This window comes from Labrys sp. E2SS-1L, from assembly GCF_057073705.1.
In genome coordinates this window covers 57,672-173,014 of record NZ_CP172713.1, presented here as the reverse complement: position 1 = coordinate 173,014, position 115,343 = coordinate 57,672, and the positions used below count along the sequence as shown (strand labels likewise).

The window sequence follows — 115,343 nt, the reverse complement described above, 5'->3', positions numbered from 1 at the left end:
CCCGCGCCGCCGGCTTGCTTCGACAGGCGCAGGGACCCGAAACCGAGTGCTTTCAGCTCGGCGATCTCCTCCCGAGGAAGACGACGGCTGATTTCGCGCTCGACAGCCGTGCGAGCAATATGCTCGAGCGCTGCAGACAGGCCGAACGATGCTGCGATGGGCGAGACCAGCCGGGGGCTCCCCCCTGCCGATGTGCTGAGGTCAGACATCTCGATGCATTCCTTCAACGCTCAGACCGCGGCGGCCAGCCTGCCCTGTGCCCCGGCATCGAAGCGCGGCAGGCCAAGATTGTCGCGCAGGGTGAGCCCCTCATAGGCCGTGCGGAAGCGCCCGAGCTTCTGCAGGATCGGAATGACCTCATCGGCAATCAGGTCGAGGCCATCAGGTTGCACGTCGATGTTCAAATTGAAGCCGTCGGCGCCTTTGGTATCGACCCAGTGCAACATGTCCTGGACGAAGCCCTCGGGCGTACCCACAAAGACGCGGTGCCCGCCAGTGATGTTCGAAAAGAGAAGCTCGCGAATGTTCCAGCCGTGCAGCCGGGCCTCCTTGAGCATTTCCGCGCGGTGCCAACGCGAGGCGATCGGCACGAGCGACAGATTTGCCTCGCTTTGTTCGAACGGTATCGGTGCGTCGAGATCTTCGAGAAGCGCTTCATCGACCGCGAGGTGGCGTGCCAGTTCCGCACGTAAGGCGACAGAATCGAGGAGATCATCGAGGTCGCGCTTGTGACGCCCGGCCTCTTCCTCCGTCGAAGCCAGGATCGGAAACAGGCCGGGCATGACGAGCAGATGTTCCGGATTGCGGCCAAAGCGTTTTGCCAATGTCTTGACCTCGGAATAGAAGGCGCGTGCGCCTTCGACGATGCGCTGCCCGGTGAAGAGCGCATCCGCGTAGCGCGCACCGAAGGCTCGGCTGTCGGAGGATTGGCCGGCCTGGAAGATCACGGGCCGGCCCTGCGGCGTCTCCGGCACGGAGGATGCGCCACGCGCGGAAAAATGCTCTCCCTTGAAATCGAGGGAGCGCAGCCGCGAGGGATCGAGATAGACCGTCGACTTCGGATCGGCGACGAGGGCTTCCTCGGGCAGGCTATCCCAAAAGGCCGTGACGATTTGCACGAACTCTTCGGCCCGCTTGTATCGTTCCGCCTGATCCCAGCCCTTTTCAACGCCATAAGCGTTGAGGGCAGGCGGATTTTGCGACGTGATGATGTTCCAGGCCGCGCGGCCGCGGCTCACATGGTCAATGGAAGCGATCTGCCGGGCGATCGTGTAGGGATGGCCGAACAGGGATGTCGTGGTACAGACGAGGCCGACATGCTCGGTATGTGCTGCCAGATTGGCGACCAGGATGGCCGGATCGAGCGCGCGCCAGGGGCGTGTATGGGATTCACTCACCAGTCCTCCCGGGTTGTCGGCCAGGAAAATGGCGTCGATCAGGCCGCGTTCGGCTGATTTGGCGATCGCCACGAAATGATCGATGTCGGTCGACAGGTGGCGCTTGTCGTCGAACGTCTTCCAGGCCGCGTCGTGGCGGCCCGAGGCGAGCACGTTCACGCCGAGGCGAACATGGTGTCGTGACATGGACGAGGCCCCCTATACCTGAACGCTGTAATCGGCGACCTTGAGATGCGATTTGATGATCTTGCGATCCGCCAGCCAATCGGCAGCCCGTTGGAATCGCGCCGTGAACTCGGCATCCTTTGGTTCGTAGAAGGTGTTGACGCGCTTCAGGCTGGCGAGATAATCGCGCACCTGGTCGGCATATTTGCCTTCCGCCTGGGCGATCCGCTCGGATTCGACCGTATTATGTGTCTGCCACTCGCCTTCCTTGTAGTAGGCGTCCAGCACCGCCCGCACGAGTTCGGAGTTCTCCTGCGAAAACTTGCGTGTCGATACCAGCGAACTGTAGTCGATCAGGAAATCGAGATCCTTGCCCTCGTTGAAGATGTCTTTGGCATCGTTCTCGAAACGGGAAATATCGACGCCGGGTGACCACATGGACCAGCCGTCGACCTTTCCTTGCGCAAAGGCGGGAGCTGCATCGGGCGGATTGAGATAGACGAATTCGACCTTGCTCGGGTCGATGCCGTTCTTTTCCAGGGCAGCGACGACCAGAAATTCACCGAGACCGGCCTTGTTGACGGCGACCTTTTTGCCGACGAGATCAGAAACCGAGTTGATTCCACTGCTCTTTTTCACGATCAACGCGGTCGAGCGCGGCGCGTAGACGTTAAAACCATTGAAGACGAGCGGCGAGCCCGCCAGCATGGCGGCCAGTGCCGGTGTCGTCGAGCCCCAGAAGCCGAAGTCCGCGCTGCCGCCGACCACCGCCTGCAGCGAGGGCGCGTGGTTGGGAAAAGGGCCGACCCATTCGACCTTGATGCCCTTCTCGGCGAGGTCCTTCTCAAGGACGCCGCGCTGTTTTGCGATCAGGGGAATGCCGCCCCGCCCCCAGCCCAGACGCACGATGTCGGTGTTGCGCGTCGGTTTTTTCGGCTCGTCCGCGAATGCCGGGCTCAGCCGCGATACGGCGGCACCGGCCAGCAACAGGCCACCTGCTTGCAGGAGAGAGCGGCGGCTCGGATTGGAGTTCGTCACAGTCTTATCCCAGGTCTAGAGGTTGAAAGAACGGTCAGTGCGCCGTCACGCCCAATTCCTCGAGCAATTGCCGCCTCAACTCGCCTTGCCCGTGGTCGGCCGGTCGGTAGGAAGCAGCGATCTGCCCGGCGCGCATGACGAGAATGCGGTCGGCAAGCACGATGGCTTCGTCCACGTCATGGGTTACGATCAGCACGCCGGGGCGATGCCGGGCCACGAGTTCGCGGACGAGCGCATGCATTTTGATGCGTGTCAGTGCGTCGAGCGCCGCAAAAGGCTCATCGAGCAGGAGCAGCTTCGGCTCACGGACCAGAGCCCGGGCAAGCGCAACTCGTTGCGCCTGGCCACCGGATAGATTGCGCGGCCAATCATCTTCGCGGCCAGCCAAGCCCACTTCCGCCAGCGCCCGCGTCGCTCCCGCGCGGCCTACGCTGTTCTCATGACCCAGGGCGACGTTGGCCCAGACCGGTGCCCATGGCAGCAGCCTATGTTCCTGAAAGACCACAGCAGGCCGGCCCGGGGCGTCGATCTGCCCATCGTCCGGTGCATCCAGTCCGGCGAGTGCGCGCAACAATGTCGTCTTGCCGCATCCACTCTCTCCCAGCAACGCAACGAATTCTCCTTCGTGGATGTCGAGATCCAGTGCTTCGATGACGACACGCGAGCCATATCGCCGTTCCAGGCCGGAGACGGAAACGGCAAGCGGGGCTTGCTCGAATGGGGCACGACTTGCCCACTTCTCCTGGGTGATCGGCCTGGCGAGGTCCACCAGCTGGTTCATCACCTTGCTCCCTTTGCAAAATTCGGGTGCCACCCGAGCAGCTTGGTCTCGAGCAAGCGCGCAAGGGCATCGGCCGCCACGCCGATGATGGCGTAGATGATGATGGTCAGGAGAATGACGTCGGTTTGGAGAAATTCGCGCGCATCCATTGCCAGGAAGCCAATGCCCTTAGTGGTTGCCAACGTCTCGGCCACGACCAGGGCCAGCCAGGCATGGGCCAGCGCATAGCGCACGCCGGTCAGGATGGAGGGCATGGCACCGGGAAGCACGATGCGTCGAACGATCGCCGGCCACTCCATTCCCGTGACCTTGGCCAGTTCCATGAGCTTGGGATCGATCTGTCGGATGCCCAGCACCGTGTTGATGTAGATGGGAAACAGAACGGCCAGGGAAACCAGGAAGATCTTGCCGCTTTCATCGACACCGAACCAGACGATGACGAGAGGCAGAATTGCCAGGAAGGGCACGGCGCGGACCATCTGGATCGAGCGGTCGAGCAGAGCATGCGCCAGCGGCGAAAATCCCACCGCGACGCCGAGCGCGAACCCGACGCTTCCCCCAATCACAAAGCCCGCGGCAGCACGCAGCAAGGAGGCTCCGAGATGAAGAAACAATTCCCCCGTCCTCGCGAGCTCCCAGGCTGTCTCGGCAACGCGGCTAGGGGCGGGCATGACCTGCTGAGCGATCAGGCCGAGCCGGGAGGCACTTTCCCACGCACACAGCACCAGGAGCGGCGCCAGCCATGACAAGGCGGTGTAGAGGGTCCTTCTGCTCAATACGGCGTTGGCCCGCATCGAAAACGGCTGCGAAAACGAACCGACTTGCGCCATCATTTCTCTCGATCAACCCAAAAGACTCTATAATCTATATATTGAGTAGATTTTAGGATGGCAATCTTTTCTCGCCTGATCGCGCCGCCCCGCTTTGGGCAGTCCCTGACATCCGCATCATTTGTCGCGAAGCGGGTGACCTTCCTGGCGAAGCCCCCAATCGCGTCGCCTCAGCAAAGGTCGGCCGCTGATATCGACCAACGGCCTATCTGTTCAGCCAGGTTCCAAACTAAAAGGCAAAACGCCACCAAGCGGCAGGACTTCGATGGCGAGTGATTTATGACAGATTTGGTTGTGGGGCCCCGCAACCACCGATACCAGCACTCGATAGAAGTATTTGTTGGACAGGGGCAATATACGATTTTGCGTTGATTATCGATCCTGGCGGGTCATCACCAGCCGATATATCGATGCTGTTCGCATGCCTTTCGAATGCCGGTTTCAACCAGACGAAGCCGATGGCGCGGCAACAGCAACCAAAGTCGCAGCAATTGTCAGGCCGGGTGATGCCAGGGCAACACGCGGCCTGCGCTGTTTCGCTGAATGCCTGCAACAACCCTGAACGGCTGTTCGGCTATATCAGGGCATCGTGCTTCGTTTCATATGTCCTGTCTTGCATCTCCCAAGCATTGGTCCTGCAGTTCCCAACGTCGGTATGAGGGTTCGTCCGTCGGCGCGATCTCGGTGGCCAGCAGGACATAACAGCCGGGGCAGAAGACCTGGCGCAGGCCGATGGGCCGGTCGGTGAAATGCGAAGGCTCGGCGCGCACGCCGGGGCCCGCAGCCTGGGAAGGCCGCTCGCGGCGGATGGCGTTGGCGAAGGGATCACCGGCACTCGTTCCCAAGGGATGGTCGCAATGGCTGCAGACGATGCTGCCGTCGGTGCGCAGGCGGGCGTTGTCGTCGATTTTCATGGCTCCTCACTCCGCTGCCTGGTTGGGGACGGGCTCGCCGACGCGTTCGCAGCGCAGCTGCGTGCGGCGCCGGCGCGTTGCCAGGTCATCCGCGCTGCCGTCGGTGTTCAGCAGCACGCCATAGATGTCATTGGCCGCCTGGGCGGAAACCTTGCGGGCCTCGACGTCGCGGGCGACCAGGACCGGATCGCGCAGCAGCGGATCGCCATAGCCCCCGCCGCCCTGCCAATGGGTATAGTAGACGTCCTGCGCGCCCAGATGCGTCTCCAGGTGGGCCTCCAGAACATCGGCGCTGCCGCCGGCCTCCTCCAGGGTCGCCGGAATGCGGCCGGCCGCGAAGAGCTCGGCAACGCGCGCATTGCGCTTGAGCACGTCATACTGGGTGCCGGCGGGATAGCCCCCGCTGCTGCCGGTTGCCTGCGGCAGCGCCTTGCCGGTGGCCGAGACCACCAGATGCACGCCGCCGATCGGGGAATCGTGCGGTATGAAGCAGCTTGATCCGCCCATGCCGCCGCGGAAACGTCCCGGCCCGCCGGAATCCGTCTCCTCCCGCCGCCATAGATAGAGCATGGGGAAGCTGAACTCGTTGATCTCGACGTCGGCGACGCGCCCCATCGGGATGCAGTTGAGGCCACCGGTGTCGACCCCGTCCTGATCGACACGCGCGCCGAGGCCGCCGGCCATGGAATCGCAGATCATGGTCACGAAGGGATTGCCGCGCTGGTCGAGCCCGGCCAGGACGGCAAGGTCCCAGGTGCCGCAGCATACGCACATCAGCGATTTGCGGTGCTCGGGATGCACGTCGAGCATGCCGGCGACGCATTCGGAGACCACGTTCTGCGTGGCCCACGCCGAAGCCACCGAAGCCTTGCCGATGCCGGCCGGAAAGTTGCAATTGTTGATGGTGCCGGGCTCGCTGACGATTTGGAGGCAGCGATAGAGGCCACCCGGCGACCAGGGAATGTCGCCGCACAGCATGGTCAGCACGATCGGCATGATGCCGCCGCGCAGGCCGGCAAAGGTACAGTTGGCGAAGCCTTCGGTTTCCTTGTCCGTGCCGGTGAAGTCGAAGGTCAGCCTGTCGCCTTGCTTCGTCATGGTGAGCAGGATCTTGTAGAGATTGCGGTCGCTGTGGCGGAAGGAATCCTGATGGGCGACGCCACTCCAGGTGCCGTCCGGCAGCGCCCGCAGCTTGGCGCGCAAGCGCGCCTCGGCATCGTTCATCATGCGCTTCATTACCGCCTTGACGGTAAGCGCACCATATTTGGCGATCAGGGCAGCGAGGCGCTCCTGAGCGATGTTATTGGCGCCGATCTTGGCCCGCAGATCGAGGGCGATCAGGCGCGGCACCCGGGAACGGCGCAGATACATGTCCTCGATGTCGGCGCGGATGCTGCCGCCTTCGACGATCTTCACCGGCGGGATCGGCGTCGATTCCCAGAAGACGTCGCGCCCTTCCACCGACCAGCTTCCAGGCGAGACGCCGCCGAGGTCGACCTGATGGCAGACGACGGCCGTCCAGGCGAAGACCTCGCCGTCATGGACGAGCGGCGCGAAGACGGTGACGTCGTTCTGGTGCAGCCCGCCGCCGACCCAGGGATCGTTGCACAGGAACATGTCGCCGGGCTGGAAGCCGGGTTGCCGGGAGCGGTTCTCCAGCGTCCATTTGACGGCCATGTCGACAGAAGCGGCCAACTGGGTGTTGTAGAGGCCGACGACGACGGAATCGCCGCATTCGTCGAGAATGGTCGCGCCGAAATCGTTGCAGTCCGTCACCACCACGGAGCCCGACATGCGCTTGAGGCCATCGCCCATTTCCTCGGCAATGGCGGCGAGGCGGTGGCGGATGACCTCATAGGTCAGGGGATCGACGGCCTCGATGTCCTTGTCCGTCACCTGGTGCAGCCTGGCCCCGGATGCCAGCTTTCTGGTCTCGTCGGGTGCCTTCGGCTGATAGGCGAAGCGCTCCGACCCTGCGATTTGAATGAGCGGCATGGTTTTCCCCCTCAGCCCTGTTCCGCGACGCGAATGGCGAGATTGCCATAAGCGTCCACCACACCAGCGAAGCCCTCCGGCAGCGCGACGGTGGTGGTCGGCGTCTCCACCACCGCCGGTCCCGATAGTTTCGACCCGGCGCCCAGGCTGCGATAGTCGTAGATCTTGGTGTCCTGCCAGCCCTTGCGCGTGTCGAGGAACACCTTGCGGATCGCAGACGGCGTCGGGTCGGCGTTCGCGCTGTCATGCGCGGCGAGATCGGCGCGGATCGGCAGGATGCCGATGGCGCGCACCCGATAGGTGATGATCTGCAGGCCGGCATCGCTGAAACCGGCACCCTTGCCGTAGATGCGCTCGTAGAGCTCTTCGAAGCTGGCGCCGATGCCGGCGATCTCCGCCTCCCCGAGCGGACCACCCGGCACCGGGGTGGTCACTTCGGCCATCTGCATAGTGTAGCGCAGTTCGGCTTCGCGCTCATAGACCACCTTGGCAAAGCGCAGCCTCTGCTGGACCAGACGCTCGGCGAGCTCGGCTTCGAGCTTTTCGAAATTGCCGTTGAGCGTGGCCGGATCGATGGGGAAATTGCCGGGATCCGACATTTCCGCCGTCAGCACGATATCGGAGGAAGCGAGCCCATAGGCCGAGAACACCGCGGCCGTCGAGCCGAGCGGCACCACCACTTCCGAGACACCGAGATCGGCCGAATAGTTGACCGCATGCACCGGGCCTGCCCCACCGAAGGAATAGAGCACGAAATCGCGCGGATCATGGCCGCCATTGACCACGACGCTGCGCACGAGATCGGCGGTCTGGGCATTTTGGATGGCGTAGATCGCGGCCGCACCCTGCTCCACCGTCAGGCCGAGCGGTTCGGCGATCCGGGTGCGGATCGCTTCGGCCGCCAGTTCCTTCGACAGTTTCTTGCGGCCACCCAGGAAATTGTCGCCATTGATGATGCCGAGCACGAGGTCGGCATCGGTGACGGTCGGCTCCTGACCACCCTCGCCATAGCAGACCGGGCCGGGCCGGGCGCCGGCGCTGCGGGGGCCGACACGCAGATTGCCGCCGCCGTCGATCCAGGCGATCGCGCCGCCGCCGGCACCGATGGTGCGGACATCGACCATCGCGGTGTTGATCTGGTGCTGGTGCAGCACCGTGGTTGTGGTCGTGCTCGGTTTGCCGTCACGCACCAGGCCGACCAGGAAGGTGGTTCCGCCCATATCGGTGGAGATGATGTTCTTGTGCCCGAGGCGTTCGGCCAGGCGCAGGCAGCCGATCACGCCGCCGGTGAGTACGGAGCCCAGCGTGCTGACGGCATGCTTGGGCGCGTCGGCTGCCTGCACGCAGCCGCCGGAGCCCTGCATGATCAGGAGGGAACCTTCGAATTTCTTGGCGCGCAGTTCTTCCTCGAGCGGGGTGAGATAGCCCTTCAGAACCGGGCCGACCTGCGTGTTGATGATGGTGGTGGCGCTGCGGGTATATTCGCGGATGCGGGGGCTGGTCTCATGCGACAGCGCAACATAGAGCTCCGGCGCTTCCTCCTGGATGAGCTCGCGGATGCGCCGCTCATGCATCGGATTGCGGAAGGCCCAGAGCAGCGAGACGGCGATTGCCCGCACGCCGTCGTCGCGCAGCCTCCTCACCGCGGCACGCACGCCCTTCTCGTCGAGGGGAACGATGACAGCGCCCTTGTGGTCGATGCGCTCGTCGATCTCGATCACGTCGCGATGCGGCACCAGCGGCGCCGGCTTGTTGGTCCGCGAGATGTTCTGGACGGCGCTCGGATCGAGCCCGGCATAGCGCCCTTCCAGATTCATGATGCGGATGGAATCGGCGTGGCCCCTTGTGGTCAGGAAGCCGACACGCGCCACGTCGCCGGTGACGACGGCGTTGAGCGTGGAGGTGGTGCCGTGGACGATGTAGTCCGTCTGCGACAGCAGCTCTTCCACGCTGCTCCCGACATTGTTCGCCAACTCGCCAAGCACGTTGATGAAGCCGCGCGAAAAATCGGGCGGCGTCGAATGGGCCTTGGCGGAGACCAGCACGCCTTCGGTGCTGGCCAGGAAGCCGTCGGTAAAGGTACCGCCGGTATCGACGCCGATTACATAGGTCATGGATCCTCCCTCTGTATTGTTTTTTGATTGGGCAGCATCGGCACGCGGAAGCGGAACGTGCGTCCCCCGCATGGTTGTCAGCACACAAAACTGGAATGCGGCCGGGTTTGCCCTGAAGGTTTCGCCTTCACTCCCCGCATGCCTCGAAGGCCTACGGATGCTCTTCCACCCATTAAACAGCATACATAAATTCAGTATGCTGTCAATATGAATGTGACGTCCCCCCCAAAGCTCGAATTCGAGGTAATGCTGGGCGCGATTTACCCTCCCCTGGAGGGGTCGGCATTTCCTCTTGGAAGTGCCTGGGGTCGACGCGAAGCGGCGGGGTGGGGTGATCTCCTGGCAAGACTTACCCGTTTCGTCATCACGACCTGCATGTTTCCACCCCAGACCGGCCTTGCAGGCCGACCCTCCCTACGCAACTCAAGGGAGTTGCGGACATCCAGGGGAGGGTGTTGACGGTCCTCATTAACTTGGATTCGGAGCCCTGGCCGCCCCGCCGACACCGGCTCAGCCAGGCGGCAGTCTTCTCCATCACCCCTTCGGCAGCATGATGTTGATCGTCTTGGTCTCGGTATAGCCCAGCATCTCCTCGATGCCTTCCTCCCGCTCGACCCCCGAGCTCTTCATGCCGCCGAAGGGAACGCCGATGAAATGCGCCGAAGAACCGTTGATCCAGGTGTGGCCGGCGCGGATCTTGCGCACCATCCGCAAGGCGTCGTTGATGTCGTTGGTCCATACCGCCGCCGTCAGGCCGTATTCGGTGCTGTTGGCCTTCTCCACTGCCTCGTCGAAGCTGCGCCATTTGCCGACGGACAGGATCGGGCCGAACACTTCCTCCTGCCACAGCCGCATGCCCGGCTCGACATCGGCATAGACGGTCGGCTCAACCCAGAACCCCCTCTCGAACATCGGACCATCGGGGCGCTTGCCGCCGGTCATCAGGCGCGCGCCATCCGTCCTGGCGCTCTCGAAGAAGGACAGCACCTTCTCCAGCTGTACCCGCGAATTGACAGGGCCCATGCCGGTATCGGGCGATTGCGGGTCTCCGAGCCGGATCGCCCTGACCTTCTCGACGACGCGCTTCAGCACGGCGTCGTAGATGTCGGCATGTACGAGGAGGCGGCTGGTCGAACCGCAGGACTGGCCCTGCCAGGCGAAGTTCATGCCGCGGACCGCCGCCTCGGCAATCCGTTCCGGATCGACATCCGGAAAGGCAATGAAGGGATTCTTGCCGCCGAGCTCCAGGCTGACATGCTTCACGCCGACCTCCGCCGCCGCGCGCTGGATCGCCCGCCCCGTCTGCGGCGAACCGATGAAGGCGATGCGCTTGACCAGGGGATGCTGGACCACGGCGTTGCCGACGGTCCGGCCGTCGCCGGTGACCACGTTGAAGATGCCGGGCGGCAGTGCATCCCGCGCGATCTGCGACAGGATCATGGCCGAGAGCGGGCTGGTTTCCGGCGGCTTGACCACGATGGCATTGCCGGCGGCCAGTGCCGCCGCGGTCCTCGCCACCGCGAACATCAGGGGATGGTTGAAGGGGGCGATGCGTACCACCACGCCATAGGGCTCGCGCAAGGTGATGTGCAGGTTTTCATGCGTGGAGGGGATCGTCTGGCCCTTCAGTTCATGCGCGAGGCCGGCATAGTAGTCGAGGCTGTCGACCGCGAAGCCGACATCGCCACGCATGGGCGTGATGGTGTTTCCGGTATCGGCGACCTCGACCTTGAGGATCTCCTCCGAGCGGGCGCGCAATGCCTTGCCGAAATCGCGCATGGCGCGGCTGCGCGCCAGCGGCGTGAGCGCGAACCATTCCGGCCAGGCCGCATCGGCGGCCCGGATGGCCCGGTCGACATCCTCGACCGTCGCACGCGGCACTCGGCCGATGATCTCTTCGGTCGCGGGATCGATCGACAGGTCGAACGCGCCGTTGCTGGCATGCACGAGTTCGCCGCCGATCAGCATGCGGTCCGCCTGGGTGACGTAGTTCATCGGATGGTGCTCCTCCCGTTCAACGTGCCGGTCGACAGGCCCGTTCGATTTTCCAGCCACCGGCCTCACTTTCCGCAGGGCGTAGAACCGACGCGCCTCGGAACGGATCATGGTGGCTCATTTGATAATTGACAGTACACTGATTATCAGTTAACTGTCAATTATCAAATGCCTGATCGAACACTGCCAGGATCGCGAAGCCGGGGGGTGCCTGCCCCGGCCCGCCGCAGGGCCTGCGATGCCGTGCGGGCGGCACCGATCCCAATGGCAGGGACGGAGGAGACACTCGAAATGCAACACAAGATCGTCATTGCCGGCGCGGGAATTGGCGGCCTGGCAACCGCGCTCGGCCTTGCCCGCAAGGGATATGCCAGCATCGTGCTCGAGCGTGCCCCGGCACTGGGCGAGATCGGCGCCGGCATCCAGCTCGGCCCGAACGCCTTCCATTCCTTCGACTATCTCGGCGTCGGCGATGCCATGCGCAAGCTGGCCGTCTATGTCGACCGGTTGCGCATGATGGATGCGCTGACGGCCGAGGAGATCGCCTCCATCGACCTGACCGAACCGTTCCAGAAGCGTTTCGGCAATCCCTATGCCGTCATCCACCGCGGCGACATGCACCGCGTCCTGGTCGAGGCCTGCCGCGCCGATCCGCTCATCGACCTGCGCACCGGCTGCACCGTGACCGGCTATGAGGAGGAGGACGCCAGCGTCACCGCACTGCTGCAGGGCGGCGAGCGCGTCAGCGGCAGCCTGTTGATCGGCGCCGACGGCTTATGGTCCAACATCCGCACCCAGCTGGTCGGCGATGGCGCGCCGCGGGTGACGGGGCATACCACCTATCGCAGCGTGATCCCCACCGAGCAGATGCCGGAAGATCTGCGCTGGAACGCGGCGACCCTGTGGGCGGGCCCCAAATGCCATATCGTCCACTATCCGCTGTCGGACTGGAAGAGCTTCAACCTGGTGGTCACCTACCACAACAACGCGCCGGAACCGGTTGCCGGCAAGCCGGTCAGCCAGGAGGAAGTGCTGACCGGCTTCCAGCATGTCCATCCCCGCGCCCAGGACATCATCCGCCACGGCAAGGATTGGAAATTATGGGTGCTGTGCGACCGTGATCCGACCGATAGCTGGACGAAGGGACGGGTCGCGCTGCTCGGCGATGCCGCCCACCCCACCCTGCAATATATGGCGCAGGGTGCCTGCATGGCGCTGGAGGATGCGGTCTGCCTGTCCGACGAGATCGCCGCTCATCCCGGCGACCACGAGACCGCCCTCGCCTCCTACCAGCATCGCCGCGTCACCCGCACGGCGCGCATCCAGTTGATGTCGCGTGCGGTCGGTGATCACATCTACCATCCGGCGGGCGTCCACGCCCGCTTGCGCAACGAGATCATGTCGGCCAAATCGCAGGAGCAATGGTACGACACGCTGCAGTGGCTGTATGGCAGCAACGGCCTCGCCCTAGCCTCGGCTCCCCAATCCATTTCGGCGGCCTGACCGCCGCACACCGACCCAGCCTTTCAAGAATATTTCGAGGACCTTCTCATGTGTGTCGATAAATCCCACGCTTCCGAGGATGCCGCCGGTGTCGTCGTCGCCGACCAGGCCAGTGCCGGTGCGACACCATCGCCGGCGCTGATCGAGGACCTGGTCAACGCCAACCACATCCTGTTCGACCAAGGCGTCGTGGATGCCTTCGGCCATGTCAGCGTGCGCCATGACGGCCGGCCGGACCGCTTCCTGCTGGCGCGCAACATGGCGCCGGGGCGGGTGGCGGCCGAGGATATCATCGAGTTCACGCTCGACGGCGATGCCGTCAACGCCGAGGGACGGCGGGTCTATCTCGAGCGCTTCATCCACGGCGAGATCTATCGCCGCCGCCCCGACGTGATCGCCGTGGTCCACAGCCATTCGCATGCGATCGTGCCGCTCAGCGTGTCGAAATCCACCAGGCTGCGGGCCCTGTTCCATATGGCTGGCTTCATCGGCCAGGCCGCCCCCGTGTTCGAGATCCGTGAGGCCGGCGGCGACAGCACCGATCTGCTCATCTCCAACAATGCGCTCGGCCGTGCCCTGGCCGAAGAGTTCGACGCCAGCGATATCGTGCTGATGCGCGGCCACGGCTCGACGGTCGTCGCCCAGTCGCTGCCACAGGCGGTCTACCGGGCCGTCTATGCCGAGCTCAATGCCCGCTACCAGCTCGAAGCCAGCCGGCTCGGCGAGGTGACCTATCTCAGCGAGGGCGAGAGCCGGACGGCGGCGCAGAACATTGAGGCGCAGGTCCATCGTCCCTGGGATCTCTGGGTCGAGCAGGCGAAGGCACGTCGCGGCCGGGGCTGAGGTTCGAATCCGGCGGCCAAGCTGCTTTGATTTGCTGCGGGCGATGATCTAGAGGCTGTTATGAACCATGGATAGGGTTTTGACGTGAGCGATTTTGTTCGAGGAGAAGAAGCGTGAGGACGCAAGCCTTACGGCTTGCTACGACACGCGACGCGCTCATCGATCAAAAGCGCCACGCCCCTTCGGGGTGAGGTGAAGACTGGCCATCTGCAGCGTCGCTTCGCTTGCCAAGACACAAGTCTTGGCAGCGCTCGCTCCTCCCATCCGGCCAGTCTTGACCTCATCAAAACCCTATCCATGGTCCATAACAGCCTCTAACTATCGTCCCGCGAAAATTGGGTAGCATGCAATGACAGAGCTCTATGGCATGCCGGGACATCTCATCCGGCGCGCACAGCAGATATCGAGCAGCATCTTCGCCGAGGAGTGCGATGGCTTCAATCTGACGTCGGTGCAGTTCGCGGCGCTGTTCACTATCCGCGCCAATCCCGGCCTCGATGCCACGCGGCTGTCGAGCCTGATCGCCTTCGACCGCTCGACCATCGGCGACGTGCTCGAGCGCCTCGAGGCAAAAAAATGGATAAAGCGGCGAGCCAGCCCGACCGACAAACGCGCCAAGCTGCTTTATCTCGCGCCGGCCGGCGAAAAGCTCCTGGGCGATGTCGAGCCGGCTGTCCATCGCGTGCAGGAGCGCCTGCTCGCGCCGCTGCCGCCGGAGAGCCGCGCGACGATGATGCGCTTGCTCACGGAGTTGGTCAGCCTCCACAACGAGAGCACGCTCCCCTGATTCCGACGCGGCTCACTCAAGCGCCTTCGATTTTGCACGACCTTTGTCATTGCCGGGCTTGACCCGGCAATCCAGCGCAGCGACCGATTGCGCGTGGCTTCTGCATTAGCCGGATCAAGCCCGGCTATGACAAATCGGAGCGTTTTCTCCTTCACCGAATTTGAGGCTGCGCCGTATCCGCCAGGCTCGATCAATGCCGAAATCACGTTGGATCTGTTGCTCGATATTATTGACAGTATACAGATTATATGTATACGTACTAAATTGAAGAGTGCGAATGGCGAACCGCTTGGTTCCGCCCATTCGACACCCACAAGATACCAATAAGGATCCCGGCCGGTCCCTCCGGGATAACGACCGGCAATTCGGGGAGAAACGAGACCATGGCGAGCCCTTCGCTCAATGTTTCGCGGCTGATCGACGAAAGGCCGATCAGCGGGCTGCAGATCGCGGTGATCGGCCTGTGCGGCCTGATCAACTTCTTTGACGGCATGGACACCCAGTCGATCGGCGTGGCGGCACCGTTCATCGCCAAGTCGCTGGGCCTGACCATCCCCCAGCTCGGCCCCGTCTTCTCGGCCGGCCTGTTGGGCGCGGCCCTCGGTGCCATCGGCTTCGGGGCCATTGCCGACAGGGTGGGGCGCAAGCGCCTCCTCATCATCGCGGCGCTGCTCATCGGCGTCTTCACCCTGTTCACCGCCTTCGCCCAGTCTTTCCATAGCTTGATGCTCTGCCGCTTCCTCGCCGGCGTCGGCTTGGGCGGCGCCACGCCCTGCTTCATTGCGCTGACGGCCGAATATACGCCGGAGCGCCACAGGGCGAGCTGCGTGACCTTGATGTGGTCCTCCTTCCCGCTCGGGGCGATGGCCGGCGCCTTCGTCAATTCGCGGCTGATCGAACATTTCGGCTGGCAGATGATCTTCTACATCGGCGGCGTGCTGCCGCTGGCCATTGCCGCCATCCTGGCGATCTGGCTGCCGGAATCGCTGAAATTCCTGATCGCGCGCCGCAACGATACGGCCAGGGCACGCCGCATTCTCCGGCGCATGGGCCTTGCCACTCTCACCGACGGCACCGTGCTGGTGGCCGATGGCGACAAGACCGAACGCGCCTCCTTCGCCTCGGTTTTCCGCGGCGGACGCGCGCTCGGCACGCTTCTGCTCTGGGGGCCCTTCTTCACCGGCATGGGCGTGCTGACCCTCACCGTGCTGTGGACGCCGTCCCTGATGGGCATGAACGGCATCTCGCCGGCCGATGGCGCCTTTGTCGTCGCCTTCAACGGTCTCGGCGCCTTCTTCGGGCAGGCCGTCGCCGGCCGCTGCATCGAGCGGTTCGGCATCATCCCGACCATGGTGCCGGCCTTCATCCTCGGGGCGGCCGCCACGGTCGGCCTGGGCTACAGCGTGGCGTCCGTGCCCGCTGCAGCCCTGTGCATCGGGCTCGTCGGCCTCTTCCTCGGCATCGGTACGGCCGGCGCCATCGCCATGGCCGCGGAAGTCTATCCCACCGCCATCCGCGCCACCGGCGTCGGCCTGAGCATGGCGGTCGGACGGTTCGGCCAGGTCTGCGCGCCCTATTTCGTCGGCCAGATGCTCGCCATCGGCGCCCTGCCCAGCGTGATCATGATCAGTGCCGGCGGCGCGGCCATCGTCGGCGGCATCTTCGTGCTCTTCTTCAAGCTATGGCTGTCGCACAGGCCCGCCACGGCCGCCTCCGAACTGAAGGCAGTGTCCTGATGGCCGGCGGGACTCCCATCCCGGATGCCGGCACCTACGATTTCGTCGTCGTGGGCGGCGGCTCGGCCGGCTGCGTACTGGCAAACCGGCTGACGGAAGGTGGCGCCAGCGTGCTGCTGCTCGAGGCCGGCCAATGGGATCGCGATCCCCTCATCCATATCCCCGTCGGTATCGGCAAGATCTTTCCGCAGCGCCTGCATGACTGGGGCTATTTCATGGAGCCCGATCCCGGCATTGACGGCCGCGGCATCGAATGCGCCCGCGGCCGGGTGATCGGCGGCTCGTCCTCGATCAATGTGATGGCCTATGTGCGCGGCCATCACAGCGACTACGATCGCTGGGCACGATCGGGCCTCGACGGCTGGTCCTATGCCGACGTGCTGCCCTATTTCCGCCGCTCCGAAACCTGGGAGGGCGGCGGCGATGCCTATCGCGGCGGCGAGGGCCCGCTGCGCGTGCAGCGCACTCGTTATCGCGACGCCATCCTGGCCGATTTCATCGAGGCCGGCCGCCAGGCGGGCTATCCGGTGACGACGGACTATAATGGCGCGCAGCAGGAAGGCTTCGACTACATCCAGGAAACCATCCATGCCGGCAGGCGCAACAGCGCCGCGACCGCCTATCTCCGCCCGGCGCTCGGCCGCAAGAAGCTGCGCGTCATTGTCGGTGCGCGCGCCGACAGCATCGAAATGAGGGATGGCCGCGCAACCGGCATTCGCTTCACGCAGGGCGGCCACGCCCAGCTGGCCCAGGCGCGCCGCGAAGTCGTGCTGGCCGCCGGCGTGATCAATTCGCCCAAGCTGCTGATGCTCTCGGGGATCGGCGATCCCGCCCATCTGGGTGAGCACGGCATTGGCGTCAAGATTGCCAATCCCGGCGTCGGCGCCAATCTGCGGGACCATCTCTCGGTGATGGCGAGCTACCGGCGCAAGAGCCCGAGCTGGTTCCAGCAGGAAATGCGCTATGATCGTCTTGCCATGGCCATGCTGAAATCGCTGCTGCGCAAGGACGGCTTTGCCTCGGACGTGCCGATCGGCGTGACCGCCTTCCTGAAGACGCAGCCGGACCTGGCGGCGCCGGATGTCCAGTTCCTGTTCCTTGCGGCCCCCTTCCCCGCACGGCCTTATCTGCCGCCTTTCACCAGCCCGGTGCCGGACGGTTTCGGCTGCCGGGTCGCGCTGCTGCGCCCCGAGAGTGCCGGCTCGATCAGCCTCAGCTCCGCCGATCCCGACGCCAAGCCGCGCATCACGCCGAACTTCCTGACCTCGGGGCGCGACCGCGACACGCTGCGCGAAGGCCTGCGCATCCTGCGCAGGACCATGGGCCAGCCGGTCATGGCTCCTCATATCATCGAGGAAAACGCACCGGGTGCCGCTGCCCAGGACGACGAGGCGCTCGACGCCTTCATCCGCGCGACCTCGGTGACCGTGCATCACCCGGCGGGAACCTGCCGGATGGGCGGGGCGCAGGATTCACGCCGCGTCGTCGATGGGCACTTGCGGGTGGCCGGCGTGGACGGGCTCAGGATCGTCGATGCCTCTGTCATGCCGGACCTGGTCGGCGGTAACATCAATGCCGTGGTGATGATGATCGCGGAAAAGGCGGCCGACCTGATGCTTGGCAGGCCTGCCTTGGCACGTGCCGATGACATGCACCGGGGCACCCTTGCCGCATAGGGATATCCGCAACAATAAGAGCATTGTTTGACAGGTGACACCGCCCCTCACCCTTACCCTCGCCCCGTTCTTACGGGGCGAGGGTAAGGGTGAGGGGCGGCGCAAGGCGGAAAGAAGCGTTTATTCTTGGATGTTTCGTGACGGAATGAAACGGCAATGCTGCGCAGCATTGCCGTTTTCGATTAATCGATCCACTACATGAAGACTTCGGAAGCCCTTGCCAACTCGGCCTGTGGATCAAGCCTCCCAGTCGGGCTGTTTCTTGGGATGGGCATCGGCAAAGGCCGGAAGGGCCTCGCAGGCGGCATGAACGGCCAGGAGGCGCGGCATGGCCGACAGGTCGGCGCCGAAGCGCTGGGCCGAGAAGACCTGCGGCACCAGGCAGATATCGGCAAGGGTCGGCGTCTCGCCGAAGCAGAAGGTCGAAGGCGCGCGCCGTGCGAGCAGCGTCTCGCAGGCGGCAAGGCCCTCGATGATCCAGCGCTGGCACCAGGCATCGAGCGCTGCCTGGTCCGCCGCGAAATTGGCCTTCAGATAATCGAGGACGCGAAGGTTCTGCAGCGGATGCACGTCACAGGCGATGATTTGCGCGAAGGCCCGCGCTTCAGCGCGCAGGTTCGCTCCCTGCGGAAGCAGCTTTGGCCCCGGCCGTGTTTCGTCGAGCCATTCGATGATGGCGAGCGACTGGGTGAGGCGGAAATCGCCCTCCTCCAGCGTCGGCACCAGCGCCTGCGGATTCAGGGCCCGATAGGCCGGGGTCTTCTGCTGCCCGCCATCCTTGCGCAGATGGACCGACGAAAATTCGTAGGCCACGCCCTTCAGGTTGAAGGCAATGCGGCAGCGATAGGCCGACGAGGAGCGGAAATAACCGTGGAAATGGATCATTCCGCTGCCCCGATCGTCAGCTCGATCGGATCGAGGCCATCGATGCCGCCGGTGATGACGTCGCCGGCCACCACGGCGCCGACGCCGGCCGGCGTTCCGGTCATGATCAGGTCGCCCGGCTGGAGATGGTAGTAGTGCGAGAGATGGCTGACGATCTCCTCGACCTTCCAGATCAAATCGGCGAGATGGGCCTCCTGCTTGGTCTCGCCATTGACCGCCAGATGGATGCGCTGCGGCCCGATGGCGGCGAAATCGGACACCTTGGTCACGGCGGCGAACACGGCGGATTGCTCGACATCCTTGCCGAGGTCCCAGGGGCGCTGCTTGGCGCGCGCTTCGAGCTGGAGATCGCGGCGCGTCATGTCGAGGCCGCAGGCATAGCCATAGATCGCCTTGGCGGCCGCGGCGCGATCGGCCTTGAAGACCGGTGCGCCGATGGCGATCACCAGCTCCATCTCATAGTGGAAATTCGAGGTACCGGGCGGATAGGCGACCGTCGCGCCGCTCTGCTCGGCGGTCAGCGCCGATTTGGTGAAATAGAACGGGGCCTCCCGGTCCACTTCCACCCCCATCTCAGCGGCATGGGCGGCATAGTTGCGGCCGACGCAGAAGATGCGGTGGATGGGATAGGCCGCCGCCTCGCCCTTCACCGGCACGGTTGGCCAGGCGGGGGAGGCAAACAGGTTCGTGCTCGTCATCGGTTTGTTCCTTTTGCTGTGATGCCAGCGACGCTTGGGGAGCGGTGCGAAATAGGTCGGGCGTTTCGAGGGGCCGCTTCCGGGTGCACGGGCATCTTGCCCGTTCTTGAAACCGCGGCGTTTGCTGGTCACCAGAAAGTACGGGCAGGATGCCCGTGCACCCGGAGAACCGGTTACTTGTTTCGCGCGCCCCTCTTAGCCCCGGAATTCGGGCGGCAGGTTGCGCAATCGTGTTCCATTGTCGAGTTCGAGCGCCCCGCGCCAGAGCCGGCGCGCGCGCTCCATCGCCGTGGCGCGCAGGGGGCGCAAAACTCCTCCGGCGTCGGCGGCAGACACGTCCCAGCCGCTGCCCGGCAGGTCGCGCCAGACCACGTCGAGATGCACGGCGGCATGGTCGAACAGATGGCGCAGCGCCCTGGCGGGCAAGGTGGCGCCGAGCTCGATGTCGCCGATCCGCCCGGCCTCGCCGTCATAGAAAGGCGGGACCGGCTCGCCTGCCGTCGCCGCTTCCACTTGCCGGCTGATCGCCCGCGCCTGATAGGCGACGTCGCAGATCACATGCGCCCGGGTCCAGCCGGACACCCCGGAAGGTGCGTAGAGCGCGGCATCGCCGAGTTCGCCGAGCTTGCGGGCGAAATAGGCCGTGCCAAGCCGGGCGAGCCGCAGATCCGCCGCCGGCGCCTCCGGTGCGTCGTAGCGCGCACCGAGCCCCTGCCGCTCCTGCAGAGCCCGGCGGGCGGCGTCGAGATCGCTCATCAGTCACCGCCCTCGACCAGCGTGCGGTCGAAATTCAGGCGCTCGATGATGGGGGCATCGGAGAAGCGGAACAGGTCGAACGGGGTCTCGGCCTGGAGCGACCAGGCAACCCAGGAGGGAACCACGAAAATGTCTCCCTTTTCGAGTTTGTGCGTCACGCCCGCCATCACCACGGCGCCTCGGCCCTCGAAGACCTGGAACACCGAGGAGCCGACTTCCCGCCGCACCGCCGTTTCGGCACCCTGGCGCAGGCGGTGGAACTCGGCGCGGATGGTCGGCATCACGTCGCCACCCGTGGTCGGGTTGACATAGCGGATCGCCGCATGGCCCTGCTCCACCGTCGCCGGCTGTCCCTCCTCTTCGAGCAGCAGCTGCTCGGTGAGAGCGCGGTCGGTATACTCCCAGCGATAGGCGCCGATGGGCGAGGACACCGTATTCTGCAGCCCCGACAGCGGGCGCAGGCCCGGATGGCACCACAGCCGTTCGCTGCGCGAGAACCGCGGCGTGGCGTAATCGGTCACGCGTTCCGATCCGAATTCGAAGAAGCCGACATCATTCTGGTAGGAGAAGGGGATGTCGAGGCCGTCGATCCAGGCCATCGGCTGGTCGGTTTCGTTGTGATGGCCGTGGAAGTTCCAGCCCGGCGTCAGCAGGAAGTCGCCACGGCTCATGCGCACGGGATCGCCATTGACCACGGTCCAGACCCCCTCGCCCTCGACGACGAAGCGGAAGGCGTTCTGCGAGTGGCGGTGTTCGGGCGCCGTCTCCTTCGGGCCGAGATACTGGATGGCGCACCAAAGGGTCGGCGAAACATAGGCCTCGCCACCGAGGCCGGGATTGGCGAGGCCGATGGCGCGGCGCTCGCCGCCCCGGCCCACCGGCACGAGATCGCCCGATGCCTGGGCCAGAGGGAACAAATCCGCCCATCTCCACACATGCGGCACCGCCTTGGGACGGGGATGGTGCGGCATCAGGTCGCCGAGCTGGGTCCAGAGCGGATTGAGGTGCTGATCCTTGAAATCGGCATAGAGCTTGCGCAGTGCCGGCGTATCGTCCGGCTGCATCGCATTGGCCATCGTCGTTTCTCCCTGAATAAATTAGTACGTATACTTACTAATTTGAATTGTCAATGGTTGTCGCGATTGCGGGCCACTGATAGGAAGCGGACATGGCGTTCATCCATCACCTTCCCGGCCACCTGATCCGGCGGCTGCACCAGCTCTCCGTCGCGACGTTCACGCAGAAGACGCAGGAAGCCGGCTTCGACCTGACCCAGCTGCAATTCGCGGTGCTGTCGATGCTCGAAGAGAACCCGGAAATCGACCAGGCCACGCTGGCCATGCTGGTCGACATGGACAAGGTGACCATCGGGGACGTGGTTTTGCGGCTGGAGACGCGCGATCTGATCCGCCGGGTCGTCAAGAAGACCGACCGGCGCGCGCGAACGCTCACTTTGACCACGGGTGGCAAGGCCCTGCTGGCCGATGTGCGTCCCCTGGTGGTCGCGATTCAGGACGACATTCTCGGCTCGCTGTCAGCGGAAGAGAAAACCAGTTTCATGGCTCTCGTCACCAAGGTCTGCCGGCCAGCCGATTGAGCGTCTTTCGTGATTGAGGCTATGGTGCCTAGCCATCCAGAGCCGATCGCAAGAGCGTGTTGCTCCAGCGGGAAAGGTCCCAATGCCGAGCGCCGATACGTCTCCAGCCGCCAAGGGGCACGACGCGCGGCGCTTGTTCGCCTCCCAGGCCAGCCTCCACAAACTCGAGATCTTCTGCATGGTCTGCGACCTGCAGAGCGTAACGCGCGTGGCCGAGCGGCTGCGCATCGCCCAGCCCGTGGTCAGTGCGCATCTGCGCTTCCTGGAAGACAAGGTCGGCGCCAAGCTGTTCGAGCGCAGCGGACGGCGCCTGGTCCTGACGCGCGAAGGCGCCCGCGTCGAGGCCTGGGCACGAGACATCGTCACCCGAACGCGTGAACTGGAGCGCGAACTGGCGCTGTCGGGCGACGGCGAAGCCGGCAGCGCCGTGGTCTCCGCCTCCATGACGGTCGCTTCCTACGTGCTGCCCCCGCTGTTCGCCGCCTTTCGCCGGACCCTGCGCGAGGGCGGCATTACGGTGCAGGTCTCCAACCCGCAACTCGTCACCGCCAGCGTCAGGGACGGGTCCTGCGATTTCGGGCTCTGCATTCTCGATCCCCGCCATGATGTCGACGGCCTCAGCGTCGAGAAGCTGTGGACCGAGCAGCTGGTCTTGGTGGTTGCGGCCGACAGCACCCTGGTCGGCGATAGCGCCGACGCCGAAACCATCGCCAGCCTGCCCTTCATCTCCTCGCCCCGCCAGCAGGTGCGGCGCGAACTGGAAGAGGATGCCCTCTATGCCCATGGCATCCGGCATCGCGAGGTCATCCTCGAATTCGGGCATCCGGAGGCGATGAAGCAGGCAGTGCGCCATCATGCCGGCGCGGCCTTCGTACTGGAAAGCTGCGTGCGCGACGAACTGGCCAGAGGCCTGCTGCGGCAGGTCGAGACACCGGGCCTGGACCTACCCGTTCCCGTCTTCCTGATCTACAAGCGGGGCAAGGCCTTCTCGCGGTTCCAGTCGCGGCTGATGGACTTCGTGCGGCAGGCTGCCGGCGACGGCCGGCTGCCGAGTTTCGAGCCTCCTGCGGCAGCAGGGTGACGGGCTGAGGATGCGTCCGTCGATAAACGAAGCGAATTGGCTTGGCCTTTGTCATTGCCGGGCATGAAAAGACAAGGGTGGTGCTTCAACTATCTCGGGACGATGCCCAGGGCTCCGAACTCGAGTTAACGAGGCACGACTTTACCCTCCCCTGGAGGGGGAGGGTCGGCCTGAAAGGCCGGGGTGGGATGAAAATGCGCGATTCTTGATGATGAAAAAGGCCTCTTCTTGCGAAGTAGCCACCCCACCCCGACGCTACGCGTCGACCCTCCCCCTCCAGGGGAGGGTAAAGTTGCGCCTCATCCTCTGAAAACAATCTTCGTTAGCCTGAATTCGGAGCCCTGGGACAATGCCCGAGCAAGCCCATTCGCCATCCATGAATGCATAGGCATTTGGCTATGTACCGACGCGAATTATATATTGGATTGTCGTAAAGCCCGGGCGTAGAACCCGATCCATGCTCGCGGGGAAAGAGAGCCCCGCGCCGGGACAGAATCCGATCTCAAGCGCGCTTCCAGCCGCTGTGCCAGGCACGGCGGCCCTCGCGCTCGGCCACGGATCACCCGGTATCAAGCTGGGAGGAAGGCCATGTATCTGGGTGTCGACATCGGCGGCACGTTCACCGATCTCGTCCTCTTGGACGAACAGGGGGGCCTGGTCACCACCAAGGCCCTGTCCACGCCGGGCGAGTTGGAGGTCGGCGTCTTCAATGCGGTGCAGGATGCCGCTGCGCAACGCGGCATGACGGGCGAGGAATTGCTGGCCCGCGTCGTCGCCTTCGGCCACGGCACGACGCAGGCGACCAATGCGGTGATCGAGCGCGACGGCGCCCGCACCGGCCTCATCGCGACCCGCGGCTTCGGCGATACGCTGGCGATCCAGCGCCTGATGGGCTTCACCGCCGGCGTGCCGGTCGACCGCCTCGGCTGGTATTCGCGCCGGCGCTATCCCCAGCCGATCGTGCCGCGCCATCTGGTGCGGGAGATCCGCGAGCGCGTCGACCATGCCGGCAAGGTGCTGGTTGCGCTCGACGAGGACCAGGTGCGGGAAGCCGTTCGCTCGCTGGCGAGCGAGGGCGTGCAGACCTTCGCGGTCGCCTTCCTGTGGTCGTTCCGCAATCCCGAGCATGAGCGCATCGCCGCCCGCATCATCGGCGAGGAAGTGCCAGGGGCCTATGTCAGCCTGTCGAGCGAGGTGGCGCCCGTCATCGGCGAATATGAGCGCACCGCCACCGCCGCCCTCAATTCCTACCTCGCCCCCAAGGTCGTCTCCTATCTCGACGGCATCGAACAGATGCTCAGGAAGCGCGGCTTCAAGGGCGCCTTTTCCATCCTCAATTCGGCCGGCGGCGTCATGCCGGTCGCCGAGGCCGCGCGCCGGCCGGTGACGCTGGTCACCTCAGGCCCGACAGGCGGGGTGATGGGCTCGGTGCACCTGGCCAAGAAGCTGGGCTATCGCAATCTCATCACCACCGACATGGGCGGCACTTCCTTCGACGTCGCCATCGTGGTCGACGACAAGCCGCTGATGTCCACCAATCACGAGGCCGGCGGTTTTCACATCGCCACGCCGATGATCGAGGTCCGCGCCATCGGTGCCGGCGGCGGTTCGATCGCCCGCGTGGTCGACGGCCAGCTGCGCGTCGGGCCGGACAGCGCCGGCGCCCGGCCGGGACCGGTGTGCTATGGGCGCGGCGGCAGCCTCGCCACCGTCACCGACGCCGATGTCGTGCTCGGCATCATCGATCCCCAGACCTTCCTCGGCGGCAAGATGAAGCTCGACAAGGCAGCGGCATCGGCCGCCATCGACGAGCAGATCGCCAAGCCGCTCGGCCTCACCACCGAGGAGGCCGCCGCCGGTATCCGCCGCATCGTCGACGCCCAGATGGCCGATACGCTGCGCGAGGTCACCATCGGCCGCGGCCATGATCCGCGCGACTTCGTGATCTTCGCCTATGGCGGGGCCGGCCCGGTCCATTGCGCCGGCTATGGCGCCGAGCTCGGCGTGCCCAAGATGGTGGTGCCCGTCACCTCCATGGCGCATTCGGCCTATGGGGCGCTCGCCGCCGACCTGCAATTCGCGGTCGAAAAATCGCTGTTGATGCGGGCCGGCGGTGGATCCCGCACGCCGGCCGACGGCCTGGTCGCCTCCGAGATCGCCGCGGCCTTCGCAACGCTCGAAGCCGAATGCCTGGACGCCATGCGCCGGGCCGGCGTCACCGGCGAGGACGTCCAGCTCCTGCGCACGGCCGATCTGCGCTATCGGCGCCAGACCAATGATCTCATCATTCCCGTGCCGGCTGGCGAGATCGCCGCCGCGACGCTGGACGACCTCGTCGCACGCTTCGAGGCCACCTATGAGCAGACTTATGGCAAGGGATCGGCCTTCCGCGAGGCCGGCCTGGAATTGACCAATGTCCGCGTCGAGGCCTTCGGCAAGGCGCGTCGGCCCGAAATCGCCCTCGTGGCCCCCTCGGGCGAGCCGACGGTCGGCAGGCGCCGGATCTTCGAGCCCGTCGCCGCCGCGTGGATGGAGTGCGCCGTCTACAATTGGCGCGAACTGCCGAAGGATTTCACCGTCGTCGGCCCCGCCGTCATCGAGCATCCCGAAACCTCGGTCTTCGTCGCGGCCAGCCAGATTGCCCGGCTCGACGCCACCAGCAACATCACCATCGAGCAGCGTTAGGAAGACTGCCATGTCTACAACTGACAACGCCATCGATCCCATCACCTTCGAGGTCGTGCGCAACAAGCTGCAGGCGATCACCGAGGAACAGGCGATCACGCTCAAATCGGTCTCCGGCTCGCCGGTGGTGACCGAGGCGACCGACTTCAACAACGGCCTCTATCTCGCCGACGGCTCCATCGTCACCATGGGTCCCCAGGTGCTGTTCCACACCGGCACGATGTCCTCGGTCATCCGTTCGATCAATGCCGAGTTCGCCGAGAATCCGGGCATCCGGGAGGGTGACATGTTCATCCTCAACGATCCCTATCGCGGAGCCATCCACCAGCCCGACGTCTCGATCGTCGCGCCCATCTTCCATCAAGGCCGCCATGTCGCCTGGGCCGGTTCCTGCGCCCACCAGCTCGACGTCGGCGGCATGAGCTTCGGCTCCTGGGCCATCGGCGCCACCGAGATCCAGCAGGAAGCCATGCTGCTGCCGGGCATCAAGCTCGTCGAGAACGGCGTGCTGCGCCAGGATCTGTGGCAGATGATCATGGGCATGACCCGCCTGCCCCATGTGCTGGGGCTCGACCTCAAGGCGATGATCGCCGCCAACACCGTGGCGGCCCGCCGCCTGGTCGAACTGATGGACCGCTATGGCGGGGATACCGTCGAGACCATCATGGCCGAGGAGATCGCCAGTTCCGAGCGCCAGATCCGCCAGGTTCTTTCAACTCTACCCGACGGCATCTTCCGGGCTCGCGACTATATCGAGCATGACGGCCATGAGAACGTGCTTTACCGCGTCTGCGTCACCGCGACCAAGAAGGGCGATCGCCTCACCCTCGACATGACGGGCACCTCGCCGCAGGCGCCCGGCTTCATCAACTGCACGGCCTCGGGCATGCGCGGCGCCGCCCTCACGGGGCTGCTGCCCATCCTCGCGCCGCGTATCCGCTGGAACGAGGGCATCCTGCGCGCCGTCGATTTCGTCGCGCCGGAGGGCATCCTGTGCAACGCCTCCTGGCCGGCGCCGATCTCCTCGGGCACGATCTCGACGGCCTGGATCGTCCAGAACGTGGTGGTTTCGGCCCTGTCGCGCCTCGTGGCCTGCTCGCCCGATCATGCCGGCGAGAGCCAGGCCGTCACCAAGGGCCACATGATGGTGATGACCCTGGCGGGGCAGGACCGGGATGGCGCACCATTCGGCACCTTCCTGCTCGACTCCACCGCCGGCGGGGGCGGTGCCTTCCCCGACCATGACGGCCTCGACGGCTCGGGCGATTTTTGCGTGCCGCGCCCGGCCATCGCCAATGTCGAGGCCAATGAGGCGAACGGGCCTTTCCTCTATCTCTTCCGCGCCTTCGTGCCCGACAGCGGCGGCCCCGGCCGCCAGCGCGGCGGCGCCGGTGCCGCCCTCGCTATCGCACCCTATGGCACCGACGCCCTGCAGGCGATGATGCTGGGCCATGGCGTGGAGGTGCCCAATGCGGTGGGCCAGTTCGGCGGCCTGCCCGGCGCCTGCGGCCGCAACGTCATGCGCCGCGACGCTGGCGATCCGGCCACGCTGGCAGGCCTTGCCGGCGATCTCGACGAATTGCTGGCTACCGGGGTCGATGAACTCGGCCCCAAGCCCGGCCGCATGCGCCTCAGCTCGCGCGACGTGCTCGGCTATGCCTTCCAGGGCGGCGGCGGCTATGGCGACCCACTGCTGCGCGATCCCGCCGCCGTGCTCGGCGATGTCGCCAATGGCCATGTCAGCCTCGCGGCTGCCGCAGCCCAATATGGCGTGGTGATCGCGCAGAGCGTCGTCGACCGCAAGGCCACCGACGAAGCCCGAGCCGCGATCCGCATCCGGCGTCTGGGCGGCACCTCGCCGACACGGGCAGCGGGCAAAGGCGAGCTTGCGGTCGCGGACGGTCGCTTTGCCTGCGGCTGCGGCTGCGATCTCGGCCCTGCCACGGCAAACTGGAAGGAGAAGGTGCGCAGCTATCGCGTCGAGCCGGAGACCTATGGGCCGCATATCCGCACCCATGCCGATCTCGAACTGCGTGAGCATGTCTGCACCGCCTGCGGCACCCTGCTCGAGGCCGAGGTCGTGCGCAAGGACGAAGCTTCCCTGGTCACGCTGCAGCTCGAAGCAGCCGCCTGACCCACCGGCAGGAAAGGAATTCATCATGCAACCTTATCCTTCACAGGGCGCTGTCGTCGTCACCGGTGCCGGCCAGGGCATCGGGCGCCGGCTCGCTCTCACGCTCGTCGGCGAAGGCGTCGATGTGTGCATCGCCGACTGGAACGAGGAGAAGGGCCGCGCGGTGGCCGAGGAGGACACGCCGGGAACCGGCCGGCGCCTGTTCGTGCGCACCAATGTCGCCGATGAAGCCAGCTGCCAGGCCGCCGTCGACGCGACGCTCGCAGCGTTCGGCGGCGTGTTCGGCCTCGTCAACAACGCCTCGATCTTCTCGACCCTCAAGATGCGTCCCTTCTGGGAAATCCCCTCCGACGAGTGGGACCAGGTCCAGGCCGTCAATCTCAAGGGCGTCTTCAACATGACGCGAGCCGCCCGTGAGGCCCTGGCCGCCTCGGGCGAGGGCTCGGTCGTCAACGTGGCGTCCTCGACCATCCTGTTCGGGCGGCCCAATTATGCCCATTACGTCTCGTCCAAGGCGGGCGTGATGGGCCTGTCGCGGGCGATGGCGCGCGAGCTCGGCGGCCAGGCGATCCGGGTCAACACGCTGACGCCGGGCCCGACCTTCACCGAGGTCGAACGGGCCACCGTCACCCCCGAGCAGAAGGCCGCGATGATTGAGCAGCAATGCCTCAAGCGCGCCGGCGGCCCCGACGACATCGCCGATGCCATCGCCTTCCTGCTCTCGCGCCGGGCCCGCTGGATCACCGGACAGCTCCTCAATGCCGATGGCGGCATGATCACCCATTGATGTCAGGCACCCCGCAGGGGCGGCCGGAAAGAGCACGCAGACATGGCTTACGCGATAGAACAGGACAGGATGCTGATCGGCGGCGAACTGGTCCACGCCTCGGGCGGCGAGTTCGACCTTTCCATCAACCCCGCCACCGAGGAGGTGATCGGCCGCTCGCCGCGCGGCACGGCCGAGGATGTCGAGCGCGCCTTTGCCGCTGCCGATGCCGCCTGGCCTGCCTGGGCCGCTCTCACCCCATCCGAACGCGGCGCCCGCATGCGCGCCTTCGGCAAGGCCTTGCGTGCCCGCGCCGAGGACTTCCTGAGGATCGAGGTCGCCGATACCGGCAACACCATCACGCCGATGCGCGGCGATGTCGGCCATGCCGTCGACAGCCTGACCTACTATGCCGGCCTCATTCACGAACTCAAGGGCGAGACCATTCCGGCCACGGCCGAGAACCTGCATCTCACCCTGCGAGAGCCCTATGGCGTGGTGGCGCGCATCGCGCCCTTCAACCACCCGCTAATGTTCGCCGTCGCCCGCACCGCCGCCATGCTGGCGGCCGGCAATGCGGTGATCGTCAAGCCGCCGGAAACCAGCCCCCTGTCGGCGCTGCTGCTGGCCGAGGTCGCGCGCGAGGCCCTGCCTGCGGGCGTGTTCAACATCGTCACCGGCCCCGGCGCCACGGTGGGCAACGCCATCGTCCGTCATCCCGGCATCAAGCGCATCGCCTTCATCGGCTCGCCCCAGACCGGCCGCGCCATCCAACGATCGGCGGCAGAGGTGGCCGTCAAGCATGTGACGCTGGAGCTGGGCGGCAAGAATCCCCTGATCGCCTTTCCCGACACCGATCCCGACATCATCGCCGCCGCCGCCGTACGCGGCATGAATTTCAGCTGGCAGGGCCAATCCTGCGGTTCGACCAGCCGCCTGCTCCTGCACGAGGACATCCACGATGCCGTGCTCGAACGCGTGGTTTCGGCGGTTGCCGGCCTCAGGCTCGGCGATCCCTTCGACCCCGCTACCGACATGGGCCCTGTCAATTCACGCATCCAGCATGAAAAGGTGCTGTCCTTCTTCGAAACCGCCAGGCATGACGGCTCGCGCCTGATGACGGGCGGCCGCAGGCCTCCAGGCGAGCGCTTCGCCAAGGGGTTCTGGGTGGAGCCGACGGTCTATGCCGACGTCAAGCCCGGCATGCGGCTGTGGCAGGAAGAAGTCTTCGGCCCCATCCTGTCGGTCGGGCGCTGGAAGACGGTGGATGAAGCGGTGGAACTCGCCAACAGCACCGAGTATGGCCTGACCGGCGCGGTGTGGACCAACGATATCCGCAACGCCCTCAACGTCGCCCGCAGGATCCGCTCCGGCCATGTCTGGATCAATGGCTGCTCCAACCATTTCCTCGGTGTTCCCTTTGGCGGCATGAAGAATTCTGGCGTCGGCCGTGAGGAAGGCATCGAAGAGATGATCTCCTACACCGAGGCCAAGACCATCAACATCATGCTGGGGTGAGCGAACAGCCCGGCATGGCCATATTGCGCTCCCGATCATCTCCAGCTCTTCGATCGCCGGCCGATCCAGGACAGGCGGTCCTGCACTGACAAGGTACGGTCTTCGCTGGATAGCTACTGCTTTTCCATGCCCTCGAATCTCAAGCTGGAATGTCTCAGCGAGATTCCAGAAAATCGGATAGCACGGCATTGAACGGCGATGAGGCTTCGATGTTGACGAGGTGCCGACCGACGAGTGAGACGTGCCGTCCCCGCTCGACGGCAGCGGCAAGGGCCTCGAGGTCCGAAGGGGGACAAACCGGATCGCCCTCCCCGGAAATGGCAAGAACGGGGCTTGCTATCCCGGCGATCTCTCCACGAAGATCGGCGTTGGCAAGGGCGTTACAGCAGCCGACATATCCTTCCGGCACGGTCATCTCAAAACGGTCGAGGACGTTTCCCACGGCATCGGGATTGCTGGCGATGAAGGCCGGCGTGAACCAGCGTTCAGCCGTGGCCGCCACGAACGCGCCGAGACCGTCTCTCCGCACGGCTTCGATACGGGCATTCCAGCTTTCGGGCGTCCCGATCCGTGCAGCGGTGGCACAGAGGACGACCTTGCCGAGACGGTTCCCCGCATGGACGGCAAGCCATTGACCCGTCAGGCCGCCGAGGGAAAGGCCGCAGAAATGGGTCCGCCCGATAGCCAGCGCGTCGAGCAGCGCCAGAACGTCGTTGCCGAGATCGGCAAGCGCGTAGGGCGCCAGCGGCGCCGAGGAAAGGCCATGGCCGCGCCGGTCGTAGCGCAGCACGCGGTAGCTCCGCGACAGCGCCGACGCCTGCCCGTCCCACATGGTAAGGTCGGTTCCCAATGAATTGCAGAACAGCAGCCACGGCCTGTCCGCGGCATCCCCGTCGATGCGGTAGTGAAGGCGGTGACTGGCGAGATCGAGATAAGGCATGGCGGCTTTCGGCGTCACTACGAGGGGGAAAAGCGACGACCGGCAGGTGCTTGCTTGCCGATCGTCGCCCGTTGCTCATATCGCGGCGAGCTGGCCGGTTTCGGCGCTGCGGGCATTGGCGACTGCGAAGACCAGCATGGCGATGGTCGAGACCAGAGCGGGAATGGCGAAGATCAGAAAATTCTGCTGGAGCGGAAATTCCCTGGCGAGCAGCATGCCGCCGAGCGTCGGGCCGACGATGGCGCCAATGCGCCCCACGCCGGAAGCCCAGCCCAACCCCGTCGAGCGAATGGAGAGGTTGTAGAGCTGGGCGACGCTCGCATAGAGCAGGATCTGCGTGCCGATGGTGCTGGCGCCGGCGATGAAGACCATCAGGAACAGGAGGCCGGCCGGCGGATTGCTGCCGATCAGCGCGATGGAGGCCGCGGCTGCGGCGAAGAAGCCGATCACCACTTTCGGCAGGCCGAAACGATCTCCCAGCCAGCCGCCGGCGACAGCCCCGGCCATGCCGCCGAAGTTCAGCGAGAACAGGCTGAGCAGGCTGGCCTTCTCGGCATAGCCGGCCTCCTGCAGCACCTTCGGCAGCCAGGAGGAGAGCAGGTAGACCAGCAGCAGGCAGCAGAAGAAGGCGATCCAGAGCATGAGCGTGCGCAAGGCGCGCTGGTGGCGGAACAATTCGAGGATCGAGGCGGACGTCCCCTTGCTTTCCGTGAAAACCAGCGTGTCGCCGCTTTTGAGCTTGGCGGAGGGCAGGATGCGCGCATAGATGGCCTGCGCTTTCTGCTGCTCGCCCTGGCGGATCAGGAAGCCGAGCGATTCCGGCAGTTTCCACAGGATGAAAGGCAGGAGGAGGAGCGGCACCGCGGCGACGAAGAACATCGGTTTCCAGCCATGATGCGGGATGAGGCCGATGCCGAGCCCGGCCGCCACCATGCCGCCGACGGAATAGCCGGAGAACATCAGCGCCACCATGGTGCCGCGCAGGCGCTTGGGAGCATATTCGTTCATCAGCGCCACCGCGTTGGGCATCAGGCCGCCGCAGCCGAGGCCGGCGATGAAGCGGAAGATCTTGAACTGGTCCGGTGAGGTGGCAAAACCGGTCGCCAGGGTGGCGATGGTGAACAGCAGGAAGCTGATCGCGATGCCCTTCTTGCGGCCGATCCTGTCGGCGAGCGGCCCGAGGACGAGCGCACCGAACATCATGCCGAACAGCGCCCAGGCCTGCAGCACCCCGGCCTGCGGCTTGCTCAGGCCCCATTCGGCGATCAGTGTCGGCAGCACCGTGCCCGCGACGAAGACATCGTAGCCGTCGACGATCAGCAGTAGGGCGCAAAGCGCCACCACCGCCCACTGGAACGGCCCGAACGGATTGTCGTCGATCGCTTCGATCACATCGATCTTGCGCATTGTCGTTCCCCCCGGTTTTTTGGACATCTCAGCCCAGATCCCTCAGCCCAGTCCCTCAACCCAGGTCACCACCGGCGACCGGCAACACGCTGCCCGTGATGTAGGATGCCTCGTCCGAGGCGAGGAACAGGATCGGCGCCGCCTGCTCCTCGATGGTGGCGTAGCGTTTCATGAAGCTCGACTGCTTCACCTGGCTCACCACTTCGGCCATCCAGGCCTTTTCCCGGTCCGTATCGCCCGCCGCATTGCGTGGAACGCGGCGCGGCGGCGCTTCGGTGCCGCCCGGCGCGGTCGCGACCACGCGGATGCCGAAGCCGGCCATCTCCATCGCCAGCGATTGCGTGATGGCGTTGACGCCGCCCTTGGCCGCCGAATAGGGCAGGCGATGGATGCCGCGCGTCGCATTGGAGGAGACGTTGACGATGGTACCGCCGCCTCGGGCGACCAGCAAAGGCAGCACCGCATGGCAGCAATAGAGCGTCGGCATCAGCGAACGGCGGATTTCCGCGTCGATCTGCTGCGGCTCGAATTCGAGAAAAGGCCGCATGCGGATGGCACCGCCGACATTGTTGATGAGGATGTCGATGCCCCCGAACCTGTCGGCGGCAAAGCGCATCACCGCCGCGGCCCCCTCATGGGTTTCGAGGTCGGCGCTGAAGGCGGCCGTCTCACCGCCCGCTTGCGCCGCCACCTCGGCGACGAAATCGGCACGGTCGACGAACAGCACGCGGCCGCCTTCCCGCGCCGCGCGGATCGCCACAGCGCGACCGATGCCCTGCGCCGCCCCGGTCACCACCAGCACCTTGCCGGCGAAGCGGTCGGTGAAGCACGCCGGGTTCATGCCGCTTCCTTCGCCGGGGCGTTCGGCGTGAACTTCTCATAGTGGAAGCTTGCGGGCTTCACGCCATTCTCGTCGAAATGCCGGCGCACCGCATCGACCATCGGCGGCGGGCCGCAGAGATAGACGTCGACATCGCCGCCATGCAGAAGCTCGGCGGGCATGTGCTGCGTCACCCAGCCCTTGCGCGGATGGCTGGAGGTTTCCTCGGCCACCACGGTGGTAAAGGTGAAGTTCGGCAGGCGAGCGGCATAGGCCGCGATTTCGTCGACGAGAACCAAATCGAGATCGCGGGTGACGCCATAGATCAGGTGGACCACCTGCTCTGACCCCGTGCGGGCAAGCACCTCAAGCATCGAGAGGAAGGGCGCGAGCCCCGTGCCGCCGGCAAGGAAGAGGAGCGGACGCTTCACCTCCCTCAGATAGAAGCTGCCCAGCGGGCCGGTGAGGTCGAGCCTGTCGCCGGGCTTGGCCCCGGCGAGCCATCCGCTCATCACCCCATCGGGGATCTTCTTGATCAGGAAGCCGATGCGCCGATCGCCCGGTGCCGAGGAGAAGGAGTAGGAGCGGTTCTGGCCGCTGCCCGGCACGTCGATATTGACATATTGGCCGGGCAGGAAGATGGGCGCAGCGGCGGCATCCAGCTCCAGCTCCAGCACGATCGCGGCGTCATGATGCGGTGTCACGGCCGCCACCGTGGCGGCGAATTTCTGGTGGCCGGTCTTGCAGGCGAGTGAAGTCGTCGGCACCGCGAGGACGCAATCGCTCGAAGGCACCATCTGGCAGGTCAGCACCAGGCCCTCCGCCGCCTCGTCCTCGGTCAGGGCATCCTCGATGAAATCACTGCCGAGATCGTAGGCGCCGCTTTCGGCGCGACACTTGCAGGTGCCGCACACGCCGTCGGAGCAGTCCATCGGCAGGTTGATCTTGTTGCGGAAGGCGGCATCGAGAACCTTCTCGCCCTGCTTGCAATCGACGAAACGGGTGACCCCATCCTCGAAGTTCAATGCGATCGTGTAGAAGGTCATGGAACCCTCCTCTTCGTTCCTGTCCGGCCGGTGCCGTCAGATGTGGTAGACGTCGATGACCTGGCGGATATAGTCGTTCTTCAGCACGATTTTCTTGTTTGAGATCAGCAGCTTGTCGCTATCCTGGCGCAGCGTCACGAACATGGTGCCGAAGAACTGGTCGGTGACCTTGTAGCGGTGGTTGAGCGTGTGGAAATTGTAGCGAACGTCCACTTCGCCACCCCGGTCGGCCGTCACCTCGACATTGATGACGCTGTGGCTGGTGCGCGGCTCCGGCGTCGAGGCGCCGGACCGCTCGGTCTTGATACGGAAGACGCGGTCTTCCAGGCCTTCCCGGCTCGGATAGTAAATCAGCGAGATCTGCGCATGCGGGTCCTCGGTGATCGCATCGTCGTCGTCCCAGGCCGGCATCCAGTAGATGACGTCGGGCGCATAGCAGGTCAGCCATTCGTCCCATTGGCGATCGTCGAGAAGGCGCGCCTCCCGGAACAGGAAGGCGCAGACGGCATCGTAGGACAGGCTCATGCGACCACTCCCTTCCTCTCGGCAGCGAGCGCCTGGCGCATCACCGTCGCCCAATATTCGTGCTGGCGGACGAACAGCCCCTCGTCCTCGCTGCGCTCGCCCGAGAGCAGCGGCTCGAGGCCCATCCGCCTGGCATTGTCGTCGGGACCGTCGATCCAGAGCGGCGCACCGCGCGACAGGTCGTTCCACAGCGCCGCCGTACCGGCATAGCCGGACTGGCAGGCGCGGAACTCCTCGAGATCGTCGGCCGTGCCCATGCCGGAGACGTTGAAGAAATCCTCGTATTGGCGGATGCGCAGCGCCCGGTCTTCCGCACCCTCGCCCTTCGGGGCGAAGCAGAAGATGCTGACCTCCGTCTTGTCGACGCTGATGGGGCGCGTCACGCGGATCTGCGTGCTGAACTGATCCATCAGGAAGAGGTTGGGATAGACGCACAGATTGCGGGTCTGGTTGATGATGAAATCGGCCTTGTCGGCGCCGACGCGCTCGCGGATCTTCTCGCGCTGGGCGTAGACCGGGCGGACCTCCGGATTCATCGTGTTGGTCCACAACAGGATGTGGCCGTTCTCGAAGCCATAGACGCCGGCGACCGATTTGCTCCACGAATTGGCGTCGACCGCCTTGGTGCCTTCCTCGCTGCGGCGGCCCATGGTGGCGGCATAGTTCCAGTGGACGGAGGAGACATGGTAGCCGTCGCAGCCATTCTCCATCTGCAGCTTCCAGTTGCCGTCATAGATGTAGGAGGAATTGCCCCGCAGCACCTCCAGCCCGTCCGGCGCCTGGTCGACGATCTGGTCGATGATGATCCGCGCTTGCCCGAGGAAGTCGGTCAGCGGTGCCACGTCCTCCTTCAGGCTGCCGAACAGGAAGCCGCGATAATTCTCGAAGCGCGCGACGCGCGTCAGGTCATGCGAGCCGTTCTTGGCGAACTGCTCGGGATATTGGGTGGTCTTTTCGTCCTTCACCTTTAGGAGCCTGCCGGTGTTGGAAAAGGTCCAGCCGTGGAAGGGGCAGGTGAAGCTGCCCTTGTTGCCGTGCTTGCGACGGCAGAGCATCGCCCCGCGATGCGCGCAGGCATTGATGACGGCGTTGAGCGTGCCGGTCTTGTCGCGGGTGATCACCACCGGCTGGCGGCCGATAGAGGTGGTGTAATAGTCGTTGTTGTCGGGGATCTGGCTTTCATGGGCCAGATAGACCCAATTGCTCTCGAAGATGTGCTTCATCTCCAGCGCGAACAGGTCAGCGTCGGTGAAGATGTCGCGGCGGCAGCGAAACACGCCGGCCTCGTGATCATCCTGCACGGCAGTGGCGAGCAGATGATCGAGATCACGGGCCTTGTCGATGATTGCGGACATGACTTCTCTCCCGCAGGGGACGGCGGTCGGCGCGGCCCTTGCAACGATGTCGATGATCGGGGTGGGACGGCTCTCAGGGCCGCCGGTGTCTGTGCAGACTGGAGCAGAGTGCGATGTCTTCGAGGCAGTCTTTGCTCACCCTGCCGTTGAGGTCGCGCTGCCCAGTAACAATCAAGCTGCGGCGCGCTTGCGCTGGTCGTTGATCTGGTTGTCGACGCCGTCGACCAGTGCGGTCAGATGGATGTCGAACATGATCTCGGCGAAGGGCCCCTCCAGCCCATTGGCCGCGATGCTGGCCGCGTCCGTCCGCTCGACGACGGCTGGAACGAGGCCGTCGCGGGTGGCATAGGCGAAGTCGTCATTGACCAGCGGATCGCCCTCGATGTTGATCTGGGTCGTCAGCTTGCGATGGCCTTCGCCGCTGATGAAGAGGTGGATATGGGCCGGGCGCTGGCCATGGCGGCCAAGGGCAGAGAGCAGCTTTTCCGTCGGGCTGCCCGGCGGCACGCCATAGCCGTTCGGCACGATGCTGCGGAATTTGTAGCGGCCCTCGCCGTCGGCAATGATGGTGCGGCGCATGTTGAACGGCGCCTGCTTTCCGGTCGGATCGAAATGCGAGTAGAAGCCGCGGGTGTCGCAGTGCCAGACCTCGACGGTGGCCCCCGGCAGCGGCCGGCCGTCGGCGCCGCGGACGGTGCCGTGCATGATCAGCGTGTGGCCGTTCGTATCCGTGCCGTCGTCGAGGCGGGCGAAGCCATGTGAGACCGGCGCTCCGGCGACATAGAGCGGTCCCTCGATCGTGCGTGGTGTCGGGTTGTCGATGCCGAGCTCTGCGTCGATCGCGTCGAGGCGTTCGTCGAGGAAGTGATCGAGGCCGAGGCCAGGCGAAATCAGGCCCGCTTGTCCGGCCGCGCCGATGTCGTTGAGCCAGGCGATGGCTGTCCAGTATTCGTCCGGGGTGATATCGAGATCGTCGATCGCCTTGAAGAGGTCCGACATGATCCGATGGACGATGTGCTTGACGCGCGGATTGCCGCCGTCCTTGTCGAGCCCGCTCAGGACCTTCAGGAAATCCTGGATGTCCGGCCTTGCGAAGATCTTCACGCTCATTTCAATCCTCCATTTATTGCTTTTGAATTTATGGGGGCCTCGTCATCGTGGTCGCCCCGGACGCGGTGATGTCAGCCATCGCCGTCGCGGATCGAGGAGGGGTGCCGCAGCAGCGGCGCCACCTCGATACGCATGAACTTGAACAGCGGCAGACCCGAGAGGATCTCGTGCAGTTCCGCATTGTCCTTCACATCGAACACGCTGTAGTTCGCGTAGGCACCGGCAATACGCCAGATATGCCGCCACTTGCCGCTGCGCTGCAGTGCCTGCGAATAGGCCTTTTCCTTGGCGATGATCTCGGCCGCCTCACTCGCGGGCAGGTCGTGGGGGATGTTCACATCCATCCTGACGTGGAACAGCATGGCTCTCTCCTCAACCGGCGCTGATCGTCTTGCGCAGACCGTTGCGGGCGAAGAAGGCGACGCGTTCCTCGTCCAGTTCGATGCCGAGCCCGGGCCCGTCCGGAACCGTCAGCTCGAAGTCGCTGTAATCGAGCGGCTGGCGCAGGATCTCCTGCGTCAGCAGCAGCGGGCCGAACAATTCGGTGCCCCATTGCAGATCGGCAAAGGTCGAGAAGACCTGCGCCGAGGCGATGGTGCCGACCGGGCCTTCCAGCATGGTGCCGCCATACAGGCCGATACCGGCTGCATCCGCGATGCCCGCGACGCGCTGCGCGTTGTAGAGGCCGCCATTCTGCTCGATCTTGACGGCGAAGACGTCGGCACCGGCGGCCTTGGCGATCTCGAAGGCGGATTCCGGCCCCGTCAGCGCTTCATCGGCCATCAGCGCCACAGGGAAACGACGGACCAGCCGGGCCAGGGCGGCGGCCGAGGCCACGGGCTGTTCCACCAGTTCACAGCCGGCGTCGGCCAGTGCCGCCATGCCGAAGGCAGCCTCAGTTTCGCTCCAGGCCATGTTGACGTCGACACGCACCGCGCCGCGCTCGCCGAGCGCCCGCTTGATCGCGGCGACATGGGCGATGTCTTCCTTCAGCCCCCTGGCGCCGATCTTCAGCTTGAAGATGCGATGCCGGCGCAGATCCAGCATATGTTCGGCCTCGGCGATATCCCTGGCCGTGTCGCCGGAGGCGAGCGTCCAGGCCACCGGCAGCCGGTCGCGGCGGCGCCCGCCGAGCAATTCGCTGACCGGCAGGCCGAGGCGCTTGCCGTGGGCATCGAGCAAGGCCGTTTCCACCGCGCTCTTGGCGAAGCGGTTTTCCTTCACCATCCTGCCGAGGCGGGCCATCAGGGCCTGCACGCGGGTCGCATCCTCACCGATCATGACCGGCGCAAAATAACTGTCGATGGCGAGCTTCATGCCCTCCGGGCTTTCTCCGCCATAGGCGAGCCCGCCGATCGTCGTGCCCTCCCCGATACCGGTGATCCCGTCGCTGCAATGAACCTTCACCAGCATCAGGGTCTGGCCGTCCATGGTGGCGACCGACAATTTGTGCGGCCGGATGGTGGGCAGGTCGACGAGCAGTGTCTCGATCCGTTCGACGATGGGAGCGAGCGCTGTGGCCGGAGCGAGGGGGGCAAAAACCGTGTTCATGCTGCGATCCTGCGGCAGCCATGACGCCCCGTCCAACACCATTTGTGTTGGACATGATACCTTGTAGGTATAGTACTGGGAAAAGTCCTCGAATAACGGCACTTACCGCAGTGCAACATACCTCTGAGGGAGGGTAAAATGGATCTTCGCCAGATCCGCTATTTCGTGGCGGTGGCACGCGAGCGCAATTTCACCCGCGCGGCCGAGCTCCTGCACATGGCGCAGCCGCCCTTGAGCCGGCAGATCCAGCTGCTGGAGGAGGAACTGGGCGTGCCCCTGATCATCCGCAAGAGCCGGCCCGTGCGCCTGACGGATGCGGGCCGGCTCTTCTACGAGCAGTCCCTCCAGGTTCTCGGCCGGGTCGACCAGATGCTGACGGCAACCCGCCGGGTCGGGCTGAACCAGAACAGCGTGTTTTCCATCGGCTTCGTCGCCTCCACCCTCTATGGCGGCCTCCCCGCGCTCGTGCGCAAGCTGCGCCAGCATGCACCGCAGCTCGACATCCAGCTCCTTGAAATGGTGTCGGTGCAGCAGATCCCCGCCCTGAAGGAAGGCCGCATCGACATCGGCTTCGGTCGGCTTCGCCACAGCGATCCCAATGTCACCGGCATCGTGCTGCGCGAGGAACGGCTGGTCGTCGCCATTCCCAAGGGCACGCCGCTGGCCGAAAGCAACGCACCGCTACCGATCAGGACATTGGCGGACCGGAAGATCATCGTCTATCCCAAGGAACCGCGCCCCAGCTATGCCGACCATGTTCTGGGCCTGCTGCACGGCCATGATGCGCGTCCCGCAGAGGTTCAGGAGGTGCGGGAAATCCAGGCGGCCCTCGGGCTGGTCGCGGCGGATGCAGGCCTATGCCTCGTGCCCGCCTCCGCCCGCCAGATGCGGTCGGACGTGCACTACAGGCTGCTGGAGGAGAGGGACGCCAGTTCTCCCGTCATCCTCAACCAGAGGGTCGGCGATAGCTCGCCCTATATCGACCTGGTCAAGAAGCTCATCCAGGAAATGTATGCCGAAGATCCGCCCTGGCTGGACAAGGCCCACAACTATATTCCGTGACTGCGACGGCTAGGACTGCGCAGGGGCCCAAGCCGTATTGCGAGCCATTCGGCATTCACACGCGCGAAAATATTTAGGCGTAGCGCCATTCGGAGCTGCCGCCCGATTTGAATCAGGGAGGTCAGTGATTGATCCTTCCTGTGCACAAACCGGTGTTCACAAAGCAGAACCCCGCGGAATCATGAGACCTCGCGGGGGTTGGTGCATATTTGATTGGGTTGCGGGGGCTCAGGGCACAGCAACCCATACTCCCTTGAAAACCCTCTATTGTAACGCCATGACCGCTTGATTGCCGGTTGTCTTCCGCAGAGGGCCCCCGCTGGAAAAACAGCCGGCACCGGCCCGCCCCTCGATGATGTGTCAGCCGACGTCGCGCGTAGCTCCACGTTGGAAAACCGTCGGGAACCAGTCTTCGCGCAGCTTTTCGCCCGCCGACATGCCGTGGCCGGGATAGGGAGGCGAGGTGCGGCCGGGCCGCTCGACATAGCGAGCGTCGTCTCCCACCAGGCGCAGGGAAAACGCCCGTCTGCGTGTTGTGGCATTGTTGCCGCGAGCGCCATGGAGCGTCATGTAGTTGAAGGCGACGGCATCGCCCGGCTCCATCTCCCACTCGCGAATGTCCATGCCTTCCGCATCGGGATCGGGTACGGGGATATAGGCATCGCTGTCGGCGTAGAAATTCTCTTCCGAGAGCCAGCGCGTCGGCAGGACCGGCTTCGGCCAGCGATGCGAGCCGGCGACGCAGCGCAGCGACGCTTCGCGCACCGGATCCAGCGGCGACCAGAAGCTGACCGTCTGCGTCCCCTCGACGAAATAATAGGGACCGTCCTGGTGCCAGGGCGTCGGCTTCGATGTGCCGGGTTCCTTGACCAGGACATGGTCGTGGAAGACCTGGACCGAATTCGCCCCCATCAGGTCCGCCGCGACCTCGCCGGCTGCGGAGTGACGGATCACGGTCTCGAATTCGGGGATGCGCTCCCAATTGCAATAGTCGTCGAAGAAGCGACCAGCCTCGCCGGGCTTGAGGTTCTCGGCGCCATATTGGCTGGGCTCGGCCATGTTGCGGGCCACACCCGCCCGCAGTCTCTCCACGTGATCCTTGAACAATCCGCGCACCAGCACGACGCCGTCGCGCTGATAGGCCTCGATCTGTTCCTGCGTGACGAGCGGATGTGTCATTGCGTTCCTCCCTGCTTGACGGCACGAGCAAACAGGCAATCGTTTATAGTTTCAAATAATAAGTATCTAAACTACTCTTAGGCTCATGCTATATCTCACGCTTCGCCAGTTCGAGTATGTTTCCGCCGTGGCCCACTCAGGCAGTCTTTCGGCCGCCGCCTCGCAGCTCAACGTATCGCAGCCCTCGCTTTCGGTCGCCATCACGCAGGTCGAGCGGCGCCTGGCGCGCAAGCTTTTCATCCGGCGCCGGGGTGCCCCGGTCGAGCTGACCGATTTCGGCCGGGATTATCTTGCCCAGGTCGAGGAGATCATCTCCCTCGCCCGGCAGTTGGATGATCCCGCCCGCAACCAACGCGCTACTGCCGGCCGCCTGACACTGGGGCTGTTCGAGGATCTGGCGCCGCTTCATATCGGCCGCCTGCTCAACGCCCTGCGCAGCAAGCTGCCGGGCGCCGAGATCCGCTATCGCATCGCCGATTTCGAGACGCTCGCCCGCGACATGCTGCAATCGCGCATCGACCTGGCCGTGACGTTCGACCTTGGTCTCGACGCAAGCTTCCTGCGCCGACCGCTCGCGTCCATCCAGCCCCACGCCTTGATGCGCGTCGACGACCCCCTTGCCGGCTTGCAGGAGGTCAGCCTCCGTGACCTCGGCCAACGCGCGCTGATCCTCTTCGAGGAAGGCCTGTCGGTAAGACACGTCCTGGGCCTCTTCCGGCGGATCGGCGCGGAGCCGGTCGTTCGCCACAGGGTGCAGGCACTCGAGGTCATGCGCAGCCTGGCCGCCCATGGCGATGGCATCGGCATCACCTATGCAGGATCGAAAAGCAGCTGTGCCTATGACGGGACTCCCCTGGCCAGTGTGCCGATCGCCGAGGATTTCGCCCGGGAGCCGGTCATCCTCGCCTGCCCGCTCGACGGTGCGAAGAGCGCGATCCTGAATCCCGCCTCGCAAGCCATTGTCGAGGCGTTCAGCCGCGAATGAACGGGCCGCTCTGCACCACTCAGAGCGGCGCTACAGAATCTAACTTGGGGTTCAAATCGAAATTGATGCCGTAAGCTCTTATTCTTGCGCTATTTTTTGAAATTTCATCCCTTCCCCACACGATCCGCTAGCTTTGCGCTTCGAAGCGTTCAGGCAGGATCTTTCCCGGGTTCATGATGTTCTTCGGATCGATCGCCGCCTTGATGGCCGCCATCACATCCAGTGCCGGGCCCATCTCGCGCTCCATATAGGAACGCTTGCCCTGCCCCACGCCATGTTCGCCCGTGCAGGTTCCTTCCATGGAAAGAGCCAGCTCGTTCAGCCAGCCGATATAGGATTTGGCAGCGGCCCGCTCTGCCGGGTTCTCCGGATCGAGCACGATCAGATTGTGGAAATTGCCGTCGCCGACATGCCCCGCAATCGGAGCGAGCAGCCTCAGTGATTGGGCTTTCTCGGCCGCCGCGCCGATGCATTCGGCCAGTCGCGAGATCGGCACGCAGACATCGGTGCTGATGCCCTTGGCGCCGGGCCGCAGGCCCAGGACCGCCCAGAACAGGTCGTGGCGCGCCTTCCACAACCGCGTCCGTTCCTGCGGATCGGTCGTCCAGTCCAGTGCGGTGGCGCCGTGCTCGCGGGCGATGTCCCCGAAACGCACCGACAATTCAGCGACCGTGTCCGGCGTGCCGTGGAATTCGGCCAGCAGCAGCGGCGTCTCCGGCAGGTTCAGCTGCGAATGGGCATTGACCGCCTTGACCGTGGTTGCGTCCAACAGCTCGATCCGCGCAAAGGGCAGGCCGAATTGAAGGCCGCTGATAACGGCATTGCTGGCATCTTCGACGGTGGGGAAGGAGCAGCGGGCCGCCGACACCGCCTCGGGAATGCCTCGCAACCGAACCGTCAGCTCTGTGATGATGCCGAGCGTGCCTTCGGAACCGACCAGCAGCCTGGTCAGATCGTAGCCCGCCGCACTCTTGCGCGCCCGGTGGCCGGTGCGGATCACCCGGCCGTCCGGCATCACGGCCTCGAGTGACAGCACCGCGTCCTTCATGGTGCCATAGAGCACCGCGGTCGTGCCCGAAGCGCGGGTGGCGGCCATACCGCCGAGAGTCGCATCGGCGCCGGGATCGAGAGGGAAGAACAGGCCGGTATCGCGCAGATAGTCGTTCAGGCGGCTGCGTGTCACACCCGGTTGGATCACGCAGTCCATGTCTTCGGCGTTGACCGCAAGAATGCGGTCCATCCGCGTCAGGTCGACGGATATACCGCCTCTTGGCGCATTGAGCTGGCCTTCGAGCGAGCTGCCCGCGCCGAAGGGGATGACCGGCACGCCCGCCTCGCCACACAGTCCGACGATATCGGCAACCTCCGCCGTATTCTCGGCGAAGACCACGCCATCCGGCGGCTGGTTCTCGATCCAGGTGGTCGTGGAACCGTGTTGCGCACATATGGCCGCCCCGGTCTGGAAACGATCCGCGAACCGCTCTCGCAGGGTCTGGACGAACGCCTTGGGAAGGGTGCTTTCTCTCGACATGGCACTCCGCTGACTATGTTGTCCGCAGGACGTCTGCGGAATGGACGAAGGCGCCCACGGCTCGCGGGCGGAGCAAGACTATCCCGTCGCGGTCACGATGGTCGATAGGACGCTCCCGCCATAGCCGCATTGGTGAACAGCATCGGGCAGATCAACCCTTCCCAGCGAACGGCATCCCGATGTTCCCGGCCGCCCGCCGTGGCCTCAGCCGATCGTCGCTCTCCCCTCGGCCCTTCACCTCGACAGCCAGGACGCCGCCGCCGTCAACAGGGCTTGGGTGGCAGCCGCAGTCCCCGTCGTGACGCGCACGCCCTCGCCGCGAAAACAGCGCACCGCAATCCCGGCCGCGGACAAATGAAGAGTCAGCGCCTCAGCTTCCGCGCCGACCGCCAACCACACGAAATTGGCCTGCGAGAGCGCGACCTCGAATCCAAGGGCCGAAAGCCCCTCATACATGTGCCCTCGCTGCTCGAGGCTGGCAGCTATGCGTGCCGCGACCACATCCTCCTCGGCAAGGGCCGCGAGCGCCGCCGCCTGCGCGGTTGCCGGCAGCGGGAATGGCGGCGCGACCGCATTGGCCGCTGCAATGACGCTTCGATCCGCCAGGCAATAGCCGACCCGCATGCCGGCAAGCCCCCAGGCTTTGGAAAACGTGCGCAGCACGGCAAGGTTCCGATGCCGGGCGAGGCGGCGCGCGGGCGAGGCTGCAACCATCGCCGCCTCGTCGGCATAGTCGGCATAGGCCTCGTCGAGGATGATGAGCGTTTGCGCGGGTATGGCATCCAGCAGCGCCTCCAACTCGTCCGGCGCCAGCACGGTGCCGGTCGGATTGTTGGGGTTGCAGACGATCACCACCCGCGCCTCGGATCTGCAGGCCTGGAGGATCGCTGCCGCATTCAGCCGGTGACGACCGTCAAGCGGCACCTCCACAAGGCGCGCGCCTGCTCCGCCGACGATGATCGGATAGGCCTCATAGGAGCGCCAGGGCGTGATCACCCTGTCGCCAGGATCGCAATAAGCGCGGATGAGCTGGTCCAGCATGGTGACGGAGCCCGCCGACACCGCGACCATGTCGGCGGGCAGACCATGCCGGTTTGCCAGCGCCTCCGCCAGCGTCTCGCCGCGCAAGTCCGGATAGCGGTGCGCGCCCGTCATTGCCTTGGCCACGGCGGCCTGGACGGCCGCGCTCGGTGGATCCGGTGCCTCGTTGGAACCGAGCCGGTGCGCGAACGCGATGCCGGGCCCGGCCCGGCCGCGCCCATAGCCGGGCAATTCCGTCAGCCGCGCGCTGGGCTTGGGTACGCCAGCTCCCTGATCGCCGATTGCAAACATTGGCCCCAACATGTCGGCATCCAAGTTATATAGAGTTGTATATGCAACTTGAATATCCTTCAGATGTCGAGCCCCGTCAAGGCAGACGAAGCCCTTCGGCGGAGGGACGGCAAGGCTGGGCCCGCCGGAAACCCGCCTCCCCCTCGCGTCAGCGTCCGACAGGCATTCGCCCGGCAAGGCTGAAGCGAGGACCCGGGTGCAGGAAGCGCGCGCTGGTGGCAATCATGCCGCGCGACCAGGTGCGCCGGCGCAGCAGAAGCAGCGGTTCGCCCTGCTTCATTTCGAGCAGCTTGCAGCTGAACTCATCGGCCAGGACGGCCTGAATGACATGCTCGACCTCCTCCAGGGGAGCCACGGCCATCAGGTGGACATAAGGCGTGATTTTGGTGAAATCCTGCTCCAGATAGTCCGGAGAAAACTGCGGGTTTACGTATCTGTCTTCAATTTGCAGCGGTCTTCCGTTTTCCCGGTGAACCAACAGAGAGTGAAATACCGTGGAACCGGGCACGACATTGAGCTCGGTCGCGAGATTGAGATCGCTGTTGACCTCCTCCATCTTGATGACGTCTGTCGTATGCCGGTTCCCGCGCGCTTCGATCTCGGAATGGATGTTGCGCAATTCCAGGAAGGTGGATTGGCTTTGGCGGGCGGCGACAAAGGTGCCCGCCCCCTGCCGCCGCACCAGCACCCCCTCCGCGGCGAGGTCGCGCATGGCAATATGGACGGTCATGCGCGAGGCGCCCAACTGTTCCGAAAGGCGCGATTCAGACGGGACTTGATAGCCTTCCTGCCATTCGCCCGAATTGATATTCGCCAGAATATGGTTGCGCACCTGCTGCCCCAGCGAGACCCCGATCTCGCCGTTGCCGCGGAGCATCTCCTTCAAGGCGCCATCTCTCTTCTTGTTCATCTCGCCATGTGCCAATGCGTCTGAATCAAACAGGTCTACATGTTAATACAAGCCGCATGGGGCAGCAGCCGAGAACCGACCACTTCCCCGAAGGCACGCTCGATGGGCAACCATTCCCAATAATGTATATAGCTATATAGTAAAACGAAATGCCCGCCAGTCCCGATACGCCGCCGTGTCGAGAAGAGCCGGAGCGCCAACCGATCCCATCTCGCTACCGAAGGGCGCTCCCCGGGACCTCAAGGACGGATCGCGCTTGACAAAAACGGCTTCGGCAAGTTGTATAAGCTAGTATATACATCTAATCACCAAACCATCCAGAACCAAAATCCGCGAGCTTCGAGACCACGTCAATGTGGCCCTCGCGATAAACAGGGGACTCAATGCATGGGCAATGAACGTCGTCGTCACGCTCGGTCGGCCTCGGCGACCGCAGCCGCGTTGTTCCTGGTCGGAGCAATGCTCGTAGGTACGGCTCATGCCGATACCGCCATTGCGACCAAGGCAGATCCCAAGATCCAGGCCATGCTGCCCGCCAAATTGAAGGAAGCTGGCCAGATAAGGGTCGCCAGCAACGTCGAATATCCGCCGTTCGAATATTTCGACACCGACAACACCACCATCATCGGCCTCGACAAGGATCTGGCAGAAGCGATCGGGCAGAAGCTCGGCGTCAAGCTCGAATTCCAGCATATGAGCTTCGACGCCATCATCCCGGCTCTCGCGGCCAACCGCTACGACATGGCGATGTCGGCGATGACCGACACCGAGGAACGACGCAAGAAGGTCGATTTCGTCGACTATTTCACCTCGGGTGGCGGTTTCCTGGTCAAGCAAGGCAACCCCAAGAACATCCATAGCCTGGCCGATATCTGCGGCATCTCCGTCGCAATCGACAAGGGCACCACGGAAATCGACGATGCCAAGAAGGCTTCGGACGACTGCGTGAAGGCCGGCAAGCCGGAAGTCAGCGCCAAGATCCTGCCCGGCACCAGCCAGATCGTCCTGGCCTTGCAGGCGGGCCGGGCCGACGTGGCCATGATTGACACCGCTGCCGGCGCCTATATTGCGCAGCAGCACAAAGGCTCCTTCGAGGTGCCGGGCACTTCCTATGCACCGCGTCGCTACGGCTTGGTGCTGCCCAAGGGTTCCGACGAACTGGCCAAGGCCCTCCAGGCCTCTGTGCAGGCTTTGATCGACGAAGGCACCTACGGCAAGATCCTGGCCAAGTGGGGACAGGAGGTCGGCGCCATCAAGACGGCCACGATCAACGACGGCCAATAAGGGATGGAGGTCGCCACCCAGCAGCCGCAACTTCGGGAGCCAGCCATGTCGGTCAACGAGACCCGTCCGAAGGGAGCGGATGTCGATCCCACGATCGACCTGGCCATCAGGCCGGCCAGTCATCCCTGGCGCTGGGTGGCCATCGCCTTCGTCGCCCTTCTGGCGGCGATGCTGGTGCACACGCTCTTCACCAACCCGCGGTTCGAATGGGCCGTGGTCGGTCAGTACTTCACCTCGCAGACGATCTTGCTGGGCGTATGGCGTACTCTCGAGCTGACGGCCATCGCCATGGTGATGGGTGTCGCGCTGGGCGTGATGCTGGCGGTCATGCGGCTATCGCCGAACCCCATCCTGTCGGGTGCATCATGGCTTTTCGTCTGGTTCTTCCGCGGAGCGCCGCTGCTGGTGCAATTGCTGGTCTGGTACAATCTGTCGGCCCTGTTTCCCCATATCTCGCTGGGCATCCCGTTCATCGGTCCCGACTTCGTCGAGCTGGATGCCAATGTGCTGATCACGCCCTATGTGGCGGCAATCCTCGGGCTCGGCCTGAACGAAGCCGCCTATAGCGCGGAGATCATCCGCGCGGGCATCATTTCCATCGATCACGGCCAGACGGAAGCGGCCCAGTCCATCGGCATGTCGCGCGGGCGGCTGCTGCGGCGGGTGATACTGCCGCAGGCGATGCGCGTCATCATCCCGCCGCTCGGCAATGACACCATCAACATGCTGAAGATGTCGGCCCTGGTCAGCATCATCGCCGTCCCCGAACTGCTCTTCGCCGCCCAGACGATCTATACGCGCACGTTCGAGACCATTCCGCTGCTGCTGGTGGCGGTCATCTGGTACCTGATCATCGTTTCGGTGATGAGCGGCATCCAGTATTACATCGAGCGCCACTACGCCCGCGGCAGCAGCCGCAACCTCCCTCCAACACCCCTGCAAAGCATCAGCGCGTTCTTCGGGCTGTCGCGCAACAGCCGGCTCGATCCTGGCGAGAAAGGGAGCACGCCATGACCTTTCAACCAAAGCCGCCGGCCAAGATCATGGTGCAGGCGACCGGCGTGCGGAAGTCATTCGGCGCCCTGGAGGTTCTCAAGGGAATAAACCTGTCCGTTTCGAACGGCCAGGTGATGTGCCTGCTCGGCCAATCCGGTTCCGGCAAAAGCACCTTCCTGCGCTGCATCAACCATCTCGAGCGTATCGACAAGGGCCGCATCCGCGTGGATGGCGAGCTGATCGGCTACAGGGAGCACAAGGGCTACCTCCAGGAAATGCACGAGCATGAGATAGCGCGCCAGCGCATCCATATCGGCATGGTGTTCCAGCACTTCAATCTGTTCCCGCACATGACGGTTCTCCAGAACATCATGGAGGGACCGATCGGGGTGAAGCGGGAACCGCGCGAGGATGTGAGGGAGCGCGCCCACGCCATCCTGAAGCGCGTCGGACTGGCTGAGAAGGTCAACGCCTACCCCCGCCAGCTGTCCGGCGGGCAGCAGCAACGTGTCGCGATTGCGCGCGCCCTCGCCATGCAGCCCAAGCTCATCCTGTTCGACGAACCCACCAGCGCCCTGGACCCCGAACTGGTCTCCGATGTGCTGGACGTGATGCGCGATCTTGCCCAAAGCGGCATGACGATGATCGTGGTGACCCACGAGATCGCCTTCGCCCGTGAAGTGGCTGATCATATCGTCTTCATGGCCGGCGGCGAGATCATCGAAGAAGGTAAGCCCGGGGATGTACTGGGCAACCCATGCCATCCACAAACGCAAGCCTTTCTCTCCAAGGTGCTTGTATAGGGACAGACAAACATCGTTTAGTCGTTGTCTTGAACCGGGAGTTGCCGCCTGGCGGAGACGCAGGCGTAGCAAGTTTGACGAGAGCGTCGTGCCGAAAAGTGGGTTCCGGTTTCCGGCAGAGACGATGCGGCAACAATCAATTACAGCATCGTGATCGGGTCGGAGATCGGGCACGATGCTGTAAGTGGCCGATGATGTTGCTCCCAGGTTTTATCCAGCACTGAGTTTGCTCCGGAGGTTGGAAATCCAGGCTCGGGGGCGGTGCTGCCCACGCGGCAAGCGGCCCTTGATAGGAAACAGGGCCGCCCCGCACGCTCCCATCACCGCGTCCCGACGTGAGGGACCGATGATTGCCTCCGAGAAGGCGGCCTTGCCCCGTGCGTCCAGCGCATTTCGAGGCGGGCGCGAGACGGAACGGATTTCACGATGGGACTCCGTTCATCAAGCCGTTGCTACCGCGCCATCATCACCAACATGCCGGCGGGCATGCATAAACCCACGGCTCTCCCTCAATGGTGGCCCGGTCCCTCGACCTTCACCTCGCTGCCGTTGGCATCATAGAGCTTGCCGTTGAGGAAATAGTCGCCCTCATGCAGCATCGAGATGTCCTGGTAGCGCAGAGTGCGCTCCATGCCGGCGACGAACACCGATTGCTGGTCGGAATTGCCGGCCCTGAAATGGTTGAACACCAGGTTCAGCGTGATCGCCATCAGCGCGGCCGAGCTGATGCCGGAATGGAAGATGGTGACGAACCAGGACGGGAAGTGCTCGTAGAACTGGGGTGCGGCGATCGGGATCATGCCGAAGCCGATCGAGGTCGCCACGATGATGAGGTTCATGTTGTTGGTGTAGTCGACCTTGGAGAGCGAGCGGATGCCGCTGGCCGCCACGGTGCCGAACAGCACGATGCCGGCGCCGCCCAGCACCGCGGGCGGCACGGCGGCGATCACCCGCCCCATCACCGGCAGCAGGCCGAGCGTCACCAGGATGAGGCCGGCGGTGGCGACCACGAAGCGGCTCTTGATGCCGGTGACGGCGATCAGGCCGACATTCTGGGCAAAGGCGCTCTGGGTGAAGGAGCCGAAGATCGGTGCCAGGGTCGAGGAGAGCATGTCGGCGCGCAGGCCGTCGCCGAGGCGGCGCGAGTCGACCTTGGTGCCGATGATCTCGCCGACGGCCAGGATGTCGGCCGAGGTTTCCACCAGGGTGACGATGATGACGATGAACATCGAGACGACGGCGGCGATCTGGAAGGTCGGCCAGCCGAAATGGAACAGGCTGGGCAGGGCCGCGGTAGGGCCGCTGGCGACCTTGGAGAAATCGGTCATGCCGAAGGCCATGGCGATGGCGGTGCCGATCACCATGGCGAGCAGGATCGACAGGCGCGAGATCGCAGCGTTGCCGAGCTTGCTCAGGAGCAGCACGATGCCGAGCGTGGCACCGGCGAGCGCGATATTGGGCATGCTGCCGAAATCGGGGGCCTTGGGATTGCCGCCCATGGCCCAGCGTGCCGCCACCGGCATCAGGGTGAGGCCGATGGTGGTGATGACGATGCCGGTGACCAGGGGCGGGAAGAACTGGGTGATCTTGGAGAAGACCGGGGTGATCAGAAGCCCGAGCAGGGAGGCGGCCATGACCGCGCCGAGCACGGCCGGCAGGCCGCCGCCGGTGGGGCTGACGACGATGGCCACCATGGTGGCGACGCCGGCAAAGGAGACGCCCTGCACCAAAGGCAGGCGGCAGCCGAACAGGGGCAGGCCCAGGGTCTGCAGGATGGTGGCAAGGCCCCCCGCGAACAGCGAGGCAGTGATCAGCATGCCGACCTCCTCGGGCGCCAGCCCGGCCGCCTGGCCGACGATCAGCGGCACGGCAACGATGCCGCCATACATGGTCAGGACGTGCTGCAGGCCATAGGCCAGGTTGGCGCCGATGCCCAGATTCTCGTCTTCAGGGCGCTGCAAAGCTGGGGCAGCCGTGCCGATCGATGTGGAACTCAAGCCGGTTTCCTCCTTCACGCGTTCTTGTTTATCGGTCCGTCACCGACCCGAGGCGGGTCAGGACCGGGGCCCGCAGGGCCGGCTGTCCAGTGCCAGCCCTGCGTGGGCAAGAGATGCCGGCGTGTCGCGCCTCTTCATGGACGCCCATATGCCGGCAGACAGACGATCGGCTGCGACGACCCAGCCTCCCAACACCGGAATACGCTCGATGCTGTGGGTCGAGCCTGTTGATTTCTATTATGGTTACTCAGAATGCTTCATTGGGAAAGGGTTCGACTTCGCATGATCTTGCAGATTCCATATCGTGAAATTCGTCGGGATTTTGCAACGGACGACTCGCATTTGCCCGATATTCGGATTACGAACCATTGGTATGCGCTTGTTTACGCGTCCGCGATCAAGATGCTTCGAACGTAGTTCAAAGCATCATCGGCAGATATCGTTCCCAAGTAACGCAAATTCTGAAGTATAATAAATATCAACTAACGGGTCTAAGGATAGAATAATGACAGTCCGATCGTATTTTTCCCCGACTGGCGGGCTGCCTCCTCAAACTCAACTCCTGACAGGCCGTGCCGTATTCACGGAGGCCTATGCCGTCATCCCCAAAGGTGTCTATAGCGACATCGTGACGAGCTATCTGCCGCTTTGGGACAAGACTCGTTGCTGGGTGATCGCTCGCCCGCTCTCCGGCTTCTCCGAAACCTTTTCCCAATACATCGTGGAAGTCGCCCCGGGTGGCGGCAGCGACAAGCCGGAACTGGACGAGGGCGCACAGGGCGTGCTGTTCGTCGTCGAAGGCGAGCTGACGGTTACGCTCGACGGCAAGGCCCATACGATGACGCCGGGCGGCTACGCCTATATTCCCTGCGGCAGCGATTGGCGCGTGCGCAACCAGAGCGACAAGCTCGTCCGCTTCCATTGGGTCCGCAAGAGCTACGAGCACGTCGCCGGCATAGCAAAGCCCGAGCCGATCTTTGCCAATGAGCGCGACATTGCGCCCAGCCCGATGCCGGATACCGAGGGCCGCTGGGCGACCACGCGCTTCGTCGATCCCGAGGACATGCGCCATGACATGCATGTGACCATCGTGACGCTGGCGCCGGGCGCGGTCATTCCGTTCGCCGAGACCCACGTCATGGAGCACGGGCTCTATGTCCTGGAAGGCAAGGCAGTCTATCGGCTCAACCAGGACTGGGTCGAGGTCGAGGCCGGCGATTTCATGTGGCTGCGCGCCTTCTGCCCGCAGGCCTGCTATGCCGGCGGCCCCAGCAATTTCCGTTATTTGCTCTACAAGGACGTCAACCGCCACATGAAGCTCGGCGGGGAATTGCGGCGATGAGCATCCTTCTCGTCGAGCCCCTCACCCGCGAGGCCTTCGCGCCTTTCGGCGAGGTGATCGAGACCGACGGTGCCGCTCATTATCCGATCAATGGCGGGCGCTGCGAGCGTTACCACGCCCTCGCCCGGGCCGAAGCCAGGGGGCCGGGCGGCCATGTCATCATCAACATCTTCAAGGGCACGCCCTATGCCCTGCCCTTGACGCTTACGATGGTGGAACGTCATCCTTTCGGCAGCCAGGCCTTCTTCCCCCTGTCACCGCGCCCCTTCCTGGTGGTGGTCGCGCCGGATGAGGGCGGCCGACCGGGAACGCCCCGCGTCTTCCTGACCAGCCCGGGCCAGGGCGTGAACTATCCGGCCAATCTCTGGCATGGCGTGCTGACGCCGCTCGACGAGCCGCAGGATTTCCTCGTCGTCGACCGGGCGGGGGACGGCAACAATCTCGAGGAATTCCACTTCCCCGAGCCTTACGAGATCCGCCTGCCCTGATTGGTCTTTCGTGGATCGGCTGAATTCCAGGCCTCCCGCCGCTACCCGCGACGGGAGGCTTCGTTTTTGAAGGGGTGCGTCGTCCCTCACCCTTGCCCCTCTCCCCGCAAGGAGCGGGGCGAGGGGCAGCACAAACTCTGAAAAATCAAGAGAGTGAACGACTGCGATGACCGTGCGGCGCCCTACCCTGCCGCCGCCGCCAGCGTGGTCATGTTCACGATGCCGCGCACCGTCGTCGCCGGCGTGAGGATATGGGCGGGCTTGGCCGCGCCCAGCAGGATGGGGCCGACCGAGACGCCCTGCCCCGCAATCACCTTCAAGGCGTTGAAGGTGATGTTGGCCGCATCCCGGTTCGGCATGACCAGGAGGTTGGCAGCGTCCGTCAGCCGCGTGCCGGGCCGGACCCTGGCCAGGGCGGCACGGCTGAGAGCCGTATCGGCTTGCAATCCGCCCTCCACCTCCAGCTCCGGCGCGAGTTCCAGGATGCGCGCGAGCGCAGCGCGCATCTTGCGCACCGATGGATCGTCGCTGCCGTCGTCGTCGGCATGGGACAACAAGGCCGCGCGAGGCACCTGGCCGAAACGGCGCAATTCCATAGCCGCGAGCACCGTCATCTCGGCGATTTCGTCCGCCGAGGGATCGCGATGAATGAAGGGGTCGCAGACGAACACCGTGTGGCGCGGCAGCTGCAGCAGACCCATGGCGGCGAAGGCATGCGCATCCGCCCGCAGGCCGACGATCCTGCCGATCGGGCCAAGGTGATCGGCATAGGCGCCGGCCATGCCGCACAGCATGCCCTCGACCTCGCCTGCGGCCAGCAGCCGCGCTGCCGTCGAGGTGCCGCCCATGGCTGCATCGTCGCCGACCTCGACGACCTCGACATCCTTGCCGGGCCGGATGCGCAGGCCCAGTTCCTGCACGCGGCGGGCAATGACATCGGGTCGCCCGATCAGGACGGGCGAGGCGATACGCTCGTCGAGGGCGATCTGGGCTGCGCGCAGCACCCGATCGTCCTCGCCCTCGGCATAGGCGATGCGCTTGGCACCGGCCTCGACCGCCGCCGCGAACACCGGCTGCATCACCGTGCCGGACGTGTAGACGAAATGCTCGAGGGAACGCCGGTAGGCGTCGAAATCCTCGATCGGCCTGACCGCGACGCCGCTGGCGACGGCGGCCTCGGCTACCGCCGAGGCCACCTTGACGATCAGCCGCGGATCGAACGGCTTGGGAATGAGATAGTCCGGACCGAAGCTGAGATCATGGGTGCCATAGGCGGCGGCCACGACATCGGACTGTTCGACCCGCGCGAGTTCGGCAATGGCGCGGACGGCCGCCAGCTTCATCGCCTCGTTGATGGTGCGTGCGCCCACATCCAGCGCGCCCCGGAAAATGAAGGGGAAGCACAGGACGTTGTTGACCTGGTTGGGATAGTCCGACCGCCCGGTCGCCACGATGGCGTCCGGCCTCACCTCGCGGGCCAGTTCGGGCCGGATTTCGGGCTCGGGATTGGCGAGTGCCAGGATGAGCGGCCGCTCGGCCATGCCCGCCACCATTTCCGGCTTGAGGACACCCGCCATCGAGAGGCCGAGGAAGATGTCGGCGCCTTCCACGATGTCGGCGAGGGTGCGTGCCTGCGTCTCGCGGGCATAGCGGGCCTTGCTCTCGTCCATCGAGGCGGTGCGTCCCTTGTAGACGACGCCCTTGCTGTCGGTGACAAAGACGTTTTCCTTGCGCAGCCCCAGATGGACGAGCAGATCGAGGCAGGCGAGAGCCGCAGCCCCGGCGCCCGAGCAGACCAGCCTGGCGTCCTCGATCTTCTTTCCGACCACTTCCAGGCCGTTGAGGATCGCGGCGGCCGCGACGATGGCCGTGCCATGCTGGTCGTCATGGAAGACCGGAATCCCCATGCGCTCGCGCAGCTTCGTCTCGACGATGAAGCATTCGGGCGCCTTGATATCCTCCAGATTGATCCCGCCGAAGGTCGGTTCGAGGCTGGCAATGATGTCGACCAGCTTGTCGGGATCGGTTTCGTCGATCTCGATGTCGAACACGTCGATACCGGCGAACTTCTTGAACAGGCAGCCCTTGCCCTCCATCACCGGCTTGCCGGCGAGCGCCCCGATATTGCCGAGGCCGAGCACGGCCGTACCATTGGAGATGACGGCCACCAGATTGGCGCGCGCCGTCAGGCTGGAGGCTTCCTGCGGATCGTCCTTGATGGCGAGGCACGCCGCGGCGACGCCGGGCGAATAGGCCAAAGCGAGGTCGCGCTGTGTCGTCATGTCCTTGGTCGGCAGGACGGTGATTTTTCCGGCAATGGGATAGCGATGGTAATCCAGGGCAGCTTTGACCAGTTGCTCGTCCACGACGTCCTCCGATTGATTGAACTCGATGCGTTCGGCAGGAAGGGCCTTGCGGCCCGCTCCCGCCCTTGTCTTCAGGGCGCACTCCGCCGTTGACGCCCAAGCGGGCGCCTTTCAGGCGGGCCTTTGCGCGGGAACCGGGCCGTCAGGACATGGTCAGGACGCCCGGCTTGGCTTCAACTGCGATGGTCTCAGCGCTTCTTGGGCATGTAGAGGTCGGTAATCGTGCCTTCGAAGGCCTCCGCGGCCATCCCGATCGTTTCCGACAGGGTTGGATGGGGATGGATCGTCGCGCCGATATCGACCGTATCCGCCCCCATCTCGATGGCGAGCGCGGCCTCGGCGATGAGATCGCCCGCATTGGTGCCGACGATGCCGCAGCCGATGATGCGCTCCGAACCCTCCTCGAACAGCACCTTGGTCATGCCCTCGTCCCGTCCGAGCGAGAGGGCGCGGCCAGAGGCGGCCCAGGGGAAGACGCCCTTGCCATATTTGACGCCGCGCGCCTTGGCCTCGTTCTCGGTCAGGCCGACCCAGGCGACCTCGGGGTCGGTATAGGCCACCGAGGGGATCACCTTGGCGTCGAAGAAGGCCTTGTGTCCCGCCGCGTTCTCGGCCGCGACCTTGCCTTCATGCACGGCCTTGTGGGCGAGCATCGGCTGGCCGACCACATCGCCGATGGCGAAGATGTGCGGGACGTTGGTGCGCATCTGCTTGTCGACGGCAATGAAGCCACGCTCATCAACGGCGACGCCGGCATTTTCCGCTCCGATCAGGCGCCCGTTGGGGCGGCGGCCGACCGCGACCAGGATCTTGTCGAAGCGATCGGTCGCCGGGGCGCTGCCGCCCTCGAACGAGACGGTCAGCCCGTCCGGCCCGGCCTCGACCTTGGTGACCTTGGCCTTGAGATGGATCGCCTCGAATTGCTTGGAGACGCGCTTCATCAGCGGCGTGACGATGTCCTTGTCGGCGCCAGGGATGATCTGGTCCATCAGTTCGACGATGGTGACCTTGGATCCCAATGCCTGGTAGACCGTGGCCATTTCGAGCCCGATGATGCCGCCGCCGACGACGAGCAGGCGCTTGGGAACGTTATCAAGCGCCAGGGCACCGGTGGAATCGATCACCCGCGGATCGTCCTGCGGGATGAAGGGCAGCACCACCGGCTCCGAACCGGCTGCGATGATGGCATGCTCGAAGCTGACCGACTTGGTACCGTCCTCGCCTTGCACCTCGATACGGTCGGGCGCGGTGAAGCGGCCGGTGCCGGTGACGACGGTGACCTTGCGCTGCTTGGCGAGGCCGCCGAGGCCGCCCGTCAGCTTCCTGATCACGCTGTCCTTCCAGCCGCGCAGCTTGTCGATGTCGACCTCGGGCGCCGCGAAGGTAACACCGTGGGCTCCCATGTCCTGGCTTTCGGAAATCACCTTTGCGGCATGGAGCAGCGCCTTGGAGGGAATGCAGCCGACATTCAGGCAGACGCCGCCGAGCTGCGGCCAGCGCTCGATCAGCACCACCTGCTTGCCGAGGTCAGCGGCCCGGAATGCGGCCGTGTAGCCGCCGGGACCACCGCCCAGCACGACGACTTCGCCATGGATGTCGCCCTTGCCGCCGCTGGCGGGTTGGGCGGCGGGTGCGGGCGCTGCCGCCTTGGGCGCCTCGCTGGGAGCCGCCGCCGGGGCAGCAGCTGCCGCCGCGCCGGCCATCGTCACGATGACGTCGCCTTCGCTGACCTTGTCGCCGATCTTGACCGTGACCTCGGCGATCGTGCCCGCCGCCGGCGCGGGCACTTCCATCGTCGCCTTGTCGGATTCCAGCGAGACCAGGGGATCGTCGGCCTGGACCTGGTCGCCCGGCTTCACATGGATCTCGATAACGGGCACGCCCTTGAAGTCGCCGATATCGGGGACGCGGACTTGGTTTCCATTGCTCATTGTGTCTCTCCCGAGTGTTGCGAAATCCGGCCGGTCAGAGGATCAGCCGCCGAACATCCTCGAGCGAGGTGCACAAATGCCGGGCGAAGCGGGCCGCGAGCGCCCCGTCGATCACCCGGTGATCATAGGAAAGGGAAACCGGCAGCATCAGGCGCGGCTTGAACTCGGTGCCATCCCAGACCGGCGCCATCTTCGAGCGCACCACGCCCAGGATGGCCACCTCGGGCGCATTCACGATCGGGGTGAAGGCGGTGCCGCCGATCCCGCCCAGCGAGGAGATCGAGAAGGTGCCGCCGCTCATGTCGGCGGGACCGAGCTTGCCGTCGCGCGCCTTCTTGGAGATGTCGCCCATCTCCCTGCTGATCTCGTGGATGCCCTTGCGGTCGGCATCCTTGATCACTGGAACGACGAGGCCGTCGGGCGTGTCGACGGCGATGCCGATATTGTAGAACTTCTTGTAGATCAGGGCGTCCTTTTCCGGCGAGAGCGAGGCGTTGAATTCCGGGAAGGCACGCAGGGCCGAAACCGAGGCCTTGATCAGGAAGGCGAGCAGGGTGACGCGGAAGCCCTTCTCCTTGGCTGCGGCATCCAGCTCCTTGCGGTAGGCCTCGATGTCGGTGATGTCAGCCTCGTCATTGTGGGTGACGTGAGGCACGTTGAGCCAGGCCCGGTGCAGATGGGGGCCGGAGAGCCGCTTGATGCGAGAGAGCGGCTTGGTCTCGATCGGGCCGAACTTGGAGAAATCGACGGCGGGAATTTCGGGAATGCCCGCACCCGCCGCAGCCGGTGCCGAAGCGGCCGGAGCCGGTCCCTTGAGGAAGGCGCGCACATCCTCGAGGGTGATGCGCCCTTTCTCGCCGGTGCCCTTGAGCTGGTTGAGGTCCACCGAGAGCTCGCGCGCCAGGCGGCGCACCGACGGGCTGGCATGCACGCCGGAGAAATCGGCGATGGCGCCGCGGGTGGGTGCGGGAGCGGACGCCGTAGCCGCCGCTGCGGGCGCAGGCGCAGCGGCCGGGGCCGGCTCCTGCTGTTCGACGAGGGACGGCGGCTGGGCCATGCCGCCTTCCCCGGCCTGGACCACGACCAGAGGCGCGCCCTCGCTGACCTTGTCGCCGAGCTTGACCAGGATCTGCTCGACGATGCCGGCTGCGGTCGAGGGGACCTCCATGGTCGCCTTGTCGGATTCGAGCGACACCAGCGGGTCGTCGACATTCACCTTGTCGCCCACATTGACGAGGATTTCGATGACAGGGACGTCCTTGAAGTCGCCGATATCTGGAACTTTGATCTCGGTGGGCACGGGAGTTCCTCCTGAAGACGGTTGGCACGTTTGGGCTGATGGCGCGTGATGGATCGGCAAAATGGTGTGCGGTGCGCCGGGACCTGACGGCCACCTGTGCGGCTGCCAGGTCCCGGGGCGCGACCGGTTCAGACGGTGGCGGGATTGGCCTTGGACGGATCGAGCCCATATTTGCGGATGGCCTCGGCGACGAGCGCCGGCTTCACCGCCCCCTCCTCGGCCAGGCTCTTGAGCGCGGCGACTGCGACCCAGTGCCGGTCGACCTCGAAGAAATGCCGCAGGCGGCGGCGATAATCCGAGCGGCCGAAGCCGTCCGTACCCAGGACGCGGTAGCGGCCCGGTACCCAGGTGCGGATCTGGTCGGCGTAAAGGCGCATATAGTCGGTGGCGGCGATCACCGGGCCCTGCCGGCCTCCCAGACAGGTCTCGACATAGCTCTTCCTCGGCGCCGCCTCGGGATTGAGCAGGTTCCAGCGCTCGACCGCGACGGCCTCGCGGCGCAGCTCGGTGAAGCTCGGGCAGCTCCAGATGTCGGCTTCGACGCCGAAATCGGCGGCAAGCAGCTCGGCCGCAGCAATGACCTCCCGCAGGATCGTGCCCGAGCCCAGGAGCTGGACGCGCAGGGTCGTCTGCTTCTGAGCCTGCCTGAACAGGTACATCCCCTTGACGATGCCCTCCTCGGCGCCGGCAGGCATGGCCGGGTGCTCGTAGTTCTCGTTCATCACGGTGAGGTAGTAGAAGACGTCTTCCTGCTCGGCATACATGCGCCGCAAGCCGTCCTGGACGATGACGGCGACCTCATAGGCGAATGTCGGATCATAGGAGAGGCAGTTGGGGATCGTGCCCGAGATCAGGTGCGAATGGCCGTCCTCATGCTGCAGGCCCTCGCCGTTCAGCGTGGTGCGCCCGGCGGTGCCGCCCACCAGGAAGCCGCGGGCCCGCATGTCGCCGGCCGCCCAGGCCAGGTCCCCGATGCGCTGGAAGCCGAACATCGAGTAATAGATGTAGAAGGGGATCATCGGCGCGTCCGAGGTCGAATAGGACGTTGCGGCCGCGATCCACGACGACATCGCACCGGCCTCGTTGATGCCCTCCTGCAGGAGCTGGCCCGATTTGTCCTCCTTGTAGAACATCAGCTGATTGGCATCCTCGGGCCGGTAGAGCTGGCCGACCTGGCTGAAGATGCCGAATTGCCGGAACATGCCCTCCATGCCGAAGGTGCGGCTCTCGTCTGGCACGATGGGCACGACGCGCTTGCCGATCTGCTTGTCGCGCAGCAGCGTGTTGAGCACGCGCACGAAGGCCATGGTGGTCGAGATCTCGCGGCCTTCGGTGGATTTGAGCTGTGCATCGAAGGCCGAGAGCGGCGGCACTTCCAGCGCCGTCGATTTTGCCCGGCGCGAGGGCAGCGAACCGCCGAGCGCGGCGCGGCGCTGGCTGAGATAGGCAAGCTCCTTGCTGCCCTCCTCGAAGCGGATGAAGGGGATCTCGGCGAGCTTCTCGTCGGTGATCTCGGTGAGGCCGAAACGGTCGCGGAACTCCTTGAGGGAATGCTCGCCCATCTTCTTTTGCTGATGGGTGATGTTCTGGCCTTCACCCGCCTCGCCCATGCCATAGCCCTTGACGGTCTTGGCCAGGATCAGCGTCGGCTGGCCCTTGTGCTCGCTGGCAGCCTTGTAGGCGGCATAGACCTTGAGGGGGTCGTGGCCGCCGCGCACCAGCGCCCAGATCTGCTCGTCCGTCCAGTCCTTGACCATGGCGGCGGTTTCCGGCGACTTGCCGAAGAAATGCTCGCGGACATAGGCGCCGTTCTTGGACTTGTAGTCCTGATATTCGCCGTCGACCGTCTCGCTCATGATCTTGAGCAGGGCGCCGCTGCTATCCCGGGCGAGAAGATCGTCCCAGCCCGAGCCCCAGATCACCTTGATCACGTTCCAGCCGGCGCCCTTGAACTGGGCCTCCAGCTCCTGGATCACCTTGCCGTTGCCGCGCACCGGCCCGTCGAGGCGCTGCAGGTTGCAGTTGATGACGAAGATGAGGTTGTCGAGTTTTTCGCGCGCGGCGAGGGAGATGGCGCCGGTCGATTCCGGTTCGTCCATCTCGCCGTCGCCGAGGAAGGCCCAGACCTTGCGCGGAGCGGTGTCGGCAAAGCCGCGATTATGGAGATATTTCAGGAAGCGCGCCTGATAGATCGCCATCAGCGGCCCCAGCCCCATGGAGACCGTGGGGAACTGCCAGTAGTCGGGCATCAGCCAGGGGTGGGGATAGGACGACAGCCCCTTGCCGTCGACCTCCTGGCGGAAGGCAAGCAGCTGCTCCTCGCTGAGGCGCCCCTCCACGAAGGAGCGGGCATAGATGCCGGGCGAGACATGGCCCTGCACATAGATGAGGTCGCCGCCGTGATCCTTGGTCGGCGCGTGCCAGAAATGCATGTAGCCGGTGTCGTAGAGCAGCGCCGACGACTGGAAGCTGGCGATATGGCCGCCGAGCTCGGACGAGGTCTTGTTGGCGCGCAGCACGATCGCCATCGCGTTCCAGCGGATGATCGAGCGAATGTGGTGCTCGATGGCCCGGTCACCGGGATGGGCGGGCTGCTTGTCGGCCGGGATGGTGTTGAGATAGGGCGTGTTGGCCGAATAGGGCACCGGTGTCCCGCGTCGGCGGGCGCCTGCCATGACCTGGTCGAGCAGAAAATGGGCTCGGTCCGGGCCCTCGACCTCGATGACGCCGTCAAGCGACTCGAGCCACTCTCGGGTTTCGGCCGGATTGGTGTCCTTAATCTCGTCGCTCATGCGCGATCCCTACTGTCTGGATAAGCCGATAGGCGGGAAGTGTCGGAAACTCGGGAAACTCTGAAGGCAGGCAGGGCTGTTCGAACAATCTGATCGCAGCGGGATTTGTCCGCTCCGGTAGGCATCGGAGTCGATTTTTTCGCGCGGCTGCTGCGTTTCTTTCCGGACGCAAGCCGACACGAAAGCCTCGGTGACCAGTCGACCATCTTCCGAGATTGCGAGCGATGAAATCGAACTCATGTCGGCAACGATCTTACCGGCGATCCGGCTCGGCGCCACGATGAAAACGATGCCGGCCTTCTCGGCCAGCTCACAGCCAGCAGCGCCAAGCTCGACCAGGCGTTGGGGAACCTTCCTGCCGGTACTCCGATGAAGCTCGTGCCCGCCCTCGATCAGATGGCCCGCCATGGGCGCTCCCATGATCCCAGTCCAATGACGTCCAGCTTCATGACACCACCCTCCTTGCTTCGGCTCGCGGGATTCCCCCGATCAAACCCGCCCCGCCTCAACCGTTCGGGGCAGAAGGCCTGTGAATGGCCTTGCCGAACTTCCGCGAGCGAACCGCATCAGAAGCACCATCGTGCAAGGAAGCGACTGCTTGCCAGCAAGTTAGAGCACAAAAGCCAATGATTGGCCGGGTGTTTTCACATCGTGGAATGCAGAAGTATCGCTCCACGCAACCCTCGATCATATCAGCGCGCGACGTCAGGCAGGCGGCCAGCATCATTGCGCAAGAAAGGCGACGCCGACCAGATGAGCACCATGACCGACCAGCCAGCGCGATGCTTCCGGCTTGAACTGCACGAAACCCTCACTTTGCAGCGTCGTCAGCAGACGATGGGCGGTCGAGGGCGCCAAATTCGTGCCTCGAACAATTTCGCGCAGCGTCATGCCATGGGGATCCTGCGCGATGCATTTGAGGATCGACACGGCTCGGAGGACCGCCTGCACGCAACCATGGCCAGCTGAGATCTCATAGCCGCCGTTCAAGAGCGCAGGCGTTCCCCGTCCCGCGTCACCGTTTTCGTGGCCGCCGAGTTCCCACAGGCGCTGCGCCGTCCCAGCGATCGAGTCCACTGCGACCTCCCCTGATTTCCCGAGATGCAGGCGCGTTATGTCGAGAGAATATTTATACGTCCAATATATCCTTCGGATAGAATTATACTCCGAACGTATTTATCGACATGTTATCTGGAATCCCGATGCCGCTCTTGCACGCCGGACGGAGGGCCGAACAAGGAGCCGAACCGACCCGGGTAATGGCCTGTCGTCACTGCCGGAAGTAGTCGCGCGTTTCGATCAGGAAGCGATCGACAGCGGCACTGCGGTCGTCACGATAGAGCATCATGACATCGGCAACCGGCGCAGGCTCGACGAGGCGCCTGTAGATGATACCCGGGCGCGCCAATTCCCGTACCGCCTCCGGCACAAGCGCAATGCCAAGGCCCGCTGCGACCAAGCTCAGCAAGGAATGGGACTCGACCACTTGCTGGGAAATATTGGGAGCAAAGCCCGCTTCGACACAGCAATCCCTGAGATATCGCGCAAATCGGGAATCTTTCAGGCGCAGGAACACGAATTTTTCGTCCCGCAAGTCGGCAAGTGCGATTTCGCCATTGCCCGCCAGTGGATGCGATTGGGGCAAGGCAAGGCCAACCTTTTCGGGCCAGGCAAGCTCCGTCACAAGGGCGGGATCGCCCGTTGGTCCGCGCAGAAAGCTGATATCGATCTTGCGGGCATGGAGCGCGAGCTCCTGCTCGAGCGGCGGCATTTCCTGGATACGCACGAGGACATGGGGCATGCCCGCCTGGAACCGAGCAATCAATCCCGCAAGAGGTCCGAGAAGCACGGAACCTGTCGTAGCAAGGTCAAGCTCTCCGACCTGGCCACGGCCAATGGCATAGGTTTTCTCCACGGCCTCGTCGACCTGCGCGAGAATGGCCCCAGCATAGTTGCGAAAAGCCACGCCGGCCGCCGTCAGTTCCACGCGTCGCTTGTTGCGGACGAAGAGTTGCGTCTTCAGTTCATATTCCAGGTCCTGGATCTGTGTGCTCAGAGGCGGTTGGGAGACACCTAGGCGCGTGGCAGCGGCTGTGAAGCTGAGCTCTTCGGCGACTGCCACAAAGTAACGCAAATGACGCAATTCCACAGATGTCCCCATGTGTGAGACGACGCATCGCAACCCTGCCAGACTACGTGGGTTGGGATTGTCGTGCAATTTCGTCAAAAGCTATCCGCAGGTACCGGACGATGTGAATAGGGTTTCCGACTCACTTTTGATGAAGTTGAGGCGGCGATCGGAGTCGGTTTCACGAATTGCAACCGGTTGCAGGGGGGCTCCCCGATTTGAACCTGCGCTCGTAAAATCCTGATTCTATTGAGTAGGGATCCGCAGCCAGGTCTCATGCCGTGGCGCACGACAATGACCGAAACCGCGACGTCCCTCGACATCGTACGATAGGAGCGGTTGGCCGAACCATCGGGACCTAACCGTCAAGGCCCCAAAGATCGGGGTTGCGTTTGAAATACTCGATCAGCATCTGCGTGAGCACCCGTACTTTCCGCGTGGGATACTGCCCCGGCGGGCGGACGACATAGGCGGCGCCCGGAGGTACCGGATAGCGTGTCATGATCGGAACCAGAGCGCCGGACGCCACATATTCATATGTGATGCAATCGGGGAGCCAGGCGATGCCGAGACCTGCCGCTGCCGCGGCGGCAAGTGCTATGGCGCTGTCGGCCTTGAACCTGCCTTGCGGCTGAACCGTGACGATCTTGTCGCCATCCATGAACTGCCAGGCCTCGGTTCCCTGCATGAGGGCCTGATGGGCGACGAGCTCGCCCGGAGTCTCGGGTGATCCATGCATCTCGATATAATCCGGGCTTGCGACAAGCTTTCCATGGATCGGCCCGACACGCTTCGCGATCAGGTTGGAGTCCTGAAGGTAGGCGCCCCGGATCGCGCAATCGAAACCCTCTGCGATGAGATCGACGAAGCGATCGCTGTAGGAAGTATGGATCTGAAGCTTCGGGTGCAGGCGCGCCATTTCCGCGAGCACAGGAGCGAAATGGGTGGCGCCGAAAGTAAGCGGCATGGCAACCCTCAGGCCGCCGCGCAACTCACCGGTGGGGAGGATCGCCTCCCTGGCCGTATCGATTTCAGCGCTGGCTCTGGCCGCATGGTCTCTGAACGTGGTTCCCGCTTCCGTGAGTGCCGCGCCGCGGGTCGTTCGTGCAAGAAGCTGGACGCCAAGCTCCGCCTCAACCCGGAAGAGCCGCCGGCTGACGATCGACTTGGAGACGCCGAGCCGGCGCGCGGCCGCCGATACGCCCCCTGCATCGGCCACTGCGACGAATGTCCGTAGATCTTCGATGTCCAACTCGGCGTTCCTCATTTCGCGACACGGCGTGGCGGACTATGGCACTACCGCATCACGAAGAGGAACGGCAAATTGCGGCCGGCAAACATCGCCCGCCGGCGCATGTCTCCCGCAAAACCAATGCCGCACAAAGCGGCAGCAAAGGACGCAATAATGACCTTTCGTAACGGCCTTGACTCGCTTCTTCGGCCCGAAGATTCAGTCCTCGTTCTGATCGACCACCAGCCGTACCAGCTCGCGAACCTGAACAGCCACGATCCTCACATGGTGGTCAACAATTCGACGGCTCTGGCCAAGGCAGCCAAGGCCTTTGGCGTTCCTACCATCCTAACGAGTGTGATCGCAGACCGGGGCGGTGTCATCTTCCCCCAGATCACCGACGTCTTCCCCGGCCAGGAAGTGATCGACAGGACGTTCATCAACACCTGGGAAGACCGGCAGGTAGTCGACGCCGTCAAGGCCACTGGCCGCAAGCAGTTGATCATCGCGGGCTTGTGGACCGAGGTCTGCGTTGCGATGCCGACGATCCAGGCGCTCGGCGAAGGCTGGGACGTGACAGTTGTCACTGATGCGTCCGGCGGCACTTCGGTCGAGGCCCACGAGGTCGCTATCCAGCGCATGGTCATGGCCGGTGCGAATATGATGACCTGGCTGGCAGTGGCTTCGGAATGGCAGCGCGACTGGGCCCGTACAGAGCATGCCGCGGAGCTTTCGGAGGTGCTGGTACAGCATGCTGCCGGCAGCGGCATTGGCTTCCTCTGGGAGCAGCAACTGCTCAAAACGCCTGTGCCGAGCAAAGGCTGATCCGGAGCCGGGATGGCGAGTTTCGCTTCGAATCCAGAGCGATCCGTATCTGGAGCCTCGCCACTCCCACCTCGCAGGGAAGCCTTGTGACGTCAGCGATGAATGCTATGCCCGGATGCTCGCTCCGGCGAGCGGAGGCATGGATCGATGCGGCTTATGCGCCAACCACCCGCCAAGCGGGCTGTGGAGCAGCGAGGGAACCATGAAAGCAGCCATCTATGACCACCCCGGCCCGCCCGACGTCCTTCGCTATGCGGATGTGCCCGATCCGGTTTGTCCAAGCGATGGCGTCCTGATCCGCGTCGAAGCCGCCGCTATCGAGGGCGGCGACCTGATCAATCGCGCATCCACGCCTCCACCCCACCCGGCCTTCGTCGTCGGCTACGCCGCCGCCGGCGAAATTATCGCGATCGGGGAAGACGTGAAGAATCGCAAGGTGGGCCAAAAGGTGACGAGCTTCGACCTCGCCGGATCGCATGCGGAGCTGCGTGCCGTTGTCGCCAGCCGGACCTGGCCTGTGCCGGAGGGACTCGATGTGGCCGCTGCCGCAGCCCTGCCTATCGCATTCGGGACCGCTCATCACTGCCTCTTCGCGCGGGGCGGTTTGAAGCGTGGCGAGACTGTCCTCGTCCAGGCAGGCGCCGGCGGCGTCGGGCTTGCCGCCATCCAGCTCGCCCATCTGGCAGGCGCGACCGTGCTTGCAACGGTCTCCGGGCTCGAGAGGGCCGAACGCCTTGTCGAGCTCGGCCTCGATCATGCGATCGATCATCGCTCGGCCGACGTCGTCGATACGGTCATGCGTCTGACACAAGGTCGTGGCGTGGATCTCGTCCTGGACCCGGTGGGAGCCACCCTGCAAGGTTCCCTGGCGGCGCTCCGGCCCGAAGGGCGTCTGATATTCGTGGGTAACGCCGGCGGTTCGCAACTCAGTATTGATCTATGGTCAGCACTACAGGCGAACCAATCGCTTTTCGGCGTCTTCATGGGAACGCAATTGGAAAAGCCGGATGTCTACCTCACAGTTTCCAGGATGCTGGAGTTGGCAACAACGGGGGATCTCAAGGTGATCGTGGACAGGACGTTTCCACTTGCAGCCGCCCCTGAGGCCCACACCTATGCCGAAGGCTATTCCATTCTCGGGCGCGTTGTGATCGTCCCGGCCAGGCGATAAGCTTCGCGGATCGGGTGAAAACGCAGGCGCCTTATGGCGAACAGTGCCGGAGTGCTGCACCTTTCATCGCCTCCTTCCCACCCCAGCTGAACATATCGACGACCTATATCGCGACGCGAAATGGCCACCGCTTCGCGGACGACGCAGTATGTCCGTACTGCACTTGATAAGGCCGACAATACCGTCAATTCAGACGCCTTCGGACCCGCTGGCAGGCCAGCGACAAGGATCTCTTTTTCCACTTGCGATGGTCTTTTGGTCGGTCCCTAGCGCTTGGCCAGTGCCCTTGAGCTCGCTTGACCAGTCCATATCGCTCGACGGACCGTCTCGTTTCGAGCGAAAGGATGCTCCATCAAAACCTGGGATCAAACATCCAAGGCCGATCGACGATGACAAACATGCGCCATCACATTTCGGTACTGAGCAATAGTCCGCATGTTTCACGGTTGCGCGTTCCTATAACAAAAAATGGCCCGGACAAAGCCGGGCCATTTCGAAAGGAAAGTTTGGAAGTCAGATATGATTTTCTGGTCTCGCGAACCAGAACCCCATTGATACACAAATTGTTCCGTTACGCCAGAACTCAATCAACGTTTAGATCATTAAATGACTCACATAACTCGTAGCGTCATGAATGAACACGACCATTCATCACGGAGAATCATCTAGTATAGACGCAAAGAAGGCCCAATTTACATTGGGCCTTCAATCAGAACCTAGCTAACTAGACTCAGAAAGTCCGCTTGAGGCGAACACCGCCCTGCAAGACATTGTACTTGCTGCGGCCGCTCAATTCGCCATCGTCGATGACGCCATTGTCCAACTTGCCGTGGGTCCAGGCCACTTCACCGGCAACGGTCAGGCCCTTGACGATCGTGTAGGTCAGGTTACCTGCGATCGTGTATTCCTTCAGGCCGTATTGGCCGTTGCCCAGATAGCGGTCATACTGCGTATCGATGTAAGAACCGACGAGGTTGGCACCCAGAACCGGGGTGATATTGCCGCCGAGTTCCGCCGTGATCGACCAGCCCTTGCCACGGTCAATTCGACCACGGCTGTTCACGAAGGAATCGGAGTTTGCAATCCAAGTGGCGCCTGCGCCCAGATAGTCGAGCGCACCATCCGCATACTGACCTTCAACGATGAAGTGACCATTGTCGATCGCAGGGATCTTGATCAAGCCGGTGGCACCGACGGCATAGCCGTACTTGTTGCTGCGACGAACGATCACCTCATTGCCGTCATCGTCCTCGTAGTTCGTTCCCGAACGAGACTGATGACCAGCCGCCTGAACGGCGATGGAGCCCCAGGATTGATCCCAACGCAACTGGGCGACGACATCGGGAACCTGCTGACCACCTTCACGGTAACCATAGAGCGTCCCGTTGATATCAACCGGCGTACTCGTCCCGCCGACGCGATGATCGCGGCCGTCTTCGATCGACAGCGTGGCGCTGAAGCCACCGCCGAACTGAGCGGTGTAGGCGATCAAGTTGACTGTGTTCTGCTCTGCATAATACGGCGCCCAGATGGTGTCGCCATACTCGTTGTCGTAGAAGCCGAAGAAGGAATGGGCGTAACCAGCGGTCAGACCACCGAACTGGATGAAGGCCTTGTCGATGGTGAAACGGTTGTCGTTATAGATGCCGCCGCGGCCCTGATTGCTGATCGGATGCGAGTCGGCATTGATCTGAAAATAGGAACGCAGCAGACCCCAGTCGGTCTCCGTACGGGCATCGAACCAGATGCGGGCCTGGGTGTTGAAGGCCGAACGATCGTCGTTGCGGCTGAAACCATTACCGGCAAAAGCGCGATAATCGGCGCGAATTTCGCCGCCGATCTTCAGGCAGGTATCGGTGCCGGGAATATAGAAAAAGCCCGGACCGAAGGCCGTGCAGACCTTCACATATTCGACGGCTTCACCCTTGGTCATGGGCAGATCAGCGGCCTGAGCGGCACCGATTATAGCGAGTCCGGCAGATGCGCCGAGGAGAAGAGACCTTATGGTCATTTGATGACCTCCGAGATAGTGCGATTTCTGATTAGAAGCGCTTTGCAGCACTTCAATCGATTGCGAGACCGTGAGCGCGTTTTTGCGCCCCCGAAAAGATTCCAAAGAACCATTCCTTAAGGTGATCGCACTTTGGGTCTCGAGACAACAAAATATGGCAATTTATCGTCACTATGGCGAATTTTAACAACTTCATGTTGCAGATTTGGCACATCATTTTTGAGACTCGAAAAATCGAATAATTACAATAAATTATGAAGCATTTCTGGAAATTATTCTGATTTTTATGAGAATATACTGTCAAACCGGGCTGAGGCCCAGAAGTCCCCCCACTTCCATCAAAGGGTGTTGATGTTTTCGCACCGGCGTTCGATCGTTCGGCGATCCCGCTCTGTGTGCGCCTGAACCCGGCCTGCAATCCGAGCCTTCGCGATCTGGAAAAGGGGGATGATCGCACGAGCTTCCATATCGATCTTTCCACCCTGTATCGGCACCCCCCCCTCACCTTTCGCCTCGACGGCGCGAAGAGCGCGACCCTGAATCCCACCTCGCAAGCCATTGCCGGGGCATTCGAATTCATATGAATAGGAATTCTGATGAGAGAAGGCCTCCTAGGCAGTCAGCCTAAAGCAAAGCCACTTGCGGGCACGCCGCGATGGGGCGGGCAAAATCGATCCGCTTGTGCTGGCCTCCCGACGGCCGCTCCGCTGGCCACCGGCCCCAGGCCAATCCGTTTCAAGGCCTCGAGCGCCGCCGCTGCCTTACGGGTATGTCCCGCACCAGGCCCGCCACCACTACATTCTCTATCGCCGTCAGCTTCCCGAACCGGAAGTCATTTTCGCTCACCGCGATCCGTGTCGCCAAAACTGCCGGGCTGACGGGCCACAAGAAACGCAAGATGGCGCTCGATGCGATCCAGGCGTTCCAGGATCGCCAGGGACTCGTCTTTACCGATCTGTTTGTCGACGGCATCAAGAGAACCTTGGGAGCCGTGGGTCACTTCAGCCACCGAATCCGAATGCTCGCGATCAGGCATTGCGTTTCCTCGTATCGTTTCTTCAAAGGAAGGTTGAACTGTTGAACGAGATCTCCAGACGAGGTCCAACGGCATGATGTCGCGCCAGACATTCTGATGGCAGACCGGTCTGAGAAAGCGGCGGATCGACATCGCGCCGACCGAGATGGTCCCGAAATTCGTGCTGGCCGGATAAGGCCGGCCATGCACCATCGCGTCCGTAGCGTCGACCCCGGTCGGATAGCCGTTCATCAACAAGCGGCCTGCCTGGCGTTCCAGTGTCCGCAAGAGGCTCGTTTTCGAAGGTGGCCTCCGCGGCTATCCCTTCGCCTGCGATCAGGCGTCTGCCATGTGGGACAAAGGTCATGGTGCTCGCTCGTGATCGCGCAATGTCAGCCGAAATAACGGACGCGGAAGGCATCGATAGCCACGGCGATGAAGATCATCACGCCGCCGATCATGCCCACATAGAAGGAGGGAACGTTGATGATGGCGAGGCCCACCTGGATGACGGTCAGCAGCAGGACGCCGCCCAGCACGCCACGCACATTGCCGCGTCCGCCGAAGACGCTGACGCCGCCGATGATCGGCGCCGCGATCGCATAGAGCAGATAGCTCGATCCCTGGTTCGAGGTGATCGCCATCTGCCATGATGCCAGCAAGAACCCGGCTAGGCCTGCTAGGAACCCCGACATCGTGTAGGTGATGACCTTGACACGGCCGACCCGAATTCCCGCCGAATTCGAGGCGACAGGATTGCCGCCAACCGCATAGATCGAACGCCCCAGCACCGTGCGGTGCAGGACGACGGCGATCACGACCAGCGCCATTACAAACACGACCGGCATGATTGGCCAGCCGCCCACCATGGCCTGCCCGATCCAGACATACCCGTCCGACATGTTGGTCAGCGTCTTGCCTTGTGTCAGCGCGAGCAGGGCCCCTTGCAGGATGATCATCATCGACAAGGTCTCGATCAGCGACACCATTTTCAGGCGCGTGATGCAGATGCCATTGAAAAAACCGATCAGGGTGGCGACCGCCAGGCCCATCAGCGCGGCGATCAGCCATGGCATTCCGAGATCGGAATAGGCAAGAGCCCCCACGGCCGCCGAAAAGCCCGCATTGGCGGGAATGGACAGGTCGATCTCCGCCACCAGAAGCGGCAGGGCCACGGCAAGCCCGAGCATTCCCAGGACGGTTGCCTGCACCATCACGTTCTGAAGATTCATGACGGTCAGGAAGTAGTCGTTGAACGCACCGAAAATGGCGACCAGCGCGATCAGCCAGATCCAGACGATATTGTGGAGGACCCACCCCAGAATTGCGTCACGGTTCAACTTGGCGGCAGGCGGAGTGACCGTACCATTGACAGTTGCCTTGCTCATACCAAACTCTCCTGTTCTCCGGACGCGTCAGGCCTGCACCGAAGAACGCAGGCGTTCGACGGTGATGGCCTCTCCCGTGAGGGTTTCCTTGATCTGGCCGTGCTCGAAGATGCAGACGCGGTCGACGGCACGTACCAATTCGTCGGTGTCGGTCGAGACGATGATGACCGAAACACCGGCGGCACTGAGTTCGTCGATGATCCGCAGCACGTCCTGCTTGACGCCCACATCGATGCCTCGGGTGGGTTCGTCGACGATCAACAGACGCGGCTCGGTGGCAAGCACGCGGCCGAGGCAGACCTTTTGCTGGTTGCCGCCGCTGAGTGTATCGACCGCATAGTCCGGATTGGGTGCCTTGACATCCATTGCCTTGAAATAGCGGTCGATGATCTCGGCTTCGGCGGCGCGATCGATGTAGCCCATGCGCGCGCGCGCCGGCAGCGAGGACAAGGCAATATTCTGCCCGATCGACATTTTCCCGACGGCGCCGTCCTTGCGGCGGTCATCCGACAGATAGGCGATCCCCGCGTCGAGAGCGGCGCGAGGGGTTCGGGGCAGCCTGCGCTGTGTGCCATCGATGGCGATCGTGCCACTGGCCGGATGCAAACCGAATATCGCCCGGGCCAGTTCTTTCGCCCCCGCCCCCGGCAGGCCGGTCAAGCCCACGACCTCACCCGCCGCGATATCCATTGCCTTGAGGGACAGGTACTGGCCCTTGACGTCGCGCAGCGACACGTGAGGCGCCTTGCCGGAATGATCGCGTCGGTCCCGCTGGAACAGGGTCAGTCCACGGCCCAGCACGAGCTCGGTCAGTTGCTCGGAGGAGAGGGAAGCGACGTCCTCGGAACCGCCGGCAAGACCACCGTCCCGAAGCACCGACACCGCATCGCAGATCTCCAGGATCTCGTCATTGTAGTGGGAGATGAAGATGAAGGTGACGCCATCGCTCTTCAAACGACGCATGAAGTCGAAAAGCACGCGCCTGTCGGCGACAGTGAGCGCAGCCGTTGGCTCATCAAGGATGATGACCTTACCGCCCGAAAACATCGCCCGCAGGATATTCAGCTTGCGCCTTGCGACGGCATCCAGGCGGCCGGCCAGCGCATTGGCGTCGATGCCGGAGCCTTCGAGTATTCGCAACGCGTCCTGACGCAGGGCCTTCCAGTCGACAAAGCCGTTCTTCACCGGCCAGATGCCCAGCATCAGATTCTCGGCGGCGGTCAGGTTGTCGATGATCATAGGCTCCTGGGTCACCAGGAAAACACCGGCCTGCTCCATCGTCTTGACGTCGACATGGTGGAGCGGCCGGCCGTCCATGACGATTTGCCCGGAGGTTGGCGAGCGCTGGCCGGAAATGATCCCGACCAGCGTGGACTTGCCGGCACCGTTCTCGCCAAGAAGGCCATGGATCGTACCGCGGCGGATGCTGAGCGACACGCCGCGCAGCGCCCTGACCGGTCCATAGCTCTTCGTGACGTTGTCGATCCGCAGGATCTCGTCTTGCGCAGTTGTGGACCCACGCAAATCATGCGCCGTCATATCGCCCCTCCCAGATCATTGTGTGAGCCGGGGCGGCTATTTGCGCCCCGGAAAACCAGATTCGGGAACTATCGGTAGGCGATACCCCAGTCCTTTTCGGCAACCGCTCCCCAGTGGCGCCGGTCGTTGGCGTTGTCGCCATTGATGACGAAAGCCGGGATGATCAAGGTGGGGCCGGTCTTGCCGGCGACGAGATCGCCCTTCTCCCAGAAATATTTCTTGTTCTCATAAGTGCCGAGCGGCACATCCTCGCCCTTCAGGGCATGCTTCACGATCATCTCGACCGCGATTTCGCCATAGGCGATCGGATCCTGCGACACGCAGGCATCCATATAGCCTTCCTGGATCCATTTGAGCGCGACCGGCTCGCCGTCGATATTGATGAAGATGACATGGCCGTCCTCGCCCACCTTCTTCCAGCGTCCCTTCTGCTGCAGCGCGGTGACGATGCCACGGGAAGGCGAGTCGGAGGGCGCATGCACGGCGTCGAGGTCGGGATGCTCGGAAAGCGTGGAGAGCGTCACGGACAGCATCTGCTCGAGCTGCCCCTCGGTGGGGCGCGCCAGATATTTGATGTCAGGATATTTCGCAAAGACCGAGTCCATGCCTTCCTTGCGCAGGCGCCAGGCGACCGAAGCGAGCGCGCCATAGCAGTTCAGCACCGTGCCCTTGGGGCTTCCGTGTTTCTTGACCAGACGCTTGACGATCTCCTCGGCGGCCATGACGCCACCCTGGAAATTGTCGAAGCTCACGGTGATGGCAACTTTCCCGCCATCCGCCGGCGTATCGATGATGCCGACCGGGATCGATTGCTGGTTGTAGCGCCGGATGGCGGAGACGATGGCCTGGCTATCGATCGGATCGGAGATGATCGCCGACGGGCGTGAAAGCAGCAAGCTCTGCCATTGCTCGAGCTGCCGCGTGTTGTCGAAATTCGCGTTGGTCGCCTGGAACTCGCCGGAGCTTTCCTTGACGGCGCGCTTCACCGCTTCTTCCTGGATCACGAAGAAGTAGTAGTCGAGGCTCTTGTTCGAATAGGGGATCGACAGGCGGCTTTGCGCGGCGAATGCGCCCTGCCCCGTCATCATCCCCAGCCCGATCGCCGCTCCGCCCGCAAGCACGCCACGCCGGCTAATTCCCCCTCGGATCTCCATTTTGCTCTCCCTGATGCTGTTTTTTGGCGCATGTAGTATTACTAGATATTGAGTTCAACTGTCAACTGGTCGCGCGGCGCGCCGTGATAGCTGCCGCGCAACCTGTGCCATGAAATTTTGAAGTTTTTAGATTTTCCTATTTTATTACAATAGGATGTAAGGGTTTTTGGTTTCGCTTCGAAAAAGAGCGGATAACACCGATCCCTTTCCTATGCGGAGTTTTACTAGATCACCGCATCTTCACGTAGGATGTTCCATCGAAACAGCCCACGACCATTCCCACTGCCTCGCGGGTGAAAAGACCGTTCTCGACCACGCCGGGTATGCGGTTCAACTCGAGCTCCAATGGTGCGGGATCGGCTATGATCGGACCGCAACGGCAATCGAGAATGAAGTTGCCGCTGTCCGTCACGACGGGCTGCCCGTCCCGTACGCGGCGCTCAATCCTGACGTCTTTAATCCCGTGATCGGCGAGCGCACGCCCCACCATGCGCTCGGTCTGCTTCCAGGCGAACTGCACCACTTCCACCGGCAGGGGAAATCCTCCCAGGCAATCGACGATCTTGGTCTCGTCGCAGATGCAGATCATTCGCCTGGAGGCATGGGCGACGATTTTTTCCCACAGGAGGCAGGCCCCACCGCCTTTGATCATATTGAACTTGTGATCGATTTCGTCCGGTCCATCGATGGTCAGATCGAGTTCGCCGATGTCGTTGGGATCGGTGATCTCGATCCCCACCCCACGCGCGACGTCGATCGTCGAACGGGACGTCGTTGTGCAGGTCAGTTTCATTCCTGCGGCAACATGCTTGCCAAGCTCGCGCACGAAGAAATGCGACGTCGTGCCCGATCCCAGGCCCAGCTTCATGCCGTCGCGCACGAATTCCTGGATCACGCGTCGGCCCGCGACCTTCTTGGCTTCGTCCTGCGCGCTCATTCTTCCTCCTCTGGCGCAAGGCTCCGCCGCGCCTCTTCAGGGTTTCAAATCTTGTCTGTCAGCCAATTGTCGAGCGCAGGCAGTTGGTCGGGGAACTGGCTGCCGCTCGAAATGGCAATGGCGGTCACCAGCATGTTGGTGACCAGATGGTGGTTGAGACGCGATGCCAGCGGCGTCATCAGTTCCGTCCGGTCGTAGGGCAGGACGGCGACCATGGCATCCGTAACCCGTGCCAGCGGGCTCTCGCCGGCGGCGATCGAGACCACGCGTGCGCCGCGTGCCCGCGCAGCGATGGCGACTTCGACCATCTGCTTGGTATGTCCCGATTGCGAGAAGATCAGCGCGACTTCGCCGGGCCTGGCCCTTTCGGCATGCATCCATTGGCGTTGCCTGCCCAGAAGGGCCTGGCACCGCATGCCGAGGCGTTGGAACTTGTGCTCGGCGTCGAGCGCGTTCACCTCGGAAATTCCGGCTGCATAGATTCCGGTCCAGCTTGCTGCCTGAAGCACACGCGCGGCTTCCGCCACCTGTTCGGGCACCAGATCCTCGGCCAGTCTCTGGATCGCGTTCAGCGAGTTCCGGCAGGTCTTGCGCACGATGTTGTCGATGCTGTCATCAGGAATGATCTGTTCGTAGGCGAAGGGTGCCGAAGGCACGAGGCTCTGCGCCAAATGCAGCTTGAATTCCTGATAGCCTTCGAAGCCGAAGCGGCGGCAAAACCGCATGATCGTCGGGTCGCTCACCGAGCAGGTCTCGGACAAGCGCGCCATGCTCATGTGCAGCACCTCCGAGGGTGAGGCGCTGACGAAGGCGGCGACCCGCCGCTCAGCCGGATGCATCTCCTCGCGTTCTTGTAGGATACGTTGCAGCAGGCTGACGGTCATCTGGCACTCTCCTTGCCGCTATTCGGCGGCGGTGGGTCTTGGATCGTGCTGCAACAGATCGGCCAGGCGGGTCAACCGATGACCGGTGGGAACGTCGACCGAGGCGCCAGCTCCCCACGGAACAACGTAGAATGGCACACCCGCCGCCTCAGCCGTCGCGCGATCGACATTCGTGTCGCCGACATAGGCCCAGCTACCGGGCTCGAGCGCCATCGCTTCGGCGACAGCCATGAGATGACCCGGATCCGGCTTGGAAGCAGGCACCGCATCCGCACCAATCGCCGCATCGAAGAGGTCCGCCAAGCCAAGCTGCTCCAGGACCTTGCCGGTCACTGCGTGGTTCTTGTTGGTGCAGATGCCAAGCCGCGCGCCCGCCTGGCGCAAGGCCGCCAGATCCTCCGGGACATGTGAGAAAAACTGCGTCCTGCCTGCGGGATCGTCGAGATAGGCCTGCAGATATCCTTCGAACGCCCGCTCGACCGCCTCCTCGTCATAGGCGATGCCCTTGTCCTCAAGGATATCGAGGATCAGGCGCCTCGGTCCGTTGCCGATGAATTGCTCCACATAGCGCGGATCGAGTTCCGGCCAACCATTGGCGGCAAAGCCTTTGCTGAGGGCCGCGGCTATGTCGGGCGCACTGTCGATCAAAGTGCCATCGAGATCGAAAATGAATGCGGCGTAAATCGGCATGTCGCGAGTTCCTACGGCTACTGGTCAAAAATGGCTTCGCCGAGCGCATCAAAGGTCTCGCTCAACGCCGGGTATAGATTGCGATAGGCGTGGTGAGCACGGGCATAGACCTGGGCGGTGCCCGGGTCTGGGCGTTCCCACGTCAGGTCGCGGCAGCTGCGCGCCGCACTTGCCACGTCGGGCCACACGCCAATCGCCAGGCCCGCGACCAGTGCTGCCCCGAAGGCCGCACCCTCCGCAGCACCGTCGGTCGTCACCACATCGCAGCCGAACATGTCGGCCTGAATCTGACGCCAGAGTGGCGAGCGCGCACCGCCTCCCGATGCCTTCACAATTTGCCCGTCGATGCCCATCGGCTTCATCAGCGCGTGCATATCGGCAAAAGCGTGGACAACGCCTTCCATCACAGCACGCGCAAGATCGCCACGCCTATGCCGAGCGGTCAGCCCGACAAAGGCACCTCTTGCCCCCGGATCGGGATGCGGGCAGCGTTCCCCGTTGAGATAAGGCAGGAATAGCAGGCCGCGCCCGCCGGCGGGACTCTGTGCCGCCTCCGCCACGATCTGATCAAACGAGGTCAGCGCACCGTCTGACCCAGCCCACAGCGTCTCGCGAAACCAGCCCATCGCCCCGCCGGCGTTCAGCGAAACGCCCATGCAATGCCATTTGTCCGGCGCAACATTGCAGAATACCTGCAACCTGCCGTCCGGGTTGTCCTGCGGCGAGTCGAGTGCCGCGGCAAGAATGCCGGCCGTTCCGATCGTCGACTGCAATTCGCCGGGGGCAATCACGCCGGACCCGATCGTCTGAATGACGGCATCGCCCCCGCCACCGGCGACCGGTATGCCTTCGGGCAACCCGAACAGATCGGCACCGATGGCCGAGACCCGCCCGGTGATCACCTGCGATTCAAAGACCGGCGGTAGCAGGGTCGGATCGATCCCAGCCACCTCGATCAAGCCCTTGGCCCACTGGCGCCGCCGCACATCGAAGAGCCCCGTGCCGGAAGCATCCGAGACCTCCGACGCGACCTCCCCCGTCAGCCGCAGACGCAGATAATCCTTGGGATTGAGCATCACCTTCATGCGCGCGAACAGCTCCGGCTCGTGATTGCGCATCCACAGGATCTTGCCCCCGGTATAGCCGACCAGCATCCGGTTGTTCGTGGCGGCCAGTACTCCTTCGAGCCCCCCAGCCGCCTCGGTGATCGCAGCGCATTCGGCGCCGTTGCGCTGGTCATTCCAGAGGATTGCCGGCCGCAGCACCCGATGTCCCTCGTCCAGCGGCGTGAGCCCGTGCATCTGGCCGGAAAGGCCGATGCACGAGATCTCGATCTCTGGCGCCTTGGCCAGCGCGCCGGCAACCGCCTTGCGCGCGCCTTCGACCCAGAGTTCAGGATCCTGTTCCGACCATCCCGGATGCGGTTGCGATAGCGGATAAGTCTCGGTTTGCGCCGCGATGACGGCGCCATCGGCCGCAATCAACAACGCCTTGCACCCGGAGGTGCCGATGTCGATTCCCAACAGCGCCTGCATCGCTCAAGCCCCCACACCGTGATGCAGCCGGACATGCTTGAAATTGAAGTATTCAAGCAGCCCCTCGCGACCATGTTCATAACCGACACCGCTCTGCTTACGTCCCCCATAGGGAGCGTTCATGATCCCGGCATCGACATTGTTGATCGCTACATTGCCGTAATCCAGGCCCGCAGACAGGGTCTGGATCTCGGTCAGGTCGCGTGCATAGACATAGGAAGCCAATCCGTAGGGCGTGTCATTGGCCAAGGCGATCGCCTCGGACAGCTCGTCGTAAACGGCAACACCGACCAGCGGGCCGAAGGTCTCCTCGGTCATCACCAGCATCTGGTGCGTGCAGTCGGCCACCACGGACGGACGGAAGAAATGCCCCTTGGCATAGTCGGCGCCCTCGGGCGCCTTGCCGCCCGCGACCAGTCGTGCGCCCCTGGCCAGTGCGTCGTCCAGATGTGCCCGCGTCTTGGCCAGCGGCTCGCCCGAAGCCATCGCCCCCAGATCGGCGTCGGGCCGTTCGAGCCCATTGTGGACGCTGAGCGCCTCGGCCGCCTGGCCCAGTCCCGTGAGGAAATCCTCGTAGACGGAGCGGTGGACATAGATCCGGTTGATCGCGATACAGATCTGGCCGCAGTTCCGGAAACTGCGGCGTGCCGCGCCTTTGACCGCCGCAGCGATATCGGCGCTCGCCGTCACGACCATTGGGCAGTTGCCGCCGAGTTCCAGCGACAGGCGCTTCACCTGGGGACAGCTTTGCTGGATATGCAGGCCAACCGCACTCGATCCGGTGAAGGCGATCTTGTCGACCTGAGGGTGCTCCACCAGCGCCTGTCCGACCTGCGCCCCCTTGCCCGTCAGCACGTTGACCACCCCTGCCGGGATTCCCGCCTCGGCGCATTTGGCGGCAATGGCGAGCGCGGTGAACGGCGTAATCTCGGCGGGCTTGATGACGATCGTACAGCCCGACGCCAAGCTCGCGCAAAGCTTCCAGCCCACGAGCTCGGCCGGATAGTTCCACGGAGTGATGGCGCCAACCACGCCGATCGGCTCGCGTACGACGAGGCTCTGGAATCCAGGCTGCTCGTTCGGGATGATCTCGCCATGAACGCGGGTGGCTTCCTCGGCATAGAAATGACAGGCCTCGGCGAGCTTGAGGATCTCGCCTTTTGCCTCGTTGACGGGCTTTCCCTGCTCGGCCGTCATGACCCTTGCCATCGCCAGAGCATCGGCTGCGATCGCATCCCCAAGCCGATGAAGCGCGGCCGCGCGCACCTTGGGCAGCTGCCTCGCCCAGGGACGGAAAGCACGGCGTGCGGCGAGGACGGCTTCCTCGACCTCGGCTTTCGTTGCCGCGGCGATCTGGCCGATGATCTCGCCTGTCGCCGGGTTCTCGACGGGAAGACGCCCGCCCCCGCCTTTTCGGAACGCACCTTCAATGAAGAGCATGCCATCCATCTGGGAAATCAGGTCGTAGGGGGTCTGGTTTGTCATGACGTATCTTCGCCACCTCCCGCTGTGAGCTATCGCTGCCCGTGCCCAGAGTGATATAGCATCACTACATATTGGCAAGAGGAATCTTGGAGGAGAGGCTGCCAAAATGGCGAAGAGCAGAAACAGCGATTTTATACAAATAATTGATTATATTAGATTAAATTTATTTACCGGAATAGCCGAAGGAAGGGAAGAACCCGGGCCCCCTCTCAAAGCGCTTGACCAATGTCCTCCGCTATATGTAGTTTTGCTAGATATAACGAGGAAACTTTCAATGCTGCCCACTTCGCCCGAAGCCGGGAAACTCGTTGGCCGCGTATGGCGGCCAGGCAAGGGCCCTTCGATCGTCATACTGCGCGACGGTACCCTCATCGATGTGACCGAGAGCGTGGTCTCCATGGCCGATTTTCTTGATACCGATCCTGCAGGTCGCTTCGATGCTCTCACCGGCGAGGCGATCGGAGTGCCGCAGGACATGGTCCTCGATCCGACCGAGATGGGCTATCATTCGAACCGCCCTTGCCTCCTCGCCCCGGCCGACTTCCAGGCCCTGAAGGCCTGCGGGGTGACCTTCGCGCAAAGCATGGTCGAGCGCGTGATCGATGAGCGTACGTCCGGCGATCCGGGCCGCGCGGACGAACTGCGCCGGCGGATAGGAGCGGCAATCGGCGGGAGCCTGTCGAACATCGAGGCGGGTTCGGCGAAGGCCGCGGAGGTCAAGGCCGCGCTGATCGCCGAAGGGCTATGGTCGCAATATCTCGAGGTGGGCATAGGCCCGGACGCCGAAGTCTTCACCAAGTCACAGCCAATGTCGGCCGTGGGCCCGGGCGCACAGATCGGGGTGAACCGGATCTCGAGCTGGAACAACCCCGAACCCGAAATCGTGCTGGCCGTCGACAGCAAGGGCACTATCCGCGGCGCGACGCTCGGCAATGACGTGAACCTGCGCGACGTCGAGGGACGGTCTGCCCTCCTTCTCGGCAAAGCCAAGGACAACAACGCCTCCTGCGCCATCGGTCCATTCATCCGGCTGTTCGACGACAACTTCACGCTCGCCGATATCGAGACTGCGACCCTGACCATGTCGGTTGCGGGAACAGACGGCTTCCGCATGTCGGCACATTCGAACATGGCGGAAATCAGCCGCAAGCCCGCCAGTCTGGTCTCGCAGACATTGAACAAGTCCCACCAATATCCGGACGGCTTCATGCTGTTTCTGGGGACCATGTTCGCGCCCACGCAGGACCGCGCAGAAAAGGGTTCGGGCTTCACGCACGCAAAGGGCGATGTCGTGGCAATCTCGACGCCGCTTCTGGGCACGCTGCAAAACACTGTCGTCTACTCCGACGAAGCGGCACCATGGACCTTCGGCACGCGTTCGCTCATGCGCAATCTGGCAGGGCGAGGACTTCTTTGAGCTGCGGGCGAGCCAGACTGTCCGACACCCCGGGCCCTTGGAAATTCCCAGCGTGAACGAGGGCCGTCACGCCCTCTTTGCTGAATGTCAGGGCTGCCGTTCGGAGGAAACCCGTGCTGCGAGTCTGCGGGTTATAGCCATGTCGAACCGCGCTGCCCTGCTGCCTCGCACGCTGATGGCAGCAAGCCGTCACCCTGTCTGCCAAGCCGATGGAGGAACGAATGGACTATAGGGCGAAGTACGATCTGATGGGCAAGCTTGCGCTGGTCACCGGCGCAGGACAAGGGATCGGAGCCGCTATCGCCGAGGCGCTCGCGGCGACCGGAGCCGAAGTGATCTGCACCGACATCAAGCGCGAGCGGGCACAAGCCACCGCACTCGATCTGAGCTCCAGGGGCCACAAAGCACGGGCGGAGGTTCTGGATGTCACCGACAGCGCGTCGATCGACGCATTGGCGAGCGCCTTGCCCCCGCTTGACATATTGGTCTGCAACGCGGGGATCGTGACCAACACGCCCGCCGAGGACATGACCGACGCGGAATGGGACCAGGTCATTGCCGTCAACCTGACGGGCGTGTTTCGCACCTGCCGCGGGTTCGGCCGGCGGATGCTGGAAGCTGGGGCAGGCTCGATCATCAATATCGGTTCGATGTCCGGCCAGATCGTCAACATCCCGCAGCCGCAGTGTCACTACAACGCCTCAAAGGCAGGCGTGCACCACCTGACAAAATCACTGGCGGTCGAATGGGCCAAGCGCGGCGTGCGGGTGAATGCGGTCGCACCCACCTATATCGAGACACCGCTCCTGCATGGTCTCGAAAGCCAACCAGGCTTGTTGTCGCGCTGGCTGGACATGACTCCCGCCGGCCGGATGGGGCAACCGCATGAAATCGCCTCCGTCGTTCAATTCCTGGCTTCGGATGCATCGAGCTTGTTGACGGGCTCAATCATCAACGCCGATGGAGGCTATACATGCATTTGAGAACTCGTTGCCTTGGCGCTGGCCCGGATGAACCTTCCTCACGCAGCTCGATACCCTTGTCCTGCCTGCCGCCCTGCCGGCATCGGTCGAACCGCAACGGCGTGGAACCACCGGAAATCCCAAACGCGATGGCGACTATGCGCAGCGCGACGTAGACCACCTGACAACCCCTCTCCCAGGCGAACCAGCCATGCCCCCCATCGATGACCATCTGGCCATTTTCGATCCTGTCACCGATCCCGACCAGGCCGAGCGCTATCTCACCGACTGGCCGCGCGATGCGAAGGGACGGGCTCGCGCTATCCTGCGCCCACGCACCGTCGAGGAGGTTGCGCAGATTGTGCGTCTATGCGCCGCCGCCGCCATTCCCGTCGTACCCCAGGGCGGCCATACCGGGCTTGTCGCAGGTGGGGTGCCTTCGGCTGACGGCACAGAAGTGGTCGTCAGCCTGGAACGGCTGAACCATATCCGCGAAATCGACCCGGCCAACTTCTCGATGACAGTGGAGGCAGGCTGCATCCTCGCCAATCTCCATGCCGTCGCCTCCGAGCATGAGCGCCTCTTCCCCCTGGCGCTCGGCGCCCAGGGAAGTTGTCAGATCGGCGGCAATGTCGCCACCAATGCCGGCGGCCTCAATGTGCTGCGCTATGGCATGACGCGCAATCTCGTGCTCGGCATCGAGGCCGTGCTGCCGGACGGGCAGATCTGGAACGGCCTGAGGAAGCTGCACAAGAACAACACAGGCTACGACCTCAAGCAGCTTCTCATCGGTTCGGAAGGCACACTCGGCATCATCACGGCGGTGAGCCTGCGCCTCTTCCCCAAACCGACGCAAGTGGAGACGGCCTTCCTCGCGGTGGAGAACCCCGCAGCTGCCGTCGCGCTCTACGGACTTGCCCGGCGAGACCTCAGCGACCTGCTCTCGGCGTTCGAGCTCATCGGCCATGTCGGCGTGGAACTCGCGCAGGAGGCAACGCCGGATTTGCGCCATCCCCTGGAAACCAGATCCTCGCACTATGTGCTGATGGAGGCCTCGGCCAGCGGCCTGGTCGACCTCTCTGCCCTGATGCAACGCTTTCTCGAGAGCGCGATGGAAGCAGGCCATGTCCTCGACGGCACGGTTGCTGCCAACAGCGCGCAGGCCGGTGCGCTCTGGCGCATCCGCGAGGACCTGGTGGAGGGGCAGGCCCGCCGCGGCCGTCATCTGCGCACAGATGTCTCGGTGCCGATTTCGGACATCGCCGCCTTCCTCGCCAAAACGGATGCTGCGCTGGCGCAGGCCGAGCCCAACGCCATTCCCGTAGCCTATGGACATGTCGGCGATGGCAACCTCCACTACAATGTGCTCCCGCCGCCTCACATGGCAGAGGGCGACAAGCCAGCTTTTCTCAAGCGGTGCGAGCAGGTGGTCTACGCCGCCCTGCCTGAATTCGCGGGCTCGATCAGCGCCGAGCACGGGATTGGCCGCGCCAAGCTTGGCTCCTACCTCAAAGGCCTGGCACCTGAGGAGAAAGCCCTGACGGAAGGCGTTAAGCGTCTCTTTGACCCCAAGGGCATCATGAGTCCGGGACGGTTGTTTGAGGTGTGAAGAAGTCCGCTCCGTCATATGCCGCACAGGAAGTTGACTTCCGCAATTGGTTGCGCGGCATGGGTACTCTGATTTGAACCTGTAATCGCAGTCGCTTCCTTTTTCTTGCACGTTAGAGAAAAATGACCTTTCTTCGAATCACCATTTTTCTTTAACTATTTATTTTACATGACTTATTAATCGAAGAATCCATCAGAATTTCCAAAACGCCGATATAATATATTATTTTTAGGCCCGGTTCCTGCAACGCATAAAGTCGCACATCGGTTTTATTCATAAAAATCCGTGGCAATTACTGTATATTCGCGACCGAACAAGGTCGATGACCTCGTCACCAAGTCGCGCCGCTACTGCCTGAAGAACGACGCCTTCCAATCCGCCGCCTCTCTCCACGTCGCCATCAAGCACTTCATCAGCGAGCATAGCCAGCCGTCCCAGCCCTTTGTCTGGCGTTCCGATCCCGAGCGGCTCATCGCCGCCGGCAGATCGGGCGGCAAGTGCCGGAACCAATCCGGCAGATAAGAAGCCGCGCCGACATTTAACGACTTGACAAATGATCAAATCTGGAGGAGCCTAATTTTAGAGCGCTGGGCAGAGCTGCCTATTTACGCGCCACATCTGATTACATTTCCAACAGGCGAGTGCGCTCTGCACGCGTATGGTTGGTGGCACGGACGCCCACGGCAGACCAGCCGCTGGGCGTTTTTTGTTTTGGAATGGGCTTATGTCGGCAACAAGGCATCGCATCGGAGTAATGTTCTCGACGACCGGCTCCTATAGCGTGGTCGCGCGCTCCATGCTGAACGGCGCCTTGCTGGCCTTCGAGGAGATCTCCCGGTCCTTTCCGGATCTCCGGCTCGAGCCTGTCGTGGTGAACCCCGGAGGTGACCTGGCACGCTATGCCGAGCATAGCCGGCAAATGACCAGCGACGGCATACGTCATGTGATCGGGTGCTATACGTCATCGAGCCGCAAGGAAGTCATCCCCTGTTTTGAAAAATACGATGCCCTGCTGTGGTATCCCTCACACTATGAGGGGTTCGAGACCTCGAACAATGTCATCTACACGGGCGCTTCACCCAACCAGCACGTGCTTCCGCTCGTACGCTACATGCTGGCCAATATCGGCTCGAACGCCTTCTGCGTCGGATCGAACTACATCTGGGCCTGGGAAAACAACCGCATCTTTCGCGAGGCCATGACGGCACAGGGCGGCAGAGTTCTGGCGGAACGCTATGTCGCCATCGGCGACACCGAATTCGGCCAGGTCGTCGACGCGATCCTCTCGGCCCGTCCCGATTTCGTGTTCAACAACCTCATCGGTGAGAGCGCCTATGCGTTCTTCCGTGCGTTTCGATCAGCTTGCCAAGCCCGCGGCATCGATCAGGCCGCGCAGATCCCCATCGCCAGCTGCACGCTCTCCGAACCGGAACTGGAGGAGATCGGCCAAGAAATGGTCGATGGTCATCTGAGTTCGTCTGTCTATTTCTCCTCACTGGAGACTCCAGCGAACAAGGCATTCACCACGGCCTATGAGCGGTCCTTCCCAAATGGCCCGGCCACATCGGCCGATGCCGAGGCCTCCTATATCGCCGTGCAGTTGCTGGCACGCGCATTGTCGGCGGCAGGTACGGACGAGGTGTCCGCCGTCAAGAACGCCGTCGCTCGCCAGAGGTTCACAGCACCGCAAGGCGAAGTCTGGATCGATCCTCAGACATCCCATGCCTGGCTCACGCCACGCATCGGCCGCTCGAACCGGAAGGCGCGCTTTGATGTGATCGTCGAGGAGGCCGGCCCCATTCAGCCCGACCCCTACCTCGTTCAGTCCTCGCCACGATATGCCGTTGTCTCCCACACGCCAAATTTGAGGATCGCAAAGTGATGGTTGCTCGCCTCCTCCAGAACTTCAACGGCAGCAGGGCCCTGATCGTTACCGCCAACCGCACCGCGGTCGAAGCTCTCGAAACAACGCTCGCGAAATTGGGGGTGACCAGCGAGTTCCTCATCGTCGCCGATGGCCGCGTCGACTTCGACATGACAAGCTTGAAGCAGGAGCGGGATATCCTCTTCGTGGACGGCGATCTGGACGGCACTCTTCCCCTGGAGACCGAGGGTGATCCACGCCTGCCACCAGTGCCAGTCATCGGGCTGGTGGGCGTGGAGGCACCGAGCCGGCTCAAGCGTCTTGTCAATCTCGGTGCGACGGCCTTCCTGCGCAAGCCGGTGCACAGCGCAGCCATCTACACCGCACTGTTCCTGGGCGTGAATCAGTTCCTGCTGCGCAATGATATGCAGAACCGCCTCGACGACATGGAGCGACGACGGCGTGGCCGCCGCTCGGTGATCAAGGCCGTGCTGACGCTAACGACACAGACCGGCATCGATGACGATGAAGCCTACAACCGGCTGCGGCGCGAAAGCATGCGTTTGCGGGTCAGCCTGGAAGAATACTGCGAGGAGTTCCTCGGCAGATGGGCGGCAACGCCCAAAATAACGGTGCGCGAAGGGCCCTCCGGCCGGCGTGCCGAGACAAAATAAGCGTCGACAGAGGAGAACTCACATGACTGGGAAGACCAAAAGGGGGCTGCGAGCCGCAACCCTCACAGGGACACTTTTGCTCGGCATGTCCCAAGCGCTCGCAGCCGACCCGATAAAGCTCGGCGTACTGGAAGATCAATCAGGCGACTTCGCCGTCGCCACCATCGGCAAGGTTCACGCGATCCAACTGGCCACCGACGAGATCAACGCCAAGGGCGGCATCGCGGGGCGCCCGCTGGAACTGGTCGTCTACGATACGCAGTCCGACAACACCCGCTACCAGGAATTCATGCGCCGGGTGCTGCAGCGAGACAAGGTCGACGCTGTCTTTGCCGGCTTCTCGTCGGCTTCCCGCGAAGCCTATCGGCCGATCGTCGACCAACTGGACGGATTCGCCTTCTACAACAACCAGTATGAAGGCGGGGTTTGCGACGCCCATATGATCGTTACCGGGGCGGTCCCCGAGCAGCAGTTCTCCACACTCATCCCCTGGATGATGGAGAAGTACGGCAAGAAGGTCTACACCCTCGCCGCCGACTACAATTTCGGACAGATCTCCGCCGAATGGGTGCGCAACATCGTCAAGGAGAATGGCGGCGAGATGGTCGGCGAGGAGTTCATCCCGCTCGGCGTCTCGCAGTTCTCGCAGTCGATCCAGAACATCCAGAAGGTCAAGCCCGATTTCGTGGTGACACTCCTGGTCGGCACGGCCCAGGCCTCCTACTACGAGCAGGCTGCGGCAGCGAATGTCGGCTTGCCGATGGCGTCCTCGGTGAATGTCGGCCAAGGCTATGAGCACAAGCGCTTCAAGCCGCCGAGCCTGAAGGACATGTATGTCACCACCAACTACATCGAGGAGATCGACTCGCCTTCGAGCAAGGATTTCGTCGCCAAATTCAAGGCGAAGTTCCCGAGCGAACCCTATGTGAACCAGGAGGCCGAAAACTCCTACCTGGCGGTCTATCTCTACAAGCAGATGGTTGAACGGGCCAACGGCTCCACCAAGCGTGACGACTTGCGCAAGATCATTGCGCAGGGGGACGTGTGCATGGATGCGCCGGAGGGCAAGGTGTGCCTCGACCCCAAGAGCCAGCACATGTCCCACACGATCTATCTGGCGAAGGTCGGGGCGGACCATTCCATCACCTTCCCCAAGGTTTGGCAGGACATCAAGCCCTACTGGCTGGGCGATGCCGGCTGTGATCTCACCAAGAACGATCCGCAGGCGCAGTACACCCCGTCCAATCCCCCTCCGAAATCTTGAAGCAAGGCAGCAACTGTCTGGCCTGGAAGAAGCGCCGCTCCCGCAGCGGCGCCCATTCCAGGTCCCTCGCCCGCCTTGCAGGCGGCCTGGATCTCGAAATCAGGGTTGTTCCTCCCGATGGATGTCGGCACATTTGTCTTTTCCTCGCTCTACCAGTTCGGCGACGCATTCGCCTTCCTGGTTCTCTCCGCCTGCGGCCTCGCCGTCATCTTCGGCATGATGGGCGTGATCAATCTCGCCCACGGCGAATTCATCATGTGCGGCGCCTATGTCACGGTTTCCGCGGCTCATGCGGGGCTTCCCCTTCCCTTGGCCATCTGCGTGGGTACCCTGGTGTCGGCGGCCGTGGGAGCCTTGGTGGAAATCGTCATCATCCGCCATCTCTACCACCGGCCGCTCGACACCATCGTCGCGACGTGGGGCCTGAGCCTGATCGCCACGCAAGGCACGCTGATCGTGCTTGGGTCGACGATGATGGGAGTCGGGACGCCTCTCGGCAGCTTTCAGATGGCGGGCTATTCCTATTCGCTCTATCGCGTCGTGCTCTTTTTCATGGCGATCGGGGTGCTTGTCGGCCTCTATGCCCTGTTCAACTGGACACGTTTCGGGGTGATGGCCCGGGCCACGATCCAGGTACCGCACACGGCCGCCGCTCTCGGTATCGATACGCGTCTGGTCTACAGCCTGACGTTCGCTTTGGGAGCAGGCCTGGCCGGACTGGCCGGCGGGCTCTATGCGCCGACGATGACGCTGGTGCCGACCATGGGCACGACCTTCATCATGGAGGCCTTCGTCACGGTGGTCGCCGGCGGCGCTGACGTCTTTCTTGGAACGGCTCCGGCCGCGGCCATCCTTGCCATCGTCAAGTCGGGCATGACCTCCTGGCAGGGCCAGCTCTTCGGGCAAATCGGGCTGCTGATCGCCGTCATCATCGTGATCCGGGTTCTGCCCAAGGGCATTTCCGGCTTCATCCTGCGCGAACGAGCCTGAGACCGGGAGACGGGCATATGAACAGTCTCCTGCGTTTCCTGGGCTGCCTCGAAGGTCCACAGACGATGGGAAGGGGTCCGTCATTCTGGATCGGCTTCCTCATGGTGTTGGCCGCGGCATGCGCCTACCCGGCCTTCAGCGATGGCTACACGGTCGGTAACACGGTCTATTTCTTCACCTGGGCCTTCATGGCCCTCGGCCTCAGCCTCATCTGGGGCTATGGCGGTGCCTTGAGCTTCGGACAGACGGCCTTCTTCGGCATAGCCGGCTACAGTTATGGCATTCTCACCATCAATTTCGGGGCGAACTACGGCTTTACCCTGATTGCGGTCGTACTGGCAGTCGCCCTCGCGGCCTTCTTTGCTGCCTTGCTTGGCTATTTCCTCTATTTCGGCCGCATTACAGGGGTCTTCCTGGGCATCGTCACGCTTTCGGTAACGTTGGTGCTCGAGCGCTTCATGGCACAGACGGCCGGCCCGGAATGGCACATCGGCAAGGCTCGCCTCAACGGCTTCAACGGCATGAGCAACATGCCTGCTCTGACCATTCCCTGGCCTGGCGGCAATACCGTGCTGTTTCCCGACATCGGCCTCTATTATGTCGTGCTTGGCCTGCTCGTCGTGACCTATCTGAGCCTGCGCATCCTGGTGAATTCGCGCTTTGGCAACGTGCTCGTCGCGATCCGGGAGAACCCCGAACGGGCGGAAATGCTCGGCTACGACATCCGCAAGTATCAGCTGGGCGCCTTTGTGATAGGGGCTGGTCTCGCAGGGCTCTCCGGCGTCCTCTATACCAGTTGGGGTCAGTACATCACGCCATCCAGCATGGGCATGACGGCGGCTGCACTGCCCGTGATCTGGGTAGCCGTCGGCGGACGCTCCGATCTGACCGCCACTCTCGTGGGCACTCTGGTCGTGCTGTCGGCATTCCAGACTCTCACGATCTACGGCAGCCAGTACGCCCTGGTCGTCATGGGCTTGCTGCTCGTTCTCACTGTCCTGATCGCACCGCGAGGTCTCGTCCTGTCCGGCGCCGATCTGCTGGGGCGCCTCCTGCGCGGACGCAAGGAAGGAGGAGCCTGATGCCGATGCTCGAAACGCGGGCCCTCAACAAGCATTTCGGTGGCCTGCACGTCACCAACAATGTCGACCTTCGCCTGGAAACCGGCGAGGTGCATTGCCTGATCGGCCCGAACGGTGCCGGCAAGAGCACATTGTTCCGCTTGATCCTCGGCGAGCATGTCCCGAGCGATGGACACATATTGCTGGCGGGAGAGGACATCACGACCCTCAAGCCGTTCCAGCGGATCCGCCGCGGCATGAGTGTGAAATTCCAGGTGCCCGGCATCTTCAAGGCACTAAGTGTCCGCCAGAATCTCCAGATCGCCATGCAGCATCATTTCGATCCGTCCGCCCTGGCCGGTGAGATCGACCGCCTCCTGGAATTCCTTAATCTCGGCTCGGAGGCGGCCCAGGCCGCCGGCAATCTCAGCCACGGCCAGAAGCAATGGCTGGAGATCGGCATGGCCATCAGTCTCAAGCCCCGGCTCCTGCTCCTGGACGAACCGACGGCAGGCATGTCGCCGGAGGAGACCCACGCCACCGGCGAGATGGTCAAGCGCCTGAATGCCGACGGCATGACCGTTCTGGCAGTCGAACACGACATGGCTTTCGTCCGCCAGGTCGCCCACAAGGTTACCGTTCTCCATCTGGGGCAGGTCTTTGCCCAGGGCTCGATCGACGCGATTGTCGCAGATGAGCGAGTGGCGGCCATCTATCTGGGACAAGCTCATGCGTAAGGAAGTCCTGCTCTCCACTCTCGGACTTCGTGCCGGCTATGGCGGCAAGCCCGTCCTGCAGGGCCTCGATCTCGAAGTGCACGAGGGCGAGATCGTCGCCGTCATCGGCCGCAACGGCGTGGGCAAGTCCACGCTGATGAAGAGCCTGATCGGCCTGGTCCCCGTCATGGACGGCTCGATCATCTATCGCGGTACGCCCATCAACGATCTGCCTGCCCACAAAAGAGCGCGACTGGGCATCGGCTATGTGCCCCAAGGGCGGGATGTCTTTCCCCGCCTGACGGTCGCCGAGAACATGGCGGTGGGTGCGATGCGCAAACCAGCCAACGCCGGCAGCGGGCGCGCGCTCGACTATTTCCCGATCCTGCGCGAGCGCTGGAGCCAGCGTGCAGGGACCATGTCGGGAGGGCAGCAACAGCAATTGGCCATCGGCCGCGTGCTGATAGCGGAACCTTCCCTGATCCTCCTGGACGAACCCTCCGAGGGCATCCAGCCCAACATCGTCCAGGACATCGCCAGCATCATGGTCGAGCTCAACCGGGCGACCGGCGTCACCATCGTCCTGGTCGAGCAGAACATCGACATGATCCGGGCCATGGCACAGCGCTGCTACGTCATGGACAAGGGCCGCATCGTCGCGGCGCTCGATCGGGAATCCCTCGCGGACGGCGAGGCCATGCGCCGCCATCTCGCCGTGTGATCCACACCTCGAAAAGGAGAAGACTATGTCATCGACCCAGACGCCGTGGCTCGACCAATCCATCATGGCGCGCAAGGGCGTCGCCAAAGGCAAGACGGGAGCGTCCCACACCATCACCGAAGCCGACCAGGGCAAATACCATTACGTCTACGGTCCCTATGTCGATCCCGTGCTCTCGGTTGATCCCGGCGCCGTCATTTCCGCGGAGACACACGACGCCTTCGAGGGACGTATCCGGCATGAGACCGACAAACCCACGCAGATCCTCAATTTTCCCTATCTGAATCCGCAGAATGGGCCGATCTTCGTGAATGGCGCGGAAAAGGGCGATACGCTCGCCGTCTACATCAAGAGCATCGTGCCGCGAGGTCCCCAGCCATGCGGTACGACGCTGATCATGCCCGAATTCGGCGGGCTGGTGGGGACGGCCGACACCGCGCTGCTCAACCCGCCCCTGCCCGAGCGCGTCAAGAAACTCCACATCGATGCCGAGACGGGCACGAAGTGGAACGACAAGATCACCCTGCCCTATGAACCTTTCATCGGCACGATCGGCACATCACCGGAGATCGAGGCGATATCGGCCCTGCAACCCGATTATTACGGTGGCAACATGGATCTGCCCGATGTCGGCGTAGATGCGGTGATCTATCTGCCCGTCAACACAAAGGGCGCCCTTCTCTATCTCGGCGACTGCCACGCCGCGCAAGGTGATGGCGAGCTCTGCGGTGTCGCGATCGAGCATCCGACCGTCACCACCGTGCAGGTCGACCTGATCAAGAACTGGACCATCAAGTGGCCGCGCCTCGAGACCAGGGATTTCATCATGACCATCGGCTCCTCGCGGCCAATGGAAGATGCCGCGCGCATCGCCTATCGCGAGCTGGTTCGCTGGATGGCGACCGACTACGGCTTCGAAGACATCGATGCCTATATGCTGCTGACCCAAGCTGGGCGCGTTCGTCTCGGCAACATGGTCGATCCCAAATATACGCTGGGCGCTTCCATCAAGAAGTCCTTCCTGGGCTGACGCCCTCCCCATCCTGCCAGATCCCAACCGGTTGCGCGGCGCGTATCCGCGCGCCGGACGCCATAGTCCTGCCCGAAGGTGCCAGATGCCCATCCTCCACAAGGTTGCCACCGTCCAGTTCGAGCCGACGATGTTCGAGAAGGAGCGCAATATCGCTGGCCTGATTGCCCTGGTGACCGAGGCGGCCGAGGCAGGGGCCCGCCTGATCGTCACGCCGGAAATGGGGACTACCGGATATTGCTGGTTCGACCGGGCCGAGGCCGCCCCCTTCGTCGAAACCATTCCCGGCGCCACCACCGCGCGTTTCGAGGCCATCGCCCAGGCCCATGACTGCTACATCGTGATCGGCATGCCCGAAATCGAGCCTTCGAACGGGCTCTACTACAACGCTGCGGTGCTGATCGGACCGGACGGTGTGATCGGCAAGCACCGCAAGACGCATCCCTACATCGCGGAACCCAAATGGTCCGCGCCCGGCGATCTTGGGCACCAGGTCTTCGAAACGCCGATCGGACGCATCGCACTCCTGATCTGCATGGATATCCATTTCATCGAGACCGCGCGCATCGTCGCACTGAAGGGAGCCGACGTCATCTGTCACGTCTCCAACTGGCTGGCCGAGCGCACACCGGCACCTTACTGGATCAGCCGCGCCTTCGAGAACGGATGCTATCTGATCGAGTCGAACCGCTGGGGACTGGAGCGCACCGTCCAGTTCAGCGGAGGGAGTTGCGTGATCGGGCCTGACGGCTCGATAGCCGCAATCATCGATGCGGGCGACGGCATTGCCTACGCAACGATCGACCTCGAACTGGCGCGCGACCACGACGTGCTGGGGCGGAAAGTGCTCGAACAGCGCCGACCCGAATTCTACAAGGAACTGCCAACCACCACCTATGCCTGGAACCCGCTGGATTTCTTCGGCCTCTATGGCCATCGTCCTCTCCCGCCTGGCCGCAAATCCCGTGTTGCAGTCGCGCAATTCGCTCCCTCCGACGATGTGGGAGATAATCTGGCACGCATCGAGGAGATGGTCGTCGCCGCCAGACACGATCGCGATGCAGACCTCATCGTTTTTCCCGAGCGCTCGATCACCGGACTGGGGCACGGCCTCGCCGAGAGCGTCTCCGGGCCTGCCGTGGAGCGTCTGCTCTCGATAGCGGCACGGGAGAACATCTACATCGTAGCGGGTATGGCAGAGAGGGCAGGCGGGCGCATCCACAACGCGGCGGTGCTCGCCGGTCCCGAAGGGCTCATCGGCAGCTATCGCCAGATCCATCTGACATCCGAGGACCATGGCTGGGCAACGTCAGGGGAGGACTGGCGGGTCTTTGACACGCGGCTGGGACGGCTGGGCCTTCTGATCGGCCATGACGCGATGTTCCCCGAGGCAGCGCGCATTCTGTCACTGCGCGGCTGTGATCTGATCGCATGTCCAGCTGCAATGCGGGAGCGCTTCTACGCCGGTCACCCTGGTTCGGCGATACGTCAGAGCTATCCGATCCCAACAGGGGCAGACCCCAGCCACTGGCATCATTTCCGGGTGCGGGCCGGTGAGAACAATGTCTTCTTCGCCTTTGCCAACATTGCCGATGAACTCAACGGCTTCCCCGGCAGAAGTGGCGTATTTGGTCCCGACACATTCGAATTCCCCCGACGCGAAGCGAATGCGGGGCCCGGCACTTCGCTCGTCTGCGCAGATATCGACACCAGCAATCTAGACAGCTGTTACCCGACCAATGTGGTACGACGTAAGGATATGATGGCAATGCGTCTCCCCCATCATTATCTCGATCTCGTATAGCGCCTGGACAATTTCCAGCATGTACACCGGAATGTAGACGGCGCTATTCGCAGCGTGCCCCAAAACTGCAACTGTCGCAGCCGAAAGCCAATCGGTCAGCCAAATCGACGGCGTTTCTCCATTGGATGGAATGCTAGAAGAAAGCTGCGGCAGTTTGCGGCGATCCCTCGAGCGCGTGAGCCATGAACTCCAATCCAGCGCGCAGCCGCTCGCGGCCTATCGGTCCGCCCAGACCGACGCGCACGATCTCGCTTGGCTCACCTGCGACGGTGAAGACATCGCTCACGACCACGCCGATACCGGTGCGGCGGACATAGCTGGCAAAAGCCGATCGCGTCCAGCCATTGCCCAGCGGCAACCAGATGTTGAAGCTCAGGGGATCGGAGAGATAAGTGCCCGGTTCGAAGAATTGCGATGCCAGCCTCTCGCGAGCGGCGGCTTCCGCGCGGATGAAGCGCAGGATAGTGTCGGCCGTGCCATCCTCGATCCAGCGCGTAGCCACGGCGACCGTCACCGGCGAGGCCATGACGGAGAGGGCTCGCAGTGCCGCGCTGAAGGACCAGCCGGCGCGCGCATCGGGCGCCACCACATAAGCAAGGCGCAGACCTGCACCGATGCATTTGGCCAGTCCCGCTATGTGCCAGCAGATGTCCGGCGCAATCGCGGCCAAGGGCGGCGGCCCGTGGGTTGGAATGAAGCCATAGGCATCGTCTTCGACGATCGGCAACCGATGCCGGCGCGCCACCGCGCAAATCTCGGAACGCCGCCTTTCGGGAATGGTAATCGTCGTGGGATTCTGCAATGTCGGATTGAGATAGAGCGCCTTGGGGCGATGACGCTGTACGGCCTCCTCGAGAGCCTCGGGCAGGATGCCGTCTCCATCGGTTTCGAGGCCGACGAGATTGAGGCCAAGCTGTGCGGTGATGGAGCGCACGCCAGGATAGGTGATCGCCTCGGACAGTACCGTATCTCCCGTTCTCGCGAGCAGGCTGAAGATGCCGACGAGGGCGGCATGTGCACCTGGCGTAACGAAGATTCGCTCTTGGGCAGGTACCAGGGCACGACGGCCGAGCCAGGCGGACGCCGCATCCTTGTCCATCGGCGCGCCCCCGAACCCCTGATAGCGCAGCAACGGCAACAGATCCCGGGCGACGCTGACGAAGCCATCCTGCATGCGGGCGACGAGTTCGGGATCGTCGGGCTCGGGCGGCATGTTCATCGAGAAATCGGCAAGCTGCTGGCGCCGCGGATCGCCATCGTCCCGCAGGGTGGCATTGCTGCGCACGAAGCTTCCGCGCCCGACGATCGACTCGATCAGCCCGCGTTTGCCTGCCTCGACATAGCCGCGCGCTACGGTGGTAAAGTCAATATCCAATGCTGCGGCGAGCTTGCGCTGCGGCGGGAGCCGCGCGCCCACCGCGAGGATTCCCTGTGCGATGTCCTGCGCGATGGCGTCGGCAATCGCAAGATAGAGCGGGCCGTCGCCGCGAACCAGGTCGGGTCGCCAATCCTTCATGCAAGTCTCCAGTCGCCTGACAAATTGACTGTATATTGAAGGCCTTCTTACCTGTCATCTGTCAATTTAGAAAAAATTGACTGCATCTTAGCAGGAAAGGCTCCTGTTGGAATCCGAGGCATTTTGAACCGAATACACGCACAGATTTCAGCTTCATTCAGCCATATCAAGAGAAAATTGATAGGAAAATTGAATGCATTTTACTGCCTTTCTGCAAATAATTGACTGTTTCAATGTTGGCACGATGATTGCCTTGCAGGGAGAGCGACCGCCGAGGGGCGCGTCCTGCCCATAGAGGAGTTCAGCATGCCAGCCGTCACCAAGCCCGCGCACCAGAAGGGCGATTATTTCGTCGACTACGAGCAGAAGCTTTTCGAAGACGTCAAAGCCGGACCGGGCGAGAAGGCCCTCGTGACCTTCCACACCGTGGCCTTCGAAGGCTCCATCGGCTTCGTCAACCTGCTGCAGGCCACGCGCCTCAAGCGCAAGGGCTTTGATACCTCCGTCCTCCTCTATGGGCCCGGCGTGACGCTGGGCGTCCAGCGTGGCTTTCCCAAGCTCGGGGACGAGGCTTTTCCGGGGCATCTCAACTTCAACAACCAGATCGAGAAGTTCCTGGCCGAGGGCGGCAAGGCCTATGCCTGCCGCTTTGCCCTGCAGGCCCTCTATGGCCATGGCGAACCCTCCCTCATTCCCGGCATCCAGCCGATCAGCCCGCTCGACGTGCTCGACCTCATCCTGCTCCACCGCAAGGACAACGCCTTCATCCTCGACACCTGGACGTTGTGAGGCACCGCGCCGGCGGGCCCGCCCCGCCGCCCGACCAATCGAGCGGAGGATCAGGAATGACCGCAAAGACATCGATAAGGGCGGCTGCCGTGCAGATCGCGCCTGACCTCGCCTCGCGAGAAGGCACCATCGCGAAGGTACTGAACGCCATCGCGGAGGCGGCCGGCAAGGGCGCGGAACTCGTGGTATTTCCCGAGACCTTCGTGCCCTGGTATCCCTATTTCTCCTTCGTGCTCCCCCCTGTGCTCACCGGCAAGGAGCATTTGCGCCTCTATGAGCACGCCGTCACCGTCCCCAGCCCGGCCACCGACGCCGTGGCGGCCTCTGCCCGGCAGCACGGCGTCGTCGTGGTCCTCGGCATCAACGAGCGCGATCACGGCTCGCTCTACAACACCCAGCTCGTCTTCGATGCCGACGGCACCCTGCGCCTCAAGCGGCGCAAGATCACGCCGACCTTCCACGAGCGCATGATCTGGGGCCAGGGCGACGGATCGGGCCTGGCGGTGGTCGACACTGCTGCCGGGCGCATCGGCGCCCTCGCCTGCTGGGAACATTACAATCCCCTCGCCCGCTACGCCCTGATGGCCCAGCATGAGGAAATCCATATCGCGCAGTTTCCCGGCTCGCTGGTGGGACCGATCTTCGCCGAGCAGATCGAAGTCACCATCCGCCACCACGCGCTTGAAAGCGGCTGCTTCGTCGTCAATGCCACCGGCTGGCTGACGCAGGCCCAGATCGCCTCGATCACGCCGGACGAGGGCCTGCAGCGCGGCCTCACCGGCGGCTGCATGACGGCAATCGTCTCGCCCGAGGGCCGGCATGTCGTGCCGCCCCTTACCGAGGGCGAGGGCATTCTCCTGGCCGACCTCGACATGAGCCTGATCCTCAAGCGCAAGCGAATGATGGACTCGGTCGGCCACTATGCGCGCCCCGAGCTCCTGCACCTGGTGCTCGACGGCCGCGCCGCCAGCCCCCTCGAATTCGCCGCCCCCCTTGCCGAACAACCCGATCCGAGGAGCCTGTCCGATGGAGAACCGAGCAACCCTGCCGGCGACGCAGCTGATCAACGAATTGCAGTCCTTCGGAGCGCGGCTGGTTGACCCGAAGGCCGGACATGAAAGCCGCAGGGGCGGCGCCGGACCATCCGACCACAAGGCCATGACCATCGACGGCATGACCGTGATGGTACCCGTCCACACCGCTCCGGCCTTCGAAAGCCCTTATCTCGTGGAAAAGCCCGATGCCTTGGGCCGAAGCCGCATCAGCCGGGAGGGTCGGCCTGTCGGGCAGGTCACCTTCCCGCTGCGGCCGCGCTTCTATGACCTGACCACGGCCGACGGTATCCCCTATTCCAAGATCGCGGTACTCCACGGCCGAGATGTGCTGGCTACGACCGTGCTGCAGACCTGCATTCGCTATCAGAGCCGCACCAAGACCTGCCAATTCTGCGCCATCGGGCAGTCCCTCGCCGCCGGTCGCACCATCGCGCATAAGACGCCGGCCCAGCTGGCGGAAGTGGCGAAGGCAGCCGTCGAACTCGACGGTGTCAGGCATATGGTAATGACGACGGGCACTCCGCGCGGTGAAGACCGCGGTGCCGCAGTCCTCGCCGACAGCGCGCGAGCGATCAAGGCTGCCGTCGACCTCGCGATACAGGCCCAGTGCGAACCACCGGAGGACGACGCCTGGCTCGCCCGGCTGCGCGAAGCGGGTGTCGACGCGCTCGGCATGCACCTTGAAGCGGTCACACCGGAAGTCCGCGCGCGCATCATGCCCGGCAAGGCGCAGGTATCGGTCGATAAATACATGTCGTCCTTCGCCGCCGCCGTGCCGATCTTCGGCCGTGGCCAAGTCTCGACCTATATCCTGGCCGGGCTCGGCGACACGCCGGAGGCTGTCCTCTCGACCTGCGAGAAGCTGGTGGCGATCGGCGTCTATCCTTTCGTGGTGCCCTTCGTGCCGATTTCCGGCACCCCCCTCGAAAGCCACCCCACGCCGCCGCCCGCCTTCCTGCACGCCATCCTCGCCCCCCTGTCGGCGATGCTCGTGAAGGCCGGCCTGAAGGCCGCCGACATCAAGGCCGGCTGCGGGCGCTGTGGCGCCTGCTCGGCGCTCTCCGCCTATGAGAAGGGATTGGCGAAATGATCTTCGAGCCATTCAAGCCGTTCGTCGCCAGCGAGTTCCAGGTCAAGTTCGCTACGCAGGACTGGGAACGTGTGGGCGCCAAGGCGCTGCGGCGCGCCGTCTTTTGCGAGGAACAGGGCCTGTTCGAGGAGGATGACACCGACGCCGTCGACGCATGTGCCATTCCCATCGTGGCACTCTCGATGATGGCAGTCACCGCCGACCGGGTCGTCGGCACGGTCCGCATCCACGAGGAGACGGACGGTGTCTGGTGGGGCTCACGCCTTGCCGTCGCTGCCGACTATCGCAAGGTCGGTGCCCTTGGTGCCTCTCTCATCCGCCTCGCGGTCTCATCAGCCCATGCGAGAGGGTGCCGGCGCTTTCTTGCCCGTGTGCAGGAGCAGAATGTGCTGTTCTTTCGCCGGCTGCATTGGCGCAGCATCGAGGAGATCGAACTCCTGGGTCGCCGGCATCATCTGATGATGGCCGACCTCGATCACTATCGCCCCTTCGAAAACGCCGAGCAGGGCTTTCGCGCCCTTGCCCGCAAGGCTGCTTGAGGAGGTAGCGATGACGATCGATCTCGCCGACCTTGCAGCATCCCTTCGCGACAACAAGGGGATCAACGGCAAGCAGGATATCGCCGCGGTGGCGGCCAGCCTTGGCCTCTCTGCCGACATGCCCGTCCCCGTCGGCGACGATTGTGCCGTCATAGCTGCCGAAGACGGCCATCTCCTCTTCGCCATAGAAGGTTTCATGAACGAATTCGTCGCGCGCGACCCCTGGTTCGCCGGCTGGTGTGGGGTGATGGTCAACGTCTCCGACGTGGCTGCCATGGGGGGACGCCCTATCGCCGTGGTCGATGCCGTGTGGGCCGACGGAGAGGAAGGCGCGGCTCCGGTCCTGGCTGGTCTGAGGGCAGCGGCGCGGGCCTATGGCGTGCCGATCGTCGGCGGCCATACCAATGTGAGGACGGACCGCGGGCAACTTTCCGTCGCCATACTCGGACGCGCCGACAAGCTCCTGACGAGCTTCGGCGCGCGGCTGGGCGACATGCTCATTGTCGCCATCGACTTGAGGGGACGCTATCGCGAGCCCTTCTCCAACTGGGAAGCGGCGACGGATGCGCCGCCCGCTCGGCTACGAACTGACCTTGAAATCCTGCCAGCCCTCGCCGAAGCCGGTCTTGCCCATGCGGTCAAGGACATCAGCCAAGGCGGCATCGTGGGTACCACGATCATGCTGGCCGAATGTTCGGGTGTGGGCATCGATATCGATCTCGGCGCGGTCCCCATGCCGCCCGATGTCCCGATGGAGCGTTGGCTTACCACCTTTCCGAGCTTCGGCTATCTGATCGCCACCAGGCCGGCGGATGCGCAAGCCGTCGTCGACCGCTTCGCCGAGCGCGACATTGCTGCAGCTGCAGTCGGATGTTTCGACGGCTCTCGCGAAGTTGCTATCTCGCTGGAGGGTCGCCGCGAAGTCATCCGCAACCATGCAGCCCATCCGCTGCTCGGCCTGCCACGACAGGAGGCTGCGGCGTGAGCATCCCTGGTCCGCTCCGCATCGCGATCCTCACCCACTCGACCAATCCGCGCGGAGGAGTCGTGCACGCCCTGGCTCTGGGAGAAGCCCTGACGGCCCTCGGTCATGAGGCGGTCGTACATGCGCCGGACGCGAGGGCAGCGGGCTTCTTCCGGAAGGCGCAGTGCGAAACCGCCTGTGTCCCCGCCTCCCCCTTCGAGGGGGATACCTTCGGAATGGTGGAAACACGCATTGCCGACTATCTGCGTTATTTCAGCGACCATGCTCACCGACGCTTCGATGTGTTCCATGCGCATGACGGCATTTCGGGCAACGCCTTGACGACGCTGCGCAAGGAACGTCTGATCAACTCTTTCGCCCGCACCGTGCACCATGTCGACAGGTTCGAGGATCCCCGCGTCGCAGCGCTGCAGGCCCGCTCCATCCATGGCGCAGACCGCCATTTCGTCGTCAGCGAGCATTGGCGCCGCAAGCTCGACCGCGACATGGGGATCGCCGCGACAATGGTCGGCAATGGCGTCAATGCCGCCTTCTTCCAGCCTGAGAGGGACGGCTCGGAATCAGGCCTGGTGCGTCGCCTCGGACTTGGACGAGGCCCCGTCTTCCTGAGCGTCGGCGGGGTGGAGGAACGCAAGAACACACTCCGCATCCTGCAGGCATTCAGCCAGGCACAGACCGTCTTGCCGGGTTCCCAGCTCGTGCTGGCGGGCGGTGCCTCGGTTCTCGACCATGCCGCCTATCAGGCCGAATTCAGGTTGGCCCTCGGCCAGTCCCGCCTGCTGCCAGGCTCCGTCGTGCTGGCGGGACCGATACCACAGGCGGAGATGGCTGCCCTTTACAGGATCTCCTCGGCCCTGGCTTTTCCCTCCCTCAAGGAAGGATTCGGCCTTGCCGTCATCGAGGCCATGGCATGCGGGATCCCGGTCATCGCCTCGCATATCGCGCCCTTCACCGACTACCTCGCCGATGACGATGTTGTCTGGTGCGATCCCCTGTCAACGGGCTCGATCGCGGACGCGATGGTCGCGGCCATGCGTTCTCCTCAACGCGAAAGGCTGGTCCAGCGTGGCTTGGCGATCGCCGCGCGGCACAACTGGGCCGATACCGCACGCGCCCACCTACCCGTCTATCGAACCCTTGGAGCCTGCCAGCATGCCTGAGATGCGCTTTGTCATACGCTGGCCTGATGGCGAGGAGGTGAGTTGCTACTCCCCCTCCCTCGTCATCAAGGACTATTTCGCGCCAGGTGGCTCCTATCCGCTCACCGACTTTCTCGAACGCAGCCGCACCGCCCTCAACATCGCCAGCGGCCGTGTGGAAGCCCGATACGGCGTGCCCTGCGCGCGGGCGCTCGGGCAGTTGCACGACATCGAGGTCCGCGCCCGCCGCTTCGCCGACAGCCCCGCCCCCTTCGTCACCTGCATCACCTTTGTCGAATGAAGGAGCTGCCCATGCGTGCCCCTCTTCCCATCCATCACAGCGTCGTCGTGATCGGCGGCGGGCAGGCTGGCCTGTCTGCGAGCTATCATCTCAAGCGGCATGGCATCGACCATGTCGTCTTCGAGAAGAACCGCATTGCCCACACCTGGCGCAGCCAGCGCTGGGATGCCTTCTGTCTGGTGACCCCGAACTGGCAATGCCAGCTGCCGGACTTTCCCTATGCTGGTTCAGAGCCGCACGGTTTCATGCCGCGCGAAGAGATTGTCGCCTATGTCGAGGCGTTTGCACGGCGGACCGGTGTGCCGGTCCGGGAAGGCGTCGCCGTCACGCGCGTGGCCCGGAGAGACGAAGGGTTCCTGGTCGAGACGAGCGAGGGCCATGTCACCGCGGACGCCGTCATCCTCGCCGTCAGCGCCTACCACATTCCCAAAATCCCAGCCATGGCCGCCGACATCCCCAAGGGGATCGTCCAGATTCATTCCTCTGCCTACAAGAACCCCGACCAGTTGCCGTCCGGCAAGATCCTGGTCATCGGTTCCGGCCAATCAGGTTGTCAGATCGCGGAGGATCTCCATCTGGCGGGCCGCACCGTGCATCTCGTCGTCGGCAGTGCACCGCGCTGCCCTCGCTTCTATCGCGGGCGCGATGCAGTGGACTGGCTCGATGACCTCGGCCAGTACGAGATGACGGTCGAAGACCATCCGCTCGGAGAGAAAGTCCGAGGCAATGCCAACCATTACCTCACCGGACGAGGCGGCGGCCGCGACATCGACCTGCGCCGCTTTGCGAACGAAGGCATGGTCCTGCATGGCCGTCTCACCGGCATCGAGAACGGGCGGTTGACACTCGCCGACGACCTCGCCCGCAACCTCGATGCCGCCGATGCGGTCTATAACGGCATCTGCGCGCTGATCGACCGACACATCGCCGAGAAGGCCATCATCGCGCCGGAAGGGGCGCATTACAGCCCCGTCTGGCAACCCGGCGAGCCGGTACGCAGCCTCGACCTGGAAGCCGCCGGCATTACCGGCATCATATGGAGCACCGGCTTCCGTTCGGATTGGTCGTGGGTGGACCTGCCCTTCCTCGACGAGACCGGCTATCCCGCGCACCGGCGCGGCGTGACAGATGTGCAAGGCCTTTACGTGGTCGGCATGCCCTGGCTCTGGACCTGGGGTTCGGGGCGCTTCCTGAGCGTCGGCCGGGACGCCGGCTTCGTAGTCGATCATCTCGCGGCGCTACGGGCGAACGAGATGGGCTCGACGCCTGCCCGAATGGCCGTCTGAAGGCACTTCCCCATGAACGCTCCGATTCTGATCGACCGACCGCTCGCACACGAACCGCAAAAGGCGCAGGCCGGCCTTGGCCCGGTGCTCCTCGGCATGCCGCATCTGGCCTTGAACGGCCTGTCGGAGACCTGGCTGCTCAAGGAACTGGGGCATCGGCACTGGCTGATGCTGGCGCAGATGGCCGGCCGGCCGGTACCCGACTTCAGGGACGCAGCCGGTGCACCCGTCTATGCCGCCTTTCGCTCGGTGGAAGTCTGCGAGGCGGCCTTCGAAAAGGCTCGGGAGAATGATGTCCTGCATATCCGCAGCGCGCTGTCGCGGATCTCGCGCACGCAGATGCGCAGCTGCCATGAACTGGCGATCGATGGCGCTTCCATCGGCTCGGTCATCCTGACCTCGGTCTTCGTGCATCGAAAGGCGGGGGCCTCCAACCATTCGATTGCCCGCATTGAGGTTGCAGGCCTGCCCCCATTTGCTGCCGTGACGCCGCCCCAACTTGCGCCGCGCATGCCCGACCATGACCCTCGGATAACCTTCGAGTGCTTGGAGTTCACGCCGTGCCCGAGCCAAGATTTCAACGGAGCCGGCTTTCTGTATTTCACGAGCTTTCTGGCCTTCGCCGACAGGACGGAGTGGGCCCTCACGCCGCCGCCAACACGGATCTGCAACGTTGCGCGACGCGACATCACCTACTTCGCGAACCTCGATCCGGGCGAGGCGATCACGGTCCACCTCGGCACCTTGCATGTCCGGCGTGACCTGCGACTTCTTTGCTGCCGCATCAATCGAAGCAATGACGGCACTCCGCTGGCGGATATCCGTACTTTAAAACGCCTTTGAAGGAGACGCCGCTTTGGCGACAGAAGACTTGGTGGATCAATTCCCATGACGAAAGCGTGCCGCGGGATGGCCGGCGGGCAGCCGTGGGCGACCACCCAATTTCTCACGCAGCGTAGCGGTGCGATAGTCGCGCCACGCCACTTGTCGCGATGAAGGCCATCCGTCCGGCCGCGTCACTATAAGCCGACGGCAGCCCACCGGCGATGAGTCGGCCAGGCGGCCCCTGTTATCGGCCTCAGGCTCCCGCCGATCATGGGTACCGTGCAGGAGAGCCGAGGGGAGTCTCACACGAAAGGCCGGCGGGCTATGCAGTTCCCGCCTTTTCCAGGAGGTGAAGCAGGTCCGGATGATGTTTGGCGGCAACATCCGGATGGGAACGCAGGCGGCTCTTGAGATGGTTGATGCCCACCTCTCTGAAGATCGGATTGAGTGGATCGACCGTTACGCCCCGCTCGCTGCCCCGAAGCTGGTCCGGCAACGGGATAACCGGTATCCTGGCGTGATAGCGGGCACCGAGGAAGAAGGCGACCGAAAAGCGTTCCGTGCCGCGCGGCGGCGTGACGATATCGTGAACGTCGGCGCGCACGAAGCCGTTCGTCGCCATTTCCAGGAGCTCGCCGCTGTTGATGACGAAGGTGCCGGGTACGGGCGGGGCATCGATCCAGACGCCTTCTTCGGTGCGAATACGCAGGCCCGACGTCGTATCCTGCAGCAGCACGGTGACGAAGCCGCCATCCTTGTGCGCACCGACCCCCTGGTCGCTGCCGGCGGCATCGCGGCCGGGGTAGCGGATCTGGGCGCGCTGCCCTATCTGGCTCGGGTCCATGGATCGCTTAGCCAAACATCGCCGCCAGGAAGTAGACCAGAGCCGAAATGATCGCCGCGGCGGGAAGCGTCACGACCCAGGCGACGACAATATTGCTGGCCAGCCCCCATCGAACGGCCGAGACACGACGAGCCGCGCCAACACCGACAATGGCACCCGTGATCGTATGCGTGGTCGAGACCGGAATGCCCAGCCAGGTCGCACCGAAAAGGGTCAAAGCACCGCCGGTTTCCGCGCAGAAACCCTGCATCGGATTGAGCCGCGTGATCTTCGATCCCATCGTATGCACGATCCGCCAGCCGCCGGCGAGCGTACCGAGGGCCATTGCCGCCTGGCAGGACAATACGACCCAGAACGGCACGTAGAAACTCGAACCGAGATAGCCTTGTGAAAACAGCAGCACCGCGATGATGCCCATCGTCTTCTGCGCATCATTGCCACCGTGCCCCAGCGAATAGAGCGAAGCGGAGACGAATTGCAGAATACGGAAGGTACGGTCGACGGCGAAAGGCGTTTGCCGAACGAAGATCCAGGACACCGCCAGAATCAGCACCAAAGCGAGAAAAAAGCCGATCGCCGGCGACAGGAAGATCGCCGAGACCGTTTTCGCAAGGCCTGAGAGCACGACGGCACTTCCGCCCGTCTTGGCGAGACCTGCCCCCACAAGCCCACCAACGAGTGCGTGCGAGGAACTCGACGGAATGCCGAGCAGCCAAGTGAGCACGTTCCACACAATCGCGCCCATGAGAGCGGCAAAGATCACCGCCGGCGTCACGATGCCGGGATCGATGATGCCGGTACCAAGCGTCTCGGCCACGTGCAGGCCGAAGAAAAGGAAGGCGATGAAATTGAAGAATGCCGCCCAGAACACGGCATAATGCGGTCTGAGCACGCGCGTCGAAACGATGGTGGCGATCGAATTGGCCGCATCGTGCAGGCCGTTGAGAAAATCGAAAATGAGCCCGACGGTGATGAGACCGACCAGGAGCGGCAGGGCGAGAGCTGTTTCCATCAGACGTTCTCGATGACGATGCCGCTGATCTCGTTGGCGACGTCTTCGAAGCGGTCGACGACCTTCTCCAGTTCGCCATAGATTTCGCTGCCGATGAGATAGGCCATGGCATTGCTGGTGCCGTTGATGCGGAAAAGGTTCTTCAGCCCCTCTTCGTAGAGCTCGTCCGATTTGTCCTCGACCCGCGTGACCTCTTCGGCGAGGGCGCTGAGCCTTGCCGAATTCGGCCCGATCTGCGTGAGCAGCGGTATCGCTTCGGCGACCAGATGCGCAGCCTCGGCGATCAGCACACCCATTTCCCGCATGCCAGGCTCGAATACGTGCTGTTCGAAGCGCCGAATGGTCTTCACCGTCTTGTTGAGCATGTCGATCGCATCATCCATGGACTGGATCAGATCCTTGATGTCGCCGCGATCGAACGGCGTTATGAAGCTGCGGCGGGTTGCAAGCAGCACCTCGCGGGTGATCTCGTCTGCCTCGTCTTCGAGCTCCACGATGCGGCTACAGTGCTTTTCGATATCGCCCTCGCCCGCCAGCATCGCCTTCATCGCCTCTGCTGCGCCGACGACCGTCTTCGAATGGCGCTCGAACAGGTGAAAGAACTTGTCCTCACGCGGCAGGAGCTTCTTGAACCAGCTGAGCATGCATCGAATCCGGCTGTAGAATTGTCACATAGCGGTCATAGATGAAAACCGTTGCGCGTAAAGGTCCGGTCAAAAAAGAGAACAGCATTCAGGATCTGCAATGGACCGTTCGGCGATCAATGTCCTCGACGCCGGGCGAACGCGACGGCCGCGTCTCGGGCGGCATCGCTCCCAAGACCTTGGGCAGCGAAACCGGCCACCGCTGGCGAACGGCCGTGGCCGGCGATAGGCGGCGGCATCTCAATCTTTCGACACTGCCGCCGGCAGGCGTACGATCATGACAGTGCCGCCCTTTGGATTGTCGCCGGGCTCGACGACGCCGTGATGCTCGTCAACGATCCGCCGAACGATGGCGAGTCCGAGCCCAGTACCTCCGCGTCGTCGCGTAAAGAATGGATCGAACAGATGCGGCAAATCCTCGGCCGCAAGCCCGGGGCCTGAATCGGCGACGCAATACTCGATCCATCGGCTTCCGCCTTCATCCACCGTCGCCCGCGTGGTGACGATCACCTCCGATCCCCTAGGCGCATGCTGCAGCGCATTTTCGATCAGATTGACGTGCACCTGCACCAAGCGGTCGTAGTTCATCATCACCAGGGCGTCTTCCGATACCCGATTGACGAGAGTGACACCCACGGCCTCGGCAGCCGCCCGGCAGGAGCGGAGGGCCTCCACGAGTCCCTTGGCCACCGATTCAACCGCGCGATCATCCGGTGATGTGCGGCCATATTCGAGCAAGGCGGACATCAGTTTGTTCAGCCGGTTCACCTCGCGACGCAACACGCTGCTGAAGCGCGGATTGATCTGGCCGAGTTTTGCATTCGCTTCGATCGCATCAAGGGTGGAGGAAATCCCGAACAGGGGATTGCGCACCTCATGCGCGACGCCGGCCACCAACTGCCCCATAGTCGCCAGAGTTTCGCTGCGCCGCAGTTTCGCCTGCAACGCTTCCCGTTCCCGTTCGGCTTGCTTACGGTCGGCAATCTCCTGGCGCAGGTCTCCCACGCTCTGCTGCAACTCTCGCTCATTCGCCTCCAGCAGATCCCGCGAAACCGTGGTCTCCTGCAACCGTTCGGTCATGAGATTGAATTGTTCGGCAAGCCTGCCGAATTCGTCGCGGCTACGGATGTCGATACGATGATCGAGATCGCCCGCCCTGATCGCTTTGGTGCCGTCGGCAAGCCTCTTCAGGGGTCGATTGGTCGCGAGGGCGAGCCATATTCCAACGGCCAGCGCCACCAGGAAATAGGCAGGAATGAGGTATCGGAGCGTCGCCTTCACATGTTCGATGGCGGTGTCCGCCTTGTCCTGGGGCTCCGACAGATTGCTTGTCAGCATCGGCTGGATCTGATCGTCAAAAATGTCGTCTATTTGTTCGGCGAGTTGGGCGAACCGTCGCGCATCCGCGCTGATCCGGGTCTCGCCGGCGATCAGCGCCCTGGTGTTGGCGAATACCTTTAGATGCCGCCCGCGCAATCCTTCGTGGAGTTGCCGGTCCCGGTCCACCGAGATCAATTCGCGATACCGGGCCAGGGCATTGTGCTGCTCGCCAACCTTCTTAACCAGATACTGGCGTTCCGGATCGGCCGTCCGGTACTTGAACATGGTCAGCCAGAAACCAATTTCAGCGGTTTCGGCCTCGATGTTGGTGAGGGCTAGCAACCTGTCGTTCCTGTCGGGCCGGCCATCCGGTGCCGCCCCTTCGTGTTGGGCGTCGATCAGAGTGTCGATTTCCTCCAGCAGGGCCGTCGTGTCCCCGAATATCGCGTCGAGCCGGTCGCGCTCGTCCATCAGTTCTACGCCGGCAGCGACGAGCCTTTTTTGCTGTGCACGGACCTCGCGCCCCAATCCGCGTGCCCGATCGCTCGTAGCGAGTTGCATGTAGATGGCATGGCGTCCGGTAAAGTCCTCATCGTCCCGTGCTATCTCGGCTTTGACTTTGGGCTGGGGGTCCCGGACATAGCGCAACACCCCGTTCGTATATTCCTCGGCATTCTTCTCCATCTCCAGCGCGGCGATACTGAACGGCACGCTGACGCTGTCGAGCGTCGCCAAATAGCCGGCGACACTGTCCAGATTGCGGTAGACGTGCAGCAGCACCAGCAAGCCGAGCGTAACGATGATGGTGATGCTGGCGTAAATCTTGACCTTGAACATATCGCCCCTGCGACCGCAGAAGGACGCCAATATCCAGGTCCAAGCTGCGGAATGGCGGCCGGTAACAGGCCTTTTACGACGTCTTGATGCCGTAGCTCTTGATTTTCAGGTACAGCGTGCTGCGTGGGACGGCAAGGCGTAGCGCCGCCTGCGCCACCCTGCCCTCCTCTTCCGCCAGGACGCGTTCGATATGTTGCCGTTCGACCTCTTCGAGCGTGAGGTTGGTATCGGGGCTGGCCAAGGTCCCACCGGGCATGAGGTTGAAGCGCAGGTCATGCGGCTTGATGCGGTCGTGTTCACACAGCAATGTCGCACGCTCGAGCACATTTCGCAGTTCGCGTATGTTCCCAGGCCACCCATAGCTGCAGAGAGTTCCCATCGCCTCGTCGGATAGGTCCAGCTGGCGACCACGGCTGGCCGGAATTTGGGCTAGCAACGTGCTGGCAAGCACGGGAATATCCTCTATCCGATCGCGCAGGGCAGGAACCAGAAGCGGAATCGCGCTGATCCGAAAATAGAGATCGCTGCGAAAAGTGCCTTTCCCGACTTCCTCGGCCAGATCCTTGTGGGTGGCTGCAATGAGTGCAATGTCGATCTCGCGCTCGCGAACTGCGCCCAGGCGGCGAAAACGCTTTTCTTCCAGCGCCTTCAGCAATTTGGATTGCACGCGCATATCCATGTCGCCGATCTCGTCGAGGAACACGGTTCCGCCATCGGCGACTTCCAGCAACCCGCACTTGGCGATTACGGCGCCGGTGAAGGCGCCCTTTTCGTGCCCGAATAACTCGGCTTCGAGAAAGTCATGGGACAGTCCCGCGCAGTTGAGGTCGACGAACGGCTCTTCGGCGCGCGGACCATTGCGATGCAGCCATTTTGCAAGCTGGCTCTTGCCGCTGCCTGTCTCTCCCAGAATGAGGACTGGGCTCGATGTACCACGTATCTTGATCGCTTGAGCCGCCAGTTTTTCGATCGCCGCGCTTTGGCCGGCAAACGGATCGACACGTTCGCGGCTTTCACGGGTGGCGACGGCGCGCTGCTGACGCTGAAGCCGCTGATTGGCGAACAAGCGCTTCAGGATGGCATGCAGCACGGGCAGTTCGATAGGCTTGGTCAGGAATTGCTCGGCGCCTTCCTTGACCGCCTCAACCGCCAGTTCAATGGTGCCATAGGCCGTCAGCACGATGAGGGGAACACCGGGGTCGACCTGCTTGAATGCGCGCAACAGATCGAGGGCGGTGCCATCGTGTAACCGGTAATCGATAACCGCGGCGTCCGGTGTGGACGCCTGAAACAGCTCCTTCGCCTTCTGGCAGCTGTCGGCTTCGAAAACGCGGTATCCCTGCGATTCCAGAAAGGCATGCACCCCAAAACGAATGCTATCTTCATCGTCGACGATCAATATGCGCTTGCTTGACAAGGTGTGCCCTCCGCAGATTCCCGTTGCCCTATCGGGCAGGCTGCATCGGCATCGGGTCTGGATTATCCGCTCTTGTCCAGCACTCGATATAGCTCAGCATGATACGTAGATGTCCATTCCAATAACAGCCGGCCCGTGGTGGCCCTGCTTTTTCAACCAGCCAACGGCCTTCCTCTCAACAGGTTGCCGGATGCCGATGTTCGAGCGAGGCGGTCTTGACAGGCTGCGACGGCTTCGCCAGCCATGCGCCGCTCGAGGTCGGAACCACGCCGAGCCTGCGCAAGGCGCCCAAGAACTTGTTGGACTTGGAGACTTCATTCAATGCCGCCATCGCCACGCAATATTTTGAACAGGTGTTGGTAGGATGCTGGTGCAGCCGCCTTAGGATCTTGTCGGCAATGCCGTTGGCGTTGCCCGACTTGACTTCCACCAGGATCAGATCGCCGTCGATGGTTTGTGATCCCGAGGTGCCCGCAAACACAATTCCGGTATCGATCGTTACACGCTCGCCACCCTGCTTGGCCACGAGCGTCGCGCGCTGATAACGCATCGCGAGCGTGGGTTGCAGTTCACGCGTGAACTCGCGCCGGTAAAGGTCGCGATAACTGGAAGCGACGAACTGACGTGCCTCATCGTCCATCGTCCCGTACATTTCCACCGGACACTGAAGCCGCTCCTTGATCGTCATCCCGCGCATATGCTTGAGCTTGACTTCGACAAAGCAAAGATCTGCATCGACATATTTGCGCATCCGGACCTTGCAACGGATACGCCGCCCCTTGTGGTGATCAAAATAGGCGGAGCGTTCCGCATCGTCGAAATAACAGGTATCGTATGTGAAATTGCGCTTGCCGTCGATCTCCAGAATATCGAATTGCTGGATCAGTTCACCGATCGCCTGGTGGAGCATATCGGCACGCACCACATATTTGTTGTCACGCCGGTCCAGCATATCGGCCTTTGCGTCGAGTTGCTCGAGCCCAATCGGTCGATAGGGTTCAACCAGCCAGCGAGGAACAATGGTGCGAGGCGCCGGAAAATTGAACAAGGGCTGCATATCAGCCTGGGCCGCGGCATCTTGGCCAATGCTGCCTCCCATCGGAAAGCCTCTTTCTCTGGTGAACATGGCATAGCCTCTCCAGTTCTCATTGTCGCGAGCGCACGGGACGACCGGGCACTGCCTGTCTCGGCGCCGCTGTCAGGGCGTCACTTGTTGCGGAAGAAGACGTTGATCAAGGCGGTTTCGTTCACATAGTCGAATGCCTTGATTTCATAGTAGATCACCTCAACTCCCAGGCGTTTGCCAAGGTCAGTGCGCATCGCCGGCTCATCGGTAAGGGCGCGATGGTCGATCTCGTCGAGTACGATCTTCACGCCACTGACGGCTTGCAGGAAGCGGGGATGATCGAGAATGAATGCGCTGAGCAGCAGAAACACCACCACCGTGGCGACCAGCCCGAGCATCGTACCCGTTACTGAGCAGACCAGCGCGATGGCGATGGAGGCAAAGAAATAGCTGATTTCGACCTTGTCGAACTGCTCCGACCGCAGCCGGAACAAGGCCAGGATTGCAAAGAGGCCAAAACCGGCAGCGACACCGAACTCGACCGAAGACAGGATGATGAGGACCGAAAATGTCGCAACGTTGAACATCACCGCCGTCGTTGCGAATTCCTTATCGTAGCGACGGCGGTAGTACATGCCGAAGATCAGCAAAAGCACGGCAATGATGTCGATGCCGAACCGCATCAGCAGTTCGAGTGGTGGGATAGGCAGCGCCAATTGTGTTCTCCGCAACAGCATGAGGGACCTTGCGAATGCCTCCGCAAGATGTGTGCCAACAACGGGAAACTCTCGAAAAAACTATGAATATATAAGATATAACAATGAGTTGCTTTAGTTTCCGGCACACTGCTCATGGCGACCGGCCGTGAGGCTGTCATCTTGGAGAGAGCAGAATCCAGAATCTGGACTCATCATTTTCCAAATACTGTACTGCGAGCATAAGGACGGCAGGCGGGCGAATACCGGAACGGGTCGGCGCCGCCTTTCAGACAGCCCAAAGCGCGAACCCTGCTTTCGGTGACGAATGTGTATTATACGCAAGGAGGCCGCTAAATCGTTTGCCACCGGCATCGCCGACCTCCGACATCATAAAACGCCAAAAATCCCCGTCCTGGCCCGGCTGTGGCACGCCCTCACATTTGCTACCTTCACCGTCACCGTGGCGTTGTTGATCAGGACGACCTCGCGGCCCCAGTCGAACTGGTGGGCGTCGCCCTCTGCAAAACATAGCGGAATGAACGCCTGCGCCATGATCGCGCCGCGCTCTTGCTCCCAAGCTCGAGCGTATCGGCGTACCGCCGCAAGCCGCAGGCGCTGCTTCACCACCTGGCCCGTGGTGAAGAAGGCGGCGGCGATGGCCTCCTCGCTCAGGCCCTTGGTGTGCAGCTCAAGGAAAGCGCGGAATTGGTGGAGGGGATGGAGCGCCACGCGCTGGGTGTTCTCAGCCGGGCTGTCGTCCTCGGCGAGGATCGAAATCGAGGGCTCGCGCACGACACAGGGTACAGGCGTGGTCTTGGCCAGGCGCTTTTGCTTCACGAGCAATGCAAGCGCCTGATAGCGGCGGCCACCGGCCGGTACCTCGAACATGCCGGTTTCGGAGCCCTTGGCATCGAGCACCGGACGGACATTCAGGCTCTGCAGCAGCGTGCCGCGGCGGGCGATGTCCTCGGCCCGTTCCCCGTCTCAGCCATTCGACGCCTTCGACGCAGCCCCTGAAAGCCGCTGCCCGACTAGTCGGCCCCAGCTTTTGCTCGCCCGTCCAGCCAGGCGGCGAGGCCGTCCAGCGTCTGCAGTCCGTATCCCACCGCGCCGAAGCCGATGACTGCCTGGCGCCGTTCGCGGCTGGGGTGGAGCTGGCGCATGGTCAGCACCGTCTTGCCATCGGCCTGCTCGTCGAAGGTCACCGTGACGCGGAAACGGTTGGGGTCGTCCGGGTCGGGTGTGCCATGGTCCATCACGATCCGCTCGTTCGGCACGATTTCCAGGAAACGCATGAGGTTGGGGAAGCGCTGCTCCTTGCCTTCGAACATGCCGACCATATCGAAACGCCAGACCCCGCCCTCGCGGATATCGGCTTCGTGGCTCTCGATGTTGAGGGCGGTCGGGCCGAACCATTGGGCGAGTGCCTTGGGATCCATCCAAGCGGCAAAGACCTTGGCGCGCGGGTGGTTCAATAGCTTGACCAGCACGATCTCGCGGTCAAGCGACCAGGTCTCAAACTGGCTTGCCATGTCTTTCCTCGTCCTCTTCCGTCTTGTCCAGATAGGCTTCCAGTCGATCCAGCCGTTCGGCCCAGCGCCGGCGCTCCGCTTCCATCCAGTCCGCTGCCTCGTCGAAACGCGGCCGCACCAGCCGGCACCAGCGGCTGCGCCCGCGCTTTTCGCTGGCGATCAGCCCGCAATCTTCCAGCACCCTGAGATGCTGGGCGAACGAGGGCAGCGCCATGTCGAACGGCTCGGCCAGGACACTGACCGGCACCTCGCCCTCGGCAAGCCGCGACACCACCGCGCGGCGGGTCGGATCGCTGAGAGCATGAAAGGCAAGGTCGAGGGGGGTCGAATGGTAAGGCATGTGCATCCGTAAAGCGGTCGCGGATTCCGGTCAACGACAAAAAGGTACTTGCCTTAGTGTCTGCGTTCAAACATAAAGGTATCTGCCTTAGTATTTGGCTCGCACAGGGCGAGCATGCAACCACACGCAAGGAGGCCCCGGTGGCAGTTCGTGTCGATTTCAACCTCTCGCTCGACGGTTTCGCGACAACGACGGACCAGACGCCCGAGCAGCCGATGGGCGCCGACTGGATGCGCCTCGTCGGCGCCTACATCGCGACAAGGACGATGCGGGAGCGCGTGTTCAAGGACACCAGCGGTGAAGGCACGACCGGCATCGACGACAGATATGCCAGGGCCTATTTCGACAATATAGGTGCGGAGATCATGGGCGCCGGCATGTTCGGGCTGCACAGCTTCCCCGATGACCCGAACTGGAAGGGGTGGTGGGGCGACGAGCCACCGTTCCGTGTCCCAGTCTTCGTCCTGACCCACAGGAAGCGGCCCTCGATCGAAATGGCCGGCGGCACGACATTCCATTTCCTCGACGCCACGCCGGCCGAGGCGCTCCGGCAGGCCGTTGCCGTCGCGGGTGGAAAGGACGTGCGGATTGGCGGCGGCGCCAGCACCGTCCGCGATTTCCTCAAGGCGGGGCTCGTCGACCGCCTCCACGTCGCCATCGTCCCGATCCTGCTCGGACGCGGCATCCGCCTTTGGGACGATCTGCGTGGCTTCGAGCTTGGCTACACGGCGGAGTCGGAAACCGCAGAGAGCGGCACCATTCACCTGACATTCCGGCGCTAGCCGCCAGCCCATGGACAGCATGATCATGGACTGCCCACAGGCGTCCATGATGTCGGTTTTTCGAACGGCCAGCGCCGGCGCCGCCAGCTCGCTCCCGGCCCCGTATTTGACTGTCCGCAACGCGCCCCATTCCGGCCGTTCGATCTGTGAGTTTGAATTCCCGAAAGCAGACATACGCCGGCAAAGTGCTCGCATTGAATCACGTCAATCCGGGCGTTCTGGCACTCCTATTCGCCATGCAGGATCAAACCCGTCTCTCCACGACACTAACGCCTTGTGGGCGTAATGGGCTGTGCGTCTGTTCAGTGCCGCAACGGTGGTTGCACTCGCCCTGACGTATCGCACCGACTTTTCGAAGCGCGTCATAGGGTGATGCAGGATGATCGTATGCCGCGGCGAAAGCGGCATCACCACCTCGATGCCCGGGTCCGCCAGCGAACTCTTGTGAGTTAGGAATCTATGCCTAGGCACCGTTGGATCGAACCAAGTTACCGGACTGTCTGAGGTAATGAAGCCCGGCTCAACGGAGTACATAATAGTCATCGTCATTTCACTGAGCGTGGGCAGGCCATCCATCATAGCTCCAGGCAGCAAAAACTGCATGGGCGACGCCACCGCTTTTCGAAGGTTGCGCAGTTCCGCCTCAGAATTTGCGGTTGAGCCCAGGGCGACGGTCTTCGCCTCAGCTGCATCCAAGGTCTGCCGCCAAAGCGCCCGCTGGATCTCTCTCGCTTCAGGCGTGCGCCCGTGCATAGCTGCGATGAAGGCTATCAACTGCGATTGCCGAAGCCGAGGCAACTGGCGGTGGCCGGCTACAAAGTCTGTGATGAGTGTCTTTAGCCCCTGCTCAAGTTTCGCCAGCTCAAACTCTATCCGCAGATCCCGGGAACCATCGGGCCCGAAGATCGTGTAGATGTCAGTCTCGGTGAACAGGTTTTGGGGTGCTCGTTTGCGGCCGACGCCGCCACTAGGATCAAAGGTCCACACAAATGGCTGCATTCCCGCAGGCGTATTCGGATCGCACCAGGCGGAAAGGTAGCTCCTTGGGATATAGTGCTGCGATTTGTGGTTACGGGACTTAAGCACAGGCCGTCACCATGAGCTCACCTCATACTGGCGTTGCCTATGACAGCTGAAGGCTAAACAGCCTGCTCGACATTTGCGCACTAGCTCACTCTAACTTCAGTCGCTCCCACTCGCCAATCAACGTCCTGTACTTTTCATGAAAAACTGTCTCCTCGTTGCCCTGCAGCGGCGTCGTTTGCGGAGAGAAGAACGTACGACGCAGGGCATCGATAACACGCATATCAGCGGGGTCCGCGTCGGTTAGTACTTGTTGCATTACCCAGAGCCCTAGCCTCCCGCCTTCTTCTGAGAGCGGTGGCTCTTCACTGAAGTACGGGTATACCACGCGTGTGTATTCCCCCCGGACGCGCGCATGGAGTGCATCCCTTATCCGAACTGTGGCGCCCAAGCTTTCAATCCGCAGGCTGCCGTGCATGCTTGTAGGAACGATCTCTACAGGCTCGTTTGACCAACGCAGTTTTGCGCTAAGCAGTTCGAGGACTCCGTCGCTCAGTAGCGGATATAGTCTTTTGAAGTTCCTGTTCGACAGGATGCGATCCTGGGTCAACTGCGTTAGGTCACCTCGGCCAGAGATGTGCGTCTTAACGTCCGACCAAAAGGGTAGGTAGAAGTCGCCACCTCGACTTCTAGTACCGCCCGCCTCCTTTTTGCGATCAAGTCGGATGTCCTCTTTCAAAATGGATCGTCGCAGTGAATTGGGCGAATAGAACAACTGCAGCGCCTTTCGGAGAGGGATATCTAGAACAGACATACGTGCTCCACACTTTGATCGAAGTACAACTATCTTCTTGGCGTCCCGTCGACACAATGGGAAAGAGCATTGTTTTCACTAAATTTTAGTGCGACGACGCCCACTGCGGTACCGATTCTTGGTCCGCGCCAGCGGGTAAGGGAGAACATATGACAATCAAGCAGACCTTCTTCAATCTGGCTGACCTGCCAAAGCTTGCGGCGCGCACCTGGACACCCCTGCGGAGGGTGACGAAGTCTACGCTTAACGATCTCCCGCCTGGCGTCATTTCTGTAACCGAATTTCACGGGATAGCGACCGTTGCGGTTCATTCCGCTAAGTCAGCTGATGTAGACACGATGGGATGGGGCGATGTCGGGCTCAACCCGCATCGGGCAGGCATGGAATCATGGGGCTACCAGTCATCGGATGTGTTCCGCGGCTGGGGTGACACCGAGC

Annotated in this window: 99 protein-coding genes and 3 pseudogenes (2 of these 102 cut by a window edge); 44 read left to right on the top strand and 58 right to left on the bottom strand. The window is 63.2% G+C overall.

Annotated elements, in window-relative coordinates; genetic code table 11:
* The 9 genes from ACIGJE_RS26555 to ACIGJE_RS26515 form a co-directional block, all read right to left on the bottom strand.
* Positions 1-209, bottom strand: partial view of an acyl-CoA dehydrogenase family protein gene (locus ACIGJE_RS26555; RefSeq protein ID WP_483680859.1) — the 5' portion only. Its footprint begins 1,033 nt before the window's first position; 209 of the gene's 1,242 nt are visible here — the first part of the coding sequence; the start codon lies at positions 207-209; its stop codon lies off the left edge, out of view.
* A gap of 21 nt (positions 210-230) precedes the next feature.
* The gene (locus tag ACIGJE_RS26550) at positions 231-1,583 is read right to left on the bottom strand and encodes an NtaA/DmoA family FMN-dependent monooxygenase (protein WP_311939714.1); all 1,353 of its coding nucleotides are present in this window, start codon (positions 1,581-1,583) and stop codon (positions 231-233) included.
* Between the two features lie 12 nt (positions 1,584-1,595).
* The gene (locus ACIGJE_RS26545) at positions 1,596-2,600 is read right to left on the bottom strand and encodes an NrtA/SsuA/CpmA family ABC transporter substrate-binding protein (protein ID WP_311939716.1); all 1,005 of its coding nucleotides are present in this window, start codon (positions 2,598-2,600) and stop codon (positions 1,596-1,598) included.
* Positions 2,601-2,634: 34 nt separating this feature from the next.
* The gene (locus ACIGJE_RS26540) at positions 2,635-3,381 is read right to left on the bottom strand and encodes an ABC transporter ATP-binding protein (protein WP_311939718.1); all 747 of its coding nucleotides are present in this window, start codon (positions 3,379-3,381) and stop codon (positions 2,635-2,637) included.
* The gene (locus ACIGJE_RS26535; RefSeq protein WP_376717712.1) at positions 3,381-4,175 is read right to left on the bottom strand and encodes an ABC transporter permease subunit; all 795 of its coding nucleotides are present in this window, start codon (positions 4,173-4,175) and stop codon (positions 3,381-3,383) included. Before ACIGJE_RS26535 ends, ACIGJE_RS26540 begins: the two co-directional genes overlap by 1 nt.
* A 635-nt stretch (positions 4,176-4,810) precedes the next feature.
* Positions 4,811-5,125, bottom strand: coding sequence for a hypothetical protein (locus ACIGJE_RS26530; RefSeq protein ID WP_483680856.1), 315 nt, complete (start codon positions 5,123-5,125; stop codon positions 4,811-4,813).
* A gap of 6 nt (positions 5,126-5,131) precedes the next feature.
* Positions 5,132-7,120 (bottom strand): hydantoinase B/oxoprolinase family protein, encoded by a 1,989-nt coding sequence (locus tag ACIGJE_RS26525; protein WP_483680854.1) that lies wholly within the window; start codon positions 7,118-7,120, stop codon positions 5,132-5,134.
* Positions 7,121-7,131: 11 nt separating this feature from the next.
* Complete coding sequence (locus tag ACIGJE_RS26520; RefSeq protein ID WP_367625778.1) at positions 7,132-9,234, bottom strand: hydantoinase/oxoprolinase family protein; 2,103 nt, start codon at positions 9,232-9,234, stop codon at positions 7,132-7,134.
* Positions 9,235-9,768: 534 nt separating this feature from the next.
* A complete protein-coding gene (locus ACIGJE_RS26515; RefSeq protein WP_483680852.1) occupies positions 9,769-11,340 on the bottom strand; it encodes an aldehyde dehydrogenase family protein in 1,572 nt (523 codons plus the stop codon).
* A 180-nt stretch (positions 11,341-11,520) separates the two neighbouring features.
* On the opposite strand from ACIGJE_RS26515, the gene ACIGJE_RS26510 reads away from it, so the two are divergent.
* From ACIGJE_RS26510 to ACIGJE_RS26490, 5 genes are all read left to right on the top strand, one after another.
* Positions 11,521-12,732 carry a 3-hydroxybenzoate 6-monooxygenase gene (locus ACIGJE_RS26510; RefSeq protein WP_483680850.1) on the top strand — a complete coding sequence of 404 codons (1,212 nt, stop codon included), beginning with the start codon at positions 11,521-11,523 and terminating at the stop codon, positions 12,730-12,732.
* A gap of 48 nt (positions 12,733-12,780) precedes the next feature.
* A complete protein-coding gene (locus ACIGJE_RS26505) occupies positions 12,781-13,575 on the top strand; it encodes a class II aldolase/adducin family protein (protein ID WP_483680848.1) in 795 nt (264 codons plus the stop codon).
* 349 nt (positions 13,576-13,924) lie between these two features.
* The gene (locus ACIGJE_RS26500) at positions 13,925-14,362 is read left to right on the top strand and encodes a MarR family winged helix-turn-helix transcriptional regulator (protein WP_311939733.1); all 438 of its coding nucleotides are present in this window, start codon (positions 13,925-13,927) and stop codon (positions 14,360-14,362) included.
* 383 nt (positions 14,363-14,745) lie between these two features.
* The gene (locus ACIGJE_RS26495) at positions 14,746-16,098 is read left to right on the top strand and encodes an MFS transporter (protein ID WP_311944931.1); all 1,353 of its coding nucleotides are present in this window, start codon (positions 14,746-14,748) and stop codon (positions 16,096-16,098) included.
* Positions 16,098-17,774 carry a GMC family oxidoreductase gene (locus ACIGJE_RS26490; RefSeq protein ID WP_483680846.1) on the top strand — a complete coding sequence of 559 codons (1,677 nt, stop codon included), beginning with the start codon at positions 16,098-16,100 and terminating at the stop codon, positions 17,772-17,774. Before ACIGJE_RS26495 ends, ACIGJE_RS26490 begins: the two co-directional genes overlap by 1 nt.
* Positions 17,775-18,011: 237 nt before the next feature.
* On the opposite strand, the gene maiA is transcribed toward ACIGJE_RS26490, so the two are convergent.
* The 4 genes from maiA to ACIGJE_RS26470 all read right to left on the bottom strand — a co-directional run bounded on the left by maiA (position 18,012) and on the right by ACIGJE_RS26470 (position 21,189).
* The gene (gene maiA / locus ACIGJE_RS26485) at positions 18,012-18,659 is read right to left on the bottom strand and encodes a maleylacetoacetate isomerase (protein WP_483680844.1); all 648 of its coding nucleotides are present in this window, start codon (positions 18,657-18,659) and stop codon (positions 18,012-18,014) included.
* On the bottom strand, positions 18,656-19,357 hold the full coding sequence (locus tag ACIGJE_RS26480; protein WP_483680842.1) for a fumarylacetoacetate hydrolase family protein: 702 nt from the start codon (positions 19,355-19,357) through the stop codon (positions 18,656-18,658). Before ACIGJE_RS26480 ends, maiA begins: the two co-directional genes overlap by 4 nt.
* A gap of 195 nt (positions 19,358-19,552) precedes the next feature.
* Positions 19,553-20,113: a maleylpyruvate isomerase N-terminal domain-containing protein gene (locus ACIGJE_RS26475; RefSeq protein WP_483680841.1), complete on the bottom strand. Its 561-nt coding sequence runs from the start codon at positions 20,111-20,113 to the stop codon at positions 19,553-19,555.
* Positions 20,113-21,189 carry a cupin domain-containing protein gene (locus ACIGJE_RS26470; protein ID WP_415082243.1) on the bottom strand — a complete coding sequence of 359 codons (1,077 nt, stop codon included), beginning with the start codon at positions 21,187-21,189 and terminating at the stop codon, positions 20,113-20,115. The genes ACIGJE_RS26475 and ACIGJE_RS26470 overlap by 1 nt, the downstream gene beginning before the upstream one ends.
* A gap of 92 nt (positions 21,190-21,281) precedes the next feature.
* Between ACIGJE_RS26470 and ACIGJE_RS26465 the strand changes: the two genes are divergently transcribed.
* The 6 genes from ACIGJE_RS26465 (at position 21,282) to ACIGJE_RS26440 (ending at position 29,894) form a co-directional block, all read left to right on the top strand.
* Positions 21,282-21,710, top strand: a complete 429-nt coding sequence (locus tag ACIGJE_RS26465) for a MarR family winged helix-turn-helix transcriptional regulator (protein WP_367625769.1) — start codon at positions 21,282-21,284, stop codon at positions 21,708-21,710.
* Between the two features lie 82 nt (positions 21,711-21,792).
* Complete coding sequence (locus ACIGJE_RS26460; RefSeq protein ID WP_149250248.1) at positions 21,793-22,791, top strand: LysR family transcriptional regulator; 999 nt, start codon at positions 21,793-21,795, stop codon at positions 22,789-22,791.
* Positions 22,792-23,379: 588 nt separating this feature from the next.
* A complete protein-coding gene (locus tag ACIGJE_RS26455) occupies positions 23,380-25,476 on the top strand; it encodes a hydantoinase/oxoprolinase family protein (protein WP_415082246.1) in 2,097 nt (698 codons plus the stop codon).
* 10 nt (positions 25,477-25,486) lie between these two features.
* Positions 25,487-27,610 (top strand): hydantoinase B/oxoprolinase family protein, encoded by a 2,124-nt coding sequence (locus tag ACIGJE_RS26450; RefSeq protein ID WP_415082248.1) that lies wholly within the window; start codon positions 25,487-25,489, stop codon positions 27,608-27,610.
* Between the two features lie 25 nt (positions 27,611-27,635).
* The gene (locus ACIGJE_RS26445) at positions 27,636-28,397 is read left to right on the top strand and encodes an SDR family NAD(P)-dependent oxidoreductase (RefSeq protein WP_187829380.1); all 762 of its coding nucleotides are present in this window, start codon (positions 27,636-27,638) and stop codon (positions 28,395-28,397) included.
* A gap of 42 nt (positions 28,398-28,439) precedes the next feature.
* Positions 28,440-29,894 carry an aldehyde dehydrogenase family protein gene (locus ACIGJE_RS26440; RefSeq protein ID WP_415082250.1) on the top strand — a complete coding sequence of 485 codons (1,455 nt, stop codon included), beginning with the start codon at positions 28,440-28,442 and terminating at the stop codon, positions 29,892-29,894.
* Positions 29,895-30,048: 154 nt separating this feature from the next.
* On the opposite strand, the gene pcaD is transcribed toward ACIGJE_RS26440, so the two are convergent.
* From pcaD to ACIGJE_RS26395, 9 genes are all read right to left on the bottom strand, one after another.
* Complete coding sequence (pcaD, locus tag ACIGJE_RS26435; RefSeq protein ID WP_415082252.1) at positions 30,049-30,834, bottom strand: 3-oxoadipate enol-lactonase; 786 nt, start codon at positions 30,832-30,834, stop codon at positions 30,049-30,051.
* A gap of 75 nt (positions 30,835-30,909) precedes the next feature.
* Positions 30,910-32,241, bottom strand: coding sequence for an MFS transporter (locus ACIGJE_RS26430; RefSeq protein ID WP_415082254.1), 1,332 nt, complete (start codon positions 32,239-32,241; stop codon positions 30,910-30,912).
* 55 nt (positions 32,242-32,296) lie between these two features.
* On the bottom strand, positions 32,297-33,082 hold the full coding sequence (gene benD / locus ACIGJE_RS26425; protein WP_415082256.1) for a benzoate diol dehydrogenase BenD: 786 nt from the start codon (positions 33,080-33,082) through the stop codon (positions 32,297-32,299).
* Positions 33,079-34,107 carry a benzoate 1,2-dioxygenase electron transfer component BenC gene (gene benC, locus ACIGJE_RS26420; RefSeq protein WP_415082258.1) on the bottom strand — a complete coding sequence of 343 codons (1,029 nt, stop codon included), beginning with the start codon at positions 34,105-34,107 and terminating at the stop codon, positions 33,079-33,081. Before benC ends, benD begins: the two co-directional genes overlap by 4 nt.
* A gap of 36 nt (positions 34,108-34,143) precedes the next feature.
* Positions 34,144-34,632 (bottom strand): benzoate 1,2-dioxygenase small subunit, encoded by a 489-nt coding sequence (gene benB / locus ACIGJE_RS26415; protein WP_415082260.1) that lies wholly within the window; start codon positions 34,630-34,632, stop codon positions 34,144-34,146.
* The gene (locus ACIGJE_RS26410) at positions 34,629-35,987 is read right to left on the bottom strand and encodes a Rieske 2Fe-2S domain-containing protein (protein ID WP_415082262.1); all 1,359 of its coding nucleotides are present in this window, start codon (positions 35,985-35,987) and stop codon (positions 34,629-34,631) included. Before ACIGJE_RS26410 ends, benB begins: the two co-directional genes overlap by 4 nt.
* 171 nt (positions 35,988-36,158) lie before the next feature.
* Positions 36,159-37,097 carry a catechol 1,2-dioxygenase gene (gene catA / locus ACIGJE_RS26405; RefSeq protein ID WP_415082264.1) on the bottom strand — a complete coding sequence of 313 codons (939 nt, stop codon included), beginning with the start codon at positions 37,095-37,097 and terminating at the stop codon, positions 36,159-36,161.
* Between the two features lie 71 nt (positions 37,098-37,168).
* Positions 37,169-37,459 carry a muconolactone Delta-isomerase gene (catC, locus tag ACIGJE_RS26400; RefSeq protein ID WP_149250260.1) on the bottom strand — a complete coding sequence of 97 codons (291 nt, stop codon included), beginning with the start codon at positions 37,457-37,459 and terminating at the stop codon, positions 37,169-37,171.
* Positions 37,460-37,469: 10 nt separating this feature from the next.
* The gene (locus tag ACIGJE_RS26395) at positions 37,470-38,648 is read right to left on the bottom strand and encodes a muconate/chloromuconate family cycloisomerase (RefSeq protein WP_415082266.1); all 1,179 of its coding nucleotides are present in this window, start codon (positions 38,646-38,648) and stop codon (positions 37,470-37,472) included.
* Positions 38,649-38,786: 138 nt separating this feature from the next.
* On the opposite strand from ACIGJE_RS26395, the gene ACIGJE_RS26390 reads away from it, so the two are divergent.
* Positions 38,787-39,710, top strand: coding sequence for a LysR substrate-binding domain-containing protein (locus tag ACIGJE_RS26390; protein ID WP_311944966.1), 924 nt, complete (start codon positions 38,787-38,789; stop codon positions 39,708-39,710).
* Positions 39,711-40,070: 360 nt separating this feature from the next.
* Here ACIGJE_RS26390 and ACIGJE_RS26385 read toward each other — a convergent pair whose 3' ends face one another.
* Positions 40,071-40,889, bottom strand: a complete 819-nt coding sequence (locus ACIGJE_RS26385) for a phytanoyl-CoA dioxygenase family protein (RefSeq protein ID WP_394315311.1) — start codon at positions 40,887-40,889, stop codon at positions 40,071-40,073.
* 85 nt (positions 40,890-40,974) lie between these two features.
* On the opposite strand from ACIGJE_RS26385, the gene ACIGJE_RS26380 reads away from it, so the two are divergent.
* Complete coding sequence (locus ACIGJE_RS26380; protein ID WP_311944969.1) at positions 40,975-41,874, top strand: LysR family transcriptional regulator; 900 nt, start codon at positions 40,975-40,977, stop codon at positions 41,872-41,874.
* A gap of 127 nt (positions 41,875-42,001) precedes the next feature.
* Here ACIGJE_RS26380 and ACIGJE_RS26375 read toward each other — a convergent pair whose 3' ends face one another.
* From ACIGJE_RS26375 to hutC, 3 genes are all read right to left on the bottom strand, one after another.
* On the bottom strand, positions 42,002-43,405 hold the full coding sequence (locus ACIGJE_RS26375) for an FAD-binding oxidoreductase (RefSeq protein ID WP_367625756.1): 1,404 nt from the start codon (positions 43,403-43,405) through the stop codon (positions 42,002-42,004).
* 234 nt (positions 43,406-43,639) lie between these two features.
* Entirely contained in the window at positions 43,640-44,749 is a 1,110-nt protein-coding gene (locus ACIGJE_RS26370) for an aminotransferase class I/II-fold pyridoxal phosphate-dependent enzyme (protein WP_415082271.1), read from the bottom strand.
* A 136-nt stretch (positions 44,750-44,885) separates the two neighbouring features.
* A complete protein-coding gene (hutC, locus tag ACIGJE_RS26365) occupies positions 44,886-45,614 on the bottom strand; it encodes a histidine utilization repressor (RefSeq protein WP_483681181.1) in 729 nt (242 codons plus the stop codon).
* A gap of 492 nt (positions 45,615-46,106) precedes the next feature.
* On the opposite strand from hutC, the gene ACIGJE_RS26360 reads away from it, so the two are divergent.
* The 3 genes from ACIGJE_RS26360 to ACIGJE_RS26350 are packed head-to-tail and all read left to right on the top strand — an operon-like array spanning position 46,107 to position 48,730.
* Positions 46,107-46,931 (top strand): ABC transporter substrate-binding protein, encoded by an 825-nt coding sequence (locus ACIGJE_RS26360; protein ID WP_367625754.1) that lies wholly within the window; start codon positions 46,107-46,109, stop codon positions 46,929-46,931.
* Positions 46,932-46,976: 45 nt separating this feature from the next.
* Positions 46,977-47,945: an amino acid ABC transporter permease gene (locus tag ACIGJE_RS26355; protein WP_415082276.1), complete on the top strand. Its 969-nt coding sequence runs from the start codon at positions 46,977-46,979 to the stop codon at positions 47,943-47,945.
* A complete protein-coding gene (locus tag ACIGJE_RS26350; RefSeq protein ID WP_415082278.1) occupies positions 47,942-48,730 on the top strand; it encodes an amino acid ABC transporter ATP-binding protein in 789 nt (262 codons plus the stop codon). The genes ACIGJE_RS26355 and ACIGJE_RS26350 overlap by 4 nt, the downstream gene beginning before the upstream one ends.
* Positions 48,731-49,239: 509 nt before the next feature.
* Here ACIGJE_RS26350 and ACIGJE_RS26345 read toward each other — a convergent pair.
* A complete protein-coding gene (locus ACIGJE_RS26345) occupies positions 49,240-50,727 on the bottom strand; it encodes a nucleobase:cation symporter-2 family protein (RefSeq protein WP_311940302.1) in 1,488 nt (495 codons plus the stop codon).
* Positions 50,728-51,232: 505 nt separating this feature from the next.
* Here ACIGJE_RS26345 and ACIGJE_RS26340 point away from each other — a divergent pair.
* Both ACIGJE_RS26340 and ACIGJE_RS26335 read left to right on the top strand, forming a co-directional pair.
* A complete protein-coding gene (locus ACIGJE_RS26340) occupies positions 51,233-52,069 on the top strand; it encodes a bifunctional allantoicase/(S)-ureidoglycine aminohydrolase (RefSeq protein ID WP_367626327.1) in 837 nt (278 codons plus the stop codon).
* The gene (locus ACIGJE_RS26335) at positions 52,066-52,557 is read left to right on the top strand and encodes an ureidoglycolate lyase (RefSeq protein WP_483680835.1); all 492 of its coding nucleotides are present in this window, start codon (positions 52,066-52,068) and stop codon (positions 52,555-52,557) included. Before ACIGJE_RS26340 ends, ACIGJE_RS26335 begins: the two co-directional genes overlap by 4 nt.
* A gap of 182 nt (positions 52,558-52,739) precedes the next feature.
* Here ACIGJE_RS26335 and ACIGJE_RS26330 read toward each other — a convergent pair whose 3' ends face one another.
* The 8 genes from ACIGJE_RS26330 to ACIGJE_RS26295 form a co-directional block, all read right to left on the bottom strand.
* Positions 52,740-54,923 carry an NADP-dependent malic enzyme gene (locus tag ACIGJE_RS26330; RefSeq protein ID WP_483680833.1) on the bottom strand — a complete coding sequence of 728 codons (2,184 nt, stop codon included), beginning with the start codon at positions 54,921-54,923 and terminating at the stop codon, positions 52,740-52,742.
* A gap of 188 nt (positions 54,924-55,111) precedes the next feature.
* Positions 55,112-56,854 carry a dihydrolipoyl dehydrogenase gene (lpdA, locus tag ACIGJE_RS26325; RefSeq protein WP_483680831.1) on the bottom strand — a complete coding sequence of 581 codons (1,743 nt, stop codon included), beginning with the start codon at positions 56,852-56,854 and terminating at the stop codon, positions 55,112-55,114.
* A gap of 34 nt (positions 56,855-56,888) precedes the next feature.
* Entirely contained in the window at positions 56,889-58,154 is a 1,266-nt protein-coding gene (gene aceF / locus ACIGJE_RS26320) for a dihydrolipoyllysine-residue acetyltransferase (RefSeq protein WP_415085406.1), read from the bottom strand.
* 128 nt (positions 58,155-58,282) lie between these two features.
* Positions 58,283-60,946 carry a pyruvate dehydrogenase (acetyl-transferring), homodimeric type gene (gene aceE, locus ACIGJE_RS26315; RefSeq protein WP_311940292.1) on the bottom strand — a complete coding sequence of 888 codons (2,664 nt, stop codon included), beginning with the start codon at positions 60,944-60,946 and terminating at the stop codon, positions 58,283-58,285.
* Between the two features lie 9 nt (positions 60,947-60,955).
* Positions 60,956-61,354 (bottom strand): NAD(P)-binding domain-containing protein, encoded by a 399-nt coding sequence (locus tag ACIGJE_RS26310; RefSeq protein ID WP_394314963.1) that lies wholly within the window; start codon positions 61,352-61,354, stop codon positions 60,956-60,958.
* A 315-nt stretch (positions 61,355-61,669) separates the two neighbouring features.
* Positions 61,670-62,023 (bottom strand): helix-turn-helix domain-containing protein, encoded by a 354-nt coding sequence (locus ACIGJE_RS26305; RefSeq protein ID WP_415085404.1) that lies wholly within the window; start codon positions 62,021-62,023, stop codon positions 61,670-61,672.
* Between the two features lie 193 nt (positions 62,024-62,216).
* A complete protein-coding gene (locus ACIGJE_RS26300; protein WP_415085425.1) occupies positions 62,217-63,095 on the bottom strand; it encodes a LysR family transcriptional regulator in 879 nt (292 codons plus the stop codon).
* Between the two features lie 337 nt (positions 63,096-63,432).
* Positions 63,433-64,326, bottom strand: coding sequence for a LysR family transcriptional regulator (locus ACIGJE_RS26295; RefSeq protein WP_415085402.1), 894 nt, complete (start codon positions 64,324-64,326; stop codon positions 63,433-63,435).
* Positions 64,327-64,479: 153 nt separating this feature from the next.
* Here ACIGJE_RS26295 and ACIGJE_RS26290 point away from each other — a divergent pair, with 153 nt between their 5' ends.
* Positions 64,480-65,130: a hydrolase gene (locus ACIGJE_RS26290; RefSeq protein WP_483680828.1), complete on the top strand. Its 651-nt coding sequence runs from the start codon at positions 64,480-64,482 to the stop codon at positions 65,128-65,130.
* 202 nt (positions 65,131-65,332) lie between these two features.
* Positions 65,333-66,301 (top strand): quinone oxidoreductase family protein, encoded by a 969-nt coding sequence (locus ACIGJE_RS26285; RefSeq protein ID WP_483680826.1) that lies wholly within the window; start codon positions 65,333-65,335, stop codon positions 66,299-66,301.
* Positions 66,302-67,031: 730 nt separating this feature from the next.
* On the opposite strand, the gene ACIGJE_RS26280 is transcribed toward ACIGJE_RS26285, so the two are convergent.
* The 10 genes and pseudogenes from ACIGJE_RS26280 to ACIGJE_RS26235 form a co-directional block, all read right to left on the bottom strand.
* Positions 67,032-68,234 carry a porin gene (locus ACIGJE_RS26280; RefSeq protein WP_415085396.1) on the bottom strand — a complete coding sequence of 401 codons (1,203 nt, stop codon included), beginning with the start codon at positions 68,232-68,234 and terminating at the stop codon, positions 67,032-67,034.
* A 1,174-nt stretch (positions 68,235-69,408) separates the two neighbouring features.
* A pseudogene (locus ACIGJE_RS26275) lies at positions 69,409-69,618 on the bottom strand (aldehyde dehydrogenase (NADP(+))); the annotation flags it as partial.
* 101 nt (positions 69,619-69,719) lie between these two features.
* Entirely contained in the window at positions 69,720-70,715 is a 996-nt protein-coding gene (locus tag ACIGJE_RS26270) for an ABC transporter permease (protein WP_311940278.1), read from the bottom strand.
* 27 nt (positions 70,716-70,742) lie between these two features.
* Positions 70,743-72,254 (bottom strand): sugar ABC transporter ATP-binding protein, encoded by a 1,512-nt coding sequence (locus ACIGJE_RS26265; protein WP_483680824.1) that lies wholly within the window; start codon positions 72,252-72,254, stop codon positions 70,743-70,745.
* 68 nt (positions 72,255-72,322) lie between these two features.
* A complete protein-coding gene (locus ACIGJE_RS26260; RefSeq protein WP_415085392.1) occupies positions 72,323-73,408 on the bottom strand; it encodes a sugar ABC transporter substrate-binding protein in 1,086 nt (361 codons plus the stop codon).
* A 229-nt stretch (positions 73,409-73,637) separates the two neighbouring features.
* The gene (gene rpiA / locus ACIGJE_RS26255) at positions 73,638-74,345 is read right to left on the bottom strand and encodes a ribose 5-phosphate isomerase A (protein WP_415085390.1); all 708 of its coding nucleotides are present in this window, start codon (positions 74,343-74,345) and stop codon (positions 73,638-73,640) included.
* A 44-nt stretch (positions 74,346-74,389) separates the two neighbouring features.
* Positions 74,390-75,229, bottom strand: a complete 840-nt coding sequence (locus tag ACIGJE_RS26250) for a MurR/RpiR family transcriptional regulator (RefSeq protein WP_415085388.1) — start codon at positions 75,227-75,229, stop codon at positions 74,390-74,392.
* Positions 75,230-75,247: 18 nt separating this feature from the next.
* Positions 75,248-75,919 (bottom strand): HAD-IA family hydrolase, encoded by a 672-nt coding sequence (locus ACIGJE_RS26245; protein WP_415085386.1) that lies wholly within the window; start codon positions 75,917-75,919, stop codon positions 75,248-75,250.
* Between the two features lie 17 nt (positions 75,920-75,936).
* Complete coding sequence (gene xylB / locus ACIGJE_RS26240; protein WP_415085384.1) at positions 75,937-77,454, bottom strand: xylulokinase; 1,518 nt, start codon at positions 77,452-77,454, stop codon at positions 75,937-75,939.
* Positions 77,455-77,457: 3 nt separating this feature from the next.
* Positions 77,458-78,939 (bottom strand): aldehyde dehydrogenase family protein, encoded by a 1,482-nt coding sequence (locus ACIGJE_RS26235; protein WP_415085382.1) that lies wholly within the window; start codon positions 78,937-78,939, stop codon positions 77,458-77,460.
* Between the two features lie 274 nt (positions 78,940-79,213).
* Between ACIGJE_RS26235 and ACIGJE_RS26230 the strand changes: the two genes are divergently transcribed.
* From ACIGJE_RS26230 to ACIGJE_RS26170, 13 genes are all read left to right on the top strand, one after another.
* Positions 79,214-80,356, top strand: a complete 1,143-nt coding sequence (locus tag ACIGJE_RS26230) for a fumarylacetoacetate hydrolase family protein (protein ID WP_415085423.1) — start codon at positions 79,214-79,216, stop codon at positions 80,354-80,356.
* A 221-nt stretch (positions 80,357-80,577) separates the two neighbouring features.
* Positions 80,578-81,339 (top strand): SDR family NAD(P)-dependent oxidoreductase, encoded by a 762-nt coding sequence (locus tag ACIGJE_RS26225; protein WP_415085380.1) that lies wholly within the window; start codon positions 80,578-80,580, stop codon positions 81,337-81,339.
* Between the two features lie 190 nt (positions 81,340-81,529).
* Positions 81,530-82,927 (top strand): FAD-binding oxidoreductase, encoded by a 1,398-nt coding sequence (locus ACIGJE_RS26220; RefSeq protein ID WP_415085378.1) that lies wholly within the window; start codon positions 81,530-81,532, stop codon positions 82,925-82,927.
* 285 nt (positions 82,928-83,212) lie between these two features.
* Positions 83,213-83,449, top strand: a complete 237-nt coding sequence (locus tag ACIGJE_RS26215; protein WP_367626344.1) for a hypothetical protein — start codon at positions 83,213-83,215, stop codon at positions 83,447-83,449.
* Between the two features lie 202 nt (positions 83,450-83,651).
* Entirely contained in the window at positions 83,652-84,809 is a 1,158-nt protein-coding gene (locus tag ACIGJE_RS26210; protein WP_415085421.1) for a transporter substrate-binding domain-containing protein, read from the top strand.
* On the top strand, positions 84,809-85,465 hold the full coding sequence (locus tag ACIGJE_RS26205) for an ANTAR domain-containing response regulator (protein ID WP_311940258.1): 657 nt from the start codon (positions 84,809-84,811) through the stop codon (positions 85,463-85,465). The genes ACIGJE_RS26210 and ACIGJE_RS26205 overlap by 1 nt, the downstream gene beginning before the upstream one ends.
* 22 nt (positions 85,466-85,487) lie before the next feature.
* Positions 85,488-86,729 carry an urea ABC transporter substrate-binding protein gene (locus tag ACIGJE_RS26200; RefSeq protein WP_311940256.1) on the top strand — a complete coding sequence of 414 codons (1,242 nt, stop codon included), beginning with the start codon at positions 85,488-85,490 and terminating at the stop codon, positions 86,727-86,729.
* A 117-nt stretch (positions 86,730-86,846) separates the two neighbouring features.
* Positions 86,847-87,719 (top strand): ABC transporter permease subunit, encoded by an 873-nt coding sequence (locus ACIGJE_RS26195; protein WP_415085375.1) that lies wholly within the window; start codon positions 86,847-86,849, stop codon positions 87,717-87,719.
* Positions 87,720-87,736: 17 nt separating this feature from the next.
* Entirely contained in the window at positions 87,737-88,801 is a 1,065-nt protein-coding gene (locus ACIGJE_RS26190) for a branched-chain amino acid ABC transporter permease (protein WP_415085373.1), read from the top strand.
* The gene (locus ACIGJE_RS26185; RefSeq protein WP_311940251.1) at positions 88,801-89,517 is read left to right on the top strand and encodes an ABC transporter ATP-binding protein; all 717 of its coding nucleotides are present in this window, start codon (positions 88,801-88,803) and stop codon (positions 89,515-89,517) included. The genes ACIGJE_RS26190 and ACIGJE_RS26185 overlap by 1 nt, the downstream gene beginning before the upstream one ends.
* On the top strand, positions 89,510-90,217 hold the full coding sequence (locus ACIGJE_RS26180) for an ABC transporter ATP-binding protein (RefSeq protein WP_311940249.1): 708 nt from the start codon (positions 89,510-89,512) through the stop codon (positions 90,215-90,217). Before ACIGJE_RS26185 ends, ACIGJE_RS26180 begins: the two co-directional genes overlap by 8 nt.
* 25 nt (positions 90,218-90,242) lie before the next feature.
* On the top strand, positions 90,243-91,247 hold the full coding sequence (locus ACIGJE_RS26175) for an acetamidase/formamidase family protein (protein WP_367626347.1): 1,005 nt from the start codon (positions 90,243-90,245) through the stop codon (positions 91,245-91,247).
* 85 nt (positions 91,248-91,332) lie between these two features.
* Complete coding sequence (locus tag ACIGJE_RS26170; RefSeq protein ID WP_415085370.1) at positions 91,333-93,051, top strand: nitrilase-related carbon-nitrogen hydrolase; 1,719 nt, start codon at positions 91,333-91,335, stop codon at positions 93,049-93,051.
* 133 nt (positions 93,052-93,184) lie between these two features.
* On the opposite strand, the gene ACIGJE_RS26165 is transcribed toward ACIGJE_RS26170, so the two are convergent.
* Positions 93,185-94,567 carry an aminotransferase-like domain-containing protein gene (locus ACIGJE_RS26165; protein WP_311940243.1) on the bottom strand — a complete coding sequence of 461 codons (1,383 nt, stop codon included), beginning with the start codon at positions 94,565-94,567 and terminating at the stop codon, positions 93,185-93,187.
* A gap of 306 nt (positions 94,568-94,873) precedes the next feature.
* On the opposite strand from ACIGJE_RS26165, the gene ACIGJE_RS26160 reads away from it, so the two are divergent.
* The 9 genes from ACIGJE_RS26160 (at position 94,874) to ACIGJE_RS26120 (ending at position 102,594) form a co-directional block, all read left to right on the top strand.
* Positions 94,874-95,356, top strand: a complete 483-nt coding sequence (locus tag ACIGJE_RS26160) for an MSMEG_0572/Sll0783 family nitrogen starvation response protein (RefSeq protein WP_311940241.1) — start codon at positions 94,874-94,876, stop codon at positions 95,354-95,356.
* A 56-nt stretch (positions 95,357-95,412) separates the two neighbouring features.
* Positions 95,413-96,456 (top strand): Nit6803 family nitrilase, encoded by a 1,044-nt coding sequence (locus tag ACIGJE_RS26155; protein ID WP_367626350.1) that lies wholly within the window; start codon positions 95,413-95,415, stop codon positions 96,454-96,456.
* The gene (locus ACIGJE_RS26150; RefSeq protein WP_483680817.1) at positions 96,383-97,501 is read left to right on the top strand and encodes an MSMEG_0568 family radical SAM protein; all 1,119 of its coding nucleotides are present in this window, start codon (positions 96,383-96,385) and stop codon (positions 97,499-97,501) included. The genes ACIGJE_RS26155 and ACIGJE_RS26150 overlap by 74 nt, the downstream gene beginning before the upstream one ends.
* The gene (locus tag ACIGJE_RS26145) at positions 97,498-98,040 is read left to right on the top strand and encodes an MSMEG_0567/Sll0786 family nitrogen starvation N-acetyltransferase (protein ID WP_483680815.1); all 543 of its coding nucleotides are present in this window, start codon (positions 97,498-97,500) and stop codon (positions 98,038-98,040) included. The genes ACIGJE_RS26150 and ACIGJE_RS26145 overlap by 4 nt, the downstream gene beginning before the upstream one ends.
* A gap of 10 nt (positions 98,041-98,050) precedes the next feature.
* Complete coding sequence (locus tag ACIGJE_RS26140) at positions 98,051-99,025, top strand: sll0787 family AIR synthase-like protein (RefSeq protein ID WP_483680813.1); 975 nt, start codon at positions 98,051-98,053, stop codon at positions 99,023-99,025.
* Positions 99,022-100,185, top strand: coding sequence for an MSMEG_0565 family glycosyltransferase (locus tag ACIGJE_RS26135; RefSeq protein WP_483680811.1), 1,164 nt, complete (start codon positions 99,022-99,024; stop codon positions 100,183-100,185). The genes ACIGJE_RS26140 and ACIGJE_RS26135 overlap by 4 nt, the downstream gene beginning before the upstream one ends.
* Entirely contained in the window at positions 100,178-100,465 is a 288-nt protein-coding gene (locus tag ACIGJE_RS26130; RefSeq protein ID WP_311940229.1) for an MSMEG_0570 family nitrogen starvation response protein, read from the top strand. Before ACIGJE_RS26135 ends, ACIGJE_RS26130 begins: the two co-directional genes overlap by 8 nt.
* A gap of 11 nt (positions 100,466-100,476) precedes the next feature.
* Positions 100,477-101,751, top strand: coding sequence for an MSMEG_0569 family flavin-dependent oxidoreductase (locus ACIGJE_RS26125; protein WP_483680810.1), 1,275 nt, complete (start codon positions 100,477-100,479; stop codon positions 101,749-101,751).
* A 96-nt stretch (positions 101,752-101,847) separates the two neighbouring features.
* On the top strand, positions 101,848-102,594 hold the full coding sequence (locus tag ACIGJE_RS26120; RefSeq protein WP_483680808.1) for a Pnap_2097 family protein: 747 nt from the start codon (positions 101,848-101,850) through the stop codon (positions 102,592-102,594).
* A gap of 304 nt (positions 102,595-102,898) precedes the next feature.
* Here the strand turns inward: ACIGJE_RS26120 and ACIGJE_RS26115 are convergent.
* From ACIGJE_RS26115 to ACIGJE_RS26070, 10 genes and pseudogenes are all read right to left on the bottom strand, one after another.
* Positions 102,899-103,387: pseudogene (locus ACIGJE_RS26115) on the bottom strand (2OG-Fe(II) oxygenase family protein); the annotation flags it as partial.
* A 40-nt stretch (positions 103,388-103,427) separates the two neighbouring features.
* Entirely contained in the window at positions 103,428-104,432 is a 1,005-nt protein-coding gene (locus ACIGJE_RS26110) for an inorganic phosphate transporter (protein WP_367626358.1), read from the bottom strand.
* Entirely contained in the window at positions 104,432-105,076 is a 645-nt protein-coding gene (locus ACIGJE_RS26105) for a DUF47 family protein (protein WP_367626359.1), read from the bottom strand. Before ACIGJE_RS26105 ends, ACIGJE_RS26110 begins: the two co-directional genes overlap by 1 nt.
* 240 nt (positions 105,077-105,316) lie before the next feature.
* On the bottom strand, positions 105,317-107,233 hold the full coding sequence (locus tag ACIGJE_RS26100) for a sensor histidine kinase (protein ID WP_483680806.1): 1,917 nt from the start codon (positions 107,231-107,233) through the stop codon (positions 105,317-105,319).
* A 73-nt stretch (positions 107,234-107,306) separates the two neighbouring features.
* A complete protein-coding gene (locus ACIGJE_RS26095; protein WP_483680805.1) occupies positions 107,307-108,650 on the bottom strand; it encodes a sigma-54-dependent transcriptional regulator in 1,344 nt (447 codons plus the stop codon).
* A gap of 175 nt (positions 108,651-108,825) precedes the next feature.
* On the bottom strand, positions 108,826-109,776 hold the full coding sequence (locus ACIGJE_RS26090) for a polyphosphate polymerase domain-containing protein (protein WP_483680803.1): 951 nt from the start codon (positions 109,774-109,776) through the stop codon (positions 108,826-108,828).
* 80 nt (positions 109,777-109,856) lie between these two features.
* A complete protein-coding gene (locus ACIGJE_RS26085; protein WP_367626363.1) occupies positions 109,857-110,432 on the bottom strand; it encodes a DUF4956 domain-containing protein in 576 nt (191 codons plus the stop codon).
* Positions 110,433-110,831: 399 nt separating this feature from the next.
* Positions 110,832-111,302 (bottom strand): annotated as a pseudogene (locus ACIGJE_RS26080) (ParB/RepB/Spo0J family partition protein); the annotation flags it as partial.
* A 143-nt stretch (positions 111,303-111,445) separates the two neighbouring features.
* Entirely contained in the window at positions 111,446-111,946 is a 501-nt protein-coding gene (locus ACIGJE_RS26075; RefSeq protein WP_483680800.1) for an SRPBCC family protein, read from the bottom strand.
* Positions 111,930-112,286 (bottom strand): ArsR/SmtB family transcription factor, encoded by a 357-nt coding sequence (locus ACIGJE_RS26070; RefSeq protein WP_483680798.1) that lies wholly within the window; start codon positions 112,284-112,286, stop codon positions 111,930-111,932. The genes ACIGJE_RS26075 and ACIGJE_RS26070 overlap by 17 nt, the downstream gene beginning before the upstream one ends.
* 140 nt (positions 112,287-112,426) lie before the next feature.
* On the opposite strand from ACIGJE_RS26070, the gene ACIGJE_RS26065 reads away from it, so the two are divergent.
* Positions 112,427-113,068: a dihydrofolate reductase family protein gene (locus ACIGJE_RS26065; protein ID WP_415085344.1), complete on the top strand. Its 642-nt coding sequence runs from the start codon at positions 112,427-112,429 to the stop codon at positions 113,066-113,068.
* A 204-nt stretch (positions 113,069-113,272) separates the two neighbouring features.
* On the opposite strand, the gene ACIGJE_RS26060 is transcribed toward ACIGJE_RS26065, so the two are convergent.
* Together ACIGJE_RS26060 and ACIGJE_RS26055 are read right to left on the bottom strand one after the other, a co-directional pair.
* Entirely contained in the window at positions 113,273-114,154 is an 882-nt protein-coding gene (locus ACIGJE_RS26060) for a DUF4238 domain-containing protein (protein ID WP_415085342.1), read from the bottom strand.
* Between the two features lie 85 nt (positions 114,155-114,239).
* Complete coding sequence (locus ACIGJE_RS26055) at positions 114,240-114,905, bottom strand: hypothetical protein (protein WP_415085340.1); 666 nt, start codon at positions 114,903-114,905, stop codon at positions 114,240-114,242.
* A gap of 149 nt (positions 114,906-115,054) precedes the next feature.
* On the opposite strand from ACIGJE_RS26055, the gene ACIGJE_RS26050 reads away from it, so the two are divergent.
* On the top strand, positions 115,055-115,343 hold the beginning of the coding sequence (locus ACIGJE_RS26050) for a hypothetical protein (RefSeq protein WP_415085338.1). The gene runs 1,334 nt beyond the window's last position; 289 of the gene's 1,623 nt are visible here — the first part of the coding sequence; it begins with the start codon at positions 115,055-115,057; the stop codon falls past the right edge of the window.

What these genes read in the sequence shown, in the direction of transcription:
- ACIGJE_RS26395 (WP_415082266.1), bottom strand. Translation starts at nt 38,648, where the DNA reads ATGAACACGGTTTTTGCCCCCCTCGCTCCGGCCACAGCGCTCGCTCCC.
- xylB (WP_415085384.1), bottom strand. Translation starts at nt 77,454, where the DNA reads ATGCAGGCGCTGTTGGGAATCGACATCGGCACCTCCGGGTGCAAGGCG.
- ACIGJE_RS26150 (WP_483680817.1), top strand. Translation starts at nt 96,383, where the DNA reads ATGGAGAACCGAGCAACCCTGCCGGCGACGCAGCTGATCAACGAATTG.
- ACIGJE_RS26450 (WP_415082248.1), top strand. Translation starts at nt 25,487, where the DNA reads ATGTCTACAACTGACAACGCCATCGATCCCATCACCTTCGAGGTCGTG.
- ACIGJE_RS26205 (WP_311940258.1), top strand. Translation starts at nt 84,809, where the DNA reads ATGGTTGCTCGCCTCCTCCAGAACTTCAACGGCAGCAGGGCCCTGATC.
- ACIGJE_RS26475 (WP_483680841.1), bottom strand. Translation starts at nt 20,113, where the DNA reads ATGAGCGATCTCGACGCCGCCCGCCGGGCTCTGCAGGAGCGGCAGGGG.
- ACIGJE_RS26310 (WP_394314963.1), bottom strand. Translation starts at nt 61,354, where the DNA reads ATGGCGGGCCATCTGATCGAGGGCGGGCACGAGCTTCATCGGAGTACC.
- ACIGJE_RS26465 (WP_367625769.1), top strand. Translation starts at nt 21,282, where the DNA reads ATGGCGTTCATCCATCACCTTCCCGGCCACCTGATCCGGCGGCTGCAC.
- ACIGJE_RS26535 (WP_376717712.1), bottom strand. Translation starts at nt 4,175, where the DNA reads ATGCGGGCCAACGCCGTATTGAGCAGAAGGACCCTCTACACCGCCTTG.
- ACIGJE_RS26260 (WP_415085392.1), bottom strand. Translation starts at nt 73,408, where the DNA reads ATGGAGATCCGAGGGGGAATTAGCCGGCGTGGCGTGCTTGCGGGCGGA.
- ACIGJE_RS26290 (WP_483680828.1), top strand. Translation starts at nt 64,480, where the DNA reads ATGACCTTTCGTAACGGCCTTGACTCGCTTCTTCGGCCCGAAGATTCA.
- aceE (WP_311940292.1), bottom strand. Translation starts at nt 60,946, where the DNA reads ATGAGCGACGAGATTAAGGACACCAATCCGGCCGAAACCCGAGAGTGG.
- ACIGJE_RS26165 (WP_311940243.1), bottom strand. Translation starts at nt 94,567, where the DNA reads ATGAAGGATTGGCGACCCGACCTGGTTCGCGGCGACGGCCCGCTCTAT.
- ACIGJE_RS26170 (WP_415085370.1), top strand. Translation starts at nt 91,333, where the DNA reads ATGCCCATCCTCCACAAGGTTGCCACCGTCCAGTTCGAGCCGACGATG.
- ACIGJE_RS26370 (WP_415082271.1), bottom strand. Translation starts at nt 44,749, where the DNA reads ATGTTGGGGCCAATGTTTGCAATCGGCGATCAGGGAGCTGGCGTACCC.
- ACIGJE_RS26515 (WP_483680852.1), bottom strand. Translation starts at nt 11,340, where the DNA reads ATGATCCGTTCCGAGGCGCGTCGGTTCTACGCCCTGCGGAAAGTGAGG.
- ACIGJE_RS26520 (WP_367625778.1), bottom strand. Translation starts at nt 9,234, where the DNA reads ATGACCTATGTAATCGGCGTCGATACCGGCGGTACCTTTACCGACGGC.
- ACIGJE_RS26120 (WP_483680808.1), top strand. Translation starts at nt 101,848, where the DNA reads ATGCCGCATCTGGCCTTGAACGGCCTGTCGGAGACCTGGCTGCTCAAG.
- ACIGJE_RS26470 (WP_415082243.1), bottom strand. Translation starts at nt 21,189, where the DNA reads ATGGCCAATGCGATGCAGCCGGACGATACGCCGGCACTGCGCAAGCTC.
- ACIGJE_RS26440 (WP_415082250.1), top strand. Translation starts at nt 28,440, where the DNA reads ATGGCTTACGCGATAGAACAGGACAGGATGCTGATCGGCGGCGAACTG.
- ACIGJE_RS26220 (WP_415085378.1), top strand. Translation starts at nt 81,530, where the DNA reads ATGCCCCCCATCGATGACCATCTGGCCATTTTCGATCCTGTCACCGAT.
- ACIGJE_RS26500 (WP_311939733.1), top strand. Translation starts at nt 13,925, where the DNA reads ATGACAGAGCTCTATGGCATGCCGGGACATCTCATCCGGCGCGCACAG.
- hutC (WP_483681181.1), bottom strand. Translation starts at nt 45,614, where the DNA reads ATGCTCCGCGGCAACGGCGAGATCGGGGTCTCGCTGGGGCAGCAGGTG.
- ACIGJE_RS26360 (WP_367625754.1), top strand. Translation starts at nt 46,107, where the DNA reads ATGCTCGTAGGTACGGCTCATGCCGATACCGCCATTGCGACCAAGGCA.
- maiA (WP_483680844.1), bottom strand. Translation starts at nt 18,659, where the DNA reads ATGATCCATTTCCACGGTTATTTCCGCTCCTCGTCGGCCTATCGCTGC.
- catC (WP_149250260.1), bottom strand. Translation starts at nt 37,459, where the DNA reads ATGCTGTTCCACGTCAGGATGGATGTGAACATCCCCCACGACCTGCCC.
- ACIGJE_RS26230 (WP_415085423.1), top strand. Translation starts at nt 79,214, where the DNA reads ATGCTGCCCACTTCGCCCGAAGCCGGGAAACTCGTTGGCCGCGTATGG.
- ACIGJE_RS26245 (WP_415085386.1), bottom strand. Translation starts at nt 75,919, where the DNA reads ATGCCGATTTACGCCGCATTCATTTTCGATCTCGATGGCACTTTGATC.
- pcaD (WP_415082252.1), bottom strand. Translation starts at nt 30,834, where the DNA reads ATGCCTTATCTCGATCTCGCCAGTCACCGCCTTCACTACCGCATCGAC.
- ACIGJE_RS26540 (WP_311939718.1), bottom strand. Translation starts at nt 3,381, where the DNA reads ATGAACCAGCTGGTGGACCTCGCCAGGCCGATCACCCAGGAGAAGTGG.
- ACIGJE_RS26385 (WP_394315311.1), bottom strand. Translation starts at nt 40,889, where the DNA reads ATGACACATCCGCTCGTCACGCAGGAACAGATCGAGGCCTATCAGCGC.
- ACIGJE_RS26190 (WP_415085373.1), top strand. Translation starts at nt 87,737, where the DNA reads ATGAACAGTCTCCTGCGTTTCCTGGGCTGCCTCGAAGGTCCACAGACG.
- benB (WP_415082260.1), bottom strand. Translation starts at nt 34,632, where the DNA reads ATGAGCCTGTCCTACGATGCCGTCTGCGCCTTCCTGTTCCGGGAGGCG.
- ACIGJE_RS26460 (WP_149250248.1), top strand. Translation starts at nt 21,793, where the DNA reads ATGCCGAGCGCCGATACGTCTCCAGCCGCCAAGGGGCACGACGCGCGG.
- benD (WP_415082256.1), bottom strand. Translation starts at nt 33,082, where the DNA reads ATGAACCCGGCGTGCTTCACCGACCGCTTCGCCGGCAAGGTGCTGGTG.
- ACIGJE_RS26105 (WP_367626359.1), bottom strand. Translation starts at nt 105,076, where the DNA reads ATGCTCAGCTGGTTCAAGAAGCTCCTGCCGCGTGAGGACAAGTTCTTT.
- ACIGJE_RS26235 (WP_415085382.1), bottom strand. Translation starts at nt 78,939, where the DNA reads ATGACAAACCAGACCCCCTACGACCTGATTTCCCAGATGGATGGCATG.
- ACIGJE_RS26200 (WP_311940256.1), top strand. Translation starts at nt 85,488, where the DNA reads ATGACTGGGAAGACCAAAAGGGGGCTGCGAGCCGCAACCCTCACAGGG.
- benC (WP_415082258.1), bottom strand. Translation starts at nt 34,107, where the DNA reads ATGACCTTCTACACGATCGCATTGAACTTCGAGGATGGGGTCACCCGT.
- ACIGJE_RS26355 (WP_415082276.1), top strand. Translation starts at nt 46,977, where the DNA reads ATGTCGGTCAACGAGACCCGTCCGAAGGGAGCGGATGTCGATCCCACG.
- ACIGJE_RS26280 (WP_415085396.1), bottom strand. Translation starts at nt 68,234, where the DNA reads ATGACCAAGGGTGAAGCCGTCGAATATGTGAAGGTCTGCACGGCCTTC.
- ACIGJE_RS26525 (WP_483680854.1), bottom strand. Translation starts at nt 7,120, where the DNA reads ATGCCGCTCATTCAAATCGCAGGGTCGGAGCGCTTCGCCTATCAGCCG.
- ACIGJE_RS26340 (WP_367626327.1), top strand. Translation starts at nt 51,233, where the DNA reads ATGACAGTCCGATCGTATTTTTCCCCGACTGGCGGGCTGCCTCCTCAA.
- ACIGJE_RS26335 (WP_483680835.1), top strand. Translation starts at nt 52,066, where the DNA reads ATGAGCATCCTTCTCGTCGAGCCCCTCACCCGCGAGGCCTTCGCGCCT.
- ACIGJE_RS26075 (WP_483680800.1), bottom strand. Translation starts at nt 111,946, where the DNA reads ATGGCAAGCCAGTTTGAGACCTGGTCGCTTGACCGCGAGATCGTGCTG.
- ACIGJE_RS26175 (WP_367626347.1), top strand. Translation starts at nt 90,243, where the DNA reads ATGTCATCGACCCAGACGCCGTGGCTCGACCAATCCATCATGGCGCGC.
- ACIGJE_RS26145 (WP_483680815.1), top strand. Translation starts at nt 97,498, where the DNA reads ATGATCTTCGAGCCATTCAAGCCGTTCGTCGCCAGCGAGTTCCAGGTC.
- ACIGJE_RS26490 (WP_483680846.1), top strand. Translation starts at nt 16,098, where the DNA reads ATGGCCGGCGGGACTCCCATCCCGGATGCCGGCACCTACGATTTCGTC.
- ACIGJE_RS26250 (WP_415085388.1), bottom strand. Translation starts at nt 75,229, where the DNA reads ATGACCGTCAGCCTGCTGCAACGTATCCTACAAGAACGCGAGGAGATG.
- ACIGJE_RS26265 (WP_483680824.1), bottom strand. Translation starts at nt 72,254, where the DNA reads ATGACGGCGCATGATTTGCGTGGGTCCACAACTGCGCAAGACGAGATC.
- ACIGJE_RS26410 (WP_415082262.1), bottom strand. Translation starts at nt 35,987, where the DNA reads ATGTCCGCAATCATCGACAAGGCCCGTGATCTCGATCATCTGCTCGCC.
- ACIGJE_RS26090 (WP_483680803.1), bottom strand. Translation starts at nt 109,776, where the DNA reads ATGTTCACCAGAGAAAGAGGCTTTCCGATGGGAGGCAGCATTGGCCAA.
- ACIGJE_RS26055 (WP_415085340.1), bottom strand. Translation starts at nt 114,905, where the DNA reads ATGTCTGTTCTAGATATCCCTCTCCGAAAGGCGCTGCAGTTGTTCTAT.
- ACIGJE_RS26285 (WP_483680826.1), top strand. Translation starts at nt 65,333, where the DNA reads ATGAAAGCAGCCATCTATGACCACCCCGGCCCGCCCGACGTCCTTCGC.
- ACIGJE_RS26455 (WP_415082246.1), top strand. Translation starts at nt 23,380, where the DNA reads ATGTATCTGGGTGTCGACATCGGCGGCACGTTCACCGATCTCGTCCTC.
- ACIGJE_RS26185 (WP_311940251.1), top strand. Translation starts at nt 88,801, where the DNA reads ATGCCGATGCTCGAAACGCGGGCCCTCAACAAGCATTTCGGTGGCCTG.
- catA (WP_415082264.1), bottom strand. Translation starts at nt 37,097, where the DNA reads ATGAGCGTGAAGATCTTCGCAAGGCCGGACATCCAGGATTTCCTGAAG.
- ACIGJE_RS26210 (WP_415085421.1), top strand. Translation starts at nt 83,652, where the DNA reads ATGTCGGCAACAAGGCATCGCATCGGAGTAATGTTCTCGACGACCGGC.
- ACIGJE_RS26390 (WP_311944966.1), top strand. Translation starts at nt 38,787, where the DNA reads ATGGATCTTCGCCAGATCCGCTATTTCGTGGCGGTGGCACGCGAGCGC.
- ACIGJE_RS26510 (WP_483680850.1), top strand. Translation starts at nt 11,521, where the DNA reads ATGCAACACAAGATCGTCATTGCCGGCGCGGGAATTGGCGGCCTGGCA.
- rpiA (WP_415085390.1), bottom strand. Translation starts at nt 74,345, where the DNA reads ATGAGCGCGCAGGACGAAGCCAAGAAGGTCGCGGGCCGACGCGTGATC.
- ACIGJE_RS26160 (WP_311940241.1), top strand. Translation starts at nt 94,874, where the DNA reads ATGCCAGCCGTCACCAAGCCCGCGCACCAGAAGGGCGATTATTTCGTC.
- ACIGJE_RS26380 (WP_311944969.1), top strand. Translation starts at nt 40,975, where the DNA reads ATGCTATATCTCACGCTTCGCCAGTTCGAGTATGTTTCCGCCGTGGCC.
- ACIGJE_RS26375 (WP_367625756.1), bottom strand. Translation starts at nt 43,405, where the DNA reads ATGTCGAGAGAAAGCACCCTTCCCAAGGCGTTCGTCCAGACCCTGCGA.
- ACIGJE_RS26530 (WP_483680856.1), bottom strand. Translation starts at nt 5,125, where the DNA reads ATGAAAATCGACGACAACGCCCGCCTGCGCACCGACGGCAGCATCGTC.
- ACIGJE_RS26225 (WP_415085380.1), top strand. Translation starts at nt 80,578, where the DNA reads ATGGACTATAGGGCGAAGTACGATCTGATGGGCAAGCTTGCGCTGGTC.
- ACIGJE_RS26550 (WP_311939714.1), bottom strand. Translation starts at nt 1,583, where the DNA reads ATGTCACGACACCATGTTCGCCTCGGCGTGAACGTGCTCGCCTCGGGC.
- ACIGJE_RS26125 (WP_483680810.1), top strand. Translation starts at nt 100,477, where the DNA reads ATGCGTGCCCCTCTTCCCATCCATCACAGCGTCGTCGTGATCGGCGGC.
- ACIGJE_RS26195 (WP_415085375.1), top strand. Translation starts at nt 86,847, where the DNA reads ATGGATGTCGGCACATTTGTCTTTTCCTCGCTCTACCAGTTCGGCGAC.
- ACIGJE_RS26430 (WP_415082254.1), bottom strand. Translation starts at nt 32,241, where the DNA reads ATGCGCAAGATCGATGTGATCGAAGCGATCGACGACAATCCGTTCGGG.
- ACIGJE_RS26180 (WP_311940249.1), top strand. Translation starts at nt 89,510, where the DNA reads ATGCGTAAGGAAGTCCTGCTCTCCACTCTCGGACTTCGTGCCGGCTAT.
- ACIGJE_RS26110 (WP_367626358.1), bottom strand. Translation starts at nt 104,432, where the DNA reads ATGGAAACAGCTCTCGCCCTGCCGCTCCTGGTCGGTCTCATCACCGTC.
- ACIGJE_RS26130 (WP_311940229.1), top strand. Translation starts at nt 100,178, where the DNA reads ATGCCTGAGATGCGCTTTGTCATACGCTGGCCTGATGGCGAGGAGGTG.
- ACIGJE_RS26480 (WP_483680842.1), bottom strand. Translation starts at nt 19,357, where the DNA reads ATGACGAGCACGAACCTGTTTGCCTCCCCCGCCTGGCCAACCGTGCCG.
- ACIGJE_RS26155 (WP_367626350.1), top strand. Translation starts at nt 95,413, where the DNA reads ATGACCGCAAAGACATCGATAAGGGCGGCTGCCGTGCAGATCGCGCCT.
- ACIGJE_RS26270 (WP_311940278.1), bottom strand. Translation starts at nt 70,715, where the DNA reads ATGAGCAAGGCAACTGTCAATGGTACGGTCACTCCGCCTGCCGCCAAG.
- ACIGJE_RS26445 (WP_187829380.1), top strand. Translation starts at nt 27,636, where the DNA reads ATGCAACCTTATCCTTCACAGGGCGCTGTCGTCGTCACCGGTGCCGGC.
- ACIGJE_RS26505 (WP_483680848.1), top strand. Translation starts at nt 12,781, where the DNA reads ATGTGTGTCGATAAATCCCACGCTTCCGAGGATGCCGCCGGTGTCGTC.
- ACIGJE_RS26100 (WP_483680806.1), bottom strand. Translation starts at nt 107,233, where the DNA reads ATGTTCAAGGTCAAGATTTACGCCAGCATCACCATCATCGTTACGCTC.
- ACIGJE_RS26070 (WP_483680798.1), bottom strand. Translation starts at nt 112,286, where the DNA reads ATGCCTTACCATTCGACCCCCCTCGACCTTGCCTTTCATGCTCTCAGC.
- ACIGJE_RS26140 (WP_483680813.1), top strand. Translation starts at nt 98,051, where the DNA reads ATGACGATCGATCTCGCCGACCTTGCAGCATCCCTTCGCGACAACAAG.
- lpdA (WP_483680831.1), bottom strand. Translation starts at nt 56,854, where the DNA reads ATGAGCAATGGAAACCAAGTCCGCGTCCCCGATATCGGCGACTTCAAG.
- ACIGJE_RS26350 (WP_415082278.1), top strand. Translation starts at nt 47,942, where the DNA reads ATGACCTTTCAACCAAAGCCGCCGGCCAAGATCATGGTGCAGGCGACC.
- ACIGJE_RS26495 (WP_311944931.1), top strand. Translation starts at nt 14,746, where the DNA reads ATGGCGAGCCCTTCGCTCAATGTTTCGCGGCTGATCGACGAAAGGCCG.